Origin of the sequence: Chitinophaga hostae, assembly GCF_018224885.1 — a bacterium.
Classification (GTDB): domain Bacteria; phylum Bacteroidota; class Bacteroidia; order Chitinophagales; family Chitinophagaceae; genus Chitinophaga; species Chitinophaga hostae.
Window position 1 is genome coordinate 1 of the sequence record NZ_JAGTXB010000023.1, and the last position, 115343, is coordinate 115343.

98 protein-coding genes and 2 riboswitches (1 of these 100 running past the window's edge) are annotated in these 115343 nt (G+C 46.9%); of the genes, 44 read left to right on the forward strand and 54 right to left on the reverse strand.

Going from position 1 to position 115343, the window contains the following annotated elements; genetic code table 11:
* Window positions 1-26 precede the first annotated feature (26 nt).
* The 5 genes from KE626_RS29515 to KE626_RS29535 all read right to left on the reverse strand — a co-directional run bounded on the left by KE626_RS29515 (window position 27) and on the right by KE626_RS29535 (window position 4339).
* Window positions 27-782 carry an MBL fold metallo-hydrolase gene (locus KE626_RS29515; protein WP_211976669.1) on the reverse strand — a complete coding sequence of 252 codons (756 nt, stop codon included), beginning with the start codon at window positions 780-782 and terminating at the stop codon, window positions 27-29.
* A gap of 29 nt (window positions 783-811) precedes the next feature.
* Entirely contained in the window at window positions 812-1261 is a 450-nt protein-coding gene (locus KE626_RS29520; RefSeq protein ID WP_211976670.1) for a DoxX family protein, read from the reverse strand.
* Between the two features lie 62 nt (window positions 1262-1323).
* Entirely contained in the window at window positions 1324-1908 is a 585-nt protein-coding gene (locus KE626_RS29525; RefSeq protein WP_211976671.1) for a Crp/Fnr family transcriptional regulator, read from the reverse strand.
* The gene (gene coaA, locus KE626_RS29530; RefSeq protein WP_249207795.1) at window positions 1908-2864 is read right to left on the reverse strand and encodes a type I pantothenate kinase; all 957 of its coding nucleotides are present in this window, start codon (window positions 2862-2864) and stop codon (window positions 1908-1910) included. Before coaA ends, KE626_RS29525 begins: the two co-directional genes overlap by 1 nt.
* Window positions 2865-2968: 104 nt before the next feature.
* Window positions 2969-4339, reverse strand: coding sequence for an NAD-dependent succinate-semialdehyde dehydrogenase (locus tag KE626_RS29535; RefSeq protein ID WP_249207797.1), 1371 nt, complete (start codon window positions 4337-4339; stop codon window positions 2969-2971).
* Window positions 4340-4552: 213 nt separating this feature from the next.
* Between KE626_RS29535 and KE626_RS29540 the strand changes: the two genes are divergently transcribed.
* Window positions 4553-5698 carry an MFS transporter gene (locus tag KE626_RS29540; protein ID WP_211976672.1) on the forward strand — a complete coding sequence of 382 codons (1146 nt, stop codon included), beginning with the start codon at window positions 4553-4555 and terminating at the stop codon, window positions 5696-5698.
* Here KE626_RS29540 and KE626_RS29545 read toward each other — a convergent pair.
* The 4 genes from KE626_RS29545 to pfkA all read right to left on the reverse strand — a co-directional run bounded on the left by KE626_RS29545 (window position 5688) and on the right by pfkA (window position 10357).
* Window positions 5688-7094, reverse strand: a complete 1407-nt coding sequence (locus tag KE626_RS29545; protein WP_211976673.1) for an MFS transporter — start codon at window positions 7092-7094, stop codon at window positions 5688-5690. The two genes, KE626_RS29540 and KE626_RS29545, sit on opposite strands and share 11 nt — an antisense overlap.
* 60 nt (window positions 7095-7154) lie before the next feature.
* Entirely contained in the window at window positions 7155-7724 is a 570-nt protein-coding gene (locus tag KE626_RS29550) for a TetR/AcrR family transcriptional regulator (protein WP_211976674.1), read from the reverse strand.
* A gap of 152 nt (window positions 7725-7876) precedes the next feature.
* On the reverse strand, window positions 7877-9364 hold the full coding sequence (pyk, locus tag KE626_RS29555; protein ID WP_211976675.1) for a pyruvate kinase: 1488 nt from the start codon (window positions 9362-9364) through the stop codon (window positions 7877-7879).
* Between the two features lie 12 nt (window positions 9365-9376).
* Window positions 9377-10357 (reverse strand): 6-phosphofructokinase, encoded by a 981-nt coding sequence (pfkA, locus tag KE626_RS29560; protein WP_211976676.1) that lies wholly within the window; start codon window positions 10355-10357, stop codon window positions 9377-9379.
* Between the two features lie 138 nt (window positions 10358-10495).
* Between pfkA and KE626_RS29565 the strand changes: the two genes are divergently transcribed.
* A complete protein-coding gene (locus tag KE626_RS29565; RefSeq protein ID WP_249207798.1) occupies window positions 10496-12619 on the forward strand; it encodes a prolyl oligopeptidase family serine peptidase in 2124 nt (707 codons plus the stop codon).
* 183 nt (window positions 12620-12802) lie between these two features.
* Window positions 12803-13702, forward strand: a complete 900-nt coding sequence (locus tag KE626_RS29570; RefSeq protein ID WP_211976677.1) for an SDR family oxidoreductase — start codon at window positions 12803-12805, stop codon at window positions 13700-13702.
* On the opposite strand, the gene KE626_RS29575 is transcribed toward KE626_RS29570, so the two are convergent.
* The 3 genes from KE626_RS29575 to KE626_RS29585 form a co-directional block, all read right to left on the reverse strand.
* Complete coding sequence (locus KE626_RS29575; protein WP_211976678.1) at window positions 13703-14644, reverse strand: HU domain-containing protein; 942 nt, start codon at window positions 14642-14644, stop codon at window positions 13703-13705.
* A 382-nt stretch (window positions 14645-15026) separates the two neighbouring features.
* Entirely contained in the window at window positions 15027-16676 is a 1650-nt protein-coding gene (locus KE626_RS29580; protein WP_211976679.1) for a TonB-dependent receptor, read from the reverse strand.
* Window positions 16677-16723: 47 nt separating this feature from the next.
* Window positions 16724-19801: a tetratricopeptide repeat protein gene (locus tag KE626_RS29585; RefSeq protein ID WP_211976680.1), complete on the reverse strand. Its 3078-nt coding sequence runs from the start codon at window positions 19799-19801 to the stop codon at window positions 16724-16726.
* A 287-nt stretch (window positions 19802-20088) separates the two neighbouring features.
* Here KE626_RS29585 and KE626_RS29590 point away from each other — a divergent pair, with 287 nt between their 5' ends.
* From KE626_RS29590 to KE626_RS29605, 4 genes are all read left to right on the forward strand, one after another.
* A complete protein-coding gene (locus KE626_RS29590) occupies window positions 20089-20496 on the forward strand; it encodes a DoxX family protein (protein ID WP_211976681.1) in 408 nt (135 codons plus the stop codon).
* A 42-nt stretch (window positions 20497-20538) separates the two neighbouring features.
* Complete coding sequence (locus tag KE626_RS29595) at window positions 20539-20955, forward strand: acyl-CoA thioesterase (protein WP_211976682.1); 417 nt, start codon at window positions 20539-20541, stop codon at window positions 20953-20955.
* Between the two features lie 6 nt (window positions 20956-20961).
* Window positions 20962-22209, forward strand: a complete 1248-nt coding sequence (locus tag KE626_RS29600) for a competence/damage-inducible protein A (protein WP_211976683.1) — start codon at window positions 20962-20964, stop codon at window positions 22207-22209.
* Between the two features lie 70 nt (window positions 22210-22279).
* Window positions 22280-23608, forward strand: coding sequence for a dihydrolipoamide acetyltransferase family protein (locus KE626_RS29605; protein WP_211976684.1), 1329 nt, complete (start codon window positions 22280-22282; stop codon window positions 23606-23608).
* 195 nt (window positions 23609-23803) lie between these two features.
* On the opposite strand, the gene rbp is transcribed toward KE626_RS29605, so the two are convergent.
* Window positions 23804-24124 carry an RNA-binding regulator gene (rbp, locus tag KE626_RS29610; protein ID WP_079468754.1) on the reverse strand — a complete coding sequence of 107 codons (321 nt, stop codon included), beginning with the start codon at window positions 24122-24124 and terminating at the stop codon, window positions 23804-23806.
* A 253-nt stretch (window positions 24125-24377) separates the two neighbouring features.
* Here rbp and KE626_RS29615 point away from each other — a divergent pair, with 253 nt between their 5' ends.
* Entirely contained in the window at window positions 24378-25097 is a 720-nt protein-coding gene (locus tag KE626_RS29615) for a hypothetical protein (RefSeq protein WP_211976685.1), read from the forward strand.
* A gap of 31 nt (window positions 25098-25128) precedes the next feature.
* Here the strand turns inward: KE626_RS29615 and KE626_RS29620 are convergent, their stop codons facing one another.
* From KE626_RS29620 to KE626_RS29665, 10 genes are all read right to left on the reverse strand, one after another.
* Entirely contained in the window at window positions 25129-25752 is a 624-nt protein-coding gene (locus tag KE626_RS29620; RefSeq protein ID WP_211976686.1) for a DUF4230 domain-containing protein, read from the reverse strand.
* 52 nt (window positions 25753-25804) lie between these two features.
* Entirely contained in the window at window positions 25805-26308 is a 504-nt protein-coding gene (locus KE626_RS29625; protein WP_211976687.1) for a cupin domain-containing protein, read from the reverse strand.
* A 39-nt stretch (window positions 26309-26347) separates the two neighbouring features.
* Window positions 26348-26803 (reverse strand): GNAT family N-acetyltransferase, encoded by a 456-nt coding sequence (locus KE626_RS29630; protein WP_249207800.1) that lies wholly within the window; start codon window positions 26801-26803, stop codon window positions 26348-26350.
* A gap of 47 nt (window positions 26804-26850) precedes the next feature.
* Window positions 26851-27693 (reverse strand): helix-turn-helix domain-containing protein, encoded by an 843-nt coding sequence (locus KE626_RS29635; protein ID WP_211976688.1) that lies wholly within the window; start codon window positions 27691-27693, stop codon window positions 26851-26853.
* Window positions 27694-27788: 95 nt separating this feature from the next.
* Complete coding sequence (locus tag KE626_RS29640; RefSeq protein WP_211976689.1) at window positions 27789-28490, reverse strand: ATPase; 702 nt, start codon at window positions 28488-28490, stop codon at window positions 27789-27791.
* A gap of 177 nt (window positions 28491-28667) precedes the next feature.
* Window positions 28668-31511 carry an alpha/beta hydrolase family protein gene (locus KE626_RS29645; protein WP_211976690.1) on the reverse strand — a complete coding sequence of 948 codons (2844 nt, stop codon included), beginning with the start codon at window positions 31509-31511 and terminating at the stop codon, window positions 28668-28670.
* Window positions 31512-31789: 278 nt separating this feature from the next.
* Window positions 31790-32659 (reverse strand): DMT family transporter, encoded by an 870-nt coding sequence (locus tag KE626_RS29650; protein WP_211976691.1) that lies wholly within the window; start codon window positions 32657-32659, stop codon window positions 31790-31792.
* An 81-nt stretch (window positions 32660-32740) separates the two neighbouring features.
* The gene (locus KE626_RS29655) at window positions 32741-33481 is read right to left on the reverse strand and encodes a polyprenol monophosphomannose synthase (RefSeq protein ID WP_211976692.1); all 741 of its coding nucleotides are present in this window, start codon (window positions 33479-33481) and stop codon (window positions 32741-32743) included.
* Window positions 33482-33553: 72 nt separating this feature from the next.
* Complete coding sequence (locus tag KE626_RS29660; RefSeq protein WP_211976693.1) at window positions 33554-34327, reverse strand: 3'-5' exonuclease; 774 nt, start codon at window positions 34325-34327, stop codon at window positions 33554-33556.
* Between the two features lie 33 nt (window positions 34328-34360).
* A complete protein-coding gene (locus KE626_RS29665; protein ID WP_211976694.1) occupies window positions 34361-35722 on the reverse strand; it encodes a UDP-N-acetylmuramate--L-alanine ligase in 1362 nt (453 codons plus the stop codon).
* A gap of 310 nt (window positions 35723-36032) precedes the next feature.
* On the opposite strand from KE626_RS29665, the gene ytxJ reads away from it, so the two are divergent.
* The 4 genes from ytxJ (at window position 36033) to KE626_RS29685 (ending at window position 38677) form a co-directional block, all read left to right on the forward strand.
* On the forward strand, window positions 36033-36365 hold the full coding sequence (gene ytxJ, locus KE626_RS29670; protein ID WP_211976695.1) for a bacillithiol system redox-active protein YtxJ: 333 nt from the start codon (window positions 36033-36035) through the stop codon (window positions 36363-36365).
* Between the two features lie 108 nt (window positions 36366-36473).
* On the forward strand, window positions 36474-37055 hold the full coding sequence (locus KE626_RS29675; protein ID WP_211976696.1) for a UbiX family flavin prenyltransferase: 582 nt from the start codon (window positions 36474-36476) through the stop codon (window positions 37053-37055).
* Between the two features lie 38 nt (window positions 37056-37093).
* The gene (aroQ, locus tag KE626_RS29680) at window positions 37094-37519 is read left to right on the forward strand and encodes a type II 3-dehydroquinate dehydratase (RefSeq protein WP_211976697.1); all 426 of its coding nucleotides are present in this window, start codon (window positions 37094-37096) and stop codon (window positions 37517-37519) included.
* A 390-nt stretch (window positions 37520-37909) separates the two neighbouring features.
* Complete coding sequence (locus KE626_RS29685; protein WP_211976698.1) at window positions 37910-38677, forward strand: hypothetical protein; 768 nt, start codon at window positions 37910-37912, stop codon at window positions 38675-38677.
* 234 nt (window positions 38678-38911) lie between these two features.
* On the opposite strand, the gene KE626_RS29690 is transcribed toward KE626_RS29685, so the two are convergent.
* The 4 genes from KE626_RS29690 to KE626_RS29705 all read right to left on the reverse strand — a co-directional run bounded on the left by KE626_RS29690 (window position 38912) and on the right by KE626_RS29705 (window position 43252).
* Window positions 38912-40012, reverse strand: a complete 1101-nt coding sequence (locus tag KE626_RS29690; protein ID WP_211976699.1) for a M42 family metallopeptidase — start codon at window positions 40010-40012, stop codon at window positions 38912-38914.
* A 192-nt stretch (window positions 40013-40204) separates the two neighbouring features.
* Complete coding sequence (locus KE626_RS29695; protein WP_211976700.1) at window positions 40205-41062, reverse strand: UbiA family prenyltransferase; 858 nt, start codon at window positions 41060-41062, stop codon at window positions 40205-40207.
* Window positions 41063-41178: 116 nt separating this feature from the next.
* A complete protein-coding gene (locus KE626_RS29700; protein WP_211976701.1) occupies window positions 41179-42717 on the reverse strand; it encodes an acyl-CoA carboxylase subunit beta in 1539 nt (512 codons plus the stop codon).
* 94 nt (window positions 42718-42811) lie between these two features.
* A complete protein-coding gene (locus tag KE626_RS29705; RefSeq protein ID WP_211976702.1) occupies window positions 42812-43252 on the reverse strand; it encodes a hypothetical protein in 441 nt (146 codons plus the stop codon).
* Window positions 43253-43402: 150 nt separating this feature from the next.
* Between KE626_RS29705 and KE626_RS29710 the strand changes: the two genes are divergently transcribed.
* A complete protein-coding gene (locus KE626_RS29710) occupies window positions 43403-44386 on the forward strand; it encodes a LuxE/PaaK family acyltransferase (RefSeq protein ID WP_211976703.1) in 984 nt (327 codons plus the stop codon).
* A gap of 6 nt (window positions 44387-44392) precedes the next feature.
* Here the strand turns inward: KE626_RS29710 and KE626_RS29715 are convergent, their stop codons facing one another.
* Entirely contained in the window at window positions 44393-45112 is a 720-nt protein-coding gene (locus KE626_RS29715; RefSeq protein ID WP_211976704.1) for a hypothetical protein, read from the reverse strand.
* Window positions 45113-45309: 197 nt separating this feature from the next.
* Here KE626_RS29715 and KE626_RS29720 point away from each other — a divergent pair, with 197 nt between their 5' ends.
* The 15 genes from KE626_RS29720 (at window position 45310) to KE626_RS29790 (ending at window position 64028) form a co-directional block, all read left to right on the forward strand.
* Window positions 45310-45924 carry a sigma-70 family RNA polymerase sigma factor gene (locus KE626_RS29720; RefSeq protein WP_211976705.1) on the forward strand — a complete coding sequence of 205 codons (615 nt, stop codon included), beginning with the start codon at window positions 45310-45312 and terminating at the stop codon, window positions 45922-45924.
* Complete coding sequence (locus KE626_RS29725; RefSeq protein WP_211976706.1) at window positions 45924-46196, forward strand: hypothetical protein; 273 nt, start codon at window positions 45924-45926, stop codon at window positions 46194-46196. The genes KE626_RS29720 and KE626_RS29725 overlap by 1 nt, the downstream gene beginning before the upstream one ends.
* Before the next feature lie 85 nt (window positions 46197-46281).
* Window positions 46282-46626 carry a hypothetical protein gene (locus tag KE626_RS29730; RefSeq protein ID WP_211976707.1) on the forward strand — a complete coding sequence of 115 codons (345 nt, stop codon included), beginning with the start codon at window positions 46282-46284 and terminating at the stop codon, window positions 46624-46626.
* An 84-nt stretch (window positions 46627-46710) separates the two neighbouring features.
* Window positions 46711-47538, forward strand: a complete 828-nt coding sequence (locus KE626_RS29735) for an HvfB family MNIO-type RiPP peptide maturase (protein WP_211976708.1) — start codon at window positions 46711-46713, stop codon at window positions 47536-47538.
* Complete coding sequence (locus KE626_RS29740) at window positions 47522-48271, forward strand: HvfC/BufC N-terminal domain-containing protein (RefSeq protein WP_211976709.1); 750 nt, start codon at window positions 47522-47524, stop codon at window positions 48269-48271. Before KE626_RS29735 ends, KE626_RS29740 begins: the two co-directional genes overlap by 17 nt.
* A 3-nt stretch (window positions 48272-48274) precedes the next feature.
* The gene (locus KE626_RS29745) at window positions 48275-48700 is read left to right on the forward strand and encodes an HvfX family Cu-binding RiPP maturation protein (RefSeq protein WP_211976710.1); all 426 of its coding nucleotides are present in this window, start codon (window positions 48275-48277) and stop codon (window positions 48698-48700) included.
* A gap of 66 nt (window positions 48701-48766) precedes the next feature.
* On the forward strand, window positions 48767-49729 hold the full coding sequence (locus tag KE626_RS29750) for a polyprenyl synthetase family protein (protein WP_211976711.1): 963 nt from the start codon (window positions 48767-48769) through the stop codon (window positions 49727-49729).
* Window positions 49730-50246: 517 nt separating this feature from the next.
* A complete protein-coding gene (locus KE626_RS29755) occupies window positions 50247-53243 on the forward strand; it encodes a SusC/RagA family TonB-linked outer membrane protein (protein WP_211976712.1) in 2997 nt (998 codons plus the stop codon).
* 17 nt (window positions 53244-53260) lie between these two features.
* Complete coding sequence (locus KE626_RS29760; protein ID WP_211976713.1) at window positions 53261-54745, forward strand: RagB/SusD family nutrient uptake outer membrane protein; 1485 nt, start codon at window positions 53261-53263, stop codon at window positions 54743-54745.
* Between the two features lie 12 nt (window positions 54746-54757).
* Window positions 54758-55897 (forward strand): carbohydrate-binding protein, encoded by a 1140-nt coding sequence (locus KE626_RS29765; protein WP_211976714.1) that lies wholly within the window; start codon window positions 54758-54760, stop codon window positions 55895-55897.
* Window positions 55898-55903: 6 nt separating this feature from the next.
* The gene (locus KE626_RS29770; protein ID WP_211976715.1) at window positions 55904-56938 is read left to right on the forward strand and encodes a DUF5007 domain-containing protein; all 1035 of its coding nucleotides are present in this window, start codon (window positions 55904-55906) and stop codon (window positions 56936-56938) included.
* Window positions 56939-56978: 40 nt separating this feature from the next.
* Window positions 56979-60221 (forward strand): SusC/RagA family TonB-linked outer membrane protein, encoded by a 3243-nt coding sequence (locus KE626_RS29775; protein ID WP_211976716.1) that lies wholly within the window; start codon window positions 56979-56981, stop codon window positions 60219-60221.
* Window positions 60222-60242: 21 nt separating this feature from the next.
* Window positions 60243-61706, forward strand: a complete 1464-nt coding sequence (locus tag KE626_RS29780; RefSeq protein ID WP_211976717.1) for a RagB/SusD family nutrient uptake outer membrane protein — start codon at window positions 60243-60245, stop codon at window positions 61704-61706.
* Window positions 61707-61724: 18 nt separating this feature from the next.
* A complete protein-coding gene (locus KE626_RS29785) occupies window positions 61725-62420 on the forward strand; it encodes a fasciclin domain-containing protein (protein ID WP_211976718.1) in 696 nt (231 codons plus the stop codon).
* 18 nt (window positions 62421-62438) lie between these two features.
* Window positions 62439-64028: an IPT/TIG domain-containing protein gene (locus tag KE626_RS29790; protein WP_211976719.1), complete on the forward strand. Its 1590-nt coding sequence runs from the start codon at window positions 62439-62441 to the stop codon at window positions 64026-64028.
* A 26-nt stretch (window positions 64029-64054) separates the two neighbouring features.
* On the opposite strand, the gene KE626_RS29795 is transcribed toward KE626_RS29790, so the two are convergent.
* Window positions 64055-65074 carry a LacI family DNA-binding transcriptional regulator gene (locus KE626_RS29795; protein ID WP_211976720.1) on the reverse strand — a complete coding sequence of 340 codons (1020 nt, stop codon included), beginning with the start codon at window positions 65072-65074 and terminating at the stop codon, window positions 64055-64057.
* A 127-nt stretch (window positions 65075-65201) separates the two neighbouring features.
* On the opposite strand from KE626_RS29795, the gene KE626_RS29800 reads away from it, so the two are divergent.
* Together KE626_RS29800 and KE626_RS29805 are read left to right on the forward strand one after the other, a co-directional pair.
* A complete protein-coding gene (locus KE626_RS29800; protein ID WP_211976721.1) occupies window positions 65202-66086 on the forward strand; it encodes an inositol oxygenase family protein in 885 nt (294 codons plus the stop codon).
* A gap of 170 nt (window positions 66087-66256) precedes the next feature.
* Entirely contained in the window at window positions 66257-67948 is a 1692-nt protein-coding gene (locus KE626_RS29805; RefSeq protein WP_211976722.1) for a sodium:solute symporter family transporter, read from the forward strand.
* A 72-nt stretch (window positions 67949-68020) separates the two neighbouring features.
* Here KE626_RS29805 and KE626_RS29810 read toward each other — a convergent pair whose 3' ends face one another.
* Window positions 68021-68974 carry an NADP-dependent oxidoreductase gene (locus KE626_RS29810; protein ID WP_211976723.1) on the reverse strand — a complete coding sequence of 318 codons (954 nt, stop codon included), beginning with the start codon at window positions 68972-68974 and terminating at the stop codon, window positions 68021-68023.
* A gap of 101 nt (window positions 68975-69075) precedes the next feature.
* Between KE626_RS29810 and KE626_RS29815 the strand changes: the two genes are divergently transcribed.
* Window positions 69076-69960, forward strand: coding sequence for an AraC family transcriptional regulator (locus KE626_RS29815; RefSeq protein ID WP_211976724.1), 885 nt, complete (start codon window positions 69076-69078; stop codon window positions 69958-69960).
* Between the two features lie 16 nt (window positions 69961-69976).
* Here the strand turns inward: KE626_RS29815 and trhA are convergent, their stop codons facing one another.
* Entirely contained in the window at window positions 69977-70615 is a 639-nt protein-coding gene (gene trhA / locus KE626_RS29820; RefSeq protein ID WP_211976725.1) for a PAQR family membrane homeostasis protein TrhA, read from the reverse strand.
* Between the two features lie 374 nt (window positions 70616-70989).
* Here trhA and KE626_RS29825 point away from each other — a divergent pair, with 374 nt between their 5' ends.
* Window positions 70990-71784 (forward strand): DUF4382 domain-containing protein, encoded by a 795-nt coding sequence (locus tag KE626_RS29825; RefSeq protein WP_211976726.1) that lies wholly within the window; start codon window positions 70990-70992, stop codon window positions 71782-71784.
* Window positions 71785-72064: 280 nt separating this feature from the next.
* On the opposite strand, the gene KE626_RS29830 is transcribed toward KE626_RS29825, so the two are convergent.
* The 7 genes from KE626_RS29830 to KE626_RS29860 form a co-directional block, all read right to left on the reverse strand.
* Window positions 72065-73060 carry a c-type cytochrome gene (locus KE626_RS29830; protein ID WP_211976727.1) on the reverse strand — a complete coding sequence of 332 codons (996 nt, stop codon included), beginning with the start codon at window positions 73058-73060 and terminating at the stop codon, window positions 72065-72067.
* Between the two features lie 23 nt (window positions 73061-73083).
* Entirely contained in the window at window positions 73084-74526 is a 1443-nt protein-coding gene (locus KE626_RS29835) for an aryl-sulfate sulfotransferase (protein ID WP_211976728.1), read from the reverse strand.
* 36 nt (window positions 74527-74562) lie between these two features.
* Complete coding sequence (locus tag KE626_RS29840) at window positions 74563-76092, reverse strand: RagB/SusD family nutrient uptake outer membrane protein (RefSeq protein WP_211976729.1); 1530 nt, start codon at window positions 76090-76092, stop codon at window positions 74563-74565.
* A gap of 20 nt (window positions 76093-76112) precedes the next feature.
* Window positions 76113-79499 carry a TonB-dependent receptor gene (locus KE626_RS29845; protein WP_211976730.1) on the reverse strand — a complete coding sequence of 1129 codons (3387 nt, stop codon included), beginning with the start codon at window positions 79497-79499 and terminating at the stop codon, window positions 76113-76115.
* 126 nt (window positions 79500-79625) lie between these two features.
* Entirely contained in the window at window positions 79626-80876 is a 1251-nt protein-coding gene (locus KE626_RS29850; RefSeq protein ID WP_211976731.1) for a FecR family protein, read from the reverse strand.
* A 53-nt stretch (window positions 80877-80929) separates the two neighbouring features.
* A complete protein-coding gene (locus tag KE626_RS29855; RefSeq protein WP_211976732.1) occupies window positions 80930-81529 on the reverse strand; it encodes an RNA polymerase sigma factor in 600 nt (199 codons plus the stop codon).
* Window positions 81530-81770: 241 nt separating this feature from the next.
* A complete protein-coding gene (locus KE626_RS29860) occupies window positions 81771-82643 on the reverse strand; it encodes an SDR family oxidoreductase (protein ID WP_211976733.1) in 873 nt (290 codons plus the stop codon).
* 144 nt (window positions 82644-82787) lie between these two features.
* A riboswitch (cobalamin riboswitch) is annotated at window positions 82788-82988 on the forward strand.
* Window positions 82989-83206: 218 nt separating this feature from the next.
* Between KE626_RS29860 and metE the strand changes: the two genes are divergently transcribed.
* Entirely contained in the window at window positions 83207-85498 is a 2292-nt protein-coding gene (gene metE, locus KE626_RS29865; RefSeq protein ID WP_211976734.1) for a 5-methyltetrahydropteroyltriglutamate--homocysteine S-methyltransferase, read from the forward strand.
* A 20-nt stretch (window positions 85499-85518) separates the two neighbouring features.
* The gene (locus KE626_RS29870) at window positions 85519-85902 is read left to right on the forward strand and encodes an acyl-CoA thioesterase (RefSeq protein WP_211976735.1); all 384 of its coding nucleotides are present in this window, start codon (window positions 85519-85521) and stop codon (window positions 85900-85902) included.
* A gap of 238 nt (window positions 85903-86140) precedes the next feature.
* Here KE626_RS29870 and KE626_RS29875 read toward each other — a convergent pair whose 3' ends face one another.
* The 11 genes from KE626_RS29875 to KE626_RS29925 form a co-directional block, all read right to left on the reverse strand.
* Complete coding sequence (locus KE626_RS29875; RefSeq protein WP_211976736.1) at window positions 86141-87088, reverse strand: hypothetical protein; 948 nt, start codon at window positions 87086-87088, stop codon at window positions 86141-86143.
* A 20-nt stretch (window positions 87089-87108) separates the two neighbouring features.
* Window positions 87109-88257 (reverse strand): YncE family protein, encoded by a 1149-nt coding sequence (locus KE626_RS29880; RefSeq protein ID WP_211976737.1) that lies wholly within the window; start codon window positions 88255-88257, stop codon window positions 87109-87111.
* A 14-nt stretch (window positions 88258-88271) separates the two neighbouring features.
* Window positions 88272-90305, reverse strand: a complete 2034-nt coding sequence (locus KE626_RS29885; protein WP_211976738.1) for a TonB-dependent receptor — start codon at window positions 90303-90305, stop codon at window positions 88272-88274.
* 120 nt (window positions 90306-90425) lie between these two features.
* A riboswitch (cobalamin riboswitch) is annotated at window positions 90426-90633 on the reverse strand.
* An 87-nt stretch (window positions 90634-90720) separates the two neighbouring features.
* Entirely contained in the window at window positions 90721-91179 is a 459-nt protein-coding gene (locus KE626_RS29890; RefSeq protein ID WP_211976739.1) for a nuclear transport factor 2 family protein, read from the reverse strand.
* Window positions 91180-91243: 64 nt separating this feature from the next.
* Window positions 91244-92782: a DHA2 family efflux MFS transporter permease subunit gene (locus tag KE626_RS29895; protein ID WP_211976740.1), complete on the reverse strand. Its 1539-nt coding sequence runs from the start codon at window positions 92780-92782 to the stop codon at window positions 91244-91246.
* A 45-nt stretch (window positions 92783-92827) separates the two neighbouring features.
* Window positions 92828-93568, reverse strand: coding sequence for an SDR family oxidoreductase (locus KE626_RS29900; protein ID WP_211976741.1), 741 nt, complete (start codon window positions 93566-93568; stop codon window positions 92828-92830).
* A 50-nt stretch (window positions 93569-93618) separates the two neighbouring features.
* Complete coding sequence (locus KE626_RS29905; RefSeq protein WP_211976742.1) at window positions 93619-94203, reverse strand: TetR/AcrR family transcriptional regulator; 585 nt, start codon at window positions 94201-94203, stop codon at window positions 93619-93621.
* A 415-nt stretch (window positions 94204-94618) separates the two neighbouring features.
* Window positions 94619-95350 (reverse strand): class I SAM-dependent methyltransferase, encoded by a 732-nt coding sequence (locus KE626_RS29910; protein WP_211976743.1) that lies wholly within the window; start codon window positions 95348-95350, stop codon window positions 94619-94621.
* Between the two features lie 346 nt (window positions 95351-95696).
* The gene (locus KE626_RS29915) at window positions 95697-97124 is read right to left on the reverse strand and encodes an arabinose isomerase (protein ID WP_211976744.1); all 1428 of its coding nucleotides are present in this window, start codon (window positions 97122-97124) and stop codon (window positions 95697-95699) included.
* A 15-nt stretch (window positions 97125-97139) separates the two neighbouring features.
* Window positions 97140-100274: a glycosyl hydrolase gene (locus KE626_RS29920; RefSeq protein WP_211976745.1), complete on the reverse strand. Its 3135-nt coding sequence runs from the start codon at window positions 100272-100274 to the stop codon at window positions 97140-97142.
* Window positions 100275-100287: 13 nt separating this feature from the next.
* Complete coding sequence (locus KE626_RS29925; protein ID WP_211976746.1) at window positions 100288-101001, reverse strand: SGNH/GDSL hydrolase family protein; 714 nt, start codon at window positions 100999-101001, stop codon at window positions 100288-100290.
* Window positions 101002-101317: 316 nt separating this feature from the next.
* Here KE626_RS29925 and KE626_RS29930 point away from each other — a divergent pair, with 316 nt between their 5' ends.
* Window positions 101318-102217, forward strand: coding sequence for an AraC family transcriptional regulator (locus tag KE626_RS29930; RefSeq protein ID WP_211976747.1), 900 nt, complete (start codon window positions 101318-101320; stop codon window positions 102215-102217).
* On the opposite strand, the gene KE626_RS29935 is transcribed toward KE626_RS29930, so the two are convergent.
* Window positions 102218-103759: a RagB/SusD family nutrient uptake outer membrane protein gene (locus KE626_RS29935; RefSeq protein WP_211976748.1), complete on the reverse strand. Its 1542-nt coding sequence runs from the start codon at window positions 103757-103759 to the stop codon at window positions 102218-102220.
* An 18-nt stretch (window positions 103760-103777) separates the two neighbouring features.
* The gene (locus tag KE626_RS29940) at window positions 103778-106900 is read right to left on the reverse strand and encodes a SusC/RagA family TonB-linked outer membrane protein (RefSeq protein ID WP_211976749.1); all 3123 of its coding nucleotides are present in this window, start codon (window positions 106898-106900) and stop codon (window positions 103778-103780) included.
* A gap of 351 nt (window positions 106901-107251) precedes the next feature.
* Between KE626_RS29940 and KE626_RS29945 the strand changes: the two genes are divergently transcribed.
* On the forward strand, window positions 107252-109108 hold the full coding sequence (locus KE626_RS29945) for an alpha-L-rhamnosidase-related protein (RefSeq protein ID WP_211976750.1): 1857 nt from the start codon (window positions 107252-107254) through the stop codon (window positions 109106-109108).
* A 75-nt stretch (window positions 109109-109183) separates the two neighbouring features.
* On the opposite strand, the gene KE626_RS29950 is transcribed toward KE626_RS29945, so the two are convergent.
* The 3 genes from KE626_RS29950 to KE626_RS29960 all read right to left on the reverse strand — a co-directional run bounded on the left by KE626_RS29950 (window position 109184) and on the right by KE626_RS29960 (window position 111527).
* Window positions 109184-109546: a DoxX family protein gene (locus KE626_RS29950; protein WP_211976751.1), complete on the reverse strand. Its 363-nt coding sequence runs from the start codon at window positions 109544-109546 to the stop codon at window positions 109184-109186.
* 62 nt (window positions 109547-109608) lie between these two features.
* A complete protein-coding gene (locus KE626_RS29955; RefSeq protein WP_211976752.1) occupies window positions 109609-110211 on the reverse strand; it encodes a Crp/Fnr family transcriptional regulator in 603 nt (200 codons plus the stop codon).
* Window positions 110212-110231: 20 nt separating this feature from the next.
* Window positions 110232-111527: a metal-dependent hydrolase family protein gene (locus KE626_RS29960; RefSeq protein WP_211976753.1), complete on the reverse strand. Its 1296-nt coding sequence runs from the start codon at window positions 111525-111527 to the stop codon at window positions 110232-110234.
* A gap of 689 nt (window positions 111528-112216) precedes the next feature.
* On the opposite strand from KE626_RS29960, the gene KE626_RS29965 reads away from it, so the two are divergent.
* The 8 genes in view from KE626_RS29965 to KE626_RS30000 are tightly spaced (at most 53 nt apart) and all read left to right on the forward strand, a layout consistent with a single transcriptional unit that may run on beyond the window.
* The gene (locus tag KE626_RS29965) at window positions 112217-112534 is read left to right on the forward strand and encodes a hypothetical protein (RefSeq protein ID WP_211976754.1); all 318 of its coding nucleotides are present in this window, start codon (window positions 112217-112219) and stop codon (window positions 112532-112534) included.
* Between the two features lie 28 nt (window positions 112535-112562).
* Entirely contained in the window at window positions 112563-113180 is a 618-nt protein-coding gene (locus KE626_RS29970; RefSeq protein WP_211976755.1) for a hypothetical protein, read from the forward strand.
* The gene (locus tag KE626_RS29975; protein WP_211976756.1) at window positions 113134-113346 is read left to right on the forward strand and encodes a hypothetical protein; all 213 of its coding nucleotides are present in this window, start codon (window positions 113134-113136) and stop codon (window positions 113344-113346) included. Before KE626_RS29970 ends, KE626_RS29975 begins: the two co-directional genes overlap by 47 nt.
* A gap of 53 nt (window positions 113347-113399) precedes the next feature.
* Entirely contained in the window at window positions 113400-113714 is a 315-nt protein-coding gene (locus tag KE626_RS29980; protein ID WP_211976757.1) for a hypothetical protein, read from the forward strand.
* A 2-nt stretch (window positions 113715-113716) separates the two neighbouring features.
* Window positions 113717-113947, forward strand: coding sequence for a hypothetical protein (locus KE626_RS29985; protein ID WP_211976758.1), 231 nt, complete (start codon window positions 113717-113719; stop codon window positions 113945-113947).
* A gap of 8 nt (window positions 113948-113955) precedes the next feature.
* Window positions 113956-114465, forward strand: coding sequence for a hypothetical protein (locus KE626_RS29990; RefSeq protein WP_211976759.1), 510 nt, complete (start codon window positions 113956-113958; stop codon window positions 114463-114465).
* Window positions 114466-114470: 5 nt separating this feature from the next.
* A complete protein-coding gene (locus KE626_RS29995; RefSeq protein WP_211976760.1) occupies window positions 114471-115058 on the forward strand; it encodes an N-acetylmuramidase family protein in 588 nt (195 codons plus the stop codon).
* A 26-nt stretch (window positions 115059-115084) separates the two neighbouring features.
* Window positions 115085-115343 carry the 5' portion of a hypothetical protein gene (locus KE626_RS30000; protein WP_211976761.1) on the forward strand. Its footprint extends 26 nt past the window's final position, so the window shows 259 of its 285 coding nt (coding positions 1-259); it begins with the start codon at window positions 115085-115087; its stop codon lies off the right edge, out of view.

The following is a 115343-nucleotide window of genomic DNA, read 5'->3' on the forward strand; positions in this document are numbered from 1 at the left end:
TTTTTTTTGAACTGACTAACCAAATATTATGCGTTTATCCATTCTCCCTGCTCGGGGATGATGGCAGTGTGCCCGGCCGCGGCAACGGCTTCTCTCAGCGCTTCCCGGGAAAGAAAGCAGTGATTGATGGCGCCCATATGCACTGCAACCACTTTGCTTTGTGCAGGATGTTGTATCGTAGTAATAACGTCCGCTGTTGTCATCGTAATAGGATCTCCCTGCAGAAACTGCGCAGCGCCCGCATTCACTACCACATAATCGGGGCGGAAAGTATCCATCGCAACTGCTACTTCTTCACACCAGATGGTATCACCGGCAATATATAAAGTGCGTTGTCCGTCTTTCAATATAAAACCGGAAACCGGCGCCATCATTTTGCCGATTTCACCAGTGCCATGTTGCCCACCGGTGCGGGTGATATCAAGATGTTCCCAGTTAACACTTTGCTTAACAGGAATCACATATGTAAAACCTTGTTCGATGATAGCAACTTTGTCTTCCGGCTGACAAAATACCGGCAGCCCTTTGGGTAGTATAGCCTGTGCAGTTACATCCCAGTGATCGCGGTGACGATGCGTAACGAGGATGGCATCCAGGGAAGCCAGCAGGCTTTTCAGCGCAGATTCGTCCATCGGTAATTCAGTCATCGGGTTACGGATAGTATTGGCAGCATTGGGCACAGTATCGAGACTGTCTTTAGCGCCCAGCATAGGATCTACCAGTATCCGCTTGTTATTCCATTCTATCAGCAATGTAGCATTGCGTAAAAATTGTATGCGCATGATTCAGCAAATTTTAGAATGGAATAAAGTTATTGATTAATTGCCCACCATATCCATAAAATGTAAATTGGTTGAAACAATAACCGGCTCCAGGTATACCAGGGCTTTGCCGGTAATCCGCCGGGAGCAGGCAGTTGTTTTACTGCTACCCGGATGTTGGCAGGAAACATAGCTACCAGCAAAACGATCAGCCCCAAGCCGGCATAATACCAGGTGCCGGGAAACAGCAATCCTGCTCCCAGCAACATTTCCATGATGCCGGTTACTATCACCAGCAAATATGGAAACGGCAACATGCCTTCTACCATATAAGTTAGTTTACGGGGTTTCACCAGGTGAAAAAAGCCGATGAGCAGGAACATAACGGCAGCGGATATACGCGCATCAGCCGGCAACAGCAATAGCGCTGGGATATGGAAAAGATAGCCTGTACCGAGTAATAAAAGTGCAATAGTGAGTAAGCCGGAAAAGAAAGCCATTTGTATTTTTTTAGAATACAAAGGTCATCATCTTTTCAGGTAATCATGTTAACAAATGTTAGTTAATCCGGATTGCTCATATTTTTACGGATACGACTCAAACTTTCCGGTTCAATACCCAGGTAGGAGGCAATTTGTTTGATAGGAATATGCTGTACTACTTCCGGGTGCTCTTTCAGCAGTTGCGCATACCTTTCCTGTGCAGAAAACTGCAGGAACGATAGCTCGCGGTTATATTTCAACAGGTACTGCTGCTCTGCCATCAGGCGTCCGATTTGCTGCGACTGGAGCGAAACAGCGTATAGTTTATGCAAATCGTCGTAGGAAAATGCATAGGCTTGTACCGGCGTAATTGCCTGCAAGTTTACAGCAGCGGGCCGCCGGGTAATAAATGAAGCAAAGGAGGTGGTAAAAGATTGCGGAAAGGCAAAGTCCATACTGATTTCTTTTCCCTGGTGAAGGGTGTATACCCTTACAATACCGGTTTCCACAAAAAAGATAGCATTGGCTGTTTTCCCTGCTTCGGAAAGAAAATCGCCTGCCTTAAAAGTAACCGGCTGCAGGATGGCTTCAAACAGTTCCCAATCCTTTAAGGGTTCCTGAAGCAATGCCTGCAGCTGATCGCGTATAGCGGAGGTGCCTGTCATCAGGTTTTTCTCAGTTGAATAGACTGAACAAAATGGTGATGCCCTTTTTCCAGGATTAGGCTGGCGCGGTAACGGGTGGGCGCTATATTCTGTTCAAGGTTTGGCTTGTTGATATCATCCCAGATCTGTGTGGCCAGTTCCACGGTAGCAGTATCGGAAAGGTGTGCATAGCGGTGGAAAAAGGATTCGGGGTTCTGGAAAGCGGTTCTGCGCAATGATTCAAAACGTGCGATATACCATTTGCGGATATCTTTTTCCGCGGCGTCCACATAAATACTGAAATCAAAAAAATCGGATACGAAAACGGCGGGATCTTTCTGTTGCTGCCGGTGCCGTACCTGTAATACGTTTACTCCTTCCACAATCACAATATCAGGCTGTTCTATCCACTGCAGCTGTCCGGGTAACACATCGTATTCAAGATGGGAATACAGCGGCGCAGCCACCTTTTCCTTGCCGGATTTTACATCTGCGAGGAAATGGATCAGTCTTTTGATATCATAACTCTCCGGGAATCCTTTACGGTTCATGATGTTATTGGCTTCCAGGATTTTGTTGGGATAAAGAAATCCATCGGTGGTAACCAGGTCCACCCTCGGGTGGTTAGGCCATGCCTGCAGTAATTTCTGCAATACCCTGGCGGTGGTACTTTTTCCTACCGCCACACTGCCCGCAATGCCAATAATGTAGGGTACCTTATGTACCTGGCTGCTGAGGAAGCTGCTGGTAGCAGTATGTAACTGCTGTGAAGCGGTTACATATAAATTCAGCAGATGTGCCAATGGAAGATATACCTGTGTAATTTCTTCCTGTGTGAGTGGTTCGTTCATGCCATGGAGCGCTTCCAGGTCATAATCCTGCATTTGCAGCATGGCGTCGCCGCTTCTTTCCGCCCAATCTTTCCGGGAGAAACTGATATAGGGAGTATAGCGGTCGCGTTTCAGAGAAGTGGTCATTACAGATCGTTTTAGCAGCTTTTAGCTCTTAGCCGTTAGCTGTTAGTAAATGCAACAACGACCAACCTACAGTCATCTCCGCAGCATTTACTAACAGCTAGCAGCTAATGGCTAACAGCTGCTTCTTGTATATATACAGTTTTTACATTCAAAAATTCGTGTGTGCCTTCGAGTGATAATTCCCGGCCATACCCTGATTGTTTTACGCCTCCAAATGGGAGACGTGCATCTGAGCGCACCATGGCATTAATAAAAACATTTCCGCTTTCTATTTGTGTAGCCAGCCGGGCTGCTTTGTCAAGATCGCTGGTCCACAGGGCGGCGCCCAATCCAAACTCCGTTTCGTTGGCAAGGGCGATGGCGTCTGTTTCGTTGGCGGCTTCTATGATCACGGCCAGCGGGCCAAATGTTTCTTCTTTAAAAGCGGTCATCCGGTTGGTGACCCCGGTTAGCAGGGTCGGCGCAAAGTTACAGCCTTCATGCGTGCCGCCCAACTCCAGTATTGCACCCTGGTTGATGCTCTCCCGAAGCTGTCGGGCGAGGTCGTCTGCCAGGTCAGGGCGGGCCATTGGCCCCATGGTAGTGCTTTCCAGGGTTGGGTCGCCCTGGTGGAGGGTTTGGAGGATGCGTTTTACTTCGGCGGTGAAAGCGGGTACAATTTCTTTTTCCACAATCCAGCGCTTGGCGGCAATGCAGGACTGTCCGGCATTTTGCATACGACCCTGTACTGCTGTTTTAGCAGCGGCTTCCAGGTCGGCGTCTTTTAACACAATAAAGGGATCGCTGCCGCCAAGCTCCAGCACAGTTTTCTTGATATGCTTACCCGCCAGCGCGGCTACACTTTTACCTGCCGGTGTGCTGCCGGTAAGGGTAACGCCCTGTACGCGCGGATCTGCAATAATGGGTTCTATATCTTTGGAAGACACCAGCACCGACTGGAAGGTGCCGGGCGGAAAACCACTCTCTGAGAATATTTTTTCTATAGCCAGCGCACAACCGCTTACGTTACTGGCATGTTTTAACAAGCCGGTGTTACCGGCAAGTATATTCGGGATGGCAAAACGGAATACCTGCCAGTAGGGGAAGTTCCAGGGCATAATGGCCAGCACAATACCTTTGGGCTCATAGGCAACATAGCTTTTATAGGCGTCTGAACTGATGGTCTTATGTTGCAGTATCTCCGCGATGTTTTCTGCATAATATTCTGCCGAGGTGGCACACTTCAAAACTTCTGCCCTGGCTTCTTTCAGTGTTTTGCCCATTTCCTGTGTAATCAGTGCCGCGTGCGCATCCGCCTGGTCTTTCATGGATTTGGCTACCTGCATCATCCATTGCCTGCGTTGTTCCAGTGGCACCGATAAAAGCGTTTGGTAAGCTTTATGGCCCAGCGCTAGTTTCTCTTCTATGTCTGATGGTGTATGTGCTGTGTATACAGCGATGGTTTCCTGTGTAAATGGATTGATGCTTGTAAACATACCGATATAGCTTTTAGCTTTGGCCTTTAGCTGTTAACCAGCTGTACGCCTGAGCTGTTAGTAATCACTGTTGAATAGCCCTACAAATTTACCGTTTTCCGGTATAAGCAGGTGCCAAAGCTAACGGCTATGTGCTAAACGGTAAAGCGTTATCTTTGCAACGCAAAAAAAGAAACGGAATTTATGGTGCTTAGCCGATGGAATATATTGATTATGGCCCTTTGTACAGGGTTGATCGTCGCCAATATTTATTATAGCCAGCCTTTGCTGGTATTGATGAGCGAGGAGTTCAAAGTATCAGAAAGTAACGCCGGACAGGTTACTTTTTTTACGCAGGTGGGATATGCGTTGGGGTTATTGTTTTGTGTTCCGCTGGGTGATAAGCTGGAAAGAAAACGGCAGATCGTTGTGATGACGCTGGCTGCGGTTGTGGCCCTGGTGGCTGCGGCGAAATCTGTTAATATTACGATGTTGAAAGTGACCGGGCTCATGATCGGTTTTACATCTGTAGTTCCCCAGCTGATATTGCCACTGGCCGCCAACCTCTCTGATCCGGCGAGCCGGGGTAAAGTGATTGGTACTATTATGAGCGGTTTGCTGGTGGGCATATTGTTATCGCGTACGCTCAGCGGCGTGGTGGGCCATCACCTTGGCTGGAGGGCGATGTTTTGGATAGCGGCAGGTATCAGCGCCCTGCTGGCGGTAATCATGATTACATCGTTTCCTTCAAGCAAACCAAATTTCAGCGGTACTTACGGGGATCTCATGAAATCCCTGCTTACGCTGATCAAAGAGCAACCTGTTTTGCGGGAGGCTTCTGCTATTAATGCCTGTTGTTTTGCGATGTTTGGCATGTTCTGGACAACAGTGGTATTTTTATTGTCGGATGCGCCTTTCAAATATACCAGCGAACAAATCGGATTGATGGGGCTGGCGGCGGCAGCAGGCGCTTTGGGCGCTCCGTTGGTAGGAAGGATCGCAGATAAAAAAAATCCACGCATTGCTATTGGCTATGGCATTATCTTTTTACTCCTTGGCTATTTCCTGTTCTATATATTCCGGGCAAATATTATTGGTATTATTATCGGTATCATTGCTATTGATCTGGGTTTGCAGGGAATTCATGTGTCTAATCAAACGCGTATTTATACCCTGTTACCGGAAGCAAGGAACCGTTTAAACACGGTGTTTATGACCACCAGTTTTATTGGTACCTCGCTGGGTTCCGGTATTGGATTATGGGTATGGTCATTTGCACAATGGACAGGCGTATGTATTGCCGGTACTGCATTGATCGCTGTTGCGCTGATCATTTACCTGGCTACTTATAAAAAAGAAAAAGGAGTACTCAGCGCTTAGTTTTGTTAAGTATAAATATCACCAGGAGCAAATAGCCCATCATACAAAACAGGGCTACTTTATAGGCCAGATAAAAATTCCCGGTATTACGGGCGAGATATAAGAATATACCGCCCAGTACACTTACTCCCAAAGCGGATGCAAATTGCTGAATAGTAGAATACACCCCGCTTGCGGCGCCGGCTTTGCTCGCCGGCATATCCCGCATGGCTACTTTTAGCAGTGATGGCATGAGGAGCCCGGAACCACTGCCGTAGATGATCAAACAGGGAAGAATAGCCCAGGGCGTGATCTCATCTCCCCGAAATAATACTAACTGCAGGATAAATGAAAAGATCATGCCCACGCAGGCAACCTGTAAGAGTCGGATGCCATAGCGTGCTGCGTTTTTGATGGACCATAATGAGGCCAGCAGGAAAGGAATGGTTTGCATGACGAAGTAGTTGCCGGCGGTAAATGGCGACAGGTGAAAACCGTTCTGGAAATAAATGGAGACGGTGAAAATATAGGCGGTGTTAACGCCAAAGAAAAATAATACGCTGAGGATACCGGTGTTGAAACTCTTGATACGAAAGAGTTCCATCGGAACCAGCGGATCGCGTTGCTGTTTTCCCAACCGGTATTGATAGCCGGTAAAAACCACCAGTAACAGCAAGGCAGCTCCCATCATATAGATGGTCCATAGTGGCCAGCCCAGCTCTGCACCCTGTATGATTGGATATATCAGGAGAGATAATGCCAGTGTGAGTAAAATGATGCCCGGCACGTCAAAGCGGGTGGATTTGTTTTGCCCGGACTCCTGTACAAAGAAGGCAGCCAGTATGATAGCGATGATGCCTGCGGGCAGGTTAACGAGGAAAATCAGGCGCCAGCTGTCGGTAATCAGGTGAGATGTAATAAAGTAGCCACCCAGGAACTGCCCGATGGTGGCGCCAATACCTAATGCCATGCCGTACAGACCATAGGCTTTGTCCCTGTCGGCGGGCGACTGGAAATTGAGCTGGATCAGCGTGATGGTTTGAGGGACCGTAAACGCGGCTGCCACGCCTTGCAGAAAGCGGGAGATGATGAGCATTTCCATAGAATTGGCGAATCCGCACATGGCGGAAGTAACCGTAAAGGCGGCCAGACCGGCAATAAACACTTTCTTTTTGCCAAGGTAATCGCCGGTACGGCTGCCTGTAATGAGGAATACGGCGTACCCTAACAGGTAAGAGGCGATCACCAGTTCCAGTGCGGCATCTGTACTGTGGAAATATGCTTTGATGGCCGGGGTGCTGATGTTTACAATAAATATATCGATGACGGTGATCAACGGCGCCAACAGGATCACGGCGAGGGAAAGCCATGGATTGACAGCGGTCACCGGAATATATACAGACTGGTCTGTTTTCATTTGTGCAAAATTTTTTATGTGATAGATACCGGTGACGATCGCCGGTGGATGTAATTTGTTTTACAACGTTGTCAGCAGTTTCAGTGCAATTTTCCTGGCGTCTTCCATGGGTTGGGCCGATTTCCGGATATATCCCTGCAAGCCGGCGCCTTCGTAGAGGTTTAATAGCATGTCGGTCATTTCGGTTAGTTCTTCCGCGGGGAAAGGATTTTTGATGACCTGTAATTGCTCTGCAATAAAGGATTTCAGCATATCGGTATGTGCGCGTACCTGTGTCAGTGCGTCTTCGTTAAGACCGGGTAACTCGTAGGCGATGCGGGTAAACGCGCAGCCTTTGAAGTTATTGGTTTGCATATGTTGGAGCCGGTATTCATACAATCCCATCAGTTTTTCCTTCCCGGGCGCCAGGTGCTGAACAAAGGCCATACGTTCCTCATGCCTGCTGAGCCGGGTTCTTAACAGGTAGGCCGTCAGCAGGGCTTCCTTGGATGGGAAGTGCTGGTACAGGCTGGCTTTGGCTATGCCGGCCTCCTCGATGATCTGGTTAATACCTGTGGCCAGGTAGCCCTGTTGATAAAACAACTCACTGGCTGTTTGCAGGATCCTTTCTTTGGCGCCCTGTTCTTTCATAAAGCAAAAGTAGGAAATTATAAACAGACAGACAAGTTTGTATATATCTTGCAGATTGGATCTAAAAAAACAACGGAGATTAAGTATCATACTTAATCTCCGTTGCTAAATGCAATTAGCAATCAGCTCATAGCTAACAGTTAAATGCGGTATTAATCGACTTTTGTGATCTTCAGCATATTTGTTGGCAGGTGTTCTTTAACAGGGGTGCTACCGGTGTTAACGGCCACGTCGCCGGTTTTGATGAAACCTCTTTCTTTCAGGATGTTGATCTGGTCGAACACGATATCATCTAGGCTTTCTTCTTCTTCGTAGTAGAAAGCGCGCACGCCCCAGCTCAGGCTCAGTTGATTTACCAGTGATTTTTCTTTTGTGAAGATGTAGAGTGGGCTGCGGGGGCGGTAGCTGCTCAGCATGAAGCCGGTGTAGCCGCTCTGGGTCATACCGATGAGGGCATCGGCATCAAGATCTTCCGCAATTTTACACGCGTTGTAGCACAGTGCATCGCTGAGGAAGGTAGGAGAGTGGCGGTGAGGGATCAGGTTACGATTGTAAATGATCGCTTCTTTTTCCACTTCCTGTATAATTTTATTCATCGTTTGGATCACCAGTTCAGGGAACATACCGGTAGCTGTTTCACCGCTGAGCATTACTGCATCGGCGCCTTCCAGTACGGCATTGGCCACGTCGGTGATTTCACTACGGTTTGGACGGGTGCGGTCCATCATGCTTTCCATCATTTGTGTAGCCACAATAACGGGTTTTGCACGGTGAATACATTTGCGGATGATATCTTTCTGGATCATCGGGATCTGCTCTACCGGCAGTTCCACACCGAGGTCGCCACGTGCAATCATTACGCCGTCGCTTTCCCAGATGATTTCTTTCAGGTTCTGGATGGCTTCAGGTTTCTCGATTTTAGAGATCACCTTTATTTTAGACTGGCGTGCTTCCAGGCGTTTGCGCAGAACAGCGAGGTCTTTTACACTTCTTACGAAAGATAACGCTACCCAGTCGCATTCGTGATCGATGATAAATTCCAGGTCAATGATATCCTTATCGGTCAGCGCCGGGAGGGATATTTTGGTATCCGGCAGGTTAAAGCCTTTTTTGGAAGACAATACGCCTGGTAAGGTCACTTCAGCTTTGATTTCGCCGTTGGCAGTGATCTCTTTTACAACTGTTTCAATTTTACCGTCGTCCAGCAAAATTTTCTGGCCAACTCTAAGATCTTTGTACAGGTCGGGATAGGAAACGTAGATTTTTTCCATATTGCCCACCAGCTTCTCGTTTACGAAGGTGAGGAGATCACCTTTTTTCAGCGGGAGTGCATTGTTTTCGATTTCACCTACACGCAGTTTAGGACCTTGTAAATCGGCCAGGATAGCTACGGTGTAAGGTTCTGTTTTGTTGATCTGGCGGATATATTCAATGATTCGCAGTTTGTCTTCATGCGAGCCATGTGAAAAGTTGAGGCGGAATACGTTAACGCCGGCTTTTACCAGTGTCAGCAGCCCCTCATAGGTATCACACGCCGGCCCTACGGTGGCCACGATTTTTGTTTTGTGCGAAGAGTGTTCTCTACCAGCGGCATTATCCATTTGCTTGTGGTAGTATTTCGAAAGATCCTTTGTACTCATAAGTCTAATTTTTTAACTCGCAAGAATTTTAACAATCTTAAACCATTCGGGGTCAATTTCCTGTTTGGCTTTAACAGCTTTATCAAGAGGAGTGTAATGGATCCTGTCGTTTACAACGCCGATCATTACATTGTGGATGCCTTCGAGGAGGGCATCAACAGCTGCATAGCCAAGACGGCTGGCCAGAATACGATCTGTGCAGGTGGGAGCGCCGCCACGCTGAATATGTCCCAGGATACTTACCCGGGTATCCAGCTGAGGGCATCTTTCTTTAATGATGCGACCAACTTCCGTAGCACCGCCGGTTTCATCACCTTCAGCTACTACAATAAGGTTCACCAGTTTTCTGCGGCGTTCATTCGCCTGCAGTTCTTCAATGATGTCATTTACTTCTGTTTTGCGTTCAGGCAGCAATATATGCTCCGCACCGGTGGAAATGCCGCTGTGTAATGCAATGTAACCGGCGTCGCGGCCCATTACTTCAATTACAAACAAACGATCATGCGCATCCGCTGTGTCCCTGATCTTGTCTATCGCTTCCACCGCCGTATTCACAGCCGTGTCAAAACCAATAGTAGAATCAGTCCCTGCAATGTCCTTGTCAATAGTACCAGGCAAGCCTATACACGGAATGTCAAATTCCTGGCTGAACTTTTGCGCACCATTGAACGAGCCGTCTCCACCAATTACTACCAGCCCGTCAATGTTGTGTTTTTTCAGATTCTCGTAAGCCATTTTTCGCCCTTCATATTCATAGAACTCTTTGCACCGGGCGGTCTTCAATATGGTGCCTCCGCGCTGAATAATGTTGGCCACAGACTTGGACTCCATTGGGAAAATTTCGTTCTTCAACATTCCCCTATAGCCGTACATAATGCCATACACATTCAGCTGATGATAAATGCCCGTTCTTACAACTGCACGAACTGCGGCGTTCATGCCAGGAGCATCTCCTCCCGATGTAAGGACTGCAATGTTGTTCAGTTTTTTCATATAAATTGCTAAAAAAATATCTTAAAGGCGCACAAAAATAACATTTTGCAATTGTTTTCTAACTGTTATCTGATGAAATAACCTAAATTTTTAATTTCCGTCAAACAAAGTAGATAATTTTTTCAAAAAATATTATATATGTTGAAAAAAAATAATAAACGGTGGATCTTTATGAGCGTGAGTTTAATAGCAGTACAGGCAATGGCACAACAACAATCAATCACCTATCCCGACACTAAAAAAGTAGATACGGTAGACGATTATCACGGTACTAAAATCGCAGACCCTTACCGGTGGCTGGAGAACGACCACAGTGAAGAAACCAGGGACTGGGTCATTGCACAGAATAAAGTAACACAGGACTATCTCTCCCATATCCCTTTCCGCGCCGAGATCCGGAAAAGACTGGAAGAACTGTGGAATTATCCCAAGAATGGTTCGCCAGTTAAACATGGCGATTATTATTACTATTTCAAAAATGATGGTCTGCAGAATCAGGCGGTCCTGTACCGCTCCGCCACCCTGGGAGGCAGCCCGGAAGTATTCCTGGATCCCAATAAACTGTCGGCCGCCGGCACTACCGCGCTGGGAAGCATGGCCTTTTCCAAAGATGGCAAACACGTGGCCTACCTGCTTGCCAAAGCCGGCTCCGACTGGCAGGAAGGTTTCGTAATGGATGTAGCCACCAAACAACTTCTGTCCGATAAACTGGAATGGGTGAAGTTTAGCGGTCTGGCCTGGAAAGGAGATGGCTTCTATTACAGCCGTTACGATAAACCCGATGAACAAAGCAAACTTTCCGGCAAGAACCAGTTCCAGAAAGTATATTATCACAAACTGGGCGATCCGCAGGAGAAAGATGTATTAATATATAAGGACGACGCACATCCCCTGCGCAATGCAGGTGTGCAAACCACAGAAGATGAACGTTTTCTGATCCTGTCTACCTCCGAAGGCACCTCGGGCACTGAACTCTGGTACTTCGATACACAAAATCCCGCCCAAAAGGACTTTGCCCTGCTGATTAAAGGCTTTGAGTATGAACCGGGTGTAATCGATAATGATGGGGATAAACTGCTGGTGCGTACTAACCACAACGCACCTAACTATAAGGTAGTATTAATAGATCCCGTCAACCCGGCCGAATCTAACTGGAAAGTAATTGTTCCGGAAAGAAAAGAAGCCCTGCAGGGCGCAGGCACCGGCGGCGGCAAATTATTCCTGTCGTATCTCAAAGATGCCTCCACCCGTGTATATCAATGCGACTACAGCGGCAAACAGGAACAGGAGGTAAAACTACCGGGTATCGGTACTGCCGGCGGCTTCGGTGGTAAGAAAGAAGATAAGGAGTTTTTCTACAGTTATACATCTTTCGTAACTCCGCCAACTATCTATAAATATGATATCAGCACCGGTATCTCTACCTTATATGATAAGGCGGAAGTAAAATTCAATCCTGCCAGTTACGAAACCAAACAGGTATTTTTTAAGAGCGCAGACGGTGCAAGCGTACCGATGTTCCTGTCTTACAAAAAAGGCATACGGCTTAATGGCAGCAATCCTGTGTTGATATACGGTTATGGCGGTTTCAACATTTCACAAACACCGGGCTTCAGCGTATCCAACCTGTACTTTATGGAACAGGGAGGCATATACGCGGTTGTGTCATTAAGAGGTGGCAGCGAATACGGCGAAGCATGGCATAAAGCCGGCATGCTGGATCAAAAGCAGAATGTATTCAATGATTTTATCGGTGCGGCAGAATACCTGGTTAAAAGCAAATATACCAACCCCTCTAAAATAGCGATCCGTGGCGGATCCAACGGTGGTCTGCTGGTAGGCGCCTGTATGACGCAGCGTCCTGAACTGTTTAAGGTAGCATTGCCGGCAGTAGGCGTAATGGATATGTTGCGCTTCCAGAAGTTTACAATCGGATGGGCATGGGCAGTGGAATATGGCAGCAGCGATCATGCAGAACAGTTTAAATACCTGCTGAAATATTCGCCCCTGCATAACCTCAAACCCGGCACCGCTTATCCCGCTACCCTGATCACAACTGCCGATCATGACGACCGGGTGGTACCTGCACACTCATTTAAGTTTGCAGCCACATTACAGGCAGATAATGCGGGGCAGAATCCTGTACTGATCCGTATCGATACGCAGGCAGGACACGGGGCAGGCAAGCCTACTTCGAAGGTGATTGATGAGGCTACGGATATCTGGGCGTTTACGATGTATAACCTCGGCATGCGGAAGTAGGGACTGTGATTAATGTGATTAGCCCGATGAGCGGATATAAAAGCGAAGCTCCTGTATCAAACAGGAGCTTCGCTTTTATTATTCAAGTTTGATCTTCGTTTATCAGGTTAATCACAATAATCACATTAATCACAGTCCGGACTTTCTGCTTTTTTCCTTATCTTTAAAAATAGCGCAATTAATATGAAGGTACTTATAACTGGTAGTAACGGATTATTGGGACAGCACCTGATCCCGCTTTTTCTGCAAGATGGAAAGTATGATGTAATAGCCACCGGCAGAGGCCCAAATCGTTTTCCCATGCGGGACAACTACACCTATGAGGCCGTAAACCTCCGTGATGCAGGCAGCGTAAAGCAGCTGGTGGAGAAACATCAGCCGGATATTATTATTCATGGCGGCGCCATGTCGCAGGTCGATGATTGTGAAAAGAACAAGGATGCCTGCTGGGATACCAACGTAGGCGCTACACGTTACCTTGTTCATGCTGCTGAAAGTGTGAATGCCTTCTTCATTTTCTTATCTACCGATTTTGTATTTGATGGCTTACAGGGCCCTTACACGGAAGATGCCCCTGTGAACCCTATCAACTACTATGGTACCAGCAAGGTAGCCGCGGAACGGCTGGTGATCAACAGCAAGTTGCAGTGGGCCATTGTGCGCACCGTACTGGTATATGGAGTGGTGGCAGACCCGCATCGCAACAACATGATTACCTGGGTAAAAAATAATTTACAGCAGGGTAAAAAAGTAAAGGTCGTGGATGACCAGTGGCGTACGCCTACTTTGTGTCATGATCTGGCACTGGGTTGCCTGTTAATTGCCAATAAGAAAGCGGACGGCTTCTTTAATATTTCCGGTAATGAAATACTGACCCCCTATGATATGGCTATCAAAACGGCCGAATTCTTTAAACTCGATACTTCACTGGTAGAAAAGATCAGTGCAAAAACACTGGCGCAACCGGCTGCCCGTCCTGCTAAAACGGGGTTGCTGATTGATAAGGCAGCCAAAGAGCTGGGCTATCAGCCCCGTACTTTTGCAGAGGGGCTGGAAATCGTAGCAGGAGAAATAAAAATCTGATCAGTAATCCAGGTAAATATCTTTTCTTTTAAAATTCTTTCTCAGGGTGTCCAGCCGCAATGTGGTGTCGGCTGACAGCGAATGCAGTTCTACAGCGGTTCTGTACATGGAGTCCTTTTTGTAGACTACCATCACCCTGCCCCAGCGTGCCTGTTTTTTCTGTATGCTGGCAGCTTCGCTGCTGTCTTTATATTTGCTTATAACGGCAAAGTAAGTATGTTCCGCGTTGGCTGCTGCTATTGAATCGGCAATAGCTATCTGCCGGAGGGAGTCTTTCGTTGCCTGTTGGGCGGCCACGTTTATTGTATTTTCGGCAGGCGCCGGTTCTTTCTCAGCTGTTGATACGCTGGAAGTATACCACCAGGCAGCCAGGCCAATTACAATAGCGGCTATCGGAATAGCTGCCCACCACCATTTAAACCCGCTCTCTTCCGTTAACGCTTCCAGGGTGTCTTCTACTTCTTCCGTCATGATAGGCTCCACTGCCGCCACATGTTCGGGTACCGGCACCGGCGTGTCAGTAAAGGTGCTGGTTTTATAATCATGGCGTTCAATCGGCGTAATGTCTATCACCTGGTTTTCTACAGGCAGCTCTTCTGCATGAAAATGGACATTGCCGGCAAAGTCGCCCTGTAATTGTCCAATTCCCGGTAATATTAACGGTTTGCCGGATTGCAGGTCTGCTTTCAGCTCCCCGAGATATTTTTCGAGCTTCCGCTGGGCTACTGCGGGCACCAGGTTTTCCTTCAGGGCAATCCACTCTACACAGGAGCCATCATCCTGCCATTGCTGGGTAAACATCACCTGCTCACGCGGGGGCGTCAGCGTTTGTGCGCCGGCGTTATAATGCGCAGGAAAATGCTGCACAGAAAATGTTCCCAGCTGCGGCACCACACAAACCCGCTGTTTAAACAGCACCTCCTGGATATATAGTTGTAGCATCTTTTAGCTTTTAGCAGTTAGCTTTTAGCAAATGCAGCGAAGAGGACACAGGATATGGCGCTTTCTGCTGATTTTGCTAAAAGGGAAGTTAAGAATTTATTGGGATTTAGCTTTCAGCGGATTTTGTCTTTGGGCAGGATTAGACTGATTTTGATGATTTCCAGGATTTTTTTATTTTGATTTTACAGGATTTAAAAGATTCGGGAAGATCTCAGCATATACATTCGCAGAAATCTTCCCGAATCTTTTAAAATCAAAAAAATAAAAAAAATCCTGGAAATCATCAAAATCAGTCTAATCCTGCCCAAAGACAACATCCGCTGCATTTGCTAACAGCTAGCAGCTAATGGCTAACAGCTGATTTTATCGGCCCGTCACCCAGTTAGAACTTAATCATTACTCCCCCAACAATATTGAACCCGTAAGTAGGGTACAGGTAGTAGCGTTGGTAATGGGAGTTGAAAATATTATTAGCATTGAGCCAAACGCCGAAGTTTTTACTGATATCGTAAGATGCTCCTGCATTCAGGTCCCATGCGCCTTTGGTTTTGTTGAAATCTTTGTTGGGGAGCAGGTAGTAGCTGCCGCTCAGCGCAAAGAGGTCGGCGTTCAGGTGTAATTTTTTTGCGATAGTGTATTGCGCAAATAAATCGCCCTGGAATGCCGGCAGATGCCATGCCTGTACTTCCGTTTCCTGTTTATTATAGTTGTACCAGTCGAAGCTTACCCTTGCCTGGAATTTTTCTTCTTCTATATATCCTACTTCTGCGTGCAGTTGAAAGGCGCGCAGCATGGTTTCGTTACGGGTGGTGAATTTCTTGGTGTCGGCGCTATCGTTTACAAACAGCGGCATATTGTACCAGGTAACGGAAGCAAACTTGGTGTTATAGTTGAAATGGCTGCCCAGTGTGCCTTTGATACCGGTGTATTTTTCCTCTACACGGGTATTCAGCATTTCGCCCGGTAAGCCGGCGAGGAAGGGATTCTTATTGGCAAGATTGCGATAGGAATTCTTTTCAAAATAGGAAATCCATCCACTGCTCAGGATCAGTTTTTTGCGTACCAGGTGCGACTCGTTCACGATGTCTGGCAGCAGGTAAAACTTGCTGTTGGTCCAGGTGGGGTTTACGCCTACGTGTAATACAAAGCCCGGCTTGATGATGTCGACTGCAGGATGAATAGCCGCTATATTGTTGTTAATGGCGCGGTTATTATCTTCTTTGTAGGTAGAAAGATCAAACACACCTTCCACACCAATAAAGATATCTTCAAACACCTGTTTACGTACAGGTACTTTCAGCAGGAAAGTATTTTCTGTGCGTTTGTAGGAATCATTGAAAAGAATAAACTTCACCTGGGGCTGAAAGGTAAATGCCCAGTCGTTCTGCGGCCTGTTTTGCAGGCCCACGGTGGCGGTCAGCTGGTTAAAGGTTTGTTCGGTATCTTTCTTTTTATAGTTGGCGGTATCATGTCCATAGCCATAATAGTGAACGGTATTACGGTCATAACCGATGCTTCCGTCGAACCGGAATTTTGGCAGCAGGTAGGTGCCGGCGGCCAGTACATTCAGGTTGCTGTAGATCTGATCGGAGATTTCTTTTCCTTGTGAGCCGGTATAGTTTACGTACAGGCCGTAGTTGTAAATATCTTTTCTGCCGCTGCCGAAACCTGCCTGTACATAGGGTGTTTTAAGATTACCATAGCCCAGTTTTACAAAATTATTCTGCAGGTAGGAGAGAGAATCTTTTCCCAGCGCCAGTGGTTTCAGTGGCGTGGCCTGGTACATGAAGTTCAGGTTGAGCGCCGGTATCTGGTATTTCAGCGATGGCCTGCTGGTATCAATACCTGGCAGGGACGCGGTGAGATTGAGCTTATAGGCATCCCGCAGTTTGGGCTGGTTGGTGGAAATGATATCGATCGTTTCCTGTTTCAGCGGCTCCTGTGCGTAGGTCTTTTGTGAAGACAGCAGTCCTGCCGCGCCCAGTGCGGTGATGATGAAAGTACGTTTGTTATATATTGCTTGAATGTTCATGCTTTGTTGCGCTTAAATGTCAAAATTCCAACATCCGGAAATGAATGTTATTTCTTTGGTTTTTTACCGGCTGCTTTTTCTTCTGCTTCTGCTTTGGCCAGTTTATCTTTTGCTTCCTGTTTCAGCTCTGGAATGGTACTGTTGGTAACAATACTCTGGTAAGTGGCTTTTGCATTGAAATAGTCCTGTTGACGGCTATATACATCGCCTAGCAGGATATATGATTTAGCGACCCAGTATTCATAGGATGGCGTATTTTTAATCACATCAAAGCCGGCTTTTTCAGCAGCATCGAGTTCATTCTGTTGCAGGTAGCAGTCCGCAATGCTGTAGCGGGCTTCGGCGCCGGTTTCAGATTTGGTCATGCCAGCCACTGTTTTGAATTCAGCGAGGGCAGCGGCATAATCTTTTGCCTGCTGTAAAGCCTTACCGCGGTAAAAATGAGCGATAATCTGGTCATCAGTGCTGATATTAGCGGCAGATAATAACATTTCTGCGTAGTTGGAAACTTCATCCCAGCGTTTCAGCTGGTAGTTGCTGCGGAGCAAGCCCCTGGTGGCAGAAAGACTGTTTTCCTTGCTGGTAGCCAGGTCTTGCAGCTGTAAGTAATAAGTTCTCGCTTTTTCATAATTTTTCGCCTGGTAGAAATTGATGTTCGCGGCCTGAAGTGCAGATCTTTCTGCGTACAGACTGTTGTTGCGGGACAAAACAAATTCGTAGGCGGGCAGCGCTGCCGTATAGTCTTTACTGTTATACGCGCATTCTGCTTTATAGAAATAGGCGGGCAGTATAAACTGACCGTTCGGGTATTTCTGAATATAGGCGTTGAATCCGGTGGTAGCGCCTGCACAGTCGTTGGCGGTAAACCTGGATTCCGCAGCAGCGTAGGTGAGGGAGTCTTCCGCAGTTGCTGTTACCGTTCTTCCGCTGGCTTTAAGGAAAGCGAGGTAGTCGTCGGTTTTACCCTGGCTTACATAGATGGACTTCATACTCTGCAATGCTTCGTTGCTTTCCGGCGACCCAGGGAATTTTTCCACCACCTGGCGGTAATAAGAAAGGGCTTTGCTGTCGTTGTCTTTATTATAATAGCTCAAACCCAGTTTCAGCAATGCTCTTGGAGCATTGGGACCATTAGGTTGTTTCTGCAATACATTTTCCAGGAAAGGAATAGCTTCTGTATATTTTTCTTCCGAGAGATAAGTATTGGCTATTTCTATATCTGTTTCATTCGTAAAACCGGAGGACGGGAACTTGTTACCCAGTTGTTTGAGCAAAGCCAGTTTTTCACTTTGTTTACCTTGTAATCCGAGGATCACTGCTTTCTGATAGGTGGCATAATCAGCGCCTGGTTCGTTATTGCTGATGATGCGATCGTACAGCGATAATGCTTTCGGGAACTGGCGCAGCATGTAGTAGCAGTCTGCGCTGCGGAGGGCTGCATCGGTAGCAATACGTTGTGCATTGGGGCCGCTGGTTTTTTGCGCTGTTTCGAAATAGGGCAGTGCTTCGGTGTATTTGTCCTGTTTCAACAGGCTGTAGCCCAGGTTATAGCTGGCTGTTTGTGCGTTGGCTTCGCCGGAAACGGGAGCGGTGGTATTCAGATAGGCGTTGAGGTTAGTAACGGCCTGGTCTGTTTTATTTTGACGGAGGGCGATTTCTGCTTTCCAGAAATGAGCCAGTTGTTTGATCTGGGCATCGTATGGATTGCTGATAGCGATATCCAGTAAGCGGTCGGCTTCCCCCAGTTGCTGGTCGTTGATCAGCTGTGTGGCGCGGCCATAGGCTACTTTCTGGTAGGCTTTCAATACCGTTGGATTTTTATCGGCAATCATTTCGATGGTGGCTAAACCGTCTTTATAGTTGTTGCTGTTCATGAACAGATTGACGAGTATTTCGCGGGCTTCCTTGTTGTAGGGAGACTGCGGATATGTTTTTACAAACTGGGTGAGTTCGTTGAGGGCAGCATCCGGGTAGCCTAGTTCGTAAGATAATTTGCCGTAGTTGAAGCGGGAAATTTCCTGTTGCTGTGCATTGGAGCTGTTGTTGGCGCAAAAGGCAAAGGCGTTGCGGGCATTGGCTTTCTGGCCGGTACGCAGGTAGCAGTCGCCCAGCAGGTACATGGAGTTCTGACCCAGTGAGTCTTTTGAGCTGCTCAGTCTTTTAAATCCTGTGATGGCTTTATTAAGATTGTTAGTCTGGTAGTAGGCGTATGATAACTGGTAGATATCTTCATTTCTTACTTCATCAGCATTGTCCTGGAAGTCCTGCAGATAGGGGAGGGCCTTCTGGTAGTTCTTTTTTTCGAAGTAAGCTTTACCCAGCAGTTGTTTCAGTTCGGCTTCGTAGTATTGCCCGCCTTTCTGGAGCAGTGGCTCTGTATAGGCGATCAGCTGATCTGTTTTACCCTGGAAGTAGTAGATTTCAGCGATGTAGTAAGGTACAACGTTGCTGTATTTGGGTTCGTTCACTACTTTCTGGAAGCTGTTGAGGGCTTCTCCGTACTGGTGATTATAGTAAGAGATGAAGCCATAGTAGTAATTGGCCGGCAGGTTATATTTGCCGGGCATTTCCTTGATGGAGGCAAACAGCGGCTGTGCCTTGGTAAAGTCTTTCAGGTTGAAGTAGCAATAAGCCAGTTCAAATTTTGCTTCTGCGATTTCCGCGTTGGACAAATTTTCGATGTTGGCTTTCTCGTAGAGGGGAATGGCCTCTTTAAGTTTATTCTGACGGAAATAATATTTTGCCAGCTGGTAGCTTACCAGTTCTTCACGGGCATTGTTATTGGCCAGTTTAAGAAACCGGAGGGCTTCTTTTTCCGCGTTATCCTGCTGCAGTTTCAGTGCACAGATGGTGTAGTAGTAGAACGCATCTGTTTTGACCAGGTCGCGGTTGGTTTCATGGAAATAGTCGATGTTATCAATTGTTTGCTTGAAAAGCTGCATGGACACGGCATATTTTTCCTGTTGGAAATACTGCTGGGCGTCCTTAAATACTTTTTCCGGGTCTGTATATATGCGTGTTTGTTGTGCCTGGGCAGCAGGCATCCCTGCCAAACCCGCGCCGGCAAAAGCCAGCAACGATAAGTACAGATGTCCGGGAATAAAAACTTTTCTTAAGAATTGCATGCTATAGCTGTTATGTCTTGAATATTGCGTTTAAAACGAATCCCGGGAGGAAATATTTTCCAGCCGGGGGAAGTACTCTGCGATGGCCTGACCTGATGTTCCGTTTCCCTGTGCCTATGCTTCAGATGTCCTTAACGGGAAACCCAATAGGAGGTACCAGCAAATATAAAAGTTATATCTTTTCTTTTCCGATCGGGTTTCCAACAATGTGGATAACTCCGATAGCAAGGCAAAGCGTATTCATTTATCTTGCGGAAAATAATTTTAGCACAAAAACCTTACCTACTATGAGAAAACTGTTCTCAACCGGCTATACAAATGGCGCCGTTAGTTTTTCCATGCTGGTACTCCGGGTAGTGTTCGGAGGCCTGATACTGTTGCACGGGTGGCCCAAGCTGATCAATTTTACTGCCAAAATGAATTCTTTTCCGGATCCACTGGGGGTAGGGCACAAAATTTCTTTGGGTATGACGGTATTTGCAGAGGTATTCTGCGCTGTATTACTGATAGTGGGATTACTATCCAGATTAGCCACCATACCGCTTATTATCTGTATGAGCGTGATTGTTTTCATCATTAACGGCGCCAAGCCTGTTGATGAAAAAGAAATGGCGATTCTTTTTCTGGCCGGCTTTGTGACATTGTTGTTTGCGGGTCCCGGTAAATTTTCGCTGGATGGCGCACTGGGCAAATAAAATTTTCAAGTAAACGTTTTGGACATAAAATAGCGAGGAACCATGTTTATCAGTACAACAACGATCAGGGTACGTTATGGGGAAACAGACCAGATGGGATATCTTTATTACGGCAACTATGGTCTGTATTATGAAGTAGGAAGAGCGGAAGCCATACGGGAACTGGGTTTCACCTATAAGGAGCTGGAAGATCAGGGGGTTATTATGCCCGTAGCAGAGTTGAATGTAAAATACCTGCGTCCTGCCTATTATGATGACCTGATAACGGTGAAGACTACACTCCGGGAGCTGCCAAAGAGTTCTAAGATACAGTTTCACAGTGAGTTGTATAACGAGAAGAACGAACTGCTGAATGTAGGCGTTACCACACTGGTATTCATTGATGTAAATACTAAACAGAAAGCCGGTTTGCCGGAAGAGCTTAAAAAGAGACTGGAGCCATTTTTCCAGCCCGCATAACGCTTTATGGATAAAATTACAACCAGTATCATCACCATTGGTGATGAGTTGCTGATAGGACAAACGATCGACACCAATTCGGCCTGGATTGCGCAGCAGCTGAATGCGATTGGAATATGGGTGCACCGGCGTGTAGCCATTGGCGATATAAAGGAAGATATCCTGGAAGCGCTGGCCCGTGAGTCGGCGGTTTCTGATATTGTGTTGGTAACCGGGGGATTGGGGCCTACGGCCGATGATATTACCAAGCCCACACTTTGCGAATATTTTAATACCAGCCTTGTCCAGGATGAAGGCGCACTCGAAAATGTGTTGCATATATTCGAAAGCAGGGGATTACCTATCCTGCAGCGTAACCTGGATCAGAGCATGGTACCTGCATCGGCGACGGTAATTCAGAACAAACGGGGTACAGCGCCGGGTATGTGGTTTGAAAAGGATGGGAAAATTTATGTGTCCATGCCCGGTGTGCCGCATGAAATGCAGGGTATTATGGAAGATTATGTGTTGCCTCAGCTGGCGGCACATTTCGATACGCCGGCGGTGATCCATCAAACGCTGGTAACCTCCGGTATGGGAGAATCGTTTATTGCAGAGCGGTTGGTAGCTTTTGAAACAAAGCTGCCGCCACATGTAAAGCTGGCCTATCTGCCAAGTTACAGTTTACTAAAACTGCGGTTAACGTCTTTTGGAAAGGATAAGGTGTCAGTGGCTGCAGAGATAAGCATCCTTTTCCATGAGCTGAAGGAGCTGTTGGCCGATATCCTGGTAACCGATCACGATAACACCATGGGACAGGTGTTGGGGCAGCTGCTAAGGGAAAAGGGCAAAACTGTGGCCACCGCCGAAAGTTGTACGGGTGGACTGATAGCCAGCTGGATTACCGCCGTGCCGGGCAGCTCCGCTTATTTTAAGGGGGGCGCGGTCACCTATTCCAACGACATGAAAGTGAAGATGTTGGGCGTAAAAGAGGAAACACTGCAGGCGCACGGCGCTGTAAGTGAAGCCGTAGTGCGCGAAATGGTGACAGGTGCTTTGTCATTCCTGGGAAGTGATTATGCCATTGCTGTATCCGGTATTATGGGCCCGGATGGCGGTACGCCGGAGAAACCGGTGGGCACGGTGTGGGTGGCGGTAGCGAGTAAAGACAGGGTAAATACCATAAAATACCAGCTGCGGTATGACCGGGAACGGAATACGCAGATGACCGGTGTTTACGCCATGAACGAATTGCGCAAACTCATTCAGGAATAGGGATATTCCCCGTATTTTGAATTGATACAATTCCCTTATTTTTGCTGGGCACTAAAGCTAAATCAATCTTATGGCCATTGTAGAATTGGTAATGCCAAAAATGGGAGAAAGCATCATGGAAGCCACCATCTTGCGTTGGCATAAAAAGGCAGGCGATCACGTAAAAGTTGATGAAACCGTGCTCGAAATTGCCACCGACAAAGTGGATAGCGAAGTACCCTCCATTGCGGAAGGAGAGATCACAGAAGTGCTCTTTAATGAAAACGATGTGGTACCGGTGGGTACTGTCATCGCCCGCATTAATACCAATGCCGATGCAGCGGCGGTATCTGCACCTTCGGCACCGGAAGCGCCTGCAGCAGTTTCCGAACCCAGATTTACTTCGGCGCCGGTACCTTCGGCGGCGGCTGAAACGCCTGCTTCTTCCGGCGGCGCCAAATTTTATTCTCCCCTGGTACTCACCATTGCACAACAGGAAGGTGTCAGCTTTGTTGACCTGGAAAAGATCCCCGGCTCCGGAAACGACGGCCGTGTTACCAAAAAAGATATTTTACAATTTGTGGCCGACCGCCGGGAAGGCAAAGTAATTCCGGATGTAACGCCGGAACCTGCATCTGCTGCGGTAGTTACTGCCCGTCAGCAACAGGCGGTGGTTACCAACACCACGGTGGCATCCCCTACCTACAACGGAAACGTGGAAATCGTGGAAATGGACCGCATGCGCAAGCTGATCGCCAATCACATGGTGATGAGCAAACAAACCAGTCCGCATGTGACCAGCTTCGCCGAAGCCGATGTAACCAACCTGGTGAAATGGCGCGACCGCATGAAAGGCGATTTTGAGAAACGCGAAGGAGAGAAGCTCACCTTTACACCCCTGTTTATTGAGGCTATTGTAAAGTGTATCAAGCGTTTCCCGTTAATCAACTGCTCACTCGACGGTGATAAAATCATCATCAAAAAAGATATTAATATCGGTATGGCGGCGGCCTTACCAAGCGGTAACCTGATTGTTCCGGTTATTAAAAATGCCGATCAGCTCAACCTGGTAGGGTTAACCAAACAGGTGAACCACCTGGCCAATGCATCCCGCCAGAATAAGCTGAAGCCGGAAGATACCCAAAGCGGTACTTTCACGCTGACTAACGTAGGCACTTTTGGAAGCCTGATGGGAACACCTATCATCAATCAGCCACAGGTCGCCATCCTGGCGGTGGGTGCTATCAAGAAACGCCCGGTAGTTATCGAAACAGCGGAAGGAGATACCATCGGTATCCGGCATATGATGTACCTGTCCATGTCGTACGATCACCGTATCGTGGATGGTTCCCTGGGAGCCACTTTCCTGACAGCCGTAGCGCAGGAGCTGGAGAATTTTGATCCTAAGAAAGGACTGTAGAAAGCAAAAAGCTGAAAGCATAAAGCAAAAAGCTATTGAAGCGATTGATAAAGGAGAATAAGTCACCATTTCTGGCCCATACTCCTTTATCAATCGCTTCAATAGCTTTTTGCTTTATGCTTTCAGCTTTTGCAAAAATAAAAAAGGCGCCATAGAGCGCCTTTTTGAGTTCCTTTGTGCCGAATAAGGGGATTATTAATAACGACGGTCGCGGGAACCATATCCTCCGCCGCCACGGTTATTACCACCGCCACCTTTGAAATTATTATTCGGTTGTTTAGGTCTTGCTTCGTTTACCATCAATTGCTTACCTTCGATTTCGCTGCCGTTCAAACTATCCATAGCCTTTGCTCCTTCTTCTTGATTAGGCATTTCCACAAAGCCAAAACCACGTGAGCGGCCAGTTTCGTGGTCTTTGATAACCTTAGCGGAGGTAACCTCTCCAAAATCGCTGAAAATCTGATGGAGATCCTCATCGTTCAACCTATAGTGCAGGTTGGCTACGTAAATGTTCATGATAACTGAAATTAAAAAAATGAAAAATAATATATTGAAGTTAAGGAAATAAAGCTAATAAAAAAGTTAGCGTCTAAATATTTTTGTTTTTACCTACTTTTTTACTATCGCATTACCTTGTTAAATCCTTTATAGTGTGTAGTTTGACTGCCCCTGAAATATTATTTAAAATAGGTCAGTTTCCCCTTAAAACGCGCTTTTTTGCCGTTTTTTTTTCGTAAATTCAGTACAGGATCCATTAAATTTAATTGATATGGGAGCGTTAAGTGAAACATGGTTCGCTGATGGTTATATTGACTTTGAGCTGAAAAAGTATACCCTTTTAGCCTATTTGCAGGACATCAATCATTACTTCACCCAAAGCAAACTGTACCCGCAGTTGTCCGACATCATTTTCCATTACAATAACCTGGTTGCCTTCCGGGACAACAAGCAGTTTTTGCAGCAGCAGTTTCCCAAACGGCTCACTGCTGTAAATCTGCAGAAGCTGGAGTTATTGTATGAACAACTGATTGCGGATGATGAGCTGATGGAGGAACTGGAAACCATCATCCAGTATTCCCTGCCTCAGCTGAACAGCAGGATAAAGGAAGGGGCGGAGATTTATGATTACGTGGCGGAAAATCTGAGCATTTTCCCGGTGGGGCTCATCCCCCTGGAAACGGCAGAAGGGTACCTGTTACTTTGCGATGGGCGGGGGAGTCAAACGCTGGTATATGCCTATCGGTTAACGATTTTTGAGCGGCATGATGAGAAGTTCCGGGGTATCCATACCCAGTATGTGCAGACCTATAGGAAGGATTTTGTGCATACCATCGGGCATATTAAAACCATGCTGATACGGGAAAGGAACGATTTGCCCAACCCGGCGGTATACTGCGCGGAAACGCCGTTGGTAGTACCGGTAAATGAAACCTTGTTGCCGGTGGCCAAGCGGAGTCTCGTAAAATACATCGCGGAACAGGCGGCATAGGAGGTAAAACGAATGATCCTTAAACCGGGTGCTATTTTAGCGCCGGCGCCTTTGTTTCGCCATCATACTGTATTTCAAGGGTATGGTCTTTCAGGAATGGCGCATAATACTGCTCCATTACTTTCTGTATTTTCTCTTTGGATTGTGCAATATAAGTAGGGTTATTTTCCAGCTGGGCGCGGGAAGTCTGGTACAGTGTTTTTTGTACGTCGGTATAGGTTTCATCGTTCTGGAACAGCAGCCAACCCTTACGGTTAGAGGTTTCCATACGATCCATCTTCAATTCGTAGCTGAGCAGGCGGGGGGCGGGTAAACGGAGAATAATCTTCTTATCTGTTAGTTCTACTTTAAACAACTTCTCGTCGATATTAACCCCAAATTTGGCCTGGTAGGGAATAGTCACCCATACTGTATTTTCCAGGAAGGCCTTTTTCAGGTTATCGGTCCAGTCGCCGTTATTTTCGATATTGCTTCTTTTTATACTCGCGGATCCCTGCACATCCAGGCTGGCCAGTTCCGCAATTTCTTTCACAATAGTGCTGTTTGAAATCACCTGCTGACTTACATTGGTGCTGCCAAAACGTTTACCCATCCAGAATATTAATACGGCTAAGGCAATCAGCATAACCGGCAGAAGGAGCTTTTTCAGATTCATGTTAATGGCCGCAGTTTAGATGACACAATGATAAATTCTTTTTTCGACACTGTTACCTGGTAAGGGTGTCGATCAGTGCGCTATGCTCCGGGTAGGCTGCCTGCAGCGGTGCTTTTTCGGCGAGTTCAAAGTCGGCGAAATCGAAGCCGGGCGCTACGGTGCAGCCGGTAAGTGCATAGCCGCCGGGTACTTCCACGCGGGAGGCGAACCAGTTGCCTGCCGAAATGATGACCTGCAGGCTTTCTCCATTGGCAATATCGCGACCCAGTTTGTGTATCAGGAGCTCGCCACCCGGGGCTATTTCATAAATAGTGAGGGTGTGCCCATCATAGAAATGCCAGATCTCATCGGCGGCGATACGGTGGAAGGCCGAGAATTCTCCTTCTTCCAGTAAAAAATAAATACACGTAGATGCGTTCCGGTTACCACTCATACCAGCCGGTAATGTGGTCATATCCAATACCCACTCAGAACGGTAGGTTTCACGGAATGCGCCGCCTTCCACATGGGATTGCAGTTTCAGTTGTTCACGCCAATGGGCTGCAGAATATTGCATAGATGCCTGTTATAACTCCAAGTTAAGCAAAAAGTATGGTTATTGCTCTTTTTTCGTATATGGGTCAGGGTTATGAAGCTGCATAAATTTTTCCGGGTTGGGAACATCGGTGAAACCAAACTGCCGGTACAATCCATGGGCATCTGCCGTGACCAGCAACATACGTCTCAATCCCTGTACGCCGGGATGTGCCAGAACAGTACGCATCAGTAATTTAGACAATCCTTTGCCGCGGTGCGATTCCAGGATATATACATCTGCCAGGTAGGCGAAAGTAGCGCTGTCGGTAATAAGGCGCGCGAAGCCAATTTGTTGTTTGTTGTGAAACACGCCAAAACACAAGGATCCTGCTATTGATTTCTCAACAATGCTGAGGGGGATGTTTTGTGCCCAGTATGATTCGCGGGCCAGGTAATCGTGAATGGCATGCAGATCCAGCCTGGATTTGTCGGCAGTGACCAGGTATTCGCCTTCCATTACATCAGTGGTTTCCATATTATTTGAGTTAGCATTCAGCTCACTAAAATAATAAATATTTCACTTTAGCTGGCAACGGCTACCTGGTGCGATCCTGTTACCGGCAGGTGCGCAATAGTAGCAGCGGTGGCAGGCGAAAAGTAAGAAGGTGTTTCGTGATTGAACAGCAGGTAGTCGTTTATAAACATTGCCTGGTTGTAGTAGGCAGTGGTAGCCACCGGCGTTTGCCACTCGGGCAGATTCAGCTGGCGCAGGGCGCTCAGGGCTGTTTTATACCGGATCATCCGGGCATATAGCTGCGGCGGAATGCCTACTATTTTGCTGAAAAGACGCTCCAGTGTGGGCCTGGAAAGTCCATACCGGCCGGATAATTCCTGTACTTCCACATTTCCCTGCATAATCAGCATATAATCGACCATATCGTCTACCATTTTCAGATTGCCGTTCCGGGCGTCAAGCGCCTGCAAACAAACATTATCCAGCAGGATTTCCACCTCTTTGGGGGCGGTGATATGTTGTAAAGCAGTAATCAGTTCATTCCATACCGGTGGCTCAATGCTGGCCAGGTTGCGATAATAATTGGTGAAGCTGGCAGCATCCAGTCCCAGTAAACGATGACAGCCATACGCATTTAATTGTACCACCGCTACTTTTACCGGTCCCTGTACCTGTAACTGGCAGGCGCAGGTCAGATGCCCCAGAACGGAGGCAGCAGGTAACGTAAAAGCCTTGTGATTCACTGGTTTGATCTCCGCTTTCCCCTCCAGGATGAATACCATGTATTGGTCGCCAAGTGCAAACAGGTTTTGTGGCAGCTGGATAATTCCACGGGTATTATCTTCCCAGAAATAATATTGCTTTACAAAAGGACGTAATGCATCCGCAGGATGATGGATATGGAAGTTCATAGGTACAATAATGTGGTGTTAAGGATATCGCTATCGCTGCAAGATCACACCATACGCTAAAGTGGCGATGTTATTGTAAATATATGTTAAATATTTTATATTATGAAAAATATATTTGAGAGATAGGGGAGGGGAGCAGCGAATGGCGGGCGGAACATGCCCGTTTTCAAGCCACGCATTACTTTTTCGGATAACGCTCTGAGTTCTTTTTCTTTAGTGCCCATACGTTTTAAATTGATGCTGGATTGCATTCCAGGATAGCAGTTTAATAATAATTTAAGTCCGTTCTTTCCGCCTAATTCAATTTCTTCCTGAATTGGTTCCATATTGTTTACAATCATCCGGTTATCACAAACCGGAATATATAGATTCATTAAATTCATAATGACCCTGTAATATCGTCTTTCAATTACATCCGGTGGTATGCTATGGCCGCCTTCCTTTACCCGCTTTGCAACCCTTATTTTTGCTAATTCTGGTGAGTTAAGCCAAAAGTAAAGCAGTGTAATTGTATATCCCGCTGTTTTTGCGGTTTTTATGAGAGACACACAGCTACGTGTAGCCAATGTTGTTTCAAATGCAAAATCAACTTTTTCTTTTATCAGGAAGTGAATTTTTTGCAACATGATTCTCCCTGCTTCCAGTGCAACATGCTCCGGATTTAGCGGAGACAAATCTGCTGCAATGATATCTGCATTTACAAATTCCCTGCAATCCAGTATTTCAGGTAATATCGCAAAACTCGCAGTTGTTTTTCCCGCACCGTTACAGCCGGCAATAATGTACAAATTCGGCATGCCACAAAGATGTACAACTCACTCGCCATCCCTGTTATTTATAAGCCAATGTTGGTGTATTAACAAACCTGTAACCGGGTGTAGCAGCCGATTCCATCGTTTTAATATTTCTTCTCACAAAAAAAATGCTACAAGCACCTTTATGGTACCTGTAGCATTTTAGCTATGCTGATTATTTTATTGTTGCAGATCCCAGCCCCAGTTGATTCCTTTTTCGGTAGCAGGAACGCCTTTTTCCAGCCACTGCGGAGCCGGCGCGCCTTTCAGGAAGTGGTCAAAGAACTGCTGTTCCCTGCGCTGTATGTCCTTACGGTTCTGGCGTTGTACCAGGTTATGCGCTTCGTTGTTATAGTTCAGCAGCCAAACGGGCTTGCCTAAACGACGTAATCCGGTAAACAGCTCAATGCCCTGGTACCAGGGAACGGCGCCGTCTGCGTCGTTAGACATGATGGCTACGGGTGTGGTTACACGCGGAAGGTTAAAGAGCGGAGAATTTTCGATATAGAGTTCCGGTTTATCCCATAAAGGAGCGCCTATGCGGCTTTGAGAGTGTTCATACTGGAATTGTCTGTTCATCCCGCTTTCCCAGCGTATTCCTCCATAGGCGCTGGTCATATTGGCTACCGGGGCGCCTGCCCAGGCAGCTTTGAACAGGTTGGTTTGAGTAATCAGGAAAGCTACCTGGTAGCCGCCCCAGCTCTGACCCTGTATGCCCATGTTTTTGCCGTCTGCCCATAGTTTTTTAGCCAGGTCTTCTGCGGCGCTTACAATATAATCGTATGCGCTCTTGCCTGGGTAGCCGTTTTCATAACTGATATCCGGCGCAAATACCAGGTAGCCGCGGCTTACAAAGAAAGAAATATTGAGTCGCGAAGGTGTTGGTGCGGGCGGTTGATAACTATACAAACCGTCTGTCAATTTCTCATAGAAATAGAAGATCACCGGGTACTGTTTGGTGCTGTCAAAATCTTCCGGTTTATAAAGAATACCTTCTGCAGGTTTGCCGCTGAAAGTCGTCCATTTGTAGAGTGATGCGCTGCCCCAGTTGTATGTTTGCTGTTGGGGATTGGTATGACTGAGCGCTGTTGCCCCGGCGATATTATCTCCAGCAAATACGTTGGGTGATATTTCGTAGCGGCTGCGGATAAAAGTATACGCATTGGCCTCTTTCGCCTTTTGCAGATCGCTGTAGGTATATGGGCCGAGGACTAACTGGCTGAGGGGTTTGGTTTTCCCGTTTTTGCCAGGTAATGGTTGCTGATAAAAACCGTTGTATTTGGTGCTATCCTGGAAAGCAGACAGCATCAGGGTTTCATTGGGTGTGAAAAACCGTTGTTCCGGATCGAGGCGGAGGTAACGGAACCGGATCTTATCTCTGCGGCCCGCTCCCTGCGTTATATTTACCGGGGCCTTTTTACCGGCAGGATCTGTTTCCCATATGTCGTAACGGTCGTAGATATACACCGCTGCATCATTGGCCATCCATCCTGCAATGCCATATGCTTCCGGGGCATCGGGGTGGTCATCTTCTTCATCATATACCTTGGTGGGTATACCTTTGCTGATGTTTACCACTGTGCCGGTGTTGTTGTCGTAACTGAACCACTGTTTGTTTACCAGGTCATACCAGGTAATATATTTCCCTTCGGGAGAAATAAAGAACTGTCCATCGAGTTTTTCTTTTATTTTTTTGCGCGTGCCATCATTTACATTCACGAGCCAGGCGGTTTTGAGGGTGCGGCCTACCCATTGCAGGGGCACGCGTTCTCCTTTATCCGTATAGCCGAGTGCGTTAGTACTGTTGCCTTCTGCCGCAGTGATCAGGGTTTCGAGGTCTTCGGCGCCCAACTGAACAATACGGTTGCCGGCAGGGTAGTATACGGCTGCATAATTTCTTTTCAGTTCTTTGTCGGCATTTTTCAGCTGCATGGGTTGCAGGTAGTCATCTTTATAATTCCATATATCTACTTTGGCTACCTCAAAATCAACGATGTTGGTATCCTTTACAGGTAATATGGGTGCGGTGCCAAAGAAGAGCCGTTGTCCGTTTTTGCTGAAATAGATCAGGCTGTTGGAGCTGATGGTCCAGTTGGCGGGGATGCCGCTGCTGTTTTTGCCGGCTGCTTCTATAGCGCTGTCCTGGCCCGGTTTGAAGTAGTACAGTTTATAGAATGGCTGTAATGCTTTTTCTGCGTCGGAGGTACCAAACCAGGCGGCCTGTTCTCCTTTTTCATCGAATGCAAACTGTTTATAGTCTGTATTGCCGCGGCTAAGGGTATCAGCTTTACGGGTGGCTGTTTGCCAGCGTAATACGCTGTTACGGGAAAGTGAATCTTTTTTGTCGGCGCCTGTTTCTACCAGCAGGTGATTACCGGGTTTGCTGAAAACATATTCCTTTACATTTTTGATCGTGTCTTCCCTGCCACTGAGTAGCTGACGGATGATGAGCGTGCCGCTCTCTGAGCCGGCAGCAGGGGTTTTATCATCGTCGGCCCGATCAGCATCCGTAAAATCTTTCGGCGTTTTATTCCCTTTGTTTTTGGCGGTATCGGCGGGCTTTTCCTGTAACCAGGCGAGTAATCCGCTGCCTTTTTCCGGTGTTTTAAAAGATTTCAGCCCGGGAAATTTCTGTATACCGGTTTGACCGAGGGGGATGATAGCCAGTGAGTCTTTCGGCATTTCAGCCGCTTTCTTTTTCTTGATTTTTGCTTCGCGGGTATCTTTAAAAAGCGGTTTGATACTGCAGATAACATAGCGGGAATCTTCCGTGATCACCGGGTTGCTGCCCCTTGGCACCTGTATGGATTGTCCCGTTTTGCGGTTACTGATCACCAGATCGGCGTCACCTTCCTGTACCATTACGGCGTATACGATCCACTGTCCGTTGTTGCTGATCAGCTTTGTGCCAATGCTTTGCCAGCTATCGTATACACTGTGATCCAGCGGTTTTTTAGCAGGTTGTTGCGCATAGGTAACAATGGTTGATCCCAGGAGGGATATCCCTAAAAAAACTTTTCTCATAAATGCTAAAATACTAATTGCGACGATCAAAATATATAATTGTGGCAAATAGAGGGGGCTTGCCCGGGATTTTGTTTTGCCCAGGATTAAACTGATTTTGATGATTTAAAGGATTTTTTCTTTTTTGATTTTAAAAGATTAAAAAAGATATCAGTGAGTTTTGCCCATATCTCCCCTAATCTTTTAAAATCAAATTGTAATCACAGAAAAAAATCCTTTAAATCATCAAAATCAGTTTAATCCTGGGCAAAACAAAATCCCGGGCAAGACAAACCCCCTCAGGTTCTGCCCTTTACCACGCGGAGCATCTGTAGTCCTACAGATAGCATGATGCAGGCCAGTCCGGCGTAGAAGGCGTTGTTCAGGAACTTGTTTTCATGGAAAAGTATAAAAGCCATTACGATGCTGTATACGGGTTCCAGGTTGAAACAAAGATTGACGGTAAAGGGGGAAATCTTTTTTAATGCGCTCATACTCAGCAGGTACATCAGTACAGTGCAGAACCAGGCCAGTATAAAAAGATACAGCAGGTCCATGGAAGAGGGGAGCAGGGAAGGAACGGGGAAAACGTGGATATAAAAAGGCATGGCGATGGTGAGCACCGCGAAGCCGGTAGTCAGTTCGTAGAAAGTGATGGTATTGGTATCAAAACGTTTGATCAGTCGTTTGTTAAATACGGTAAACAGGGCAGCAAACATGGCGGAGATAATGCCCAGGATAATACCGGTCTGGTATTGGGTGTCGAAATGAAAAATGAGCAGGATGCCGAGCAGTGTGAGGAGACTGAGCAACATTTCTGCTACGTCGAAACGACGTTTGTTGATAAGCGGATCAAAGATGGCGGTAAAGAGGCTGGTCATTGAAAAGCAGATCACGCCGATTGATACGTTGGAGTATTTGATACTGCCATAGAAAAAGAGCCAGTGCAGCGCCACTACTACACCGGTGCTGCCGATGGGAAGAATATCTTTCCAGGGAAGTTTTTTAAAGGTGCCCTGCAAACGGAACAGGATGTATAATGTAACCGAAGTTATGAGGAGCCGGTACCATACCAGTAGTCCTTCGTTGAGGGAAATGAGTTTGCCTAAAATACCCGTAAAACCAGCCAGGAACACAGAAAGGTGTAACTGGATAAATGCTTTTTTCATGAATCTATAAAATGTATTTAGGGATTTCTTCATTTATAATAAATGAAAAAATCCCTAAAAATGCGATATTATATATATTATTTAATTCTTAACCCTTCTTGCATAATTCCGGAAGAGGCTTTGCCATTGTATTTTCAGTACGCCGAGGACACCTTCTTTTACAATGCCTTTGCTCATTTTGGAGTATCCTTCTTTCCTGTCTTTAAAGGTGATGGCTACTTCCTTGATTTTGAAGCCGAGCTTCCATGCGGTAAATTTCATTTCGATCTGGAAGGCATAACCAACAAATTGTATCTGGTCCAGGTTAATAGCTTCCAGTACGGTGTTGCGATAGCATACAAATCCTGCTGTAGGGTCCCTTACCGGCATCCAGGTGATCATGCCCACATAGATGGAAGCGCCATAGGATAATACGGCGCGGTCCCATGGCCAGTTTTCAGTTTTACCGCCTTTTACGTAGCGGGAACCTACTGCTACGTCTGCACCATCTTTGGCGCAGGCATCGTAGAGCCGTACCAGGTCTTTCGGATTATGAGAAAAATCCGCGTCCATCTCAAAAATATACTGGTAGCCTCTGGCCAGCGCCCATTTGAAGCCATGGATATAAGCGGTGCCGAGTCCTTGTTTGCCGGATCTTTCCTCCAGGAATAATTCGTTTGGATGTTGCTGTTGTAATGATTTTACAATAGCGCCGGTTCCGTCTGGTGAGCCATCATCAATGATGAGGACGTGAAAGTTCTGCTGTAGGGAAAATACAGCGTCAATGATGTTCCGGATATTATCCTTCTCATTGTACGTAGGAATGATGACAAGCTTTTCCAATTCAGCAGATGATGTTTTTGGACTGCGAAAATAATTCAATTCCGGCGCAAGATATGACGTTCCGGATTAACATTACATTTTTTTTAACATCATATTATGAAATATCTCAGTCAGTTTTTGTTTGGTATTGAGCGGGAAATCCGCTTTCATCATCCAATCATAGTACTGAGGTTCTGCTTTCAGGACTTCTCTAACAGAGCGGCCTTTATATTTTCCGAAGTTAAAGACTTCGTTGCCACCCTGCATAACGAGGCGGCGGGCGAAGTCGATATAGTCTTCTTCTTTGGTAAAGTCGGCCAGTGAGTCGATGTCCTGCTGCAGTTGTTCGTAGCGGCCCAGCTGTGCTTCCAGTATTTCGTAGGTAGCCAGTGCGTCTGCCTCTGCACTGTGTGCATTCTCGAGTTGTTTGTCGCAGTAAAATTTATATGCCGCGCCCAGTGTGCGTTTTTCCATCAGGTGGAAAATCCTTTGTACATCTACGAATTTACGTTTTGTTACGTCAAATTCTATGTCTGCACGGAGAAATTCTTCCACCAGCAGGGGAATATCGAAGCGGTTGGAGTTGTAGCCGGCGAGGTCACAATTGTCCATGAATTGTTTCAGTTCATGCGCCGCCTGTTTAAAGGTGGGAGCATCTTTTACATCCTCATCCCTGATACCATGAATTGCTGTAGATCCTGCGGGGATCGGCATTCCGGGGTTAATGCGTTTCACTTTGGACTGTGTTGTTTTGTCCGGAAACACTTTGATAATAGCAATTTCAATGATACGATCAGACGCCACATTGGTACCTGTGGTTTCGAGATCGATTACGGCCAGCGGCCTTTTGAGGAGCAAAGAAGGCATTATATAATATTTAGTAATTGTTTATCCAGTGATTTAATTGTTCGACAGTAATTCCTTCAGCTTGCTGAAATCAAGGCCATCGTAGGTACCTGAACTCATTAACAATAAGTTGGTATCCCGGTAGTTTTGTGCGGCAAGAAATGTTTCCAGTTTTTCCCTGTCGTGGAAAATATGCAGATCGTTACGTCCGAAGCGTTGTGCAATGAGTTCCGGGGCAAGATCGGGCATTCTTTTTATTTCCAGGGCATGTTTACTGTAAAACACCGCTGCGGTATCTGCTGCATCCAGTGCGCCCTGGTATTGTTCCAGGAACTCAGCATTTAAACTGCTGTAGGTATGCAGCTCCAGTACGGCCACCAGTTTCCTGTCGGGGAATTGCTGTTTGGTGGCTTCCATGGTTGCTTTTACTTTGGAAGGGGCGTGTGCAAAGTCGCGGTAAATAATGCCGTGATCGTTCTTTGCTACCAGTTCCAGTCTTTTTGCGGCGCCTTTAAAGGTAGCGATGGCAGCCAGGAATGCCGCATTGGTCATGCCCAGTTCATTGCAAACCAGTTTGGCGGCGTGCATATTCAGGAGGTTATGGTTGCCGAATACTTCCAGGCTGGCCGACTCCTGGCCGAAAAACACGCGGGTAGCGCCGTTTTCGATGGTATGTTGGGGCAGGCCGTATGGAATGAGCCGCAGGTGGGCGCCGGTAGCTGTTACCAGTTCCGCCAGTTCGGGATCTCCTTCGTTGTAAATGAGTACCTGTCCGGGTTCCATCTGCCTGATAAATATGGCAAACTGTTCTTTATATATTTCGTAAGTAGGAAATACGTTGATATGATCCCAGGCGATACCTGTTAATACAGCGATTTGCGGATGCAGGAAATGAAATTTGGGTCTTTTTTCGATGACAGAAGCAGGATATTCGTCTGCCTCGCATACGATCACCGGTGCGTCGGTGATGTTTACGGATTGGGCAAAACCTTCCAGCCTGGCGCCTACGAGGTAGTCGAACGACTGGTGCTGTTGTTGCAGCGCATGCATGACCATGGCCGTAGTGGTGGTTTTACCATGACTTCCCCCGATAGCTACCCGGGTTTTATTTTTACTTTCCTGGTAGATGTACTCCGGGAAAGAATAGATCTTCAGCTGCAATTCCCGGGCTTTGATCAGCTCGGGATTGTCTTCCCGGGCATGCATGCCAAGGATGACCGCATCCAGATCCGGGGTCACCCTGCCGGCATCCCAACCGGTGCTGTCGGGTAAAATGCCTGCCTGACGGAGGTTTGATAGTGCCGGTTCAAAAATTTCGTCGTCACTGCCGGTTACCTGGTATCCTTTATTTTTGAGCGCAATGGCTAACTGGTGCATTACGCTGCCTCCTATAGCAATAAAATGTACTTTTGTCATAAATGCTGGAGATTTTCGGGTCATCCGAAAATTACATTGTTGTTTTTTTTAATGTATTTTCTATATTTGCAAAATAACGTTACAAAAGACGATTAAAAAAGTGATCGCATCATATTTCCTTTGAAATTTCGTTTTAGTTATAATATTTAAATCTCCCAGTATGCAATCTTATGTAAGAATTTTGGGCTACACGGCTATGGTTTGTATCTTTGCTGTTTTCTTAACGTCCTGCGCAAGCCATCAGAAATTGGGTTGCCCGACGAGGGGAATGGCCAAGTCGCCTGCGATAGAACATAACAAAGCATGTTAAATGAATTGGAAAACGTTAACCAGCGAGGAACAACTATCTGAAGTCAATGCGGCATCCGCTCATCAGCCGGTAGCTATTTTTAAACACAGCACGCGATGTTCTATCAGTTCGATGGCCAAAGCGAGATTAGAGCGATCAGCTGTACCTGAAGGGTTAACGTTTTATTACCTGGACCTTATCTCCTATCGTCCTGTATCCAATAAAATTGCGGAAATGTACCGTATACCTCACGAATCCCCGCAGGTATTGGTGATCCGCAACGGGGAGTGTATTTACAATGAAAGTCATAGTGGCATCCTGATGGATGAAATTGTTAGCCAATCCGGGTTATAATCCTTTCTTTGCGGCTGTGAGGCCAGCCTGGTATTACCGGGGCTGTAATAAAGATCTGCTCTCAATAGCAGCAAATAGGCTAGCTTTGCAGGATCAACAGCATAGCCAATGAAACATCGTATAGTTGTAGCAGTTACCGGAGCCAGTGGCTCCATTTATGCCCGCCAGTTATTGAAAAAACTGGAGGTAGCACAGGAACAGTTGGACCAGGTGGCGGTGGTGATGACCGAAAACGCCAAAACCGTATGGCAAACCGAACTGAGAGACGAAGATTACAAACAACTGCCTTTCCGATTTTATACCCAACAGGATTTTCATGCACCCTTTGCCTCAGGCTCCGGGCGTTTCAATACCATGATCATTTGCCCATGCTCCATGGGTACCCTCGGGCGTATTGCCACGGGCATTTCCAATGACCTCATTACCCGCGCAGCCGATGTGGTGCTGAAAGAGCGGAGAAAGCTGATTTGCGTGGTAAGGGAAACCCCTTATAACCTGATCCATATAAAGAACATGGAAGCCGTTACCATGGCCGGTGGTATCATTTGCCCCGCCACTCCTTCCTTTTACAGTTTGCCTGCCAACCTCGAGGAAATGGCCGCCACCGTGGTAGACCGGATCATTGACCTGGCTGGTATAACACAACAAACTTACCGCTGGGGCAGCGATAGTAATAATAAACAGGATTAATTATCTTAGCGCCCATTCTTCATTTTATAACCATTACCATGCAAATAGCTATCATCAACGGGCCCAATTTAAATTTGCTCGGCAAGCGTGAAACAGGCATTTATGGCAGCGAATCTTTCGAACATTATTTCAAACACCTGCAGAAACAATTTCCGGCCGTTACCTTCACCTATTTTCAAAGTAATGTAGAAGGAGAACTGGTTAATTACCTGCACGAAGTAGGCTTTTCATACGACGGTATCCTGCTTAACGCCGGCGCCTATACGCATACCTCTATCGCTATCCGCGACGCCATTGCAGGCATTAAAACGCCGGTGATGGAAATACATATCAGCAACGTATATGCTCGGGAGGAATTCAGACATACCTCCCTGATTGCGCCCAAATGTATCGGCTGTATATGTGGACTGGGCCTGAAAGGGTATCAGCTGGGCGTGGAGTATTTTGGGATGAATGAGTTGTGAACCAGCGGTTAGCTATTAGCTGTTAGCTTTTAGGGAAATACAGCGGAAATTTACGGGGAGTTTGTCCTGATCAGGATTAAACTGATGTTGATGATTGTCCTGATTTGATTATTATTTGATTTTTTGATTTAAAAAGATAAGGGAAGATAACAGTGGATTTTATCTGCTGTTATCTTCCCTTATCTTTTAAATCAAATTTTTAAATCAAAAAAAATCAAATAATAATCGCTAAAAATCATTTTAATCATCATCATCAGTCTAATCCTGGTAAAGACAATCGCCGAAGGCGAGCCCCCGATCAAATTTGATTATTCTGTTGAAATTCATTTAATTGCGGAACTCGAACTTAAATAACCAGTTTAAATAACCAGCATCCAGAAAACCATTTCTATGAAACATTTCCCCTTTGGCAGCATGCTGCCGGCCCTTTTGTTGTCAGCAACTATTGCATTTACCAGCTGTAACAAAAATGACGACGACCCGGTGATCCCCCAGCCCACGATGGATCAGTTATACGGGCTGGCCGTACAAGACGCCATGGTGGCGGATAGCACCGAGATCTCTGACGCATTATGGCCTATTACACCCGACAACCCCGACCTGCAATGGAAAACCATTAATGGTCAGTCGTATGTATTGATGGCTACGTTTATGCGCTTTCCGGCCAGCTACCCGGCCGGCGATTCTATCACCAACGTATGGGGTGAATCCTGGCTGTTTATCCCCAAGCAGATGAAATCAAGGATAGGCGCCTCTTTTACGCCCAGCTCCGATACCATCATGCGGATATGCCAGCTACTGGGTTTGCCGCCGGTGAATTCCAAAACCAATACCCATATTGCTACTATGTGGGTAAAGGCAGACCGCTTATACAGACCGGCAGGAAACCCGGCAATCAACACCAAAAGCGCCGGAGCTGTATTACTCAGCAGCGTAACGCCGGCCTATTCCAAATGGTTTAACGACTATATTATTTACGCTTACTACCGGCCACTCACTTCCGCCACAGATGCGCATTATCCGTGGACAAGAATGGGGTATACCTTCGACTGGGCTCCCGGCACCAGCAGGGTAGGATTGAGCGAATATGTATTGCAGGCCAGTTCCGGCGCCTGGGTAGAGAAGGTGGGCAGGGCAGCGGATTTCTTTAAGAACTGATTTTTTTTGCCCGGGATTTTTTTGCCCAGGATTTTTTCTTGCCCGGGATTAGACTGATTATAATGATTTACAGGATTTTTTTCTTTTTGATTTTAAAAGATTTGGGGAGACATAAGCAAATTATCTCCCTTAATCTTTTAAAATCAAATACAATCAAAGGAAAAAAATCCTGTAAATCATTATAATCAGTCTAATCCTGGGCAAAAAAAATCCCGGGCAAAAAAACGATTTCACCTACAGATACTGGAAATTAGTCTTGGGTGTGATATTCAGCAGCGTTTGATAAATCAGCTGAATGGTATTTTCGATATCATCTTTTTTCACCATTTCCACGGTAGTGTGCATGTAGCGCAATGGTAAGCTGATCAGCGCAGAAGGCGTACCGTCATTGCTGTAGGCGAAAGCGTCGGTATCTGTACCGGTACTGCGGCTTACGGCATGCAGCTGGTGAGGGATATCATTTTTCTTCGCTGTTTTGATGATCAGGTCGCGCAGGATGTTGTGTACGGCAGGGCCATAAGTAATGCTGGGGCCACCGCCACATTTTATTTCCCCTTCAATGTTTTTGTTGATCATAGGGGTGGTGGTATCGTGGGTAACGTCTGTAATGATGGCTACATTTGGTTTAATGCGTTTGGCAATCATTTCAGCGCCGCGGAGACCTACTTCTTCCTGTACTGCATTTACAATATATAAGCCGAATGGCAGTTGTTGTTTCTTTTCTTTCAGTAACCGGGCTACTTCGGCGATCATAAAGCCGCCAATGCGGTTATCGATGGCGCGGCAGATATAGTAGTCGTAGTTCAGTTCTTCAAAACCATCTTCAAAAGTACATACACAGCCTACGTGTATGCCCAGGTCTTCCACTTCTTTACGGGAGCGGGCGCCACAGTCGAGGAAGATGTTTTCCACTTTAGGTTGTGGCTCTTTTCCGTCACCACTGCGGATACGGGTATGTATAGCGGGCCAGCCGAAAACGGCTTTTACCGTACCTTTTTCGGTATGGATATTTACCCGTTTGGAAGGAGCGATCTGTTGATCGGAGCCTCCATTGCGGATTACATAGATCAAACCTTCCGGTGAAATATAGTTTACAAACCAGGAAATCTCGTCGGCATGTGCTTCAATCACCACCTTGAATTCCGCTTTGGGATTGATGACACCGACTGCCGAACCGTATGGATCAACAAAATGCTCATCAATATAAGGAGTCAGGTATTTCAGCCAGAGCTTTTGTCCTTCTTTCTCAAAGCCGGTAGGGGATGGATTATTCAGGTAGTTTTCCAGGAATGACAGTGATTCCTTGTTGAATATTGATTTGTGCTTTTTAGACATATCTTATGGAAATTTTGATCGGACAAAGGTAATGCGAATTTTGTCTTGCCCAGGATTAAACTGATTTTGATGATTATAGGATTTTTCCCTTGATTTTAAAAGATTTTGGGAGATATAAGCGAGTATCGCTGCTATCTCCCAAAATCTTTTAAAATCTCCCAAATCAACAAAAAAATCCTGCAATCATCAAAATCAGTTTAATCCTGGGCAAGACAAATACAGCATTCCCATGTAAATGACGGCAGACAAGGCCATGAACCCATCCAGTACGAAGTAAAACAGGTAGTCGGCGTTGCTATGATGTGCCTTATGTGTGAGTAATGCGGTGGCTAATACCGGTATCACCAGGGAGATGATGGCGGGAAGGCCCGTGAAAGGACTCATTAGTCCTGCGCTCACCGCGGCCATCAGTAAAGTAAAATAATAGAGCCGGTTAAGGTTTTTTATATCCAGCATGGTAATCAGGCTTCTGATACCTTCTTTCTTATCTGATTCCAGGTCGCGGTAATCAAATAGAATGCAGATGGCGTAAATCAGGCAGAAACGGTGTAAGGTAAGGAGTACCAATGGCGCTGTTTCATATGCCCCGGCTACCAGTGCGGGAAGCAGGGTGGTTACATAAGTCCATACGAAGGTGAGGAATAGCGTTTTGCCGATGGCTACTTTGCTGAGCCAGCGGAAGGCGGGGTGAGGTACTTTAGGGGCAGAATACAAAAAGGTCAGCACCGCGCTGCCGGAGAGTACCAGCCAGTGTTCGCGCAGTTGCCAGAAGAACCAAAGGGAGCCTATGATGCCAATACCGCAGAGCAGGAGCATGAGGGTGCGGTGTCTGTCTCCCCAGCTTATTCTTTCAGAAGAAGAGTAGGTGCCTGGTGTGAGGTACCAGTGAAAGTTGTAACTGCAGATAGTGGAAAAGAAAACAAAAAGGTAAAAAGTATTTTTCTCGTAGTGAAGATCCAGCAGTTGATTGGTTTGCCAGATCATCAACAGGGCGCACAACGAAATATAGACCGAAGTGAAGAGTATAAAATTAAAAATGCTTCTGAACATGGAAAGCGATTTAGCTGTTAGCTCTTAACTGTTAGCTTTTAGTAATGCAGCGGAGAGATCAACAAAAACATCATCTCCGCTGCATTGACTAAAAGCTAAAAGCTAACAGCTAATAGCTACAAAGGTATATTGCCGTGTTTTTTTCTGGGCATATTTACCACTTTATTTTCGAGCATTTTGAAAGCTTTGATCAATTTAATGCGTGTCTGGTCCGGGGGAATGACTTCATCGATATATCCTTTTTCTGCGGCCAGGTAAGGATTGGCGAATCTTTCCTGGTAGTCGGCCACCAGTTCATTCATGCGGACTTCCGGATCGGGGGCTGTATCAATTTCTTTTTTGAAGATGATTTCCACTGCGCCTTTAGCGCCCATTACTGCAATTTCTGCCTGTGGGAAGGCAAAGTTGAGGTCGGCGCCGATGTGTTTGGAGTTCATCACGCAGTAAGCGCCGCCATAAGCTTTTCGTGTAGTCACGGTAAGTTTAGGAACGGTTGCTTCGCTGAGCGCATACAGCAGTTTGGCGCCGTTGGTGATGATACCATTCCATTCCTGGTCGGTGCCCGGCAGGAATCCGGGAACATCTACCAGTACCAGCAGGGGGATGTTAAATGCATCGCAGAAGCGGGTGAAGCGGGCTCCTTTTACAGAAGCGTGGATATCGAGCACGCCTGCGAGGTGTGCCGGCTGATTGGCAACGATGCCGATACTTCTGCCTGCAATGCGGGCAAAGCCCACAATCATATTTTCGGCAAAATTTTTATGTACTTCAAAGAAGCTGTCGGTATCCGTGATCTGGGCGATGGCTTCCTTCATATCATAAGGTTGGTTGGGATGCGCCGGTATCAGGGTGTTGAGGGCTTCCCTGGTTTCATTGCCGGGTTCATACGCGTACACCGGGGCGGTTTCCTCGCAGTTTTGCGGTATGTAGCTTAACAACTGCTTGAGGTATTGGATACATTCTATTTCATTGCTGCAGGCGAAATGGGTAACCCCGCTTTTGGACGCATGTGTTTGGGCGCCACCCAGTTCTTCAGAGGTAACCTCTTCATGGGTAACGGTTTTAACAACGTTGGGACCGGTAACAAACATATAGGATGTTTGCTCCACCATGAGGATAAAGTCGGTAATAGCGGGTGAATATACGGCTCCGCCGGCGCAGGGCCCCATGATGGCGGAGATCTGGGGGATAACGCCGGAGGCGCGGGTATTACGGTAGAAGATATCGGCATAACCGCCCAGGCTTACCACGCCTTCCTGTATCCGTGCGCCGCCACTGTCGTTTAGCCCGATAACGGGAGCGCCGTTTTCCATGGCCAGGTCCATGATCTTGCAGATCTTACGTGCGTGGGGTTCTGACAGGCTGCCGCCGTATACGGTGAAATCCTGTGAAAATACGTAGGTGAGCCTGCCGTTAATGGTGCCATAGCCGGTTACTACGCCATCGCCGAGAAATTGTTCCTGGTCGGCGGTAAGTCCGCGGTTACGGTTGGTAACCAGCATATCCAATTCTTCGAAGGAGCCTTCATCCATCAATAGCTGCAACCTTTCGCGGGCGGTGAGTTTACCTTTTTTATGCTGGGAAGCAATACGTACTTCGCCACCACCCAACATCGCCTCGGCCATTTTTGCCTGTAATTCTGCTGATTTATCCATATGCTAGAAATGAAAGATAAAGCCAAAAATAAAAGGATTCCTTTTACTAAAGGAATCCTTGATAGATTGTAAATGTAATGTTTTTTGGCTTCTGTTAACTAACCTTATAAGGGATTTTAGGCGTAAAAATGGTGTCGCTTACATTACCCGCATTGTCCCTGATATATATTTCGAAGTGGATGCTGTCCTTGGGGATTGGCGGATAGTTACCGAATTTGATGTCTGAGTTTTCCAGTAAGATCTGTACTTCTGCTTTTACCCTGTTGCCCCTGTTAGCGCCTATACTGGGCATTTTTTTATACAGGAAGGCGGTATCCGGCGCGTGGCTGTCGATAATAGGAGCAATGCTTAAAGTGTCTTCTATGTCTCCATCCCCATCTTCCACGTTGATCGTTACCACCATCTGGTCAGTATTTACGGTTACACTATCTAATGAATAGCTTTTGAAAGACAGAATGGGTTTAGTGCCTATCTTATCCTTTTTACAAGCGTAGAATAAGCCGACCAGCAGGGACAAAAACAGAATTTTCTTCATAAAACAAACCTACATTAATTTAGGAAATATACAAATATTCGGTTATCTCAATCCAACTTCTTAAAAAACGTTTTTTAGTGACAATTGTTACTTACTGTGGCTAGATTTATTCTTCTCCCTAACTTTGTCTGATTTTAAAGACCCATTTACATGACCGCCGTATCACCGGAATATATTTTTTCATTGCAGGAAAGTGAGCTGGAAGCCGCTGCGCTGGAGCTTTTCAGATATCAGTACCAGGAAAATGAGCTTTACCGGGCCTATACGGATGCCCTGCGCATACGGCCGGCTTCAGTGAAAAGTATTTTAGCGATTCCCTATCTGCCTATACAATTTTTTAAATCCCATACGGTGGTATGCGGTCATTTTGAGCCGGAGCTGGTGTTTGAGAGCAGCGGTACCACCCAAACGGTGAACAGCCGTCACCTGGTAAAGCATTCGGCTGTTTATACCCGGAGCTTTATGACTGCTTTCGAGCAGTTTTACGGGCCGGTGAGCGATTACGTGATCCTGGGACTGCTGCCATCTTACCTGGAGCGGCAGCATTCATCGCTGGTACGTATGGTACAGGAGATGGCGGAGCGCAGCGGCCATGAGGAGAGCGGTTTCTATCTTTATGAACATGATAAGTTGTCGGCGCAGCTACAGGCCCTGGAACAGCGGGGGCAAAAGGTACTGCTGATAGGCGTCACCTTTGGATTGCTGGACTTTGCGGAGCGGCATACCCTGCAACTGAAAAATACCATTGTAATGGAAACGGGGGGCATGAAGGGCCGCCGGGAAGAATGGACCCGGCAGGAAGTACATCAGTTCCTGAAAGAAAAGCTGGGAACTTCCGTGATCCATGCTGAATACGGGATGACAGAGCTCTTATCCCAGGCCTATTCCAAAGGCAACGGGCTGTTTGAAACACCACCCTGGATGAAGGTATTACTACGGGATGAAAATGATCCTTTCCAGATCACCGCCGGTAAAGGCGCCGGCGTGATGAATGTAATTGACCTGGCCAATATTTATTCCTGCGCTTTCATTGCTACAGAAGATATCGGCAAAATGCAGGAAGATGGCTGTTTCGAGGTACTGGGCCGGTTAGACAATTCTGCGTTGAGAGGATGCAGCCTGATGGTAAGCTGAGGGGGCTTACTCTCCATCCATGGCGGCAAGATGCAGCAATGCCGGTAGTTTGCCGGGTTCGTGCATAATCGCGGAAAGGGATGACATATAAGGAAACGAATGATGATCCATACCAAACTTATGTAACAGGTATACGTCCAGCTGTTCGGGTGAAGTATGGCCCTGGATATAATCGCTGAGATAGAACAGGAAACGTTGTCTTTCTTTCTCAGATAACAGTACCAGCGCTACCTTATCTTTCAGGCTGTTGTGCTGGCCGGACCGGAATATTTTGAGTGCCTGCTTGTATTGGGTGAGCGTCAGTTCATCAAAGGAGGCGGGGAGCAGCTGGGTACAGAAATAATCCACCGCGATGTCGTCGAAGAAGCCGGCTCCTTCGTCTGTATCCGGTTCATTATGCCAGGTAGCCCATTCATACAGCTGCGGGGTGGTAATAAACCCGGTGAGCAGCGCTTCCAGCTGATGGATCACACCTTCCCGGCTGGGAGCGGTATCATTAGCATGAGAAATGGCGGTAACAATATCCTGGTAATAGTTTTCATTGATTTCACTGGCCGTCTGAAACAGCAGCCTGCTTACTTCAGTAGTATCCTCGTCTTTAGGCTGCATCGGGGTTACGCCACGTAACTCCTCAATTACTTCCAGTCTGGTTTTAGTACCGCGTAAATATGCTTTTAATAGTGTTACAAAGTAAACGGATGTTACAGGCGACATTTCATTTTTCATGGGCCGAGTTTATTTCATATTTCATTGGGTACAGGCCAAAATTAGTATAAAATGCTGAATACTGGACTAATCAGCATCACCATTTAGCCATCCTTAACAGCCGGTTGTCCGCTTTAACATTTTTTTGGGGTGGGTGGGAAAACTAAAACAATTACTTTTCCGTAAGCTTTCTACAGCGAAATATGCAAAACAGGCTTATGCAGGTAGAAAAATCTCCTACAACAGTACAAGTATCTATGACGACGGCTAATCCAACCCGATGGGTAAAGTTATATGCAGATGATTTATTTAAGTTTGCCGTGGCAAAAGTAGCGGATAACGGGCTGGCACAGGACCTGGTGCAGGAAACTTTCCTCAGTGCGCTGCAGGCGCTGGAGCAATTCAGGGCGGAAAGCAGTGAAAAGACCTGGCTGATGGCCATTCTGAAAAACAAGATCATCGATCATTTCCGTAAATCCAGCAAAGTTCCTGTTACCATTAGTATAGAAGAAGATAAAGCAGGCGATAGCGATCCCCATCATTTCTTTTTTAACGAAAAAGGACACTGGCGTAGAGAAATGGCCCCAAAAGCCTGGGTGTCGGGGAGCAGCAGTCAACAGGATCAGGTCGATTTTTTTACCATTTTGCGTGGCTGCATGAATAAATTGACCAGCATAGGCAGGAAGGTGTTTGACCTGAAATACCTGGAGGAAAAAGAATCTGCCGACATTTGTAAGGATCTGTCTATCTCTTCGTCTAATTACTGGGTAATTATTCACAGGGCCAAATTACAGTTAAGAGCCTGCCTGGAAAAAAACTGGTTCAGTAATTGATGATGGGAACACACAAACATACATGGATGCCCTGTTGCAAAGATGCTACCATGCTGGCGGAGAAGCAACTGCAACACCAACGCTTATCGTTGGGGCAACGTATAGGTTTAAGGCTGCATTTATTATTCTGTATTTTTTGCCGCCGTTATGTAATGCAAAGCCGGGCTATCGACAAATATCTGGGCAACCAGACACCACAAACGGAAATTACCCCCGATGAATCCGTGAAGCTGCAATGGGAAACCATGATTGCAGAAAGAATGAAAAAATAATTGAAACACCTGTAAGGATTTTTGAATCACCGCGTCTATCTATCAAACACATAATTTTTCACATCCTCTTTTAAATGTTAAAAACATGAAAAACAACAATTCAATCAGCAAGAAAGTTTTGTTTTCCGGATCTCTCGTTGCCAGTGCTATCCTGGGTTTAGCCACCCTGCAGGTAACCGCAAAACCAGTTAGTTATACTAACCTTGGTTCCGGTGCCGCAGTAAGAAATGCTTTAACCGGTACTTCCGGAAATACAGCCAACAGCATTGAGCTGGCTTGTGGCGCTAAGAAAGACAGCGCTTCCGCCGGCAAGGCAAAAGAAGGTAAATGTGGTCAGGGCAAATGTGGTGAAGGAAAATGTGGTAATAAGAAAGGCGGTAAGAAAGGTGGTAAGCCAAAAGCAGACAGCACCACCAAATCCGGAAAATAATTTTTCAGACAGCTGAAAGGCCGGCGCGGTACGCAATGGCCGGCCTTTCACTGTTTACTTCAACATCCCTTAAATAGTACGATCATGGTAGGTGTAGGTTTTCGCAGGGAGTTTGCCGGGGAAATGATCAGCGGTGAACATATCAGGCCGGACTTCATCGAGTTTGCGCCTGAAAACTGGATGAACATAGGCGGGTACTGGAAGAAGGTATTACACCAGGTGGTGGAAAAATACCCGGTCCTGTGTCATGGTCTTTCCTTATCTATAGGCAGCCCCGAAGAGCTGAACAGGGAGTTTTTACAATACATCAAAACTTTCCTCAACGAATATAAAGTACAACTGTATTCAGAGCACCTGAGCTATTCCAAATGTGATAATGCACATATGTATGACCTGTTGCCCATTCCTTTCCGCATGGATGCGGTAAAACATATCAGCACACGTATACAACAGGTGCAGGATTACCTGCAACGTCCGCTGGTGATGGAAATAGTATCCTATTACACACCTGTGGCAGCAGAAATGAGTGAAGTGGATTTTATAAAGGAAGTGGTAAAACAATCCGGTTGCCAGCTGTTGCTGGATGTGAATAATATTTATGTCAATGCTTTCAATCATCAGTACGATGCCAAAGCATTTATACAGCAGCTGCCGCTGAACAAGGTAGCCTATATACACATGGCAGGGCATGAACAGGTAGCGCCTGACCTGATCATTGATACGCATGGGGAACCCATTATAGACCCTGTGTATGACCTTTTTGAATGGACGTTGCAACACCTGCAACCTGTACCGGTATTATTGGAAAGGGATTTTAATATACCGGAAATGGCGGAGCTGCAGGGAGAGTTATCAAGACTGAAAAGTATTTGTCACAAACAATGGAAACTGAAAGATGAACTTGTTGCCTGACACCTATCATATACAGCAAACTTTTTCCGCCTATTGCAGAACAGGTGAAAGCGTAACGCTGCCCGGCGTAGCGCCGGACCGGCTGAAACATTACCGCCGCCTGGTATTTAACATGATCAACGATACCATGGAAGGCGCATTTCCGATTGCCTTTAAAAATATTCCGGCGCGCAAATGGAACAGGATGGTAAAGGATTTCTTTTCCCATCATGCCTGCCAGTCTTACCAGGTGTGGAAGCTGCCACTGGAATTTTACACTTATGCCGTAGAGCATAACTGGGAGGATGAATACCAGTTGCCTTACCTGAATGATCTCCTGGCATTTGAGTGGGCTGAAATGGAGGTGTATAACATGGAAGACATTACCGCCGACGCCTATACGCTTACCGGCGACTGGCTGGATACCCCGCTGGTATTGAACCCGGAGCACCGGTTGTTGTCGTTTAGCTACCCTGTTCACCTGCTGGCAAAGCCAAAGGAATTGTTGCGCAGCAAGGGGGTTTATTTTGTGTTGCTATACCGGCATCCTGAAACCGGGAACGTGGAATTTACGGATCTGTCGCCCTGGCTGGCTTTTTTAACGGAGCAGCTGGTACTGGGTATCACGGTCAGGGATATACTGGATTATGCGCCGCAGCTGAATATAACGGAAACGGACACACTGGAACAGGATACGCTTGATTTTCTGAAACATATGCAGCAGCAACATTTTGTGCTGGGATTTCAATCATAACATATGCGCACCTACGCCGTATTGGCCCGCCGTTTATCGGCGTTAAAAGATTTGCCGCTGCTCTTCATGCGGCTGGTACTGGCTTATGGATTTTACCTGCCGGCAAAAATGAAGTGGAGCGATATTCATGGTATCGGCGACTGGTTTGCGCAGCTGCATATACCCTTACCTTATATTAGTGCCTACCTGGTAGGTATTACCGAGGTGGCCGGCGTGATATTGTTAACCCTGGGCTTATTTGTGCGTTATATTTCCCTCCCTCTTATTTTCAGCATGATTGTAGCCATTGTGACGGTTCACTGGAGCAATGGTTTTGCCGCGGGCGACAATGGTTTTGAGATTCCCCTTTACTATATTGTTATGTTATTTGCCCTCCTGGTGTATGGCGGGGGAAGAATAGGCATTGACTATTTCCTGGAGCGGAAATAGCCGGTATCTCAACGGATTTTCGCGGAGATGTAGTAATTTCGGCCCGTTTATAGCGATCAATTACAAATGCAGTTAGCCAGGGAAACGATAGGAAGCGAATTACAGCGGTTTGAAGAGATATTTAATAACGCCATGCAAAGCGATGTGCTGTTGCTGAACAGGATCATGGCCGATATTGCTGCCCACAAGGGTAAACAGATGCGGCCCATGTTTGTGTTGCTGTGCGCGCGTTTATGCGGCGCTATCAACGATGGCAGTTACCGGGCGGCTTTACTGGTAGAACTGCTGCATACGGCTTCCCTGGTACACGACGATATGGTGGATGATGCGATGAAACGTCGCAGCGCTTTTTCGGTGAATGCCCTGTGGAAAAATCGTGTATCTGTGATGGTGGGTGACCAGCTGTTTACCAAAGGGGTATTGCTGGCATTAGATAACAATGATCCTGCGTTGCTGAAGATTTATTCTGCTGCTATACAGCAAATGATTGAAGGGGAGTTGTTACAGATGACAAAAGCGAATAAACTCAGTTTTGAAGAATCGGATTATTTTGATCTCATCAATGCCAAAACCGCTTCTTTCCTGGCCGCCGCCTGTGCGGCGGGCGCTTCTTCCACCACTGCCGATCCGGGTGCTGTACAGGTACTCCACAATTTCGGACAAAGGGTAGGCATGGCATTCCAGTTAAAGGACGATTTATTTGACTATGGCAAAACGGATGTAGGCAAGCCCACGGGAAATGATATTAAGGAGAAGAAAGTAACCCTGCCGCTTATTTATACCGTACAACATGCCGACCCCGTGTTAAGAAAAAAGATCCTCTATATTGTAAAGCATCAGCATACGGATAAGGACAAAGTAAATTTTGTGGTAGAAGAAGTGAACCGCTCCGGTGGTTTGCGATACGCCGCAGAAAAAATGATGGCTTACCGTGACGAGGCTTTCCAGCTATTGTATACTTTCCCTCCTTCTCCTACCCGCGCGGCCCTGGAAGAGCTGGTACGCTATACCACCGATAGGGTGTATTAATGTTGTCCCGCGATTAAATTTTAAAAATAAATCGCAAAAAGCTATGAAAAATCCATTTAGCTAATTACATTTGGTATGTAGCGTTAAATAAACAACCAGAATTTAAAGAGCATTGATAGTACTGATAGGCAGTGTGACCCTGTGTTTTATGTGTTTCCCCGCTGTGTGTTGGTATTAGCAAGTATTGAAAACCAGAAGTACTGATCAAATTAAAAATTTCACGTTAATTAATCAATTTCCATGACTCATCGTTCATTGCAACCTGTTAGGGAAGCGCGCTGCCCCTAAACAACATCTCCGGCACGTTATGTTTTCGCAGTTTACCGACACGATGACGTGATGGGTGTTACCCAGCGGCTTTGTCCTGCCGCGTCCATGGCGTATGCTAAGTATTAATTGTAGTTGACATTTTCCCGCAAGGGAACAGGGATTGCTATGCCTGTTAATGTCCCAGAAACCGATTGCCGGCGTAAAGCTTCTTTACGCCATGGGATTCTCATTCCTAAATATTGCATGTATGAAACACATTTACTTTTTTCTGCACCGTGGTATTTACTTTTTTGCTGCTATGTGCTTTGTATCTGCGGATACAATGGCGCAGAGCATGTTGTTTAAAAGTAAAGACACCAGCAGTGTAAACGCCGACTCACTGGCTTTTTCAAGGGTAACGTCGACCCGGCGCGACACGCTGGGGTATTTTCCCAACAATGAACTTTTTCTCAGAACCAGCAGGAACGGTGCTGTTTCTGCGGTTGACATGTCCGAAGTAAAAAAGTTGCCTTATACCAGCATTGACCAGATGCTGATTGGCAGGGTAACGGGAGTGGATATACGAACGCCGTCGGCGGAGCCGGGAAAGCGTAACAGCGTTTTTATCAGGGGCACTTCCTCCCTGTTACTGAGCAACCGCGATATCTTTTATGCGCAACCCACGTATGTGGTGGACGGGGTACCGTTGATCATGGATCATGCTTTTGCCTATGATATACAGCGTTTCGATTTTAACCGCATGGGCACCGAAACCAACCTGTTGTCATTCCTGGATGTCAATGATATTGAAAGCATCGAAGTGCTGAAAGATTTCGCCGCCACCGCGAAGTATGGTCCCAATGCGGCAAATGGCGTAATTAATATTGTTACGAAAGCGCCCCGCGTTGGCCAGATGAAAGTGTCTGTGAACGCATATGCGGGCCTGTCGCTGCGCCCTTCAGTAGATGCGGTCAACGGAAAATATGAAAGCGATTTCCGCATGCCGTTTTATCAGCAATACGCCGATGAAACACAATGGCGTAATTTCCCTCGTTACCTCGCAGATTCTTCCCAGTCCCGCTATTTCGGACCGGCTAATTGGGATGACCTGTATATGAGAAACGGATTTACAGATGGCATACAGGCATCGGTAAGCGGAGGTACCCCATATGCCAACTTCCGTTTTAGCCTGGGGCAGTCATCCCAGCAGGGCGTATACGATAAAACCGGGATCAAACGCTACGATGTAAATTTTGGTATCAATATCCAACCAATAAAGAACCTGGTATTTACTACAGATGTTGCCATTGCCAACCTCAACCGGAAACGGAATGAATTTATCCGCGACAGGGCAGGTGATGAGGACTACCTGTTTAACTATGATGCGCCGTTGTCGCCCAACAAAGCTTATCTCCAGCAATACTATACCGACCTGGAAAATACCATTAACCGCAACAAAAATAATTCGGCCCGTATTATCGCGAATGTGAAGTACAGTTTCCTGTCGCACTTTACCTGGAATACCCGGTTTGCAATTGATTACGGACAAAATTTCCGTGACTTTTTTGTACCTACTGCATTGGGCGAGGGCAACAGTTACGTATCCAACTTCGATGGGCTGAATAAGCGACTGGTACTGGATAATTCATTGCGGTATGAAAATACTTTTTCCGGTAAACATCACCTGGAAGTGACTCTCGGCCAGTACGGGCAGTGGGATAAATGGCGTTATGATTATGGCCGCGCTTACAAGGGTTCCAGCGACTATGTAAAAATATATCAGCCGGGCAACGATGAAAATCACCAGGGACGCTTCGGCAATTTCCGGTTGATGTTCAACACAAAGGATTTTACACAGTCAAGACTGGCTTCCTTCTATACCAACGTTGGATATAATTATGACAACAAATATTTTGTATCGCTGTACGTGAGAAGAGACGGCACCTCCTACCTGGATGCCAACAACCGCTGGCTGGTATCGCCTACCTTATCTGCTTCATGGAAAATCACGAATGAAGATTTCCTGCGTGAATCATCCTGGCTCAGCAACCTGAATCTCAGGGCCAGCTGGGGTCGTGTGGGTCGTTTGATGATGGATGAGCTGTATAAGGGCGGACCGGTGTACAATGTGGATGCAGGATGGAACGGGGTTCCGAACATGTCTACCTACAACGCTTTCCCTGCTATAAATGCCGCTTATACCACCGGGTACATAGTACCTGGCACTTCCTGGCCGGTAGTAGAACAGCTGAATGCAGGGCTGGATATCGGTTTATTCCACGATCGCCTGCGGGCTTCCCTGGATGTGTATTCCAAAACAGACAAGAACCTGATTCTTAAAATTCCTACACTCGAAGAAGAAGGATATAACGGTATTGTGAAAAACGGGATGAATATCCGCAACTATGGCTATGAATTATCGATAGATGCAGATGTGGTGAGAGGAAAAGATTTTCAGTGGACAACCGGTATCAATGTTTACACCAACCAGAATAAGCTCACGGCTCTGCCGGATGGTTTGACCGACCTGGTGATCAGCAACCGCCGCTTCCTGGTGGGTAAACCTGTAGATCGTTACTGGCTGCTGATCAATGATGGTATTTATAACACCGACGCCGAAGTGCCTGTTAACCCGGCTACCGGTAAGAAAATGACCTACAAGGGGCTGACGTTACGCAAAGGAGACCCGAGATGGAAAGACCTGGATGGTAATTACGACATCAATGATAAAGACCGGGTTATGAAGGGTAGAATGGTAGCCGCTTTGCAGGGCGGTTTCAGTAACACTTTTCATTACAGGGAATGGGAAGTAAACGTGTTGCTGAACTATGCGTTTGGCCGTAAAGTGATCAACCAGGCGTTAGCTGATCGTTTTGATTTCGCCAACAGGGAAGGTATCGATGATCCCAAAGCGATAAAAGAAATCAGCTGGTGGTCAAAAGTAGAAGGCGACTACAGCAAAATTCCCCATTACAATCCCTGGAGTGCTGTGTATGCCTATCAGCCCAACCAGACCCTATTCCTGGAAGATGGTTCTTTTGTGAAGCTTCGTGCCGTAACGGTGGCTTACAACCTGCATTCCCGGTGGATGAAAAGGTCGGGGGTAGATCAGCTGCGTATTTATGCTACCGGCAATAACCTGCTTACCTGGACTAAATACAAGGGCGGCGACCCTGAAGCCGTGAGCTACTTTGGTTATGACGAAGGATATTATAACTGGGCTGCTCCCCGCACATTTACCCTGGGCTTTAATTTTCAATTCTGATGTTAAAAAACATGATCATGAAGAATATTGCTGTTGCCGGGATACTGTTATTCCTGGCGGCAGGTATACAGTCCTGTAAAAAAATGCTGGACGTTCCTGCCCGTCGTGCCTTAACAGAAGAGAACATGTGGCAAACCAAAAACGACGCCCGTGCGGGATTGTCGGCCTGCTATGCTTTAATGCGGGCGGCTATGTGCAATGAAAATGCGCATTGGGTATATGGAGATCTGCGTGGTGGCGACTTCCAGTCCACCAAACGGGAGGACCTCAAAGCGGTAGTGGAAAGTAATTTGAATGCCAGTTATTCTACTATGTCGCAATGGCGCGACTGGCGCAGATTTTATGCAGCTATCGCGCAATGTAATCTCACCATAGCCAAGTTACCGCAGGTAACCGTATCTGACTATCGTTACTCACAAAATGATCTGAAGCTGGATATTTCGCAGGCGATTTATATCCGCGCTTTTCTATATTACTATATTGTAAGGATCTGGGGAGATGTGCCACTGGTAACTACTGCCGCCGATGGAACCATCAAAACCATTGCGCGTGAAAACTGGCAGAAGGTGTTAGATTATGCGGCTGCCGAAGCTAAAAGTTGTATAGACGGTTTGCCATGGAGATATGATGGCAAGTCGCCCGAACAGCAGGGGGATTATCGTGGTCAGGGCGAATCCCATCACGTATCGATCACTATTGCTAAAGGGATGGCCTATACGTTGCTGGCACATATTTATACCTGGAAGGGAGAATACGCCAAGGCACTGGAGTATGCGGATATTGTTATTAATAATGCTTCCAATACCAACTATGATTTAGTATCAGTAAATGACCTTACCCGGTTGGATGGTGCTTTCCGCGGGCGTTTCCGCTGTAATATTTTCCAGGTAGATATGAACTTCGACCATGCGGAAATGTCTTCTACCGGTCAGCTGGAAGACTGGACGCTGCGGGATCCCTATATACCCAAGCGAGAATCTGACATCTATGTGCCCAGGGATAGTGTGTTGAAAATTTATGGAGAACCGCATGAACAACGTCCCGCTTATTTCTTTACCAAGCTGGAAGATACCTATCCCATTTTCTTTAAGATGAAGCAGATCAACAGCAGCGTGACTAACCCGGTGCTGAAGATGTATACTTCCTGCATCATTGTGTTCCGTTATGAAGAGTTATTCCTGCTGCGCGCAGAGGCGAAAGCCCGCTTGGGTATGACCGACGAGGCGCAGAAAGATCTGAACCGCATCCGTAACAGCAGGGCGCTTAAGAATATTAACGTTGCCGTGACGGGCGAAGCGCTGCTCGACGCCATTTTGCTGGAGCGCCGCAGGGAGTTGATGGGAGAAGGCTGGTATTGGTACGACCTGGTGCATTTCAAACGCATCCCTCAATTCACCAAACTCACACAGGCGGATGTAGATAAAGGCGTTGCTTACTGGCCATTATCGCAGGAGGCATTGTCCACCAATCCATCCCTGATTCAAAACAGTTTCTGGAAATAATAAATCACTGCCATGAAAAAATTTTTAATACTGCTGGCGATCACCGGAGGTTTTGCCTGCAACAAAGGGATGGAGGATTATCGCCATGCGAAGCCTGTATCAGAGGTGGCGGTCAGTACCTATGATTTCCTGCGTCAGCAGGGCGCTTTGTATGATACGCTGTTGAGGATCATCGACAAAGTACATCTCACAGAAATATTAAAAAACGATAAGGTCACCTTTTTTATACCACAGGATAACAGTATCGAAACCGCGATGCGTAATGTGAATTTTGCACGTGAGCGTTTGGGTGATAAAGGAAACTGGACAATGGACAGTATTCCGTTAAAGGTGTGGGACAGTCTTTTACGCCGCTATATCATTCCCGGTATTGTGGACGCCGACTCCCTCCGTTATGCAGATGGCGCCGACCTGGTATCGCTTTACCAACATGAAATGAATGGGAAGATGAGTCGCACCAATGCTTCCGGCGCTGTAGGCGGTGGTACGGAGGTAGTACAGTTCAGTGACCGGAATGATTCCAGGTTTATCAAAGACTGGTCTACCGCGCTGACACAGAATGTGGATATCAAAACAAAAAATGGACTGATGCATATCCTGGAGTCCAGGCATGTATTTGGGTTTACCTCTTTTGTGGGAAAGGCCTATCCGAAATCGCTGGAACCTATACAGGGCCCGTACCTGGGCTTCCCGTTGGAAATTCCGGGAATTATTAACGCAGCTGACTACGACGAAGGGCCCAAAGAAGTGGCTTTCCATTATGGTAATCCCAATGGTAACCATGCCTATCGTTCGGATGCACCCGGTACAGAAAACTGTTCGGAAGGTGATAACCAGGTAAGTCCCGGCGGAGGTTACAATATTGGCTGGACCAGCGATGGTGACTGGGTAAGATATACCGTGAATATTAAAGAAGCCGGGAAATACAAGGTTGAATTGAGGATCGCGGGTAACGGTGGCGGTATTATTTATCTCTCTATCAACGATGTACCGGTGTCTGATGAAATTCCGATACAGGGAACAGGTGGCTGGCAAAGCTGGCAGGGCGCTATTGGTACCGCAGATCTTCCGGCAGGAAAGCAGCTGATGAAAGTGGTGATCAAGAGAGCAAACCTCAACCTGCACCGTATCATTCTTACAAAAATAAATTAATCAGCAATGAACAGGCAAGTATATATATATGCAATTATAGGCGTGCTGACAATGACGGTAACCGGTTGTTATAAGAGCTTGTTGCCGAAGGAAAAAGAACATTTCAGTAATAACGCCAACTTCGATGGCGATACCTACACCGCTAATTTTGGGCGTACCAACGTGTTCTATGGCAAGTTTAACCCGGATTATTCTACGCAGCCGCTCACATTTGAGTTGCAGAATATTGCGGGGCCGGACGGACAGCCCGTACCGGCATTGCGGGAGGAGGTGAATACCTGGCAATGGAAACAATATTACAGCGGCACAGAGAAAAGTGTGGACGAAATAAATGCGAAGCGCACGCAGGTAAAGCGGCCGCTGCTCGATATCCGCGCCAATTCAGGCGACCTGGTATTCTGGGCCACCGATACTTCCAGGATAAAGCCAGGGGTATACACTTTCGATATTTTTGTGAAGAACAACGGCGGACAAAAAACTTTCCAGAAAAGAAAACTGCAACTCCGGCGTCCGCGACCTTATGAGCCTTATGAGTTTGATGATATCACCGGTTTACGGAAACCGCTGGATAAAGGAGGGCTTACTCACCCCACACTGATAGGTGTAAAAGATCAACTGAACAACAATATTCCCGCGGAGAACGTAGACGTTTTCTTCGTGAAAACAGGTACTGCAAAAAACACCGTGTCCATTAAATTTTTCGATAAGGACTCGCTGCCTATCCGGCTGTCATCATTCAATATCACACAATGGGATAGTCTTGTATACAGAAGTAACACCATTGAGCAGATCGTACCGTTTGGGTTTAACCGTAAAATGACGCAGGATAGCACGGTTGTTACCTGGGATGTTCCCAGTCCCTTCCCGGTGCTGGCAGATGTAGGCATCAATGAGAAGGCCAGTATTGGATTTATCTATGAACGGGTTTCTTATGGCACACGGACCCAGGCCGCAGTAGGGCTGCAGTTTGCCATTTTTGAACCCGGCAGCTGGGATGTGATCATCCGGTTCAGGGTGAATCCCAAGTTCACCAACGATTAACCAGGTAACTGTATTCTGAAAACATTAAAAATGCTGTGCCATGAATAAACGGTACTTAACATTGCTGGTGAGTTTTTTCCTGTTGCTGACAGGAGCCAGCTATACGGTATATGCCCAACAGGCAGTTACTATAAAGGGTAGGGTCACGGATGCCGCATCGAAAGACGGTATTCCCGGTGTAACTATCATCGACATAAAAAATAACAAGGGCTTAGGGGTAACTGATCCTACGGGGCAGTTTATCATCAAAGTAGAACCGGATAAAACCATCCAGTTCCGTTATATCGGTTATCGCTTTGAAACCCTTAAAATCGGAAAAGCAACGGTACTCAATGTAACGCTTACGCCCGAAAATAAATCACTGAAAGAAGCAGTGGTAGTGGGCTACCAGAAACGTACCAAGGAAACGGTATCGGGTTCCGTAGCCGTTATTTCGGGTAAGGATCTGCAGGATGTGCCAGTATCCAATATCCAGGAGTTGCTGCAGGGTAAGGTAGCCGGTCTGAATATCCAGAATAACTCCGGCGCACCGGGTTTTCGTGGTACCATGTCCGTTAGAGGGGTATCTCAGCTGAATGTAAGCGGTAGCGGCGACCAGGCCTACCTGGCCAGCAATAACCCGCTGCTGGTAATCGACAACGTACCCGTGGATTTTGACGGCGGTATTTCCCAGTCGATGTTGCAACCCGGTGCTGCCACAGGGCCACTGGCACTGATTCCACCGGAAGATGTGCAGTCTATTGAAGTAATGAAAGATGCGCAGGCTACTGCATTATATGGTTCAAGAGGCGCTAACGGCGTAATTGTGGTAACCACCAAAAGAGGTAATTCACCTACGCCCATCATCGATGTGAACAGCAGCATTTTTGTAAACTTCCCGCCCAAACTACGCCCCACCATTGGTGGTAATGCAGAGCGCCGGTATCGTATCAATTCAATTTTTATGAACGCCCGTGATGAGCAGGACGTACGCGACATTTTAGCCAAACCGGAAACGCAGTTTCTTACCGACAGTTTAAATTCTTTCTATAATAATTCTACCGACTGGCAGGGTTTATTTTACCAGACCACGATGAACACCAATAACAACGTGCAGATCAGTGGCGGCAACATCAAAATGAACTACAAGGCCAACTTCGCATACCAGATGAACCAGGGGGTATTAAAGAACACCGGGTTTAATAAGTACAGCCTGAATATGCAGTTGAATATGCAGCCCAGCAAAAAACTGCGTATAGGCGCACAGTTATTCAGTGCGCTCGGACAGAAGCAGCGCGGTAATGGCGGCGGACTCACCGATAATGGCGCCGGTAATTCCTTTACTACGTCGTTGTTGCCCGGTCCATCCAAATTTGTTGGTAACCCGCAGCTCGATGGTTATGAAAATAATATAGATGATAACAATACGGTCAACTTCAGGGGCTTTGTAGATGTGGACTATGAAATCATCAACAACCTGCGTATCAACTCTACTACTTCCTATGATTATTATACAGATACCAGGGATCAGTTTAAGATGTCTTTTTCCAACAACAACGCCACCCGTTTATATGGCTTTGTAGGCAGGCATGATGAATTGAATACCCGTAATGGTGTTAACTACAGCTATAGTTCCAACAAGAAAGACCTAGAAAAAGGAAATAATATTTATGCCAGCGTGTTCAGTGAAATAAATATTAAATCGGATGATCAGCATGTGAGGGATGTGCGTAACGGACCTAATGATTATTACTGGGGCCCGCGTGGCTATTCTCCCCGTTTTTATCCTGGTAACGTGTGGAACAATGCCAATGAAGTGAATGTGAATGGCACACCGGTATCCTATGTATACCATGCCGCTTCCTGGGCGGGTTTCCTCTCTTATAACTTCCGTACCAAATACAGTGTAGACCTGGCTTACCGGTTAGATGGAAGTTCTGCAGCCGGTATTAATAATCCATATACCAAAAACCCTTCTGTTGGTTTCCGCTGGAATTTCAACAAGGAAAACCTGATGCGTCGTTTGAGCTGGCTGGATTATGGATCTATCCGTACTACGTATGGTGTGAACAGCCGTCCTACTGCCACCATTCTTAATTCGCTGGGTGTATATAAAAGTGTGCCGGGTTATAATAACGCTAACTCCATCATTCCTGAGTTTGATGTGCTGGCTAATCCGTCTATGGAGCCGGAAAAGTCTTCCCAGTTCAACTTTGGTGTGGACCTGGGCTTATTTAAAAGCCGCCTGGAAATTATTTACGACACCTATTACAAGAATAACTATAACCTGGTGAGGGATGCTTATCTGCCTAACGCTACCGGCTATAACAAGATGCAGGTAAATGGCGGCGCCATTGTAAACTATGGCCATGAGTTGTCTATTACCGGGCGTCCTATTGTACATCTGAATCCAAAGGGTTTCCAGTGGACAGTGAGTGTTAATGGCGCCTATAATAAGGGCATACTCACCGAATTACCGGGTGGTTCACAGTTTTACCTGAGTATAGACGACAGGAACCGTCAGTCTATTGCCTTGAAGGTGGGCAGAAATCCGCAGAGCAACTATTTATTCCAGACAGATGGCGTGTATAGAAATACCTCCGATGTACCGGTAGATCCCATCAGGGGAGTGCGTTACAAAGCAAATGCGGGACCTGGCTCCCAGTTCTTCCAGGCAGGAGACCCTATCTGGCGGGATCTGAACGGCGACTATGCGCTGAGTGATGCCGATTATGTGATTATGGGTAACCCGGAACCCTCTGTTACCGGTGGTTTCAACAATACTTTCAGCTATCAGAATGTATCGCTCAGTGTTTTCTGTACGTACCTGCTGAACCGCAGTATTCTGAACAACGCTATTGCGGCGAGAGTATACCGCCTGCAGGCGCCGTATGTTACGGATTATACAGGTAATAACCTGGATGGTCCTATCAACCTGTATGATATCAGCAAACTGGATTACTGGAAGCGTCCGGGAGATGTGGCTTCGCGTCCGGCTATTGTGGGATCTTTTTATCATGACGCGTTGGTACAACCCAACAGGCTGAATCAGAGCCTGGTGATGGAGGATGGCTCTTACTTTAAAATCAACCAGATCACGCTGGCCTACCAGTTCCGCGACTTTGATTTTATGAAGCGGTTAAAGCTGCGTGTATTGCGCGCTTATTTCACAGCTTATAACGTGGCTATCTTTTCCAACTACTCTGGTCCCAACCCTGAAACGGTTACTTCGCTGGGAAGGGATGATATCAATGGATATCCTGCCGCCAGTAGTTTCACATTTGGTATAGGCGCTCAATTTTAATAACGTTTAAATTATTTTCAGATGAGAAAATGGTATAAAATAGGCATCATCATCTGCCTGCTGGCAGGTGCGGGCGCCTGCAAAAAATTTCTGGAAGTAAAGCCGCTGGATACACTTTCCGGGAAGGATTTCTGGAAAACAAAACAGGATGCGCAGAGTGCTATTAACGGCGCATATGTTATCCTGCTGAATAAATTTACCAGGAGTATATTATATAATGCGGGCGATTTCAGACCAGGGAACTGGAACTGGTTTGGAAAAGATAATCTCCGTAAGCTGGGCCAGAACCTGATGCTGAATACAGGTGGTGGCGATGGCGCTGATAATCCGCAGGACTGGAAAGAATTTTACCAGGCGATTGCATTGGCTAATTTATGTATAGACAGGATACCCGGTATTGAAGATCCGAATTTTGGCAACAGGGAAAAGAAGGCGCTGGTGGCGGAAGCGAGGTTCCTGAGAGCATTCATCTATTTTTATATAGCAAGGATGTATGGAGATGTTCCTTTGCAAACGGATCCTTACGATACCAAACTGATGCCGCGTGAAAAAATGCTGACTGTACTGGATTTTTGTTTGAAAGACCTGGAAACCAGTAAGGACGATTTGCCGTTGTCGTACGACGATCCTACCAACCGGGCGGTAAGAGGTACGCAGGGGGCTGCACTGGCATTGATGGCGCATATCAACATGTGGGCGGCCGGATTTGATAAAGCCAATGAGCAGAAATACTGGACACAAACAGCTGCGCTGGGAAAGGCGGTTATGGATCTTAATGTGTATAAGCTCCTGCCTTATACCAAAGAAACGTTCCTGACCATATTCAAGGGGCGTTCTGAAGAGGGTATTTTTGAATTATCGCTTGATGCCAACTACGGCGGCAAGTTTCACTCGCTGATCTGCCAGTGGACATTGCACGAACCTTATATCCATGATAATATTGGCGGCAGAAGTGAAATAACGCCGATGATCCGGCACCTCGACCGGATCTATCCCCGTGGCGAATCAGACAAGCGGCTGGAGCTGTGGTTTTACAATCCGTATAATACCGATCAAACGCCGATGTTCCTGAAGTTTTCAGCCATCACCGATCCTTCCTCCAGGGACTACGATGCTAACCTGATTTTTTTCCGTTATGCAGATATCATATTGCTGAGAGCAGAGGCGCTGGCTTACCTGAACCAGAATGTGGAATCGATCAAAATGCTGAACCTGGTACGTGACCGGGCGGGCGCCAAACTGTATGTTGGCGGTGGCGGCAAACCGTTACAGGACGCCGTATTCCTGGAAAGGGAGAAAGAAATGATGGGAGAGGGGCATTTATGGTATGACCTGATCCGCACCGGCAGAATTTCCGATAAAAATGCATTGGAGAATTCGCTGACACCGGAGCAAATGGAGCGGGGAGCCTGGACCTGGCCTATATCGGGCGATGCGGTGAAAAATAATCCGTTGGTTACCAGGAATGCTTATTGGATACAATAACTGTTAAAAACATTTACTATGCGCAAGTTGTTGCCCTTAGCCGGCATGCTGTTGTTGATAGGATTATTTATATCCGCCTGTAAAAAGGATTACTATGTAGACGGAGGTTTGGCAGATCCTCACTATAATGGTACCATATACGACTATCTCGTAAAAAATCCTTACCTGTTTGATACCGTTGCCTACGTAGTGGAGAAGGCAGGATTAAAGGATATGCTGCAGAATGATTCTGTTACTTTTTTTGCGCCCACTGATCAGAGCATTGGTGATGCGCTGGCAGACCTGAACGAATACCGCTACAGAAATGTGGAGGACAGTGTGCATTTGCCGGATATTCCCGGTGATATCTGGCGGAAGTTCCTGATGCGGTATATCCTGAAAGGAAAACATACCGCCAATCAATTTGCCCGTATTGATCCTGCTAACGTATACGCCTATCCGGGAATCAACTATGTGATGGCCGGTGGTTATATCCTGAACATCGGGCTGGTATATAAGGATTATAACGGTGTAGAAGCTGTGGGCGCCCGTTTGCTGCTGCTGACAGACATCACCTATGACCCGGTTACATTTAAAAACAATCCTTATGTGTATGTATCGTCATCAGACATTCAGCCTACCAACGGGGTGATCCATGCATTAAATGTACGGCATCTGTTCAGCTTCCGGGGCGATTTTCTGAGAGAAGCCGAACAGGCGTTACAGCATCAATAAACTATTAACGCATTCAGTATGAAAAGATATATCTATTTAATAGCACTCCTGGCTGGTTTGGGCGCCTGTAAGAAGGAAACCGTTAGCACCAACGGGAAAAATCCCTACCAGGAAACGGTGTTGCCGGCCATTTCAATCAACAAGGACGGCATCAATCCTGTTAAAGGAAAGGTGGGAGACGAAGTAGTGATCGCTGGTAAAGGATTTGAAAAGAATAAGGATAAATTATCCATTCTCTTTAATGGGGTAAAAGCAGCGGTGGTATCACTAACGGATACAACTATACGAGTAAAAGTGCCTGCGCAGGCAGCCACCGGGAATGTAGCTGCTACAGTGGGGCAGCAGTACTTTTTCGGGCCTTTTTTCCGGGTACTGGGTACCTTTGAAATGGATACCACGTATCCCAGTCTCATTGGCGCCAACGGCGCTATTGGCGATATTATCCCGGTAGAAGACGGCAAGTACCTGGTGGTAGGAGACTTTACCACTTTCAACGGCGTAGACTATGATCGCAACCGGGTGGCCAGGATCAATCACAACGGTACATCGGATAATAGTTTTGGTTTAAGAAAGAACGGTACCAATACCTATGTAAGCAAAGCCGCTATAGTACCGGGGCCTGAAAAGAAGTACCTGGTAGCAGGCGCCTTCAACAACTACGAAGGCGTTGCTTATGTAAACAGCCTGGCGTTGCTGAATAATAACGGCACACTCGCAGCAGATAAAATAATTTTACCCTCCGGGAAAGACCTCACGGTATCCAAACTAAAAGGAGGTATTTCAGGGTCAGTGGGTAACCTGCATGTGCAGGCAGATGGGGGGATATTGCTCACAGGCAGTTTCCGTTTTTATGTACAGCCTAATTTCCAGTTAACCAGTTCCCTGGGACTGGATTCCGTGCATCTTGATTCCATACAGGTAAATGGTATGGTGCGTTTAACGCCGGATGGCGGGTTGGACAGCACCTATAATTACGACCTGGTAAAGCATATGGGGAAAGAAGGGCCGAATGGTTTTATTAACCGTTCTATCCTGTTGCCGGATGGAAAGATGCTGATTGCAGGTAATTTCACCAAATACAACGGGCAAACGGTTAACCGTATCGCCAGGCTGAATGCCGATGGTTCGCTGGATCCCACATTTGTATCCGGCGCCGGCGCAGACCAGGCCATTGTAAATATGGCAAGACAGGCAGATGGCAAGATCGTGCTGGTTGGCGGCTTTAATAACTTTGGCGGTACCTTGGTGCCCCATATAGCCCGTATTAATGCCAACGGAGTGGTAGACCCTACTTTTAATGCTGGAAAGGGCAGTAATGGCTTCTTTTACGATATCAGCTTTATGCCGGGCGGGCAGATTATTCTCAGTGGTATTTTCAGCCAGTTTGGCGATCTGCAGCGTAACAATATCATTGTATTGAATGCCGATGGTTCTATTCATCCTTCTTTCAATACCAATGGCGGTATCACCCTTAGCCCTGATGCGGTGAGCGGCGGGATCATGAAAATTGTGCAGCAGGAGGGAGAGAAGTCGATGTTGCTGGTAGGTACCTTTACCAGGTTTGACTATCGTAACGCCAATCGTATTGTGCGGATTGTTTATCCATAATCACTAAAAGCGGCCTACTGTTGTTTTCAGTCAGCGGCAGCCAGCGTAGAATTTCTTATCAGCAGCGTGGAGGGTATGACCTCCTGCTGCTCGGGGAGGGCAAAGCTGCTGCTTTTTAATGCTTTGAACAACAGTGCCGCCGCTGCTTTGCCCATATCAAAGGCAGGTTGGGTGATGGTGGTGAGGGAAGGATTTAAAAATTTTGCGGTGGAGAGGTTTGAAAACCCTATTACCTGCAGGTCGTGCGGGATCTGCAGGTGTAATGCCGCTGCCGCCTCGTATACGGCGGTGGCCAGTTTCTCTGTGGTGGCGATGATGCCGTCGTAATGTTCCTTTTGTATCGCCTTCTTTAGTAACTCATGGGTGGCAATGGTATCGTTGGAGCAATAGATAATGGAGGCTGCAGTAAAGGGCAGTTGATGATCGGCCAATGCCTGCCGGAAGCCCTCTGTTCGTTTATTGCTGATGGAAAGATGCCTGGAGGCCGACAGCATTACCGGTTGCCGGCATCCGCCGGCAATGAGGTGGGTGGTGGCTTTATAGGCAGCGGTAGCATCATCTGTGGTGATTTTGGCCGCGGTAATTTCCTCGCATACACGGTCGAAGAATACGATCGGTATTTCTTTTACCAGTTGTTCCAGCCCATGTTGAGCGGCAGCCGTTTCCGTTGTTACAGATATCAGCACCCCGTCTACCCGGCCACTCTGGAAATCTCTCAGTATAGCCTGTTCTTTCTGAAAACTCTCATGCGTCAGGTAAATAAGCACATGGTAGCCTTTTTCCTGCGCAACGGATTCGATGCCGTTAATGGCTTCTGCAAAAAAACTGTCGGCCACCTCCGGAATAACCACTGCGATGGTATTGCTGGCCTTTTTTCTCAGGCTGCTGGCATATGGATTGGGCACATAGTTCAGCTCTGCCGCCAGTGCAAGCACCCGCTGCTTTGTTTCCTCGCTGATTTCGTGGCTGTTGTTCAACGCTTTTGAGATGGTGGCAGTAGATAACTGCAATCTTTCCGCCAGCATCCTGATCGTGACATTTTCCATATGATACCCCGTGTTACTTAATCGGTTAAGTAAATAAAGTTATTCTATTATGCGGAAGATTTTTAAAAAGATCGCATATTAGAGCAGGATATTTTCTTCTTTTCCACGAACTTTTAAAAATCTTGACATGATGGATAACGTTAACGGGCAGCCGAATCCTGCTCCACTGGAATCACTGGATCAATGGGAGGATGATTTACTCCAGCGATATCCTGATCCTGCCAATATCAACAAGGAAAAAAGCACCGCTGAATTCCGCAACTATGCGACGCCTCCGAGAGATACGGTACGCGAGTTTTACCGCCTTAATCATACTTACCAGTCATATGCTTTTGTAAAACAGAAGGAGCAGGAGTTTCTTTCTTTTAACAAAAGGGAGATGTCGGTTTGGGATGCATTTGATTTCCTGAATCAGTTGGTCGATGACTCTGATCCGGATACTGACCTGGACCAGTTTCAGCACCTGCTGCAAACATCAGAAGCGATCCGCGCCGACGGTCACCCCGACTGGATGGTGCTGACAGGGTTGTTTCATGACATGGGCAAAGTACTGTGCTTATTTGGTGAGCCGCAATGGGCAGTAGTAGGAGATACTTTCCCGGTAGGTTGCGCATTTTCCGATAAAATTGTTTTCCCGGAATTCTTCAAAAATAATCCGGATATCAACAACCCGGACTATAACACTAAATATGGCGTGTATGAACCCAATTGCGGCTTACACGATGTACACCTGAGCTGGGGCCACGACGAATATATTTACCAGATCATGAAGGACCATTTGCCTGAACCGGCCCTGTACATGCTGCGCTACCATTCTTTTTATCCGCAGCACCGGGAGCATGCCTATGGGCACCTGATGAATGCGCATGATGTGGAAATGTTTAAATGGGTAGACCTGTTCAATCCATACGACCTGTACTCCAAAAGTCCTGTTCCGCCGGACTGGAAAGTATTGAGGCCGTATTATGAGGACCTGGTTGCGAAATATCTGCCGTCTACTTTAAAATTCTGACCGGCACACAAGTAAGGTATACAAAGGATTATCGGGGATGGGTGCAGCGTACATACCACATCACATCCATCCGGATAGTCCTTTTTGATTTTTCCCATAGCGGAAAGTATTATATTCAATCCAGGTATTAATATCCACGTCATTAAACTGCTGATCAACCCGATCCACTTATGAGTAATCAACTTGTTCTGAAAGACTACCTGGTTTTTGCGTTGTATTTTATTATTGTTGCAGCTTACGGTTACTGGATTTATAAAAGGAAGAAGAAGGGGGTAGTAAGTGCATCGAAGAATTTTTTCCTGGCAGAGGGATCGCTTACCTGGTGGGCTATTGGCGCCTCTATTATTGCTTCCAATATTTCTGCCGAACAATTTATAGGTATGAGCGGCGATGGCTTTTTTGTAGGCATTGCCGTATCGGTGTATGAATGGGTAGGCGCCGCTGCGTTGATTATTGTGGCCGTGTTCCTGATGCCGGTGTATATCAAAAACAAGATATACACTATGCCGCAGTTTTTGAAAACGCGGTACAATGAAACGGTAGCGTTAATTATGTCTGTATTCTGGTTGTTCCTGTATGTGTTTGTGAACCTTACTTCCATTCTTTACCTCGGTGCGTTGGCCATCAACGGGTTGCTGGGCGGGGCTTACTTCCACGAAGTGATGGTGGCGCTGGCTATCTTCTCCGTAATTATTACCCTGGGGGGAATGAAGGTAATTGGTTATACCGATGTAATACAGGTAGGGGTATTGATTATTGGCGGACTGGCTACTACCTATATGGCGCTCACGGTAGTGAGTGAAAAATTTGGAATGGGGAAAGATGTATTGGCGGGTTTTAATATACTGATGCAGGAAGCGCCGGATCATTTTCATATGATGCTGAGAAAGCCCGCTGCAGCGGCTCCGCAGGACTATGTAAACAAATACCTGATCCTCCCTGGTTTTGGAATGTATGTTGCCGGACAGTGGATCAGTAACCTGAACTACTGGGGATGTAACCAGTATATTACCCAGCGGGCGTTGGGAGCCGATCTGCAAACAGCGCGCACGGGTATTTTATTTGCAGGGCTGCTCAAAATACTGATGCCGGTAATCGTAATGCTGCCGGGTGTGGTAGCCTATGTACTTTATCAGCATGGGCATTTACCGCAGCTGGAAGGAGGACATAAAGACGGTGCATATGCTGCCATTCTTACCCTGCTGCCTGCCGGCCTGAAAGGCCTGGCTATTGCGGCGCTTACGGCGGCCATTGTGGCTTCGCTGGCAGGGAAATCGAATAGTATTTCCACCATTTTTACATTGGATGTTTATAAGAAATATATCAACACAAAGGCCGATGAAAAACAGTTAGTATGGACAGGCCGGCTCACTATTGTAGCGGCGATCGTTATTGGTGTATTGTTCACCTGGAATGATGTGCTGGATATTGGCGGCGCCGGCGGATATACCTTTGTGCAGAAGTATTCCAGCTTTATCAGCCCCGGTGTGTTTGCTACTTTTATTTTAGGGATGTTCTGGAAAAGAACCAGCGGTACGGCCGCTATTGCAGGAATTATTACCGGGTTTGCCGCTTCCCTGTTCTTTAACCAGGTGGCGGTAACGTTATTCGGTCCTGAAACCATTCTCTATTCTGCATTTCACAATGCAAAGGGAGAATATGAAATACCGTTTTTTATCAGCCTTGGATGGTCGTTTTTAACCACAGTGCTGGTAATGGTGGGTATTAGCCTGGCCGGACCCAAAGTGAGCGCCAAAGCATTTGTGCTCGATTATGAAATGTTTAAGCTGAAGCCGTCTTCCGTAATATTGATTGTAACGATCTTATTGTTACTGTCGGTTATTTATGTGAGGTTCTGGTAATCGCATATATACTCGCTGTCTACTTGTTGTTATAGCTGCTGCGGATTGCAGCAGCTATTTTTTTTACCGGCCCTATACATTTACCACGATCTTTCCCTGTGTTTTTCCACCAGCCACCTTCTCATGTGCCTTTCCCATTTCTTCAAAGGGGAAGGTTTCCGCGATGTCAGAATGCAGGGCGCCCTGTTCCAGCAGCGATGCGATTGAACTGATGTCTTTTCCGTCGGAATTTACTGTCAGGCGGTGTACATATACATTTTTCGCAGCGGCTTGCTGTTTAAAAGCGTCGTCGGGGAAAACGAGCAGACTAATCAGCCGGCCGTTGTTTTTAACGGCTGAGAGGGAGCGTTCCAGGTGACCGGGGATGCCCAGTGAGTCGAGTACAATATCTGCATCGGTGACGAGGCTTTCGAATGGCTGCTGGTTGTAATCGATGTATTCGTTGGCGCCAAAGCTGAGTACCCCTTCTTTTTTAGCGGCAGAAGCGGTGCCGATTACGTAGGCGCCGAAATGTTTGGCTATTTGTACAGCATAGTGGCCAACGCCGCCGGCAGCAGCATGGATCAGGACTTTATCACCTTTCTTTACCTGGCCATGTACTACCAGCGCCTGCCAGGCTGTGAGGGCTGCGAGGGAGGCGGCAGCGGCTTTTTCGTAGGTGGTGTTGGCAGGTTTCAGGGCCACATGATCAGCGGGTGCTGCCACGTATTCTGCATAAGCGCTGCCCTGACCGGGGAAGTTGACCATACCGAAAACAGCATCGCCTGTTTTGAAGTCCTTTACATCCTTACCGGTGGCTACCACTTCGCCGGCGATGTCCCAGCCCAGGATGATGTCGGCGCCTTCGGCGGGCCGTACAATGCCTTGCAGTGCGCCGGCGTTGCCTCTTACAAAGGCATCAACCGGGTTAATAGCAATAGCTTTGTTCTGAATCAGTACTTCGTTGTCTTTTATAGCGGGAACAGGCACTTCTTTAATAACCAGGTTTTCCACGCCGCCAGTCTGTTGTAATACGATTGCTTTCATATCTGATAATTTGTTTTTTGTGATTTGATAAATCAAAATTCCAATAAATTTGCAGTTATCCCCTTGTACAAACAGGGGTTCATTTTGTATATTATCAGGTTATGGAAGTCATCAATCTTTTTAAGCCATTTGATATTATGTATGTGGAGGAAGAAAACTGTCCGATGGGAAAGCACCGGAACAATTTCTTTGAGCTGTTGTATATCCTGAAGGGAACGGGAGAACTCCATAACAACCAGCATGTGGTGGAATATGGGCCGGAAAATCTCTTCCTGTTCATGCCCCAGGATACTCATTATACCCGGATCAAAGAAAAGACGGCCTTTATATTTGTGCGTTTTAACGGTATTTACCTGGAAGCGCAGCGTGCTGGTAATCCCCACAGCAACCTGGGCGACTGGGCAAAGAAACTGGAGTATATCTTCCATAATAACCAGCATTTCCCGGGTTGTATATTGCGTAATATGGATGATAAGCCCATCGTGAGAGCGTTGGTGAATGCGCTGATCCTGGAGTATCCGAAAGAGCAATCCATGCGAAACGAGGTGGTGCAGCAGCTGGTGAACACCATCATTACTATTGTGGCCCGTAATGTAGCGCAGGTGCAGCCGGAAAAAAGTGTGGTAAACAGTGAGATCTCCAACGAAATTATCAGCTATATCCACCAGAACATATACTACCCGGAAAAGCTCCGGGCAGAGAAGCTGGCGGCGCGGTTTAACATCTCACAAAATTATATCAGTGAATACGTGAAGAAGGTAACCGGTGAAAGCATACAGCGCTATGTGACCAATTACAAACTGAAACTGGTGGAAACACGCTTGCAGTACAGCGATATGCGCATGAGTGAAATAGTGGAGGAGCTGGGCTTTACGGACGAAAGCCATTTAAACAGAACGTTTAAGAAATATACCGGTATTAACCCTACCGACTTCCGGAAGAAGATGTGGGCGGAAAAAAATTACCAGCCGGGTATGAGCGGCTGATAAATTTTTATAGCGATTACATGGTGAGCAATACCGCCACATAATGGCAAACGGCGGCTGCCAGTACCAGGAAATGCCAGATGGCATGCGTATAGGTGTATTTATCCCAGATATAAAAGATGACGCCGATCGTATATAACCCACCTCCGATAGCCAGCATAATCATGACCGGTAGCGGCAGCGTTTCAAAAAATCTGCGGCCTCCTGCCACCATGATCCAGCCCATGGCCAGGTAAATGATGGTGGAAACAATATCATATTTTCCTGTAAACCAGATCTTAAAGAAAACGCCTACCAGCGTAAGTCCCCATAGTACGGATAACAACGTAATACCAAACGCATTATTCATATATACCAACAGGAAAGGCGTGTAGGTGCCTGCAATCAAAAAATAAATGCTGATATGGTCCAATACGAGGAAAAGTTTTTTGATGGCTACTTCCTGCGATAAATGGTAGATCGTTGAATTGGTAAAAAGTAATATAAAGCAAAATGTATAAATACAGGCGCCTACTATACCCGGTGTGTTATTGTGGGTGGCGGCAATACCTGCCAGCATAGGCAGTGCGCTTACACCAAAAATGATTCCCAGTCCATGTATCAGGCCATTTACGATTTCCTGTTTACGGGTGTATCCCGTTTCATTCTTACTCACCGGCATTCTTCAAATTTTCTTCTGTTAAGTCTTGCTGCGAAGCATAGTGGTTCCGTTTTTTACGCATTCGCTATCCCCACAAAAGTAGCGACAATATACATAACTGCGGGATCGAGTTTATCGATACAGATATTGTTGTTAGCTGTTAGCTATTAGCAGTTAGCAGTTAGCCAACTGCTGACGGTTAATCCCGGTATGGTTTTTGTTTTTGCGCTGGTATCACACTTGTTACTACTGTAGAAAGCCTTCTGAACGAGATTTGCCAGCAACCATTTAGCTATATTCTTACATGTTGATAATTTTGCATATCAAATATTTATCTTTATCATTTAAGTGGTAATTTAAACCAACAACTGTTATTTAATTTTTAGATCATGAAAAACCAATTCTTCGCTACAGCAATGCTGGTTTCAGCATCCTTGTTGTTTTTGAGCGCATGCAGCAAAAATGAAACCATGTCGTCGGCAGGTAATTCAAAGCTAAGTGTTTACCTGACAGACGATCCGGCCGCCTACGATGCGGTAAACATTGATATCAAAGATATCCAGGTAAATACATCCACTGATGCAGATGCAGGATGGCAATCCCTTCCGGTAGTACGCCCCGGGGTATACAACCTGCTGGATTTCAGAAACGGGTTGGATACCTTGCTGGCTTCCAAAGAGTTGCCCGCGGGTCGTATTTCACAGATCAGGCTGGTGCTGGGTACCAATAACAGCGTCGTTGTAAAGGGTACTACCTATCCGCTGGAAACACCTTCTGCACAGCAATCAGGCTTAAAACTCAATGTACAGGCCGACCTGGTAGCGGATGTAGAATACCGTTTGTGGCTGGACTTTGATGCCAATCGTTCCATTGTTACCACCGGCAGCAACAAGTATATCCTGAAGCCGGTGATCCGCACATTCACAAAGGCAACGAGTGGTACTATCAAAGGAACCGCATTACCGCTCTTGCATGTGAAAGGCGTATTTGCTATACAAAGCACCGACACCATTGCCGCCGCTATTCCGGACGCGTTAACCGGTGTATATGTACTGTCCGGACTAAACGCCGGTACCTATAATGTGGCAATAGCAGGAGATGGTATTTTGAAAGATACTGTGGTAGCTAATGTAGCCGTAAAGGTGGGAGAAGTTTCTAACGTAGGGATTATAACATTGAAATAGCTTTTAGCCATTAGCTTTTAGCTTTTAGTAGAAATGCAGCGAAATTTGTCTTGCCCAGGATTAGATTGATTTTGTTGATTTACAGGATTTTTATTTGTGATTTTAAAAAGATTTGGGAAGACACAAGCGAATGAGATTCGCTTATGTCTTCCCAAATCTTTTTAAAATCAAAAAATCACAAATAAAAATCCTGTAAATCAACAAAATCAATCTAATCCTGGGCAAGACAAATTTCGCTGCATTTCTACTAAAAGCTAATGGCTAAAAGCTAAAAGCTATATCAGTATACCGCTTTCAACCCTTTCGTTTTCCAGTAATCGATGATCGGCTTATAAGGACCGAATTTGTGCTGCGCTACGGAAAAGGTGTCTGCAAACGGGCCATGGTCGTAATCGATGGCTTTTTCTACGATATGCGGATAGTCAAAACTTTTTGGATTGGGCCGGGAGTGAATAAGATCATTATTCACGAAGGCGGCAATATCCATTGCTTCTGCATCTGTGAGAAAAGGTTTACCTGGTGCAACTTTATCGTAGGGCATGTTATTTTTCAGCCACTCGGCTTGTTTAATAACGCGGTGCATGCTGGAACCGGGTTGATAAGCGCTATTGCCCCATAGAGGCGGGTATACGTAGGTGCTTTTATCGGCATTCCATTGTCCTTCGCCGTTGGCGCCATGACAACGGGCGCAGTTATCCTGGTATAGCAGTTGTCCGTGTTGCGGATTGGCGGCTATATCCGGGAAGGTCAGGTGCAGGTTTTTAGCGCCTTTAAAAGGTTTGTCTTTCGGCACGAAGGTGCTGATCCATTTGAAGTAAGACAAAAACGCCACCATTTCTTTGCTGTCCAGTGGCAGCGGTTTGCCGTTATGCGGGCGCATTACGCAGTTGTTCACCCTTTCGGCGAGCGTAAGTACTTTGCCTTCCCGGCCGCGATACTGTGGATAATGATCGTGCGAAGACATCAGGTTAAAGGAAAACGCTTTGGTACCTGCGTCCTGGTGGCAATTGGTGCAATTCATTTTATTGCCGAGGTATTTGCCGGCGCTTCCATCCGGCCCGATATAACGGGCGGTGTTGAGCATCAGTTCCCTGCCGTAGCGAACGGATGCTCCAAACTGATCGTTCGGTATAAGAGTGGTGTCGATGCTGATATATTTTTCTTCAGGAGCGGGAGTTACTGCTGCTGCTGTTGTTTTTCCTTCAGATGATCCACAGGAAGAAATGACTGCAAATCCCCCCAGACCAATCAATCCCATCACTATTAAGCTTCTCATGTGTAGTTTTTTTGCGTTGACATTTAATGTTCATAACCCGGCTGTGTAATGTAGGTAGCTACACGTTCTGCCGGGATAAAGGAGGCGCGGTAAGACGACATCCCTGTTTTCAGTAACCAGAGAAACCTGCCCTGTAAGTTGGTTAGTATAACGGTATTCCGTTTGGTAGCACATTGCAGCAGGGCGCTGTCGCCCACAAGATAGCTGCTGCCCATTCTCTCATTGTAATTTTCAGGTGGCAGTTTGGCGTTGGTTACGAGTTGCGCCTGTTTGGTATTTTCGTTTATTTTAAAAGAAAGTGTTCTCGATGTTTTTTTGCTGACACCGTTGTCGAAGAACATCAGTTCTCCGTGTTCGTTGATATGTACGGCGTGGGCCTGGTCGAAGAGCGCGGTGTCAGGCAATGGAAAATCGCCGCCTTTCCCGAATGCCCACAGGCGTTTGCCGGTGTGTGCATCTATTTTCCATATTTGTCCGTTATTGTAGAAAGAGATGAGGTAGTTGCCATCTTTATCAAATGTTACGCAGTTGGCGTGCATCCAGTCTTTCTTTTCTTTGAGAATATTTTTATCATCCAGCGGGTTGATGGCATCAAAAACGGTCCACTTCCATACTTGTTTGCCTTGCCGGTTGAGTACCAATATACCATCACCTTTCACGGTATCTTTTGTACTGCCTCCTTTGCTGCTCAGGTCTACTATTCTTTCTTCCACGCAGAGGGTCACCAGCTCATTTTTGGGATTCAGGAGTATTTCATGGTGGATGGTTTGTTTAAAATCCTGTTGCCCTTTTTTCAGGTGTACGAGGGTGTCGCCGGTTAAGGAGAGTTCAAGTATTTCATCGCCGTAGCTGGTTTCGTAGGCCGGGCCGCCCAACAGTGCGAGGAAGGTGTTGTTGCTGGTAAATCCTGCTACTTTAAATCCGGTGCCACTTACCTGGTGGTACCATACGATATGTCCTTTTGCATTCAGCAAAAATAATACGCCCGGGTCATCGCGGCGTGACACCATCACGTAGCCTTTCCTGAAATTTACCGGCAGTACGGAGCTGTCGGGACAAACTACGTCGAAATTATCTTTCATCCACACGGGGTAGTCGATGGTATTGAATGAATACACCTTGCTGTTATATAAATCCTTACCATGGCCTGTTTTTATGCGATACTCATAGGTCTGTACCGGCATCAGGTTAGTGAGTACAATGGTATGATGCAGCTGATGCAGTGACAGCGGGGTAGTGGTGGATTGTGCTTCCTTTCCTTTGGGCCAGTATTCTACCGCGGCGTCTACGGTGTCGGTACATTGTATGGCTACCCTTACCTTGATGGCGTTTTGTCCCTGTGAAGTAAGGGAAATTTCGGTGATGTCGTTTCCTCCGTTGTCATTGCAGGCTTGCAGTAACAATAAAAACGCAGCTGCCATTGGTACCAATGGCAGCATGCGTTGTATTTTATTCCATCTAATCATTTGCAATATTGAATCATTAAGGAAGACAACATATCTCTAATGGCGACGGTCACCGTTGCTAAGACTTTTATTCAAATCCACCTGCGCCTGGGGATAAGAAAAGTATTTATCCCTGGGTAAAGTAATGCTGGCAGGTTTTCCTACCGCTGTAAGATACGTATTTACCACGCTTTCGTATTTACCCATGCGGATCAGGTCCTGTCTGCGTTTGCACTCAAAGAAAAATTCCCAGCCGCGTTCCTGGAGGATAGCGTTGCGCAGGGTTTCTTTGGTGAAGGTGCCGGCGGCGCCCAGCCCTGTGGCGTGGGAGCGGCTTTTTACCTGGTTGATCAGGGTGATGGATTCACCATTGGGTCCGTTGAGCTCATTCAGTGCTTCCGCTCTGCACAGCAGGATGTCGGCGTAACGCAGGATCGGGAATACGTGACCATCGTAATAGGTGGTGGAGCCTTTCGGATCTGCAAATTTTGTGGTAGCTACATCCGGCATATAATAGAAACCTGCAGGTGGATTGGTTTGTCCCGGAGGCGCTTGCATATAATGGAGACCATCAGTGCCGATGTAATCGGAGTAAAACATTTTCTTACGGTCGTCATTGGCTGCAAAGGTGTTCCAGAAATACCAGGTGAGAGCGAAGTATTGCCATCTGTCTGTTACCACAGGATTATTGATAGGACCGAAATGGTTCATGATTTCCACTGCATCATTCAACGGATCAGCCAGTGCGCTAAAAATGCTTTCTTCACTCCATTTATTTTTTTCCGCAAACAATCCGGCATAGGAAGGGTATAATCCGTATCCTAGTTTCATGATTTCTGTGGTCAGGTCCAGGGCTTTTTGCCATTCATGTTCACGCATATACAGTTTGCACAACAAGGACATGGCGGCGCCTTTGGTGGCACGACCTATGTCATTAGTGCTGTATATGTCGCTGTTGGTGTAATTAGCGGGCAAATGTTGGGCTGCAAATTCCAGGTCGCTGATGATCAGTTTATTAACCTCGGCTACCGGTGTAGTGGGTAAAGGCGCTTCATAATCTGGATTCTCAAAATTTTTGGCTACTGTTTCTTCCGTAACCATGATCACGGGGCCAAAGGCATCAGTAAGATCCACATAACCAAGTGCGCGCAGGAAGCGAAGTTCTGCAGTAAATTGGTTCTTTTGTGCATCGGTGATGCTGGTCATTTTGGGAATGTAATGCAAGGAAATGTTTGCGTCACTAACCAGTTTGTACTGATGTTGCCATGCAAAGGCCAGGTAGGTATTTGCCGGCGCCCATTGGCAATCGGACATTAAACCTACATCTCCGCCGGAGCTGGCATGCCCAATGTCAGTAGTAAGATCAGAAATAGTTACCTGGAATCCTGCATAATACATCCAGGCATCGGATTTTCCGCTGGGTTGTTTAAGTCTTGCATAAACCCCGTTTACAGCTGCTTTGGCGTCACTGAGTGTCACAAAGGCATTGTCTGCAACAAGATTACTATAAACTTTTGGTTCCACCATCTTTTTACACGAAACTGTACCAAGCAACAAGGTGGTTAATGCGATATATGCGTATTTCATTTGTTCCGGAATTTACAGGTTTAGAAATTTAATTTAAGCCCCACGGTAAAGGTGCGATAAGCAGGAAAAGCCGTATAATCCAGTCCGGAAGAAAGGTTGGCATTGTTGCCGCTGTTGTTCAGGTTGGCGTTGATATCGCTGCCTGTTCTGAGATTTGTATTTACCTCGGGATCAGTTCCTGTGTATTTAGTGATAGTGAATAAATTTTGAACGGAGCCATACACCTTAATGCCACTCATGCTTTTCAGAAAAGTTTTAGCTACAGGGATATTATATCCGAGGGTAACCATTTTGCAACGCAGGTAAGACGCGTTTTCCACAAAGCGGGAATTCATCAAGCCTCCGTAAGCAATGGCGTATCCATCTCTCGGAATATCGGTATTTTCGTTGGCAGTGGTCCACCGGTTCAGCGCTGCTTTACCCGGACCGGATTCCAGTACCAGGGCGGTTGCATTGTACAGGCTGTAATCCAATGCGCCCTGCAGGAATATATTCAGTTCAAATCCTTTGTAGGCAAAGTTGTTATTAATGCCATAGATCCAGTGAGGATTGGCATGGCCGAGGTAAGTACGGTCATTAGCGTCGATGATGCCATCCGGTTTGCCATCAGGACCGCTGATGTCTTTGAATTTTGGATCACCAGGTTTAGATGAAGGCTGTGCGGTGTGTGCTTCGCCGGTTTTGATCACACCATCGTAAATATAACCGAAGAAAGTGCTCAGCTCCTGTCCGGGCGCCAGTTTGGTAAAGTCCATTCCACGGCCGCCATACAGGTTGGCGGTTTGTGTGATTACATAAGGACGGCCACCAAGATCGAGACAGTTTTGTTTATTATAGGCAATATTGAGTGTAGTGTTCCACGTGAATGCATGGTTCACAATATTTTCCGTATTAATGGATAATTCTACTCCTTTGTTTTCAATGCTTCCTGCATTCACAGTTTGTGAGGAGAAGCCGTTCCAGTCGCCGATCGGCATATCGAAGATCAGCTTATTGGTTTTTTTACGGTAGTAGTCAATAGTTGCAGACACGCGGTTGCTCCAAAAGCCCATATCAATACCAATGTCGAGTTGGGCGGTGTTTTCCCATTGCAGATCTTCATTTGGTAAACGGGTAATAACAGTACCGCCGTAGCTATCGCTTCCTGTTCCCAATGATACATTAGTAGGGCCAAAAGTAGGCAAGTAAATATAGTCACCAATCCTGTCATTACCGGTGAGACCATAGCCACCTCTGACTTTAAGATTGGAAAATATGTTCAGATCTTTAATGAAGTCTTCCTCACTGGCTCTCCATGCGATAGATCCGGATGGGAATGCACCAAAACGGTTGTTGCCACCAAAACGGGAAGATCCATCTCTGCGGAATGTGAAAGTAGCGAGATATTTATCTTTCAGTGAATAGTTTAAGCGGCCATAAAAGGACCCCATTTTTGTTGGAATATCCGCAGTGATGCTCGACAAACGTTCTGTACCGGCGTCGAGGTTGTGATACAGGAAGATATCGGTGCTAAATTTCTGTACCTGCGAGTAATGTCTTGAGTATGCATCAGATTGATAAGATGCACCTGCTACCAGGTTGAAAGAGTGAATTTTGTTAAACACTTTTTTATAGGTAAAATAGGCTTCCACCAGGTTACGCGTAAAAGAAAGATCGTTGACACTGGCTTTACCACCTACTTTTTCGCCATCCACCAGGTCGCGGGGCAGATAGGTGCCTTCTTTGGTAGTGGTATATTCTGTACCTCCGTTTACGCGGAAATTAAGTCCGTCGAGGATCTCGTAGTCTGCGTATATATTGATATTCATCTTATTCTCGTAGCGGTCGTTGGTAGGCGCCATTAACCATGCCAGCGGATTGTCCCTGCCTTTGAATCTTGCATAGGTGCCGTCAGCATTGTATACCGGGATGGCCGGAGAAGCGGTTAATACACCATACATTACGTTTGAGGGTACGATATTACCATCGTATGTTTTGAAGTTGGTATAGGCATGAGATCCGTAAACGCTGGCGCCGGTTTTGAAATGTTTGGTAAACTGCCGGTCGTAGTTCAAACGAACGGAATATCTTTCAAAGTTGGTATTTTTCAATGCACCGTCCTGCCGGAAGTAGTTGCCGGACAGGGCTACACGGTCTTCCGGGGTACCGCCGCTTACGCTGAGGTTATGGCTTTGCACCATGCCGGGGCGGGTGGTTAATTGAAACCAGTTGGCATTGCGGCCGCTGGCGAGGTCTTCTGCGGTATAAAATGCGGGCTGACCTTTTTCAATGGCTTTGGCATTGGTCACCTGCATATTTTCAAGACCATTCATCTTATCATATTCCTTTACGATCTTTTGGGTACCGTAGTAGCCGTCGTACTGAATAGCCGGTTTACCGGATTTACCTCTTTTGGTGGTGATCATTACCACACCGTTGGCGCCGCGTGCGCCATAGATGGCGGTAGACGAAGCGTCTTTGAGGATTTGTATATCATCGATATCGTTTGGGTTGATGTCTTTACCTGTTTCGGACGGAAAGCCATCCACCACATACAAAGGTTCGTTGGTAGATTTGATGGAGTTGCCACCGCGGATGCGCACGATGGTTTGTCCGCCGGGAGCAGCATTTGTTTGACTCACCTGTACGCCCGCAGCACGGCCCTGTATGGCCTGTGCGGCATTGGAAGTAACGCCGCCGTTGTTCATCTGGTCGCTGGAAATGGAACTGATAGAACCGGTGAGGTCTTTTTTCTTTGTGGTACCATATCCTACTACCACTACGTCGGTGAGGTTGGATATATCGTCTTCCAGTACAACTTTGAAAGTGGTGGTGCTACCATCAATTTTCACCGACCATGGTTTAAAGCCGACCATGGAAAACTCGAGTGTTTCGCCCGGGTTGGCGGTGATGCTGAAACTACCGTCTGCTTTTGTAACAGCGCCATGCCTGGTTCCTTTTACAGTAACCGTGGCGCCTGGCAGTGGTTGTCCTTTGGAGGTGGTTACCGTACCATGTATTTCTATTGGCGGCGGTGGTGTGCTGGCCGGTTGTAATAAGGCTGACTTGTTTTTTACGATGATGGCTCCGCCTTCAATCGTGTAGCTGAGTGGCTGGTTGGCCATGATGAGGTTCAGCGCGTCGTTGACAGGCATGTTTTTTACGACGATATTTGCTTTGCCGCTTTTTTCAAGCAGGGCTTCGTCAGCCAGGATATTTAATCCTGTTTGTTTGTTGATTTCGCGGAATACATCTTTTGCGCTGGCATTTTTGAAAGAGAGGCTCACCAATTGGTTTTGTGCGCCTGCCGCGCTGACCTGCATTCCGGTAGCGAGACAAAGCAGGGTCAGTAGTCTCCTGACCTTCTGATGTTTGGTAGAGCGCCGGTTGCTGTCATACCGGGTACAGGCAATAGTACTTAATTGCATACTTCTGCTGGATTTTGATTAGATAAAATGGTTCGGTTGCTTCAGCTTTACTTAACTGTAACAGTGGCTTACAGGCCTATTTTATTGGTTGATTTGATTGCTCACTTGTAAACTTGTAAACCGATGTTATTCTCCCAGGACAATCAGTTTTTTCCCTTCTAATCTATATGAAACATCATTTGCATTCAGCATTTTTAATACATTCACGAGACTGCTTTTGCGGCTGATCATGCCAAAGAATTTTCTTGGCTTTACTTTGCCTTCGTATATAATTTCCACGTCGTACCAATGCGAAAACTGCCGCAGTACGGTGGTCAGGTCTGTGCTTTCAAACCTGAAGTAGCCTTCTTTCCAGGCGGTGATTTCCTCTGTATTGACGCCTGTTACTCTTTTTAGATTTCCGCCGGGAGTCCATTGTGACTGTTCGCCGGGGGCCAGTTGCATAGTGCCTTTATCGCTGTTTATTTTTACGGCTCCTTCCAGCAGGGTGGTGTTGACGGTGGCCTCGTCTGCATAGGAGTTGATATTAAATTCGGTACCCAGCACATCTACGGTGATTTGCCGCACCAGTACACGGAAAGGGCGGTGTGCATCGTGTGCAATCTGGAAGTAGGCTTCCCCGGTGAGTTCAATTTTGCGCTCATTACCGGCAAAGGTGGCCGGGAAGCGGATCGAAGAACCGGCATTTAGCCATATTTTACTGCCATCTGCCAATACCAGCGGGTAGGTTTCCCCGGCGGCGGTAGTTAAGGTATTATAGAGTGGTACGTTGCTTTCTGCGCCCGTTTTTTCATATACCAGTTGCCCGTTTTTGTTGCGGACAACCGTATTACCCTGTTGGGCCAGTTGCTGCATACCTTTTTCATCCAGTACAATTTTCTCCCCGTTGGCCAGGGTGAGTACGGTCTTGGTTTTGCCCGGTGTGGTATCTGTTTTTGCTGCTACGGTGGCTACGGGCGCCGGTGTTTGCCGGCGTTGCAGCAGCAGGTAGCCTGCCGGAATGGCCATACCCAATAATATGGCGGCAGCGGCGGCGATGCGCCATTTGCTGCCCGGTGCCCGGTATTCACGGATGATGCCGCGTGGCGCCGACCCGCCATGATTAAATAATCCTTTTACAGCAGTATTACCCGGATCTGTTGCTTTTATATGCTTTAAGAGCTTATTTCTGACCCGATCACCATGATCGGACGACACAGGTGTCATTTCCGGTTTAACCTCCCGGAATGCCGCCTGTATTTCGTTTAGCAGCGTGCGGTTGGAAACATCCCGCCGCAGGTACTCCATTAGCTCGGTCGCCTCAGTTGGTGTGCACTTCTGCTGTTGCCAGCGTTGCAGTAAATGTTGATAGTAGGTATCGTTTTTTTCTGCGGACATATCTATACTATCCGGAAAATGACGGGTAGGGTGGGTCGGGTACAAAAAAAATTTCAGGGACGGGATTGGTCCAGCAGCAGACCGGAGAAAAGGAGGAAAGGGAGAATACCGTCGGTATTGGTATAAAAGAAAAATTTGATGCTTTTTACGGCGAGGACCATATGTTCTTTCACGGTATTACGGGAAATGCCCAGTTCCATGGCTACTTCTTCATAGCTTTTGCTTTCTTCCCGGCATAACCTGAACACTTTTTGCCGTTGGGGTGGCAATTGCCGGATCGCTTCATGCAATAATGTTTCGTATTGTTTCCAGAGCAGGCGGGTATCGGCATCATTGGCCTGCTGTTGCAATTGCTGCATTACCTGCAGGCGAAGCGCTTCATCGGCGGTGATCTTCTTTATTGATTTAAATACATGATTACGGGTAATGCGGTACAGGTATCCGCTAAAGGACAATGCGGGATTGATCCGCTCCCTTATCTCCCATATCTTTATAAATACTTCCTGCAGCGCGTCTTCCGCGAATTCAGGAACATTGACAAAGTGGAGAATATATGTGTACAGTGAGGGGTAATATTGGTTGTATAATGTTATAAAAGCTTCTGCATCCCCTTGCTGCAGTTTCCTTAACAGAACCGCTTCTTCATTGCCCACTGGATTCCTGTTTTGGAAGCTAATTTAAACAATTTGGCGGGAAATGCAGCGGATTTTTTTCTTGCCCAGGATTAAACTGATTTTGATGATTTACAGGATTTTTTCTTTTTGATTTTAAAAGATTTGGGGAGACATAAGCGAATACATCTTCTCAAATCTTTTAAAATCAAATTATAATCACAAATAAAAAATCCTGAAAATCATCAAAATCAGTTTAATCCTGGGCAAGAAAAAAACCGCATCAGGAGAGCAGTGTGGCATAATCGACCGCGAACTGTGAGAAGCTGCGGGGCACATGGCCGGTTATTTCCTGCACTGCGGGCGATACGGCGGCGGCTTCTCCACGGGCGTAGTGGGCATAGTCTTCCAGCAGGCCTTCGGCTTGCCAGGCAGGAAAACCAGCCTGCAGCAGGGCATTTTGGAGGTCCTCGTCCGATACGTTGATATAGTTGATGGAACGTCCCATTGCTGTGGAGAGTTGTGCCGCCAGCTCTGTATGAGTGAGTGATTCAGGGCCGGTGATATTGTATATTTTATTGGTATGTCCGGGCCGGGTGAGGGCAGCAGCGGCTACTGCTGCGATGTCGCGGATATCCACGATGCTGATAGGGGCGCTGCCTGCGGTAGCGAAGAATTTATTTTGACGGATAATGGTTTCCCGGAAACCGAGTAGTCCCTGCATAAATAAATTGGGGCGTAGGAAGGTGTAATCCATACCGGAAGAGCGGATCAATGCTTCTACTTCGGCGTGGTAGCGAAGAAAACGCACTGGCGATTGCGGGTCAGCATGCAGCTGTGAGAGCTTTACAATGTGCTGTACACTGCTGCCGGCGGCCATTTTCACGAAATCGCTTTGCAGTTGTCCGGCCTGGGCGGAGGAATTGGTCAGCAGGAAAGCTTTTTCCATGCCTTCCAGCGCCCTGGCAATGCTGCGGGGATCATTAAAATCGGCAATCACTATTTCTGCACCGGGAAGCGCGCGGAGTTTGCCGGCTTGTTCATCTGCCGTTCTTACCATAGCACGGAAACGAACGCCTTGTGCGGATAACTGTTGGGCCAGTGCAGTACCTATGGTGCCGGTGGCGCCTGTAATCAGTATTTTTGCTGTTGTCATAGTTATTATGTTTTATGATGCAAAGCTCCTGTTTCGTTGCTGCCCGGCATTGTAAGAAAACGAAATCGTCTCTGTAAGGCAGCGGCAAGTTAAATTTGATAGTTGCCGGGATTTATTATCTTCGCCCCCGGTTCTTTACGTATTACGATCGAAGCAAGTATTGGTTCCCGCTGAAAAGCGGGATTAAAAGGGAACTGTGTGCAAATCACAGGCTGTCCCGCAACTGTAAGTTCTATGCGGCATATAAGCTGCAACCGGTAAACGATATACCACTGTTCCGTCAGGAATGGGAAGGTGTTTACCGGCGGAACAAGCCAGGAGACCTGCCTTTATTTTACTTTGACGCTGCTTTCGGGGATTGGGGCAGGTCAGGTTTTGATATGTAGTAATTTCAGGAACAGCGTAAAGCGTATGCACTCTTTTAACAGGAGCGTAAACGCTGGTTGTTGCAGCTGTTCTGATAATTACGGCATCTTCTCCTTTCTTATACTCCCTCCCGTTAAGCATTGCTATAGTAAGTAAAAGAGCGTGAACATCATGTATCACCTTTTAAACAATCAGCAATGATTATCCACAACTTAGGCTATCCGAGGATAGGTAGCCAACGTGAATTGAAGAAGGCCTGTGAAAGCTACTGGACAGGCAACACCACTGTTACAGATTTAGCTGCCACTGCGGCGGCGATCCGGTTACAGCACTGGACACTGCAGCAGCAGTCGGGGATAGATTGGATCCCCTGCAACGACTTTTCCTATTATGACCAGGTACTGGATACCTCGCTGATGGTAGGAGCCATCCCTGACCGTTACCGGCCGCTGACCGCAAAACAGCTGTCCGAAACAGACCTGTTATTTGCGATGGCCAGGGGCTATCAGCGGGATGGCGACGATATCACTGCCATGGAAATGACCAAGTGGTTTGATACCAACTACCACTATATTGTGCCTGAATTTACCGCCGGGCAACATTTTCAGCTGTTTTCGCGCAAGGTGATTGAGCAGTTTCTCGAAGCAAAGCAGGCCGGGTTTAATGCCAAGCCGGTGATACTGGGACCAGTTTCTTTCCTGTTGCTGGGTAAGGAAAAAACGGCAGGATTTAACCGGCTGTCGCTGATTGACCAGCTGCTGCCGGTATACCTGGAAGTATTGCAGCAACTGGCCGCCGCCGGCGCTACCGTAGTGCAACTGGATGAACCCTGCCTGTCGCTCAACCTGGCCGCCGAAGCGGTAGCGGCTATCACGAACGCCTATACGAAAATACATGCGGCTTTCCCGCAGCTGCATATTGTACTGGCCTCTTATTTTGAATGTTACGGATCGCATCTGCCGGCAGTACTGGCGCTGCCCGTACAAACGCTGCACCTGGACCTGGTACGTTGTCCGTCGCAACTCGACGATATTTTGCAGACGAATATAGCCGCCAGCCAGCTGCAGCTTTCCCTGGGCGTGGTAGACGGCAGAAACATCTGGAAGAATGATTATGCGCGCTCACTTATTCTTATTCAGAAAGCGATCGGCGTACTGGGAGAAGCCAGGATTGCGTTGGCGCCTTCCTGCTCCCTGTTGCATGTGCCCTGTGACCTGGATGACGAAACAGCTATTTCTCCCGAAATAAAAAACTGGATGGCCTTTGCCAAACAGAAATTGCAGGAAGTAAAAGAACTGCGTGAAATAATACAGGGCAATGTAGCATTGCTGACAGCGAATGAAGATGCCCTCCGCGCCCGTTCGGTATCCGGGTTGATTCACCGCAAACCGGTGAAGGATCGTGTAGCGGCATTTACTGCGGCAGATGCCAGCAGAAAAAGCTCATTTACGGTAAGACAAGGTATACAACAGCAACAGTTTAGATTGCCTTTGTTCCCCACTACCACCATTGGTTCGTTCCCGCAAACGGATGATATCCGGCAACTAAGGGCCCGGTTTAAGAAAAAGGAACTCACGGAGGCGCAATATGATGCCGCCATTGAAAAAGCCACTATTGATGTAATTCGCTGGCAGGAGGAGATTGGATTGGATGTGCTGGTACATGGCGAGTTTGAGCGTAACGACATGGTAGAATATTTCGGAGAGCAACTGGACGGATTCCTGTTTACAAAAAATGGTTGGGTGCAGAGTTATGGCAGCCGTTGTGTAAAACCACCGGTGATCTTTGGTGATGTAAGTCGCCCGGCGGATATGACCGTGCGCTGGAGCAGTTTTGCACAAGCCCATACCAACAAATTAATGAAAGGGATGCTTACCGGTCCGGTAACAATTTTGCAATGGTCTTTTGTGAGAGACGACCAGCCCAGATCAGCCACCACCAACCAGATTGCCTGGGCGATCCGTGATGAGGTAGTAGCCCTGGAAAAAGCCGGTATTAAAGTAATACAGATCGATGAACCCGCCATTCGCGAAGGTTTGCCTTTACGCCGCGAAAACTGGGCAGCCTACCTGGAATGGGCGGTACAGGCATTCCGTATAGCCGCCAGCGGGGTAAAAGATGAAACACAGATCCACACGCATATGTGCTATAGTGAATTCAATGATATCATTGAACATATTGCCGCTATGGATGCCGATGTGATCACCATTGAAACATCACGCTCACAAATGGAGTTGCTGGATGCGTTTGCAGATTTTAAATATCCGAATGAAATAGGCCCCGGCGTATACGATATCCACTCTCCCCGTCAACCGGGCGCGGAAGAAATGATCGCTTTACTGGAAAAAGCCGCCGCCACCCTGCCGGCAAGGAATCTATGGGTAAATCCCGACTGCGGATTAAAAACGCGTAAGTGGCCTGAAACCAAAGCAGCTTTAACCAACATGGTAAAAGCGGCTGTTGCCATGAGAGAAAAAGCAGCTTTATAAAACCGATAAACAAAACGACGATGACTATAGCAGAAAGAATACAACATTCGGAAACCAGCATCTTTAAAGCGGTATTTCCCAGTACCACCAACCACTACGATACCCTCTTTGGTGGTACCGCCATGTCACTGATGGATGAAGTGGCATTTATAACAGCCACCCGTTTTGCGCGGAAAAAAATGGTGACCGTATCTTCCGGTAAAATAGATTTTACCCGTCCTATTCCGGCTGGTACAATTGTGGAGCTGATTGGCAAAGTAACGGAAGTGGGGAATACCAGTTTAAAAGTGCTGGTGGAATTATATATAGAAGAGATGTATTCGGATAGCCGGGAGAAGGCTATTTCAGGCACTTTCAGCCTTGTGGCGATTGGGGATGATAAGCAGCCGGTGAGAATTCTATAGTTTTTTCTTGCCCAGGATTTTTTCTTGCCCAGGATTAACGGTGATTATGATGATTTTCAGGATTTTTTCTTGTAATTATAATTTGATTTTAAAAGATTTGGGAAGATCTAAGCGAATTTATCCGCTTAGATCTTCCCGAATCTTTTAAAATCAAAAAAGAAAAAATCCTGAAAATCATCATAATCACCGTTAATCCTGGGCAAGAAAAAATCCCGGGCAAGAAAAATTCCGCTATATGCTAGTATTTATTAAGATCTCTTACGCCGAGTACTTCGGTGGAGATTTCTCCCAGCCAACCGGCTTCCGCACGCTGACCGGTATGTACTTTAATGAAGTCAATGCCGGGTAATTTGACAGGTTTGCCATCTTTGTCAACGGCCCAGTCCAGTTTGATTTTTGAATCACTGTCGTCGTTGCTCAGGTTATCTGAATAGCCCCATGAAAGTGCCGGACATATGAAGTAGGGTTGTGTAGGATCGCTGGACGTATTTTTGATGCCAGCGCTGGATAGTTTGGTACCGGTAAACGTGATACTGTCGCCTTTCCACTGAGGGTAGTAGGATTGATCGTGGAATACGTTCCTGGACAGGTAACCGGAATCTCCTCTGTTATCTTTCCAACGGATATATTTTGCGTCGCTTACATACGCATCGTCCGGGTTCGGCTCACGCACTTTGTTTTCGTCAGGTTTGTAGTAGGTGATCTGGTAGTTCCTGGTGGTTTTGGAGCTGTTGTATTCGGAGCCGGCAATTTCGTACCACTCATCATCCGGCAGTCCGTTTTTATTTTTATCTGCAGACACTGAAATAACCCCCGGCTCTGCAAAGTTGGCGAATGCGTTGCCCAGTACAATGAAAGAGTATTCGCCCGGGGTATTTTTAATAGTATGGTCAAAGCCCATTACCACGTAACCACCGAAACCACCCAGTGAAATCATGTCTTCTTTTGCGAGGGCAGCCAGGGCGTAATCTGCCATTTCTTTTTCCTTGTTGCCGTTTTTCCATTCCGGCAGTGTGTTGGTGAACTGCCCTGGTGCAGGGAAATATTCAAATACTTTGGTTACCTTATTCACTGTTGGACCGGGATAAACAGGATCCGGCGGTGTAACTACCTCGTTTTTATCTTTGGAGCAACTGCTGGCTATCATGGCCGTGATAACGGCTACGAGTAAAAATCTTCTTTTCATAATGTATAATTCAAGTGTGATTATTTGTTGGCTTTTACAAACACAATATGCCCTGGTATGTCGCCCGTAAAGGCCGACCATTTCTTTTTCCCGGTTTTGTCGAAGCAATACAAAGTGCCGGATGACACATAATCTTTTGCATCGGATACAAAGATTTCTTTGGTAGCCGGATTTACGGTAACGCCGTAAGGCATTTTGATTAATTTCTCTGTGCCATCGGTAATGAAGTTGGTGTTCAGCAACGTTTCTGTTTTTACGTTCACCATGTTGTAGGTGATCGTCCATTTACCGGTATTGTAGCTGAATTCAGAGCCATATACGTAGGCGGTATCACCGGAAATAACAATGTCGCTGGCACCGATATCAAATGTTTTCTTTACTTCATCTCTTTTGGTATCGATCACAAAAAGTTTGGATGGAATGCCGCGGTAGTTACCGCGTGAGGTAACATATATGTCGCCGTCGCTATCCGCTTTTACGTGATGAAGATTGATAGCCACATCAATCTTTTTAAGCTCCGTGAAAGTCGTCAGGTCAATGACAGATACGGTGCGGTCGTAGTTGGGTACGCGGTAGCCGCCTGAATTAGCTACATATAATTTGTTTCCCACGATCGCCATTTCTTCCGGCTGATAGCCTACAATTACTTTGCGGAGTACCTGGAAGGTGGTGGTATCTACTTCCGCTACAAAGCCGATAGGTGCATTGGCTTCTATTTTCACTGGGCCGGCATAAGAACTCACATAGGCTTTACCGTTAGCGAAGGTAATATAGCGGCAGTTGAGGATATCGATTTTTCCAAGCCTTTTGGCATCTGCCACATTCATCACTTCCACTTTGTTGGACACGTTGATCACCGCATATAATTTGTTGCCGTAGATCTGGATATCGTTGCCTACATCGCCGAGTTCTTTTACTACCGAAGGATTGTTTTGTGCGTAAATGTTTTTGTGATAAATACCGGTGGTGTAGTCAAAGTAATCCAGGGAAGCCTTGTTGCTGCCCATATTGCCTTCATTCAGCATATACAGGCCTGCATAAGGTGCGCCGGGTTCCGGGTTGGTCACAGGTGTGAGCACCGGCGGTACAATGGTTTCATTTTTTCTGCAGCCGCTGAATATTAGTCCGGTTGCTGCTATCAGTAAACAGGTGTGTTTAAAATGTTTCATCACAATATTTATAATTAAATATTTACGGTTAAAATGAAGCGATAATTTCTGCCCGGCATCGGGTAGCTGATCACTACTTCATAGAACTGGTTGGCCAGGTTATTTACCTGTGCTGTAATGTGAAAGTGTGTATGTTTATAACTGAACTGTTTGCCCAGGGAAATATCGCTGGTATACCATGGCTGCACGTAATTCTCCCGTTTATTTTCCTTGCCGTTATATCGTTCGCCGGTATAAATAAAGCTGTAGTTGGCTTCCCAGTTGTTGAAGTCGGCGGCCAGGATCAGTGAGCCGCTGTTGCGGGGAATATAGGCGATCTGATCGCCATAAAAGAGATCGCCGGGGTTAGTGAAATCCTGCGCACGCTGGAAAGTATAGGTGGCTTTGAGGCTCATATCCAGGCGTTGACGGATACGCCACCCGGCTTTTGCTTTTACATCGAGTCCTTTTATTTTCACCTGTCCCAGGTTCATCATGCTCCACACAAACTGGTTCTGTCCCGGTACTGCTACGATTTTGTCTGTTACTTCGTTGTAGTAGCCATCTAGTTCTATGCCTGCTATCGTGAACCATTTATCTGTGAACGTTTTATTCCAGGTGATGCCGGCGTCGTATTGTGTAGCGAATTCCGGTTGCAGGAAACGGTTACCGATTTCTGTATAGTAGAGGTCATTGAAAGTAGGCATGCGGAAAATGCGTTTGTAGAATGCACGTAAACGCAGATCGGGTGCGGGGAAGGGTTGCCAGGAAATAAATACTGCCGGTGTAAATTTTTGCTGGTAAGGTGCGCCGGCATTTTGTTTTACGGTTTCATTAACGAAGGTGCCGAGTATACTGGCCTGCGCGCTGAACCGCTGAAAGTTCACTGCGGATGCTGCCGCTACCAGGGTGGTATACCTGGTAGGGTAACTGAATTCTTTCAGATCAGCATCGAGTTTTGTCCATTGAAAGTCGCCGGAGAGGGAAACGGTCCACCAGTTGGTTAGCGCGTACTGGTTGGCCATGGATAAATACGTTTCGTATTGGCGATAATGATTGTTTACCGGCAATTGTGCTGTATCCGGCGCCACATAATGCGTATAGTCGTAAGCGTATTTGCCATTCAGCAGGATGCTGTACCGTTTGGTGATATCTTTTCGAAAGGACGATTGTATAAAGAAATCGCGGTCCCACAGCCGGTCCACATGTCCGTATACATTGTTCACAATAAACCCGGGGAGTCCTCTTTCGGAGTTATAGTAATATATTTTTGCGCTCCACTCGCCGCGGTTCATTACCCCGTTTAACCCGCCTTCCACGCGTACGGCGTTAATATCCCCGTTTCTGCGGTAGGCGCTGGTGTCGTAGGCTACTTTTTGCAGGCTGTCGTAAACTTTGTAGGCGTATTTATAACGGCCGGTGGCGCTGGTCCATTCGGTGCTGAAGGAAGCGGCTATTTTATCGCTGATCTTTTGCTGCCAGAGCAGGGAGGGGTTAAACAGTCCAAAGGAGCCTGTTTTAAGCGTAGCCCGCAGGTGAGTTTTTTCACCGGGGGCGAATTTAGGTTTAAGAGAAGTGAGATAAATGGAGCCTGCGGAACCAAAGTCTTTGGCCGGTTGGAAGATATTACTCTTTTGCCCGTTATACAATGCAATTTCTTCCATGTTATCCAGGGAAAATTTGCCCAGGTCTACCTGTCCGTTTTGTGCGTTGCCCAGTTGTATGCCATCATAGAAAACACCGGTATGGTTAGTCCCCATGCTGCGGATATCCACTGTTTTGAGGCCGCCTATGCCGCCATAGTCTTTGATTTGCACGCCGGAGAAGAAGCGGATGGCGTCTGCCACGGAATGGCTGCCCAGTCTGCCCAGTTCTTTGGCCTGCATTTTTTGTCCCGGGCTTACCTCACCGGTAGCACGGGGCGCTGTTACGGACACTTCGCGGAGTGCTTTCTGCTTAATAGTATCTGCCTGCTGGGCCAGGGTGTTTGTTGCCGGCCAGGTGGCGTATACTATTATACATAGCAATCCTTTTGTCAGTGAACAGCTTTGTTCAATGAAACGCATCATTTTATCCTGTTAATATTTCATCAACAGCCTTCGACCACAGAAAAAGGTAATTAGGAAAGCGTCAATATACAGGGCTGGCCCGCAGGTTGATGTTATCCCTAAGCTTCATTCCACGAAAGCTCAAAAATCAGTTGTATGGCAGGTATTCTGACTTATCTCTGCTTCAGGCGACCTTCCCATTGAATGATCAACAGTGGTCTGTGTAGTGATGCCTGGGCATTATTTGGAGACTTACAGCAGCGGGACTGTCCGGGATTTTCACCCGTGTTCCCTTTTAATTATTCATGCCCGGAGCGGACATGGATAAACCATAACGGGGCAAAAGTAGGCTATTATTCTGTTGATTCAAAACAGAAGACAGGTTTGGGGGAATTTCCGCTGTTGGCGGGAAATGTGGTGATGTTCAGGAGATTGTTTATTTAGCAGCTCCTTCGGTGATGCAATCATCTTTACGCCTGGTATCTATGATGTACTGTATTTTCCAGGCGCCATCCAATTGTACCAATTGGAACGAGTTAACACCGCAATGTGAAAATTTCTCTTTGAAATAAAACCGGTAGGGAGTCCATACAGATGCCAGTGTGCCGTCGACCAGGATGGTGCCGAATTCGATCCGTTCGTCTGCGGCGTTGGGCGGCAGTTTTCCGATGCCGGAGGCAAAGTCATCGATGGAAGAAGTATGTACAGGTTTGTCTTTAGAGATGGATTGCAGCCTGGCGTCGGGGGCAAAACAGGCTTTGAGACCGGTGCTGTCTGCATTCCGCAGGGCGGTAAAGAGTTGGTTGATGGTGGCTTTGATGGCATCCGCAGGCGCCTGTGCAGCGGAGAGGATGGGCATTGCAATAAGCAGGAAGAGCAAAAAGGGGCGTTGCATTTTTTTCTTACTAAGATAAATGATTTTGTAACACCTGCTTCTACCACTCATCACGGAGAAACCGTTAGTGGTCCAGCACAATCACATTGGCAGCCGCTTTCTTTTTGGCGGAAGCAATCAGTAATAACGGTAACGCAACTACGAAAATAATTCCTACCAGCAGGAATGCGTCGCTGAAACTAAGTATTGTACTCTGTTTAACGACAATATTGTCGAGCGCTTTTAATGCTTTGCTGTGTGCGTCGGGCGGGGTGGCGCCTTGGCTCAGGAAGAAATGGGTATAGTTGCTGATGCGGGTGGTGACGGCGGGATTATCGATATTAAGATGGCTTACCAGGTCGGACCGGTGTTGGGCATTGCGGTTGGCGAGATAGGTATTCACCATGGCAATGCCAAAGGAGCCACCGAGTTGCCGCATCATGTTATTGAGCGCTGCGCCCTGTGGTATATCGGATGCGGACAAGGAAGACACGGCCAGCGTGGTGAGCGGCACGGTTACCAGCGCCAGGCCAACACCGCGCCATATGAGGAACACGGTGATATCGGCGGCAGTGGCGTCCTGGTTCAACTGCGACATCTGCCAGCTGAAGAGTATAAACAGTCCCATGCCGGCAACTATGAGGAATACCGGCGATATGCCACGTTGCAGCAGTCGCGCGGAAATGATGAGTCCCCCGATGGCCAGGCAGGCGCCGGGCAGCAATAGTAAGCCCGTTTGCAGTGGCGTGAAGTTCAGCAGCCGCTGTGCAAATACCGGTGTCAAAAATACAGAGCTGAATATTCCCATGCCTGATACGAATGTGAGAATGGCGGCAATGCTGAGGTTACGGCTTTTCAATACCCGCAGGTTCACCACCGGGTATTTGATCCGCAGTTCCCACCAGATAAACAGGAGAATGCTGAAACCGGCAATCACCGACAGCCAGGTGATGTAAGGTGCTTCAAACCAGTCGTCGGTTTCCCCGCGTTCCAACACTGTTTGCAGGGCGCTTACCCCTACGGCCAACAGCAGGATACCGGTCCAGTCGATTTTATCATGGTCGGATACTTCGCCCGGTTCTTTCAGTAGTAAATAACAAATGGCCGCCACTATGATGCCGATCGGTATGTTGATATAAAAGATCCAGGGCCAGGAGCAGAACTCGGTGATATAGCCGCCGAGGGTGGGACCTATAGTAGGACCAATAAACACGCCTACACCGAATAGTGCGCTTGCCACGTTTCTTTTTTCTTTTGGAAACAGTTCAAAGATGATGACCTGTGAAACGGAGAGCAGTGCGCCGCCACCGATGCCTTGCAGGAAACGGAATACCACCAGTATCCAGATGTTGGTAGCCTGACCGCACATCATGGAAAAGAAGGTGAAGGCCATGATGGAGCCAATGTAATAATTACGCCGTCCCAGTTTACCAGCCAGGAACCCGGTGATGGGGATGATAATAACGTTGGCAATGGCATAGGCAGTAATGACCCAGGAGGTATCTTCCAGGGTGGAGCCCAGGTTACCGCTTATATGCGATAAGGCTACGTTTACAATAGAGGTGTCTATCAACTCCATGATGGCCGCTGTAATAACCGCCAGGATCAGTACTGTCCGTTGCATTGTTATATTTTATATACCAATCGGTATATTAAAAATGAAAATTTTTTAAGCGTTCCTACCCTGGTTCATTGCGGCAAAAGCGGCGGCGGGGGAGGATAAGCTCAGCTGGTATATTTGTTCGGTATCGCCTACGCGAATTTCGAATTCGTCTTTTTCCAATGCGGCTAAAAATTCGCTGGCTACCTGTTGTGGCGGAATGCCATTGGCGCCGCCGATGTCTTCGGAGAACGCTGTATTTACCAGTGGCGGCATCAGTTCAAATACCCGCAGTGGTGCAATGGAATGCCGCAGTGATAATGTATACGAGCGTAAAGCTGCTTTGCTGGCTGCATAAGTAGAAATGCCCGCAGATGGTGCAAAGGCAACGATGGAAGTTACATTCACAATAGCAGCTTCAGGTTGGCGGCGTAACAGTGGCAGCAATTGTTCTGTAAGCCTGATCACAGCGAAGTAGTTGGTTACCATTTCATCGGTGGCTTTGTCGGCCGCGTTGGCGGTGTCTGACAGTTGGTAGGCATATGCTTTGCCAGCGTTGTTGATCAAGATATTCAGTGCGGGAAAATCCTTTTGCAGGGTATGTACCAGTTTGGTAACATCATTCCCGTTGGTTACATCGCTGACGATGGTGGATACCCCTGGCAGTTCTTTCGCTGCCTGGGCCAGTCTTTCCGGGTTTCTGCCGGTAATGATTACTTTATTATTATTCTCCGTTAAAAGTTTGGCAATGGCCAGGCCAATGCCGGCACTGCCCCCGGTGATCAGCACCGTATTTCCTGATGTTTTCATGTTTTTTTGTTTTTATACCAATCGGTATATTTATAAAGAAAAAATTTTAATTAGAGGTCGTTGATGATTTTTTCCACGGATTGCATGATAGTCTTCCGGTAGTTCATTTTGCCGGTTAGTTTCGCAATCATAATACAGCCTTCAATAATAGCGATCATGGTGAGGGCGGTTTGTTCCGCGTTGGCATGTTTGCTGAATTCTCCCTGTTCTATTCCTTTTTCGATAATGCCGGTGATTGTATTTTTCCAGTTATGGATGGCGTCCGCCGCTTTTTGTTTCAGCAGGGGGTGGGTGTCATCGGCCTCTATGGCCGTATTCAGAATAGGGCAACCGCCCACAGGGAAAGGATGTTTCAGGAAATTCTCATATACATGCACATAAACCAGCAGCTTATCTTTACAGGTTGTTTTTTTGTCCATTTCCTGCCGGATGATCACGCCTACTTTTTTAAGATTGTAATCAAAGCAGGCCATCGCCACTTCATCCTTATTGGCGAAGTTGCCGTAAATGCTGCCTTTTGTTAAGCCGGTAGCGTTGGTCATGTCGTTCAGAGAAGTGCCGGTATAGCCCTTCTCGTTGAAAACAGGGGCCGTCATCTCCACAATAAACTGTTTTGTTCTCTCTGCCTTATTCATTTCTAAGGATGTTTGCCGACACAAAAATATACCATTTGGTATTAAAAATAAAAAATTTTTTTGGCGGCGAGTTTTTTCTTGCCCAGGATTAACGGTGATTATGATGATTTTCAGGATTTTATCCTTTGATTGTATTTGATTTTAAAAGATTTGGGGAGAGATAAGCGAATATCTTCCCAAATCTTCTGAAATCTTTAAAATTTCCTGCCCAGGATTAACGGTGATTATGATGATTTTCGGGATTTTGTCCTTTGATTGTATTTGATTTTAAAAGATTTGGGGAGAGATAAGCGAGTATCTTCCCAAATCTTCCCCAATCTTTTAAAATCAAAAAAATCATCAAAAAAAATCCTTGAAATCATCATAATCACCGTTAATCCTGGGCAAGACAATCCCGGGCAAGAAAACATTCACTTTACTTTATGGTTTCCACCATCAGGAAAATAGGCCGCCGCGTTTCGTCCTGCATCTCAGGGTATTTTTGGATGAGTTCAGGAGAAGGCCCGGGCTCGGAGATACTGTTGATACGGAATCCGGCGAGTATAAGACTGTTGAGCAGTGTGGCGGTGGTGCGGTGGTATTTGATAACGTCGGTATCCAGGAACCGGGTATGCCGCAAGCCTTCATCCTGGTAATGGTCTACCGGCCAGTGCAGGCGGTTGCCGGCAGCATCATGGTACCAGTTCTGCGCGGCATTGGCGGTAAATACGGGATGTTCAACAGACAGTACAAAGCTGCCGCCGCTTTTGAGGCAATCGTATACTTTGCGGCAAACCACTTCATATGCGGCTACATAATGAAGGGCCAGGGAGCTGATCACCACATCAAAAGTGCCGGGAGCAAAGTCAATATCTTCAATAGCCTGCTGCCGGTACTCAATCCCGGGATCGCTGCCGGTGTTCCTGGCACGTTCCAGCATTTTGGCTGAAATATCGACGCCCACAACATGGGCCGCTCCCTGTTCCCGGGCATAGCGGCAATGCCAGCCAAAGCCACAGCCCAGATCCAGCACTTTTTTGTCCTGCAGTGAAGGCAACATGGCCCGGAACGTTTGCCATTCCCCGGCAGCATTAAGGCCATCTACTGAACGGGGCATCCGGCTGTAGCTGTCAAAAAAAGCGGGGTCGTCGTATTTATTCTCTTTCATATCACCTGGATTTACCATGAAAATTAAAAATAGTAAAAAGAGACCAGGATAGTGTATATGCAGTAGCATGCAGACAATGCCGGGCGGCGACAACCCGGCTTTTAGTTAATACGCGTTTTTTTTCTTGCCCAGGATTTTCTTGCCCAGGATTAACGGTGATTATGATGATTTCAAGGATTTTTTTTGATGATTTTTTTGATTTTAAAGATTTCAAAAGATTGGGGAAGATATTCGCTTATCTCTCCCCAAATCTTTTAAAATCAAATACAATCAAAGAATAAAATCCTTGAAATCATCATAATCACCGTTAATCCTGGGCAAGAAAAATTCGCTGCATTTAACACTCCTACATCCTTCCTACCTGGACGGTTTCTATACCCAGTATATTTCCCAGTTTTTCAATCTTGTCTGCAATATGTCCTATTCCGATGGCGCAATGATGCGCGGGGCCTTCTTTACACCAGTTATTGACAAAGGTTTTTATGTCGAGCGAAAATTTATAGCGGCTGTTGGTGTTACCAATTTTCAGAATGGGGCCAGGTACTGAGTTGCCTTCCGCTACCAGTAGTTTTAATTTCCCGTTGTTGGTTTCTACTACTGACAGGAGGGTAACAGGACCATGTTTGACTTTCATTTCAATAGAAAGTCCTTTACCGGGTTTACCGTGATATACACCTAAGGGTCTCAGCAGCGGGCGTCCTTCTGCAATGGCCAGATGGCCGGGGCCATCGTGGCCCATCAGGATAATATCTTCTTTAAAATCCATGCCGTAGAATTCTGTAAAGGAGCCGCCGGCATTGAACAGGTCAAGGATTTTCATGGCCTGTGCATTTTTTACTTCGTATTCTCCTGCTACGGGAACGGCATGTGCGGTTAAGATAGAATTGCCGGTAATAACGGAAGAAATGAGGTTTTCGTATTCTCCTTCCGGTGCGCCTTCGTAGTAATAACAAAGAGAACCCAGCTGGTGATGCGCCACCATTTTATCCAGCGCCACGGCGGTATGGGCGGCGCGTACAATTTCATGTGGCGGGCATTCTTCCAGTACTTCCATTTCCCGGTGGATCTGCTGCATTTTATCACTGATTTCTTCGGGTGTTACCTGTTGATGAAAGCTGGCGAGGTCGCACATTTCAAGATGTTGTATATGTCCGCCAAAGGTAGCTGCCTGCAGGGTAAGGTCTGAGTAAATGTCGAGCATTCCGTTATAGTAATGTCCCAATACGCCGAGCCGGTTATTCCGCATGGCGGTGGCTACGGTGGCTGCCTCTTTCCAGGCGGCTATTTCCTGCCATGCTGCGGTATCATCGAGTGTGCCGGTTACCTGGTAGAACTGTATGCCGGCGCGGTTAAATACATTGGCTATTTCCGGTACGGCGCATGCCTGGCAATTGGCGAGCCATTCGCCGGTCATGATACCACGATCGCCGAGGCTGTTGAACCAGTCGTAGTCAATGGCATCTACAGGTTGCAGGTTCAGGATGACCACCGGTACTTTCGCTTTTTGCACTACGGGCAGTACGGTGGCGGAGAGGGCGTAGGTAGATACGTACAGGAAAATAATACTGACATCTTCCTGTTTAAAGAGGGCAGCAGCTGCCCGCGCTTTTTCTACAGAGTCTACCAGTCCTGCGTCCAGTACGGTAACCGCGTTATCGCCGAGCTTTCCGGCGATGATACGTTGATAGCCCTCAAGCCGTTCTTTCAGTCCTTCAAATTGTGGCCAGTAGGTAGCCAGCCCTATTCCGAATAATCCAACTTTAATATTCGCCATGTCGTATGATCGTTTTTATTTCCCCGCAAGTTGTTCCACATCAAAATCACTCATCATCCCGTAGTCATAGGTATCATAGGCATTTCCTGCGGGGTGCCGTTTCACGTTCAGGAAATGCCAGGGAGATACCAGCCCGGGTCGGGGTTGATTGTGATGCGGCCCCAGGGTGTTTTTCAAACTACCGGAGATCATCACTTCTACGGTGTTGTCACCCTCCCGCATATAGGAAGAAATGTTAAGGGTATAAGGAGGTATGTCGATGATACCTGCTTCTTTTCCATTTACTTTTACCGCTGCTGCGGTGCCTTTCCAGTCGTTTAATTTTACCTGGTAGCTGTTCCGGGTGGAAGCGCGTACCTGTTTTGTATAGGCTACGCTGTGTCCGTACAAAGGCATGCCCATGGTACGCCAGCTGCCTAAGGAGAGCGGCGCTTCTTTCTGTATTTCAAAGCCTTTGTCTGCCGAAGCAAGACTAAAATCCCCGAGTATATACACGGGTTCTATTTCTGCCAGAACGCGCATAGGCGCAGCCGTTATTTCCAGCACATTATCGCCGCTTTTGGCGCGCTGGCTGATGTCATATACTGCAAATCCTTTATCCAGCCACCAACGGCCCTTTAATGGGCGTAACGCTTGCCCGTTCAGGGTCACCTGCCAGATTTCCGGCCGCTCTACCACTGCCTGCATGTTTTTGGTATCTGCACCGTTGATGGTAAAATGATACCTGGCGCTTACTTTGGTATTACGGGAAAAAGTATCCCGCTCTATGGTCTGTTGCTTAAATTGTACGGATGTATTCCAGGGATTGCCGTTACGAAATCCGAAATGTTTGAACGTAATATCTGCTGCTTTTAAAACGTGGATATCATTGTAACTGCTATCGCCTACACGAAGATCACAGAAGTCGACCGTTAGCACATTAGGAGAAAGCCGTTTGATGCTAACCGGCGAGCCTTTTACCGGCTGCCCGGTCTGGGGCGGAGTGTATGATTTACTGATGTGCATGGGTTTATCTGCCGCAAACAACAGCATGCTTCCTGCCGGTGGCAGGTCGTATTGCATGGTGATATAGCCGTTATTGTCTGTTTCCGGATAATCAACTATCTGCCCGGTGCGGAGGTCCATCAACAGCGCATCTTTTCCTTTTATGCGTACCTGTCCGCCTGCATGTTCGTGCATACTGGCGTTGGAGAGGAACAGCAGTTGTCCGTCGTCGAGCACGCGGCGGTGATGATAAAGATCGCCCTGCGTGGTATCCAGTTCCGGGAAGCTGATGGCAGGATCAGGGAGGTATTGCTGTATGGCTTGCTGGTCAGGTACGGGCATGGGGGTAAGCGATGTTTGCTGTAACCAGTTGTTGAGCGCTGTAGCAGGTGCGCCGTTGATATACCGGAGGTTTTCATACAACAATATTTTGCCGCCGGCGGCAGTATATTTTTGCAACAGCTGAAATGTGGCGCTGTCGAGATTTTCCATGCCTGGTGGAATAATAACGGTATGATAGGCCCGCTCGCCCACGATGAATTGATCCTGCGCGGTACGTCCATGATCCCTGATGATATTTTCTGATCCCAGGTCGTATTCTACCTGGGCTTTTTCCAGCCGGGTAATAAAGGCCTGGAAGCTGTTGCCTATTTCGTTTATCCGTGGATTGGATTTATCATAGTTGAAATACATCCATGCGCTGCTGGTGGGCTCCAGTATCAGTATGTCATTCTGTTGTTGTCCTCTCGACAGGGCGAGCGATAAACGGGCGAAATACTGGTTCTGTGGTGTATAATAGGGCCATACCGGGTTCTGATAGGAAAACGACTGCGGGTAATCGTATTTGCGGGCGCCGGTCAGCGTCATGGTAGCCAGGTGCTGGTTGAGGGTGTTAATGCCGAGGGCATATTGCCAATCGCCCAGTCTTTTCATATCCATGAGCGTCAGCTCCCAGCCGCCACCGCCATAGGTTTCACAGAGCGTTCTTTTTTTGCCGAGCTGGTTGGCAACGCTGGCCAGCTCCTTTACTGAGCGGATATTGCCGAACTGGGCGTTGGGACTTTGCTCGTTAAACTGGTTAAACAGCATGTCTATCGCAGGCCGCTGATGCCAGGCATACATGGCCATGTTGTCGGGGCCACAGTTAGGGCTGGGCCATCCGTGTTCCCAGTAGTGGCCGGTCCACTCCAGGCCTTTCTTTTCTGTATAGGCATACATAGGTTTTGACCAGCGGTCAATGAATAGTTGCAGCAGCGTCTGGAAATAGTTATGTCTTGTTTTTTTCCAGTCGCCGGTTTCTTCAAACAGTTCCGGCAAATGCGGCGCCAGGTCATATCCCCAGGTTTGCCGGAAGTGGGCAAACAGATCCGGCGTCCACCGGATGTTACCGCCGCCCTGCACCTCTATGTTAGGCTCGTCTGAAAAAATGCCGGGCACTGTTTTCCCAAATTCTTTTCCCACGCTTTTTTCATAACCGCTCATGGTTACTTCAATAAATTTCTCTGTTACTCCCGGCGCCATGAGGTCTACATAAGAGTAGCCGCCGTACCAGGGGGAGGTATGATAATAAGCTTTATTAAAGAGATAATAGTTGCCTGTTTTTCCCTTTTCTGCGGCCAGTTTACCGGTGATGTTAATAAATCGGCCCTGTTCTTCTTTCAGACAAATAAAAAATCGTTCAGCCGTATCCGGTAGTTGTACTGTTTTAACCAGGTGTAACATTTGTCCCTGGTTATAGGAAGACGGCATCGCAGCTGGTACATGGCCGCCGGCGAAGCCGCTGGGGTAGGAATCTTCATCATAGATCCATACATCAAGACCCAGCTGCTTTCCTTTGTCTGCCGCATGTTTCCACAGATCAAACCAGTCGTCGGAAAGATATTCCGTTACAAGCCCCGGCCGCGGATGAACAAATACACCGCCAAAGCCATGACTTTTAAATTCCGTCATCATTGAGTCAATAATGGCCCGGGTTACTTTTGTATTCCATACCCACAACGGGGCGCTGCCAAATTCTTTGTCGGGCTGCCCGAATTGTTGTTGCAGCCAGGCAAAACTATGTTGACCGGGAACCGGCCGTGGTGTGCCATTTTTCCAGGCGGGAAGTAATAACAGGGCGGCGGCTAAGAGCAACAGCCACCCGCTACGTATCAGTTTTATAAGCATAACGATTCTTTTATTATTTAAACCAGGGGAGAATGGCTCCCTTGATGAGCTGATGTCCTTCTTCATTTGGGTGATTAACCTGTGACATAAATCGTTCGACGGGCTTTCCTGCATCCAGTTGTGTTTTGAAAGCCAGGTAACTATCTGCCACGCCTATATGATATTGCGCGGCGAGTGCATTCAGTTGTGCCGCCTGTAATGCCAACGGATTATCTTTTTTTGATAGATCCACCCGCATATCGGGAGATGGTGTTAGCAGGATTACTTTTATCTTCTTTTTCAGCGCCATGCGGATCATTTTTTCCATGGCTGCCCGGGAGCTGGTTAAGCCAATGGCCTGATCATTCAGGGCGTAATCGATAAACAGTACATCCGGCTGATGGGTGAGTACATCTTTCCTGAAACGCTTTTCACCCTGTACAGAATTTTCGCCGCCAATGGATGTTACAATAATATTGATAACCGCATAGGGATACATTGTTTTTAATGATTGCAGCAACAGGTAAGGATATGCCTGTAAGGTATTTACCACCGGTGTTTTATAGTAGCCGGAGGGTACGGAGTGCCCATGGAATACCAGGTTGACGGTTTTATTGTCCGGCCATTTTTTTTCCAGGGCTGTTTTTATATCCTGCAGGTAAGTGGCCTTGTATGCCTGTGCATATCCACTAACGGATAAGCATATACTATACAACAGGAGCCAGAAACAACAATAGCTTTTTTTCATTTTTCTATATCGTTAATCAGTTGCAGAAACGTGGATCATGTGGCCGTTGCCTGAACAGTACAAATTTATTCAGAAAAGAAAAGGAGGGGGTGTAATATCTGGCTTAAAAAGTTCGTTTTTTGACACAAAAACAAAATAGTATGATTTAAGTGATTATTTTTACCGGCGAATCGCCTGAATGGTATTGCAGGAAAGAGAATAAGGTTATTTTTGACGGGAAAAACAAAGCGTCCGGATTAACTGTTTTATTAGCCATATCGTTATTTTTGATTTTCAGATAAAAATATATTCCGCTACACGAATAAGCTGTTCCGCCATGAAAAAGCATCTGAATTCGGCCATTAAGTACCTGACGATTAATGAAGATGATATCAACTGGGGACTTACCGTTACCACGGTGGCTTTTCAGTCTGTGTCCGCCAACAGCAGGTACCCGTCAAAGGATCATCCTTCCCGTTACTGGTTTAACCCGGATACGGGGAGAATACTGCAGGAGTACCAGTTGATCTACATTACGCGTGGCGCAGGTCACTTTAGTTCCAGCCATCAGAAAAATACGCCGGTGAGGGAAGGCACCATGATGCTGCTTTTTCCCAATGAGTGGCATACCTATACGCCAAAGGCGGAATCCGGATGGGATACTTACTGGGTGGGATTCCGCGGGCAGGTGGCCGATCAGATCATCCGGCACAACTTCTTTAACCGGGAAGAACCTTTGCTGCATATCGGTTTCAATGAGCAGCTGGTGGACCTCTTTAAGCAGTTGATAGAGCTGGCCAATGCAGAGCGCGCAGGTTTTCAGCAGGCCATTTCGGGTATTGCGATGCATATGCTGGGTGCGGTTTATTATACTACGAGAAATAACCAGTTCCAGGATAAAGAGATTGTTACAAAAATTGAGAAGGCGAGGTTGCTGATGCGGGAACATCCTGATGGCGCCATTGCCCCGGAAGACCTGGCCAAAACGCTGAACATGAGCTATTCCTGGTTCCGTCGGATGTTTAAGCAATACACCGGGTTATCTCCCACACAATACCAACAACAGATCAGGGCGCAGAAGGCGAAGGATCTGCTGGTAAGCTCCGGTAAAACTATCAAGGAAATTGCCTACGAACTGAATTTTGAGTCTGCTAATTATTTTACTTCTTTCTTTAAACAAAAGGCTGGCTTTACGCCAGCCGTGTTCAGAAAAAGAAGTCATAAGCCGGTAGCCTGATCAATAGCCCGGGTTATTGGGTGTAAGCTGGCTGTTTACCTGCATTTCAGAGAAGGGCAGGGAATATATCAGCCGGTTGTTATTAACCAGGTAGGCATTGCTGTTTAAGAAACCATATTGTTGTTTCATGGCTACTCCATGGGCGGTCATCACCGGAACAGCCTGACCGGTGCGCACAAGGTCGAACCAGCGGTGGTTTTCAAAGGCCAGTTCTATGCGGCGTTCATGTGCAATGATGTTGCGCAGCAGTGCAGGATCGGTTGCAGTAACAGCGGTTAAACCGCTTCTGGGCACTCTTACCTGGTTTACATATGCCAGGGCTTCGGATGATTTACCCGGTTGCTCATTCAGGCATTCGGCCAGTAGCAGCAATATATCTGCATAGCGGTATACCGGCCAGTTATCATCTGTGTTATTCACATTCGTATGTGCGTGCAGGTATTTTTTTATAAATGGCTTTCCTGTTTTTCCTGCGGGCGCGTGGTAGTTTACAATGCTTTTAATGCTTTCCGGCGCCCAGCTGCCGGTGGCATCTATGGATCCTTCTGCCACTGCGATGGAGGCATCGAGGCGTTTGTCGCCTTCCTCATATGCGTTGATCATATCGTTGGTGGGCATATTCCATCCGCCGATGTTGATATTGTTGTAATCCAGGCCGGTGAGTGGTGTGGTGTGCGCGGAGTGCGGCAGGAACAGGTAAATGAAATTACTTTGCTGGCCCTGGTTGCCCTGTTGATACTGTACTTCAAAGATCGATTCCCGGCTGTTTTTGTTGGCAGGGTTAAATACCGAAGCATAATCAGGTAATAATGCGTATCCCATCTTCGTAATATCTTTTAACAAAGGTTCCGCATCCGCATATTTTTGCTGCGTCATATATACTTCAGCCAACAGGGCTTCTGCGGCGCCTTTGGTGGCATTTCCCGGTTGTGGAAATGTAGCAGGCGCCGCTAATTTCAGGATGGCGTCTTTCACATCGGCAATGATGGTTTCATATACGGCTTCTTTGGCGGCGCGGGGAAGGAAAGCGTTTTCCGTTGTCGTTACTTCTTTCAGGTATAATGGCACACCGCCATAATAGCGGACTAAACGGAAGTAATAAAAGGCCCGCAGGAATTTTGCCTGCCCGATAATATTATTTTTAAAATCGTCAGGGAAATTGAGGCCTTCAATGCGCCCCAGTACAATATTGCTTTTTGAAATGCCGTCGTAGGCGCCTGCCCACATATCATAGATGATGCTGTTGGATTGGTCGTCCCGGAAGTTGTCAATGTTTTCCCGGTATACCAACCCGTTGCCCCTGTCGGATGGGTAAAAATCATAGAATGTATTGTCAGAGCGCATTTCAGCCATCAGGTAGTCGATGGCGAACACCCTTCTCAACGGCTGATAAGCGGCGGTGATGGCCTGAGTAAACTGCTCCTGCGTTTTAAAGAAAGTGGCGCCGGAGGTTTGATCTTCCGGAGTCAGTGAAATGAAATCTTTTTTACAGGCCATCAAACCTGCAGAAAAGCATAATATAGTCAGGATATATTTTTTCATACGGAAATTTTTAAGAGATTAAAACCTGCTGTTGATACCAAAGGAAAATGTACGCGGCACGGGATAGGCTGTTTTATCCACACCCAGTTGTGTAGCGGTTAAACCGCTGATACTTGTTTCCGGGTTCATGCCTTTGTAGCCGGTGATCACCAGGGCCTGTTGTACGCTGGCGTATAAACGCAGTGATTTTATGTACCCGCTTTTGAAAGGCAGGCTATAGCCAAGCGTGATATTTTTCACGGTGAGGAAAGAGCCGTTCACCACGTACCTGCTGTTGATAGCACGGGCCAGGGGCGTTGTTCCCGCGCGGGTGCTGGGAATAATACCATTGCCTGGATTTTCTTCAGAGCGCCAGCGGTTAGCTACTTCTTTACGCACATTAAAAACAGCATCGAGATTTTCGGTGTAAGGGTAAATACCATCTATGATATCTCCGCCCAGCGAACCGGCCATGCTAACGGACAAATCAAATTTTTTGTAGGTAAGATCATTGGTCAGCCCAAAGATGGCTTTGGGGTTAGGATCGCCGATAAAGGTGCGATCGTTCACGTCTATCTTACCATCACCGTTTACATCTTTCATTCTTACGGTACCTACCTGCGAGGTAGCATGTTTGGGCTGTGTTTCAAACTCGTGCTGGTTCATATAAACACCATCAAATACATATCCGAAAAATGCGCTCATAGGATGTCCTTCCTGGTTTCTCCAGTAATCATCATATTCGCTGGTGGCGCCGATGAATCCGGGTCTCACCATCTTAGTGATCAGGTTTTTGTTAAAGGAGATATTGAAAGAAGTGGTCCATGTAACGGCGCCGGAAAGATTCCTGGTGCTGATACCAATTTCATGGCCCCAGAATTTAGCTGCGCCCACATTTGCCAGGATGGAGCCATAGCCCGATGATACAGGGATGGGCAGGGAAAACAACATGCCGTCTGTTGTTTTATGGTAGTAATCGTAGCTGAGGGACACCTTGTCGTTAAACAGGCCGATGTCTACACCAATATCAAACTGCAGGCTTTTTTCCCAGCCCAGCTGATCATTGCCCAGCTGGCTGATGGTTTTGCCGTTAGCCAGCTGGTTTTTCAGCACGTAGTTATAGGTGCCGATAGCTGCGAGCTGGCTAAAGTTACCGATGTTGTTATTACCCGTAGCGCCATAGCTGGAGCGTAGTTTCAGGTAGCTGACGGTCGGTATCGTTTTCATGAATGCTTCATCGCTTACAATCCATCCGGCAGATACAGCGGGGAAGTAACCGTATTTACGGGCGCTGCCAAAGCGGGAAGAACCATCGCTCCTGATAGAGCCGGAGAGCAGGTATTTCCCTTTGTAGTTATAGTTGAGGCGGCCGATAGCAGATAACAGCGACCATTGGTCGGCATTGCTGGTACCGGTAACAGTGGCCGCCTGGTTTATCCAGGGGATGGCATCGTTGGGATAGTCGGTACCATTCACGATGCTGCTTTCCTGTTTGAATTTCGAGGCGGTATAACCCGCCAGCGCATCTATGTGATGATGACCCAGCTCGAGGTTATAGGTCAGCGTATTTTCACTTAGCCAGGTATAGTTGTTATAGGCAGAATAGGTGCCTTTGGCCCTTCCCGGCGGGGCGGTAAACAGGGCGCCTACTGCGGTGGAAGGGAGGAAGTACTTACGGGTTTCACCGCCCATATCGAGGTTCACCTGTGTCCGGAATTTCAGCCCTTTCAGCAATAATATTTCCGCATAGGCATTACCAAAGATGCGGGTGGTTTTATAATCGTCCTGTGTTTGCTGCAACACCGTATACCAGTTCGGGTTATTAAACATACCAAAAGAGGTAACGTTTAACGGGTAGCTGCCATCGGGATTCCGGAAAGGCACCAGCGGTGTGGATAATGCCGCTGCCTGCAGGATCTGCCAGGTGTTGTCGGTATTAATGCGGGCATTGTGTTCCAGCTGGTAGGAGGGGGCAATATTGAATCCCAGCTTCACCCGGTCGTTAGGGGTGAAGTCGTTGTTGACCCGCAGGTTAAACCGTTGAAAGCCGGTGTTCTTTACCACGCCCTGTTGGTTGAAGTAACCGAAGATCACGGTGGAGCTGGACTTTTCCCTGCCCGAGCTGAGACTTAAACTATAATTCTGGATCGGTGCATTATCGCGGATCAGCGAGTTATACCAGTTGGTACCTTCGCCGTATTGTTCCGGATGCTGGTATTCTGTGGGCACTACAGCGGTGCCGGTGGTGGGGTTGACCCAGTTTTCATATTTGATTTTATCTTCGTAAAATTCTTTTTGGAACTGTGCAAATTCCCTGGCATTCATCACATCTGGGCGGCCATGCTGAGGTGTTTGCTGTATACCATAAAATGCGTTGAGGTTCACTGTTGTTTCATTCAGCTTTGCATGCCGGGTAGTAATGAGGATCACGCCGTTGTTGGCGCGGGAACCATACAAGGCGCTGGCCGCGGCATCTTTGAGCACGGAGAAACTTTCAATCTCGTCCGGGTTGATGTTGTTGATACTGCCGGTAACAGGCATTCCGTCTATTACGATGAGGGGATCGGTACCGGCGCTTAAAGAGCCTGCACCGCGTATGCGGAAGGCCATACCGCCGCCGGGCTTACCGGTAGTTTGATATACCTGTACACCTGCTATTTTACCCTGCAGCTGTTGTGCAAACTGTGCTACCGGCATATCCTGCAGTTTTTTAGCGCTGAGTGTACTGATGGCGCCCGTTACCTCGCGTTGCTTCTGTGTGCCGTAACTGACTACCACTACTTCGCTCAATGTTTTGTTACTTCTGCTGATGGAGATGTCCAGGGCGGTATTGTCTTTTGTGACTTTAACTTCTTTCGGATCATAACCCATATGGGAAATCACCAGTGTGCTGCCGGCAGGTACTGTAAGAGAATAGTATCCCTTTGTATCCGTGCTGGCACCTCTATTGGTTCCTTTAATGGCGATGCTTACGCCAATAAGCGGTGTTTTGTCCTGGTCATCAGTGATCTGGCCTTTTACGTGGATGTCGGCGGCCTGGTAAACGGACGGAACATCCCCTGCCGCTTTAACCGGCTGTGGGAGCTGCATGCCCAGCACTGCGGCAAAACTTAGCAGCCGCATGTTTCTCCAATAGCTGCCGGGTAATAGAATTTTTTTCATAACGAGATCGGATAATTAATGAATAATATGAAATGGGAATATTATTGCTGTTGGTTGATGATGTGGAGAAAAGCCATTGACCTCAAATACAATAGTTGCACGTACAGGGCAAATCTATCAGATATATTCCCCGGCAGGGGTGAATATCTGCGCTAAAAAGTATGGAATCTGACACGGAATTTCGGGAAATGGTATACCGGGTGATGCTGGTGAAGATCTTTTTCAGTAAAGGGTTTGGATGATGTACTATGATGCCGGACTGTCATTTTTCATACTAAATACATCAATTTCTGGTATTCATCTGCCGGTATTGACAATAGGTTTGTTACCTTATCCACGATACTGATCACTATGACTACCAGACGCCATTTTCTGAAGAATACTTCCGCCGCGATGCTGGTAATGGCATTGCCGGATGTTAGCCTGCTGTATGGGCCGCAGGGTGAAGATTTTAGTTTTACTTCGCCGTATATGCGGTTGCGATTATCTGCCACTTATCCGCGGTTGCTATATTTTTCAACGGACAGCCTGGGGCAATCGAAACTGGAAAATAACCCCTTGCCGGAGCAGCAGCAGACCGATGTTGTTTTTACAAGTAAGGTGAGACGGCAAAGCATCGGCTATTATGCAGGCACAGGTAATGCGCAGTTGCCTGCCTGGGAATTTACGGCGGCAGAAAAAAAGATTGTGATCAGATCTGCTCACGGCGGAGCCATTGCCCCGCCGCCTTTTGAAATAGTGGTGGCGCAAAGAAAAAATCACTGTACGGTATTAGGGCATATGACAACAGCGCTGCAGGTGCAGTTCCCCTGCCTGCTGCATTTGCCGGGCATGGGTACTTTCCGGATCAGCTGTAATCGCCCCGGGGTTACTTTGTTTTATGATGCTTTTCGTTTTGACAGCGGCGCTGAAACCGGTGAACCCTTTGTGAAAATACGTTTTGCTCCTGCTTCGGCGGAGCAGCCGGAGCTGGTGTATACTTTAGAATCGGTGGCCGTTTATCCCGACCTGCCGGCGATCCGGGGTGATGTCCGTTTTGATGGGTATAGAAAAAACTACCTGAATATTTTCCAGCTGAACCCGCGTATACAGGCATTGGCTAATAACAGCGCCAGCGATGCCTGTACATTTACGTTGTACCTGTATGCAGAAATGGCCCGTTATACGCCGCCGTTGGCAGAGGGGCTAACAGCCATGGACCTGGTACGGAATACGCTGGAGCGTTACCTGGGCGGCATGAAGGGATACGGACAGGTAGGTTATAAAGACGGTGCCGCATGGGCCAGTGAATTTGATTCAACAGACAGTATGCCTTCCCTGGTGATATCGGCCTGTTACTATATCCTCGATACAAAAGATAGCGCCTGGGGCAAGCAGCACTACAACAGTATAAAAGACTGGGCAACTAAAATGATGCTGGCGGATAAGGACGGCGATGGGCTGATTGAGTATGGTTATTCGGGTAACAGCGGCAGCTGGGATGATAAACCATTTAAAAGACCGGCCAACTGGTGGGATACGATCGGCTTTGGCCATGCCGATGCCTATTCCAATGCGCTGGCCTATAAAGCATTGGTGTTATTAGCGGAAGTAGCCGCCATCCTGCAACAAAAAACGGATGCAGCACATTTTGCACAACAGGGTAAGCAGTTAAAGGATAGTTATTACAATACTTTTTTTAACAGTCAAACCGGCGTGCTGGCAGGGTGGAAGAGCAAAGACGGGCAACTGCATGATTACTATTTTACGTTTGTGAACAGCATCGCTGTATGTTATGACCTGCTTACAACAGCGCAGGCGGATCAGGTCATGACTACGTTAGTGAATAAAATGAAAGCCGCGGGCTTTACAGATTTTCGTTTAGGCATTCCCGGTAACCTGGTGTCTATAGCGGATGCCGACTACGCACATCACGATCCGCGATGGGGATACCAACGGTTTGGGGTATACGAAAATGGCGGCGCTTCCGCCTGTTATGCCTATTTTACGCTGCATGCGCTGTATAAAATCAACAAGCGTCAGGCTGCTGATGCGATGTTGCATCCTATGATGGAGAGCTTTAAAGACGGGGGCTTTGAAGGAAATTGCCCGGGAAGTAATATGACGAAGGATTGGAAAACCTGGAAAGGAGAATGCTGGGGATATGAAGGCTACCTGGTGGATAACTATCTCACTTTACTGGCGGTAAAAGATTATAACGGGCGCTAGCAAAAGAAGTATACGGCACAAGAGCGGCTATTAATTTTGAGCCGCTCTTGTTATTTATCTCCCGAAAATAAATTATTACCGGAAACGCATATACGCGGTATATACTGACAATACCAGCAGCAGCGCGTTAAAAGCTACTGATTTATATTCCGCCCGTTTGTAGTGAACAGGCATGGCGAGCACCATGATCAGGGCAAAGCAAAGCGCCGTTACCGGTGTCAGTGCAGGGAGTATGCCGGTGGCAGCAGGCGCAATGATACCGATGGCGCCCAGTATTTCCATAATACCTATGAAACGGATAGCAGGATAAGTTAAATTAGCCACCCCGGTTTGGCCGAGACTGATCAATTCTTCTCTTTTCCGGGATGATTTCATGACACCGGAATAAAGGAAAACGATGGCAAGGAAGCCTTGTATGATCCATAAGAGCGTGTTCATAATCATTGTTGTTTTGTTGACACAAAGATTGGAACAACCTGCATTTTTTCTTTTGACATTTATCAAATAGTAAGACCTGCGCGGATGCGGCTGAGGGTTTCCTGCGTAATGCCCAGGTAAGAAGCTACCATGCCCAGCGGTGCGCGCTGGATGATAGTAGGGTGCATGGTGATCAGGTTCAGATAACGTTCGCGTGCGGTGGAAAAATGCAGGTCATCGAAGCGCTGTTGCATCTGAACGAGGCCCTGGCTTACCAGCAAACGGCCAAGTCTTTCTATTTCGTGGTGATGATCGTAGAGATGTTGTATGTCATCCGCGCCAATTTCCCAGATGGTAGCGGCTTCCAGCAGTTCGATGTTACGGATGTCCGGTTTGCCGGTGATGAAACTAACAATAGACACGGAGAAAGTTTGTTCCACGCTGATCCAGTCTGTCACATCTTTTCCGTCTTTTATATAATAGGTTCTGGCCAATCCTTTTTCGATATAGAAAATATGACGGCAAACCTGGCCGGCTGTGAGTAATTGTGTTCCTTTCGGGAGTTCCCGTTTTGTCATAATGCCTGCAAAAACATTTTTGCTTTCGGGAGATAAAGACATGAAGGAACCAACTACGTTAAAAAAGACGTTGAGTGCGGGATCGTATTCGTGGTTGTCTTGATTCATGACCGGTTGTTTTTCCTGCATTATTTTTCCGATGCTATATTTTTATATATCACGCCTTCTTTCATCACAAAACTTACTTGTCCCATACGTTGAATATCCTGCAGCGGATCTCCTTCTACCGCTACAATATCAGCTAGTTTGCCCGGGGTGATGGAGCCCAGTTTGTCTGTTATGCCCAGCAATTCGGCGGCTTTGATAGTAGCTGATTTAATGGCATCTATAGGGGGCATGCCTGCTTCCACCATATAGGTAAATTCCAGCCAGTTTTTCCCATGTGCAAATACAGCGGCATCCGTTCCAAAAGCTATTTTAACCCCGGCTTTGTAGGCTCTGGCAAAAGTGGTTTGCAGTTTAGGGCCAATAGTCAGTGCTTTTGGGGTAATGATGGCAGGATAATAACCGGGAATTTTTGCGGAGTCGGCTGCAGAGCGGCCTGCGGTGAGGGTGGGTACATACCAGGTACCGTATTGTTTGGCCAGTGCAATCCCTTCATCGTCCATGAAACTGCCATGCTCAATAGAGGTGACACCCGCCCGGATAGCGCGTTTTATGCCTTCTGTGCCGTGTGCATGCGCTGCAACTTTGAAGCCATAATCTTTAGCTGTTGCTACAATGACGCGGAGCTCTTCTTCACTAAACTGTGGACTACTACCGTCACGGGCAACGCTCAGGACACCGCCGGTAGCCATTACTTTGATGAGGTCTGACCCGTACTTATAAGCCTGGCGTACCGCTTTGCGGCATTCTTCCGGTCCGTTGGCAACGCCATCTTTAGGGCCGGGATCTCCCATCAGATCTCTGCGATAGCTATTGGAAGGATCAGCATGACCACCGGTGGCGGAAATGGCTTTGCCTGCCGTAAAAACGCGGGGGCCTTTTATCAGCCCTGCGTTGATAGCGTTACGCAGGGAAATATTAACGCCATTAGCGCCGCCGAGGTCGCGCACTGTTGTAAAACCGGCCATCAGTGTTCGTTCTGCGAATACCACACTATGAAAGGCGTAGTCGGCGGGGTTCATCGTATATTCATCGACGAAGGCCTCCTTGGTCATTTCGCCGTCCAGGTGCACATGCATATCCATCCAGCCAGGTGTAACTGTTTGTTTGCTCAGGTCTATCACCTTGTCCTGCGGCGTACCGGTAACAAAACCTTCTTTCACATTGGTAATGCGGTTGCCATCGATGATAACAGAAACATGCTGACGGGCATTGTTGCCGATACCGTCTATCAGCGATCCACAATGTAAAATAACGGATTGTGCATAAGTGGTGCAAAGACTGCATGCCAACAGGGCGATGAGTATGGGTTTCTTCATAAAATATTTTTGGATATAGGTTGATGGATTCGCGGTAAATGAATAACAATATAGTTGTTTTCAGGGAGAATTGTTAATGGTTAGCGGTAATAAAGATCATTGGCGGAGTACTGATGCACTTAGTTTATGGTCGGAAGGAGGTATTAAGTAAGCGGAGAAGAGAAAGTAGGAAGAAGTATTTTTCTCCCGCATAAAAAATTTAAACGCAGATACAATGCGTAGTAAAACTTGAATTTTGTTAAAGAAGCAGTAAGAAAAGAGGAAGTGAATACTTCAGAAATAATTGAGCAACGAATGTACTCCATATGCACTCGCAATTATTTTTCTTTTTTCAGACAGTTAAATTTTGAGTGTAATTATTTTTAATATAATTCGTGATGTTGTACCCAAATTCAAGTATCGCTGCATGCAGATGTAAATTGTTTGAGACACCCTGCTTTAAACCACCCCATTATTCCTAACCACCCCGCTTTTTTCTAAAAGTACCGGATCGCAGAATGCCTTGTTTTTTAATTTCATAACTATGAATTTCTTTTAATCACGTACCCTCATCCTTTGTGCTTGTTGTGGTTCCTGTTGCAGCTACTGCAATGAGAAGCAGAGCAGGTCAATCAGCGCGCTGTATAATCGTAGTTTGCTGAAAAGGAGCCCTATTGCATAAATTTTTCCCTCAAAACCCAACAGGATATATGATAACAGATGTGATTTCGCGGAGAGCGGAAGGGCCTACCATGGCATTTACTATAAAGGAACAGGTAGTTTCCGAAACTGTACTGAAAACATATAAATACCTATTAAACAGAAAGGGTCAGTTTATTTCGCCTGTTACCATCGGAATGACCTTTGGCATTCATTACCGCTATGCTGCCGGCTGGGCAACGGTACAGCTATTGGAACTTATGAAGCTTAAACTGGTGGAAAAACGGTATCAGTTTGGTAATCATCAGCCCGTCGCTTATGGTATACCAGATCCGGACAAGCATTACAACCAGCTTTTTTTACAATAACATTCACCCTCTTAATATCCCTGTACCTATGAAAATCAAACGGACAACAGGCGATGCGCTATCTGTTGAACAACGCGCGCATTTTGACAAAGTATGGCTGGAGCTGGCGAAGGAAATTACCATTAAAAATCCTTCCCTGCCCGAACCGAAACTGCTGCCCGTTTTTGGCAGGGCGGCCGCCGCAAAGAAAGCCGCTAAACAGGTAACAGACTGGCGCCTCAAAGAACAGTTGATCCAGGAAGAATCGTTCGTAATGCGATTGGAATGCAGGATTCCGGTTACCGGAAAAACAACGCTGCATACCATCATCCTTCAGCTAAACAGGAGCATTCAATACCAGTTATTGCCGGTGGCCGGTACCCTGTTTCCCGACCGGGACCAGGCTTATACCTTTGCTTTTGAACAAGGGGTTGCCTGGCTGAAACTTGGCCTGTTGCGTGCCTTTGACGCAGCAAAGTTTACCACCACCCTCAAAAAGAAAAATATTCCCTACCAGGTGGATATGAGCCGTTTTTTTGAGTTCGGGGAAAAGGAGCCTGTGATGCCCCCGGATGCGCCACCGGTACAGATTGAAAAACGGGTAAGAAAAAGACGACCCTATGCAGCAGCCAACCATAAAGATCACCGCTTCGGATATCTACAATAATGAAGTACTCGATGTAACCACCCGTTTTCATCATTTTGATGGTAAAGCATGGTATGGGAATATTATGATCGATACGGAGCGGGAAGGGGAGGTAAAACTAAGCGGGCGGCATGAGTATAACGACTACCAGGAGCAATACGGATTTATTTTGGTGGATGCCGGATAGCAGATCGAAAGTTTGCGTTTTTCGAAGAATAGTTTCCTTTTTAAACATTTTAAATGAGTATTAAAAGAAGTATATATGACACACTGGATAAAAGTCTGAAAAGAGATTTTGTGGTTGGTTCATTTATCGGCTGTATTATGGCTATCGTTGGGTTGTTTAGCTGGGGAATCCATAATGAAGTACAGGTGATCGAATGCAATGAAAGGTTTGCGGCATTTGCACTGGATTTGCAGCACAAAACCCAGCTGAAACTGGATGAGAAGAATAAAGAGATCGATAGTCTGAGGTTACAGGCAGCACTTGAGTTAAAAAAGGTTACTGAGATTCGGAAGAAGATAGAAAACCAGATTAAATACAAGACAAAGTAGTAATGAAATTAATAGTTGTAATAATGTTGTTCCTGGTCACAGTAAGCAGTGCTCCTTTGAGTTTGCCTGATACAGATTATGATCACGAGGTATTTAAACCCATCGATAGCATGATTGTAATGAAGGCCAATCAGCATCTTCAGCAGCTGGATACAGCGATTAACCAGCTGCATACCGCCAGCAGGCAATATGATGCCATAAAAAGAATGATGATCGACTCCAAACTTGATTAGCTATTTACATGATAAAGTATCGGATGCTGTTACCCATTTTGTTGACCTGCGCCTGCAGCAATGCCAACCGGAAAATGCAGCAGTCAACCATTGACAGGAAGGAGCATATAACAGTAACGGATAAAGCAAAAGTCATCGTCACAACGGAAATTGACACGACGATAGTGATACCGGCGGATTCTGCACAGGTAAGCATCCCGGTGGGAGCTGGTTCAAAGGATAGTATACTGACCGGCCGTGTGGTTAAGAACGGATTGGATCTGCTGGCAGTGTACAATAAAAATACGCAGACGTTTACTGCCACTGCACATGTGAGTGCGCAAAGCATCCCGCTGAAAGCCACACAAACCACTACCACAACCAGTGAAGCAGTGATGGTTCAGCAGTTGGATAGCAGTGAAAAGAGTAAGAAGCAACAGGTGAACAGGCAGGGAGTCCTGTTGTGGCCGGTAGCAATACTGCTGGTATTATTAGCGGCGATATATTTTTTATGGAGATGGTGTAGATTTATAAAATAACAGCAATGATCACAGCAACTGAATTTGAAAGATCCGCCCGTATTATTGGCTGTGAAACAGCCGTGATCAGGGCGGTGGCAAAGGTAGAATCAAATGGCGCAGGATTCGATGCACAGGGTAAACTGAAAATACTTTTTGAGCCGCACGTTTTCTGGAAACAGCTGCAGGCACAGGGAATTGATCCCGACAGGCATAAAACGGCGTATGCGGATGTATTATATAAGGAATACCGGCAGGAGCATGGTCCGTATAATATTCAATGGCAGAAATTGAACCGGGCCAAACAACTGCAGGAAACCGCTGCCTTGCAAAGTGCCAGCTATGGCATGTTCCAGATCATGGGATTCAATTTTAAGGCGGCGGGTTTTACGAATGTGTATGCCATGATCAATGCCTTTACCATCAGCGAAGACGAGCAACTGAAAGGATTTATCAATTTCATTGTAGCCAATAAACTGTCTGCTGATCTGCGCGAAAAAGATTTTACGGCTTTTGCCCGGAAGTATAACGGGCCTGCTTATGCAAAAAATGCCTATGATGTAAAAATCCGGCAATACTATCAGCAGTTTGCACAGGAGGTTACCAAACGGTAGAAAGATTGAATTATAATAAATACAAAATGATGCATAAGTTAACGTTTTCAGATGCGGAAAGAAGTATCGCCGTTACAATGGAAACAACATTGAAAGATCCGCTCAACCTGGATGAACAGTTTTATCTGCAGGCAGTTAAGTCGGTCGATTCCTACCTGGAGCAGGAACTGTTTTATTGCTGGAACAAAGGTGTGCCATACACCCTCAACGAGATGATTTTTTTTACTGTCAACAACAGGCTTACCCTGAAAATATTTGACGAAACCGGGTTGGAATTAATTGCGC

Coding starts and splice junctions, on each gene's coding strand:
- KE626_RS29990 (WP_211976759.1), top strand. CDS start 113,956: ATGATAAAGTATCGGATGCTGTTACCCATTTTGTTGACCTGCGCCTGC.
- metE (WP_211976734.1), top strand. CDS start 83,207: ATGATTATCCACAACTTAGGCTATCCGAGGATAGGTAGCCAACGTGAA.
- KE626_RS29730 (WP_211976707.1), top strand. CDS start 46,282: ATGAAAAACAACAATTCAATCAGCAAGAAAGTTTTGTTTTCCGGATCT.
- KE626_RS29520 (WP_211976670.1), bottom strand. CDS start 1,261: ATGGCTTTCTTTTCCGGCTTACTCACTATTGCACTTTTATTACTCGGT.
- KE626_RS29920 (WP_211976745.1), bottom strand. CDS start 100,274: ATGCTTATAAAACTGATACGTAGCGGGTGGCTGTTGCTCTTAGCCGCC.
- KE626_RS29890 (WP_211976739.1), bottom strand. CDS start 91,179: ATGCAACGCCCCTTTTTGCTCTTCCTGCTTATTGCAATGCCCATCCTC.
- KE626_RS29525 (WP_211976671.1), bottom strand. CDS start 1,908: ATGACAGGCACCTCCGCTATACGCGATCAGCTGCAGGCATTGCTTCAG.
- KE626_RS29835 (WP_211976728.1), bottom strand. CDS start 74,526: ATGATTAGATGGAATAAAATACAACGCATGCTGCCATTGGTACCAATG.
- KE626_RS29710 (WP_211976703.1), top strand. CDS start 43,403: ATGACCGCCGTATCACCGGAATATATTTTTTCATTGCAGGAAAGTGAG.
- ytxJ (WP_211976695.1), top strand. CDS start 36,033: ATGAATTGGAAAACGTTAACCAGCGAGGAACAACTATCTGAAGTCAAT.
- KE626_RS29785 (WP_211976718.1), top strand. CDS start 61,725: ATGCGCAAGTTGTTGCCCTTAGCCGGCATGCTGTTGTTGATAGGATTA.
- KE626_RS29930 (WP_211976747.1), top strand. CDS start 101,318: ATGAAAAAGCATCTGAATTCGGCCATTAAGTACCTGACGATTAATGAA.
- KE626_RS29780 (WP_211976717.1), top strand. CDS start 60,243: ATGAGAAAATGGTATAAAATAGGCATCATCATCTGCCTGCTGGCAGGT.
- KE626_RS29515 (WP_211976669.1), bottom strand. CDS start 782: ATGCGCATACAATTTTTACGCAATGCTACATTGCTGATAGAATGGAAT.
- KE626_RS29585 (WP_211976680.1), bottom strand. CDS start 19,801: ATGCAATTCTTAAGAAAAGTTTTTATTCCCGGACATCTGTACTTATCG.
- KE626_RS29620 (WP_211976686.1), bottom strand. CDS start 25,752: ATGAATCTGAAAAAGCTCCTTCTGCCGGTTATGCTGATTGCCTTAGCC.
- KE626_RS29815 (WP_211976724.1), top strand. CDS start 69,076: ATGGAAGTCATCAATCTTTTTAAGCCATTTGATATTATGTATGTGGAG.
- KE626_RS29630 (WP_249207800.1), bottom strand. CDS start 26,803: ATGGAAACCACTGATGTAATGGAAGGCGAATACCTGGTCACTGCCGAC.
- KE626_RS29805 (WP_211976722.1), top strand. CDS start 66,257: ATGAGTAATCAACTTGTTCTGAAAGACTACCTGGTTTTTGCGTTGTAT.
- KE626_RS29760 (WP_211976713.1), top strand. CDS start 53,261: ATGAAGAATATTGCTGTTGCCGGGATACTGTTATTCCTGGCGGCAGGT.
- KE626_RS29720 (WP_211976705.1), top strand. CDS start 45,310: ATGCAGGTAGAAAAATCTCCTACAACAGTACAAGTATCTATGACGACG.
- KE626_RS29790 (WP_211976719.1), top strand. CDS start 62,439: ATGAAAAGATATATCTATTTAATAGCACTCCTGGCTGGTTTGGGCGCC.
- KE626_RS29675 (WP_211976696.1), top strand. CDS start 36,474: ATGAAACATCGTATAGTTGTAGCAGTTACCGGAGCCAGTGGCTCCATT.
- KE626_RS29740 (WP_211976709.1), top strand. CDS start 47,522: ATGAACTTGTTGCCTGACACCTATCATATACAGCAAACTTTTTCCGCC.
- KE626_RS29825 (WP_211976726.1), top strand. CDS start 70,990: ATGAAAAACCAATTCTTCGCTACAGCAATGCTGGTTTCAGCATCCTTG.
- KE626_RS29595 (WP_211976682.1), top strand. CDS start 20,539: ATGTTTATCAGTACAACAACGATCAGGGTACGTTATGGGGAAACAGAC.
- coaA (WP_249207795.1), bottom strand. CDS start 2,864: ATGACCACTTCTCTGAAACGCGACCGCTATACTCCCTATATCAGTTTC.
- KE626_RS29770 (WP_211976715.1), top strand. CDS start 55,904: ATGAACAGGCAAGTATATATATATGCAATTATAGGCGTGCTGACAATG.
- pyk (WP_211976675.1), bottom strand. CDS start 9,364: ATGAGTACAAAGGATCTTTCGAAATACTACCACAAGCAAATGGATAAT.
- KE626_RS29905 (WP_211976742.1), bottom strand. CDS start 94,203: ATGAATAAGGCAGAGAGAACAAAACAGTTTATTGTGGAGATGACGGCC.
- KE626_RS29795 (WP_211976720.1), bottom strand. CDS start 65,074: ATGGAAAATGTCACGATCAGGATGCTGGCGGAAAGATTGCAGTTATCT.
- KE626_RS29965 (WP_211976754.1), top strand. CDS start 112,217: ATGATAACAGATGTGATTTCGCGGAGAGCGGAAGGGCCTACCATGGCA.
- KE626_RS29725 (WP_211976706.1), top strand. CDS start 45,924: ATGATGGGAACACACAAACATACATGGATGCCCTGTTGCAAAGATGCT.
- KE626_RS29935 (WP_211976748.1), bottom strand. CDS start 103,759: ATGAAAAAATATATCCTGACTATATTATGCTTTTCTGCAGGTTTGATG.
- KE626_RS29860 (WP_211976733.1), bottom strand. CDS start 82,643: ATGACAACAGCAAAAATACTGATTACAGGCGCCACCGGCACCATAGGT.
- KE626_RS29580 (WP_211976679.1), bottom strand. CDS start 16,676: ATGAACATTCAAGCAATATATAACAAACGTACTTTCATCATCACCGCA.
- KE626_RS29685 (WP_211976698.1), top strand. CDS start 37,910: ATGAAACATTTCCCCTTTGGCAGCATGCTGCCGGCCCTTTTGTTGTCA.
- KE626_RS29745 (WP_211976710.1), top strand. CDS start 48,275: ATGCGCACCTACGCCGTATTGGCCCGCCGTTTATCGGCGTTAAAAGAT.
- pfkA (WP_211976676.1), bottom strand. CDS start 10,357: ATGAAAAAACTGAACAACATTGCAGTCCTTACATCGGGAGGAGATGCT.
- KE626_RS29635 (WP_211976688.1), bottom strand. CDS start 27,693: ATGAACTTCCATATCCATCATCCTGCGGATGCATTACGTCCTTTTGTA.
- KE626_RS29700 (WP_211976701.1), bottom strand. CDS start 42,717: ATGGATAAATCAGCAGAATTACAGGCAAAAATGGCCGAGGCGATGTTG.
- KE626_RS29615 (WP_211976685.1), top strand. CDS start 24,378: ATGGGAGCGTTAAGTGAAACATGGTTCGCTGATGGTTATATTGACTTT.
- aroQ (WP_211976697.1), top strand. CDS start 37,094: ATGCAAATAGCTATCATCAACGGGCCCAATTTAAATTTGCTCGGCAAG.
- KE626_RS29940 (WP_211976749.1), bottom strand. CDS start 106,900: ATGAAAAAAATTCTATTACCCGGCAGCTATTGGAGAAACATGCGGCTG.
- KE626_RS29605 (WP_211976684.1), top strand. CDS start 22,280: ATGGCCATTGTAGAATTGGTAATGCCAAAAATGGGAGAAAGCATCATG.
- KE626_RS29900 (WP_211976741.1), bottom strand. CDS start 93,568: ATGAAAACATCAGGAAATACGGTGCTGATCACCGGGGGCAGTGCCGGC.
- KE626_RS29960 (WP_211976753.1), bottom strand. CDS start 111,527: ATGAAGAAACCCATACTCATCGCCCTGTTGGCATGCAGTCTTTGCACC.
- KE626_RS29765 (WP_211976714.1), top strand. CDS start 54,758: ATGAAAAAATTTTTAATACTGCTGGCGATCACCGGAGGTTTTGCCTGC.
- KE626_RS29545 (WP_211976673.1), bottom strand. CDS start 7,094: ATGAAAACAGACCAGTCTGTATATATTCCGGTGACCGCTGTCAATCCA.
- rbp (WP_079468754.1), bottom strand. CDS start 24,124: ATGAACATTTACGTAGCCAACCTGCACTATAGGTTGAACGATGAGGAT.
- KE626_RS29570 (WP_211976677.1), top strand. CDS start 12,803: ATGAAGGTACTTATAACTGGTAGTAACGGATTATTGGGACAGCACCTG.
- KE626_RS29910 (WP_211976743.1), bottom strand. CDS start 95,350: ATGAAAGAGAATAAATACGACGACCCCGCTTTTTTTGACAGCTACAGC.
- KE626_RS29840 (WP_211976729.1), bottom strand. CDS start 76,092: ATGAAATACGCATATATCGCATTAACCACCTTGTTGCTTGGTACAGTT.
- KE626_RS29715 (WP_211976704.1), bottom strand. CDS start 45,112: ATGAAAAATGAAATGTCGCCTGTAACATCCGTTTACTTTGTAACACTA.
- KE626_RS29880 (WP_211976737.1), bottom strand. CDS start 88,257: ATGAAACATTTTAAACACACCTGTTTACTGATAGCAGCAACCGGACTA.
- KE626_RS29755 (WP_211976712.1), top strand. CDS start 50,247: ATGAAACACATTTACTTTTTTCTGCACCGTGGTATTTACTTTTTTGCT.
- KE626_RS29800 (WP_211976721.1), top strand. CDS start 65,202: ATGATGGATAACGTTAACGGGCAGCCGAATCCTGCTCCACTGGAATCA.
- KE626_RS29980 (WP_211976757.1), top strand. CDS start 113,400: ATGAGTATTAAAAGAAGTATATATGACACACTGGATAAAAGTCTGAAA.
- KE626_RS29540 (WP_211976672.1), top strand. CDS start 4,553: ATGGCCCTTTGTACAGGGTTGATCGTCGCCAATATTTATTATAGCCAG.
- KE626_RS29870 (WP_211976735.1), top strand. CDS start 85,519: ATGACTATAGCAGAAAGAATACAACATTCGGAAACCAGCATCTTTAAA.
- KE626_RS29550 (WP_211976674.1), bottom strand. CDS start 7,724: ATGAAAGAACAGGGCGCCAAAGAAAGGATCCTGCAAACAGCCAGTGAG.
- KE626_RS29565 (WP_249207798.1), top strand. CDS start 10,496: ATGTTGAAAAAAAATAATAAACGGTGGATCTTTATGAGCGTGAGTTTA.
- KE626_RS29705 (WP_211976702.1), bottom strand. CDS start 43,252: ATGAAGAAAATTCTGTTTTTGTCCCTGCTGGTCGGCTTATTCTACGCT.
- KE626_RS29875 (WP_211976736.1), bottom strand. CDS start 87,088: ATGAAAAGAAGATTTTTACTCGTAGCCGTTATCACGGCCATGATAGCC.
- KE626_RS29625 (WP_211976687.1), bottom strand. CDS start 26,308: ATGCAATATTCTGCAGCCCATTGGCGTGAACAACTGAAACTGCAATCC.
- KE626_RS29735 (WP_211976708.1), top strand. CDS start 46,711: ATGGTAGGTGTAGGTTTTCGCAGGGAGTTTGCCGGGGAAATGATCAGC.
- KE626_RS29845 (WP_211976730.1), bottom strand. CDS start 79,499: ATGCAATTAAGTACTATTGCCTGTACCCGGTATGACAGCAACCGGCGC.
- KE626_RS29995 (WP_211976760.1), top strand. CDS start 114,471: ATGATCACAGCAACTGAATTTGAAAGATCCGCCCGTATTATTGGCTGT.
- KE626_RS29695 (WP_211976700.1), bottom strand. CDS start 41,062: ATGTTCAGAAGCATTTTTAATTTTATACTCTTCACTTCGGTCTATATT.
- KE626_RS29975 (WP_211976756.1), top strand. CDS start 113,134: ATGCAGCAGCCAACCATAAAGATCACCGCTTCGGATATCTACAATAAT.
- KE626_RS29690 (WP_211976699.1), bottom strand. CDS start 40,012: ATGTCTAAAAAGCACAAATCAATATTCAACAAGGAATCACTGTCATTC.
- KE626_RS29955 (WP_211976752.1), bottom strand. CDS start 110,211: ATGAATCAAGACAACCACGAATACGATCCCGCACTCAACGTCTTTTTT.
- KE626_RS29665 (WP_211976694.1), bottom strand. CDS start 35,722: ATGACAAAAGTACATTTTATTGCTATAGGAGGCAGCGTAATGCACCAG.
- KE626_RS29915 (WP_211976744.1), bottom strand. CDS start 97,124: ATGGCGAATATTAAAGTTGGATTATTCGGAATAGGGCTGGCTACCTAC.
- KE626_RS29750 (WP_211976711.1), top strand. CDS start 48,767: ATGCAGTTAGCCAGGGAAACGATAGGAAGCGAATTACAGCGGTTTGAA.
- KE626_RS29640 (WP_211976689.1), bottom strand. CDS start 28,490: ATGCCGAATTTGTACATTATTGCCGGCTGTAACGGTGCGGGAAAAACA.
- KE626_RS29575 (WP_211976678.1), bottom strand. CDS start 14,644: ATGCTACAACTATATATCCAGGAGGTGCTGTTTAAACAGCGGGTTTGT.
- KE626_RS29945 (WP_211976750.1), top strand. CDS start 107,252: ATGACTACCAGACGCCATTTTCTGAAGAATACTTCCGCCGCGATGCTG.
- KE626_RS29895 (WP_211976740.1), bottom strand. CDS start 92,782: ATGCAACGGACAGTACTGATCCTGGCGGTTATTACAGCGGCCATCATG.
- KE626_RS29535 (WP_249207797.1), bottom strand. CDS start 4,339: ATGTTTACAAGCATCAATCCATTTACACAGGAAACCATCGCTGTATAC.
- KE626_RS29830 (WP_211976727.1), bottom strand. CDS start 73,060: ATGAGAAGCTTAATAGTGATGGGATTGATTGGTCTGGGGGGATTTGCA.
- KE626_RS29600 (WP_211976683.1), top strand. CDS start 20,962: ATGGATAAAATTACAACCAGTATCATCACCATTGGTGATGAGTTGCTG.
- KE626_RS29775 (WP_211976716.1), top strand. CDS start 56,979: ATGAATAAACGGTACTTAACATTGCTGGTGAGTTTTTTCCTGTTGCTG.
- KE626_RS29970 (WP_211976755.1), top strand. CDS start 112,563: ATGAAAATCAAACGGACAACAGGCGATGCGCTATCTGTTGAACAACGC.
- KE626_RS29660 (WP_211976693.1), bottom strand. CDS start 34,327: ATGCCTTCTTTGCTCCTCAAAAGGCCGCTGGCCGTAATCGATCTCGAA.
- KE626_RS29590 (WP_211976681.1), top strand. CDS start 20,089: ATGAGAAAACTGTTCTCAACCGGCTATACAAATGGCGCCGTTAGTTTT.
- KE626_RS29985 (WP_211976758.1), top strand. CDS start 113,717: ATGAAATTAATAGTTGTAATAATGTTGTTCCTGGTCACAGTAAGCAGT.
- KE626_RS29645 (WP_211976690.1), bottom strand. CDS start 31,511: ATGAGAAAAGTTTTTTTAGGGATATCCCTCCTGGGATCAACCATTGTT.
- KE626_RS29650 (WP_211976691.1), bottom strand. CDS start 32,659: ATGAAAAAAGCATTTATCCAGTTACACCTTTCTGTGTTCCTGGCTGGT.
- KE626_RS29925 (WP_211976746.1), bottom strand. CDS start 101,001: ATGAAAAAAAGCTATTGTTGTTTCTGGCTCCTGTTGTATAGTATATGC.
- KE626_RS29850 (WP_211976731.1), bottom strand. CDS start 80,876: ATGTCCGCAGAAAAAAACGATACCTACTATCAACATTTACTGCAACGC.
- KE626_RS29950 (WP_211976751.1), bottom strand. CDS start 109,546: ATGAACACGCTCTTATGGATCATACAAGGCTTCCTTGCCATCGTTTTC.
- KE626_RS29885 (WP_211976738.1), bottom strand. CDS start 90,305: ATGATGCGTTTCATTGAACAAAGCTGTTCACTGACAAAAGGATTGCTA.
- KE626_RS29810 (WP_211976723.1), bottom strand. CDS start 68,974: ATGAAAGCAATCGTATTACAACAGACTGGCGGCGTGGAAAACCTGGTT.